General features: G+C 69.1%; 111 protein-coding genes (1 of these 111 cut by a window edge). 51 read left to right on the forward strand and 60 right to left on the reverse strand.

The annotated features are described in order from the left end of the window. From ACFYRU_RS21235 to ACFYRU_RS21270, 8 genes are all read right to left on the reverse strand, one after another. On the reverse strand, positions 1-1029 hold the 5' portion of the coding sequence (locus ACFYRU_RS21235) for an ROK family transcriptional regulator (RefSeq protein ID WP_387661541.1). Its footprint begins 150 nt before the window's first position; only the first 1029 of its 1179 coding nucleotides appear in the window; it begins with the start codon at positions 1027-1029; its stop codon lies off the left edge, out of view. Positions 1030-1239: 210 nt separating this feature from the next. Beyond that, a complete protein-coding gene (locus tag ACFYRU_RS21240; RefSeq protein WP_387661543.1) occupies positions 1240-1926 on the reverse strand; it encodes a YidC/Oxa1 family membrane protein insertase in 687 nt (228 codons plus the stop codon). A gap of 90 nt (positions 1927-2016) precedes the next feature. Then, positions 2017-2283 carry a DUF6412 domain-containing protein gene (locus ACFYRU_RS21245; protein ID WP_387661545.1) on the reverse strand — a complete coding sequence of 89 codons (267 nt, stop codon included), beginning with the start codon at positions 2281-2283 and terminating at the stop codon, positions 2017-2019. A gap of 4 nt (positions 2284-2287) precedes the next feature. Further along, positions 2288-3601: an RNA polymerase sigma factor gene (locus ACFYRU_RS21250; RefSeq protein ID WP_387661548.1), complete on the reverse strand. Its 1314-nt coding sequence runs from the start codon at positions 3599-3601 to the stop codon at positions 2288-2290. A 192-nt stretch (positions 3602-3793) separates the two neighbouring features. Next, positions 3794-4414: an HhH-GPD-type base excision DNA repair protein gene (locus ACFYRU_RS21255; protein WP_387661550.1), complete on the reverse strand. Its 621-nt coding sequence runs from the start codon at positions 4412-4414 to the stop codon at positions 3794-3796. A gap of 1 nt (position 4415) precedes the next feature. Continuing rightward, positions 4416-4844, reverse strand: a complete 429-nt coding sequence (locus ACFYRU_RS21260) for a universal stress protein (RefSeq protein ID WP_387661552.1) — start codon at positions 4842-4844, stop codon at positions 4416-4418. A 355-nt stretch (positions 4845-5199) separates the two neighbouring features. Then, on the reverse strand, positions 5200-6678 hold the full coding sequence (locus ACFYRU_RS21265) for a glutamate--cysteine ligase (RefSeq protein ID WP_387661554.1): 1479 nt from the start codon (positions 6676-6678) through the stop codon (positions 5200-5202). An 88-nt stretch (positions 6679-6766) separates the two neighbouring features. Next, complete coding sequence (locus tag ACFYRU_RS21270; protein ID WP_387661556.1) at positions 6767-7543, reverse strand: MBL fold metallo-hydrolase; 777 nt, start codon at positions 7541-7543, stop codon at positions 6767-6769. Between the two features lie 37 nt (positions 7544-7580). On the opposite strand from ACFYRU_RS21270, the gene ACFYRU_RS21275 reads away from it, so the two are divergent. Together ACFYRU_RS21275 and ACFYRU_RS21280 are read left to right on the forward strand one after the other, a co-directional pair. Further along, positions 7581-8936, forward strand: a complete 1356-nt coding sequence (locus tag ACFYRU_RS21275) for a DNA polymerase IV (protein ID WP_387661558.1) — start codon at positions 7581-7583, stop codon at positions 8934-8936. Beyond that, on the forward strand, positions 8929-9861 hold the full coding sequence (locus tag ACFYRU_RS21280) for a tetratricopeptide repeat protein (RefSeq protein ID WP_387661560.1): 933 nt from the start codon (positions 8929-8931) through the stop codon (positions 9859-9861). Before ACFYRU_RS21275 ends, ACFYRU_RS21280 begins: the two co-directional genes overlap by 8 nt. Here the strand turns inward: ACFYRU_RS21280 and ddaH are convergent. The 6 genes from ddaH to ACFYRU_RS21310 form a co-directional block, all read right to left on the reverse strand. After that, positions 9830-10582 (reverse strand): dimethylargininase, encoded by a 753-nt coding sequence (gene ddaH / locus ACFYRU_RS21285; RefSeq protein WP_387661562.1) that lies wholly within the window; start codon positions 10580-10582, stop codon positions 9830-9832. The genes ACFYRU_RS21280 and ddaH overlap by 32 nt on opposite strands. Before the next feature lie 132 nt (positions 10583-10714). Beyond that, positions 10715-11437, reverse strand: coding sequence for an MBL fold metallo-hydrolase (locus tag ACFYRU_RS21290; RefSeq protein ID WP_387661564.1), 723 nt, complete (start codon positions 11435-11437; stop codon positions 10715-10717). Further along, the gene (locus ACFYRU_RS21295) at positions 11434-11820 is read right to left on the reverse strand and encodes a YccF domain-containing protein (protein WP_387661566.1); all 387 of its coding nucleotides are present in this window, start codon (positions 11818-11820) and stop codon (positions 11434-11436) included. The genes ACFYRU_RS21290 and ACFYRU_RS21295 overlap by 4 nt, the downstream gene beginning before the upstream one ends. Then, the gene (locus ACFYRU_RS21300; RefSeq protein WP_387661568.1) at positions 11817-12671 is read right to left on the reverse strand and encodes an alpha/beta fold hydrolase; all 855 of its coding nucleotides are present in this window, start codon (positions 12669-12671) and stop codon (positions 11817-11819) included. The genes ACFYRU_RS21295 and ACFYRU_RS21300 overlap by 4 nt, the downstream gene beginning before the upstream one ends. Further along, on the reverse strand, positions 12643-13779 hold the full coding sequence (locus tag ACFYRU_RS21305; RefSeq protein ID WP_387661569.1) for a saccharopine dehydrogenase family protein: 1137 nt from the start codon (positions 13777-13779) through the stop codon (positions 12643-12645). The genes ACFYRU_RS21300 and ACFYRU_RS21305 overlap by 29 nt, the downstream gene beginning before the upstream one ends. Further along, entirely contained in the window at positions 13776-14669 is an 894-nt protein-coding gene (locus ACFYRU_RS21310) for an SDR family oxidoreductase (RefSeq protein ID WP_387661571.1), read from the reverse strand. Before ACFYRU_RS21310 ends, ACFYRU_RS21305 begins: the two co-directional genes overlap by 4 nt. Before the next feature lie 75 nt (positions 14670-14744). Between ACFYRU_RS21310 and ACFYRU_RS21315 the strand changes: the two genes are divergently transcribed. From ACFYRU_RS21315 to ACFYRU_RS21335, 5 genes are all read left to right on the forward strand, one after another. Further along, positions 14745-15326: a TetR/AcrR family transcriptional regulator gene (locus tag ACFYRU_RS21315; protein ID WP_387661573.1), complete on the forward strand. Its 582-nt coding sequence runs from the start codon at positions 14745-14747 to the stop codon at positions 15324-15326. A gap of 9 nt (positions 15327-15335) precedes the next feature. Next, positions 15336-15800 (forward strand): hypothetical protein, encoded by a 465-nt coding sequence (locus ACFYRU_RS21320; RefSeq protein ID WP_387661575.1) that lies wholly within the window; start codon positions 15336-15338, stop codon positions 15798-15800. A gap of 9 nt (positions 15801-15809) precedes the next feature. After that, positions 15810-16613, forward strand: a complete 804-nt coding sequence (xth, locus tag ACFYRU_RS21325) for an exodeoxyribonuclease III (RefSeq protein ID WP_387661577.1) — start codon at positions 15810-15812, stop codon at positions 16611-16613. Between the two features lie 23 nt (positions 16614-16636). Then, positions 16637-18718 (forward strand): S9 family peptidase, encoded by a 2082-nt coding sequence (locus ACFYRU_RS21330; RefSeq protein ID WP_387661579.1) that lies wholly within the window; start codon positions 16637-16639, stop codon positions 18716-18718. 180 nt (positions 18719-18898) lie between these two features. Then, positions 18899-19858 carry an RNA polymerase sigma factor RpoD/SigA gene (locus tag ACFYRU_RS21335; protein WP_387661581.1) on the forward strand — a complete coding sequence of 320 codons (960 nt, stop codon included), beginning with the start codon at positions 18899-18901 and terminating at the stop codon, positions 19856-19858. A gap of 65 nt (positions 19859-19923) precedes the next feature. Here ACFYRU_RS21335 and ACFYRU_RS21340 read toward each other — a convergent pair whose 3' ends face one another. Next, on the reverse strand, positions 19924-20640 hold the full coding sequence (locus ACFYRU_RS21340; protein WP_387661583.1) for an HAD family hydrolase: 717 nt from the start codon (positions 20638-20640) through the stop codon (positions 19924-19926). 43 nt (positions 20641-20683) lie between these two features. Continuing rightward, positions 20684-21655: a CPBP family intramembrane glutamic endopeptidase gene (locus tag ACFYRU_RS21345; RefSeq protein ID WP_387661585.1), complete on the reverse strand. Its 972-nt coding sequence runs from the start codon at positions 21653-21655 to the stop codon at positions 20684-20686. A gap of 177 nt (positions 21656-21832) precedes the next feature. Here ACFYRU_RS21345 and ACFYRU_RS21350 point away from each other — a divergent pair, with 177 nt between their 5' ends. The 3 genes from ACFYRU_RS21350 to ACFYRU_RS21360 are packed head-to-tail and all read left to right on the forward strand — an operon-like array spanning position 21833 to position 25056. Then, positions 21833-22801, forward strand: coding sequence for a Dyp-type peroxidase (locus tag ACFYRU_RS21350; RefSeq protein ID WP_387661587.1), 969 nt, complete (start codon positions 21833-21835; stop codon positions 22799-22801). Positions 22802-22822: 21 nt separating this feature from the next. After that, a complete protein-coding gene (locus ACFYRU_RS21355; RefSeq protein WP_387661589.1) occupies positions 22823-24385 on the forward strand; it encodes an ATP-dependent DNA ligase in 1563 nt (520 codons plus the stop codon). Further along, on the forward strand, positions 24382-25056 hold the full coding sequence (locus ACFYRU_RS21360; RefSeq protein ID WP_387661590.1) for a class I SAM-dependent methyltransferase: 675 nt from the start codon (positions 24382-24384) through the stop codon (positions 25054-25056). Before ACFYRU_RS21355 ends, ACFYRU_RS21360 begins: the two co-directional genes overlap by 4 nt. A gap of 104 nt (positions 25057-25160) precedes the next feature. Here ACFYRU_RS21360 and ACFYRU_RS21365 read toward each other — a convergent pair whose 3' ends face one another. Together ACFYRU_RS21365 and ACFYRU_RS21370 are read right to left on the reverse strand one after the other, a co-directional pair. Next, the gene (locus ACFYRU_RS21365) at positions 25161-26072 is read right to left on the reverse strand and encodes an aminoglycoside phosphotransferase family protein (RefSeq protein ID WP_387661592.1); all 912 of its coding nucleotides are present in this window, start codon (positions 26070-26072) and stop codon (positions 25161-25163) included. 251 nt (positions 26073-26323) lie between these two features. Then, the gene (locus ACFYRU_RS21370; protein WP_387661594.1) at positions 26324-27028 is read right to left on the reverse strand and encodes a hypothetical protein; all 705 of its coding nucleotides are present in this window, start codon (positions 27026-27028) and stop codon (positions 26324-26326) included. A 130-nt stretch (positions 27029-27158) separates the two neighbouring features. Between ACFYRU_RS21370 and ACFYRU_RS21375 the strand changes: the two genes are divergently transcribed. Then, positions 27159-28028 (forward strand): helix-turn-helix domain-containing protein, encoded by an 870-nt coding sequence (locus ACFYRU_RS21375; RefSeq protein ID WP_387661595.1) that lies wholly within the window; start codon positions 27159-27161, stop codon positions 28026-28028. Positions 28029-28034: 6 nt separating this feature from the next. Here the strand turns inward: ACFYRU_RS21375 and ctaD are convergent, their stop codons facing one another. From ctaD to ACFYRU_RS21390, 3 genes are read right to left on the reverse strand one after another with little or no spacing between them, the layout of a single operon-like run. Further along, positions 28035-29723, reverse strand: coding sequence for a cytochrome c oxidase subunit I (ctaD, locus tag ACFYRU_RS21380; RefSeq protein WP_387661597.1), 1689 nt, complete (start codon positions 29721-29723; stop codon positions 28035-28037). A 30-nt stretch (positions 29724-29753) separates the two neighbouring features. After that, positions 29754-30566, reverse strand: a complete 813-nt coding sequence (locus ACFYRU_RS21385; protein WP_387661599.1) for an LLM class flavin-dependent oxidoreductase — start codon at positions 30564-30566, stop codon at positions 29754-29756. Then, positions 30563-31354: an alpha/beta fold hydrolase gene (locus ACFYRU_RS21390; protein ID WP_387661601.1), complete on the reverse strand. Its 792-nt coding sequence runs from the start codon at positions 31352-31354 to the stop codon at positions 30563-30565. The genes ACFYRU_RS21385 and ACFYRU_RS21390 overlap by 4 nt, the downstream gene beginning before the upstream one ends. 85 nt (positions 31355-31439) lie before the next feature. Here ACFYRU_RS21390 and ACFYRU_RS21395 point away from each other — a divergent pair, with 85 nt between their 5' ends. After that, a complete protein-coding gene (locus ACFYRU_RS21395) occupies positions 31440-32303 on the forward strand; it encodes a LysR family transcriptional regulator (RefSeq protein WP_387661603.1) in 864 nt (287 codons plus the stop codon). On the opposite strand, the gene ACFYRU_RS21400 is transcribed toward ACFYRU_RS21395, so the two are convergent. After that, entirely contained in the window at positions 32296-34290 is a 1995-nt protein-coding gene (locus ACFYRU_RS21400) for a glycoside hydrolase domain-containing protein (protein WP_387661605.1), read from the reverse strand. The genes ACFYRU_RS21395 and ACFYRU_RS21400 overlap by 8 nt on opposite strands. 170 nt (positions 34291-34460) lie before the next feature. Between ACFYRU_RS21400 and ACFYRU_RS21405 the strand changes: the two genes are divergently transcribed. Together ACFYRU_RS21405 and ACFYRU_RS21410 are read left to right on the forward strand one after the other, a co-directional pair. Then, entirely contained in the window at positions 34461-35036 is a 576-nt protein-coding gene (locus tag ACFYRU_RS21405; protein WP_387661607.1) for a TetR/AcrR family transcriptional regulator, read from the forward strand. A gap of 69 nt (positions 35037-35105) precedes the next feature. After that, positions 35106-36296 (forward strand): Cmx/CmrA family chloramphenicol efflux MFS transporter, encoded by a 1191-nt coding sequence (locus tag ACFYRU_RS21410; RefSeq protein WP_387661609.1) that lies wholly within the window; start codon positions 35106-35108, stop codon positions 36294-36296. On the opposite strand, the gene ACFYRU_RS21415 is transcribed toward ACFYRU_RS21410, so the two are convergent. Continuing rightward, positions 36254-37051: a TIGR02569 family protein gene (locus ACFYRU_RS21415; protein ID WP_387661611.1), complete on the reverse strand. Its 798-nt coding sequence runs from the start codon at positions 37049-37051 to the stop codon at positions 36254-36256. The genes ACFYRU_RS21410 and ACFYRU_RS21415 overlap by 43 nt on opposite strands. A 75-nt stretch (positions 37052-37126) precedes the next feature. Here ACFYRU_RS21415 and lexA point away from each other — a divergent pair, with 75 nt between their 5' ends. After that, positions 37127-37780, forward strand: a complete 654-nt coding sequence (gene lexA, locus ACFYRU_RS21420; protein ID WP_387661613.1) for a transcriptional repressor LexA — start codon at positions 37127-37129, stop codon at positions 37778-37780. Here lexA and ACFYRU_RS21425 read toward each other — a convergent pair. Genes ACFYRU_RS21425 through ACFYRU_RS21435 form a run of 3 tightly spaced genes read right to left on the reverse strand, consistent with a single transcriptional unit; the run spans position 37777 to position 39717 of the window. Beyond that, on the reverse strand, positions 37777-38961 hold the full coding sequence (locus tag ACFYRU_RS21425) for an RNA polymerase sigma factor (protein ID WP_387661615.1): 1185 nt from the start codon (positions 38959-38961) through the stop codon (positions 37777-37779). The genes lexA and ACFYRU_RS21425 overlap by 4 nt on opposite strands. Next, entirely contained in the window at positions 38958-39302 is a 345-nt protein-coding gene (locus tag ACFYRU_RS21430) for a YciI family protein (RefSeq protein WP_387661617.1), read from the reverse strand. Before ACFYRU_RS21430 ends, ACFYRU_RS21425 begins: the two co-directional genes overlap by 4 nt. A 13-nt stretch (positions 39303-39315) precedes the next feature. Further along, positions 39316-39717, reverse strand: a complete 402-nt coding sequence (locus ACFYRU_RS21435; RefSeq protein ID WP_387661619.1) for a VOC family protein — start codon at positions 39715-39717, stop codon at positions 39316-39318. An 84-nt stretch (positions 39718-39801) separates the two neighbouring features. On the opposite strand from ACFYRU_RS21435, the gene ACFYRU_RS21440 reads away from it, so the two are divergent. After that, the gene (locus tag ACFYRU_RS21440; RefSeq protein ID WP_387661620.1) at positions 39802-40428 is read left to right on the forward strand and encodes a class I SAM-dependent methyltransferase; all 627 of its coding nucleotides are present in this window, start codon (positions 39802-39804) and stop codon (positions 40426-40428) included. On the opposite strand, the gene ACFYRU_RS21445 is transcribed toward ACFYRU_RS21440, so the two are convergent. Continuing rightward, positions 40418-40858 carry a YybH family protein gene (locus ACFYRU_RS21445; protein WP_387661622.1) on the reverse strand — a complete coding sequence of 147 codons (441 nt, stop codon included), beginning with the start codon at positions 40856-40858 and terminating at the stop codon, positions 40418-40420. The two genes, ACFYRU_RS21440 and ACFYRU_RS21445, sit on opposite strands and share 11 nt — an antisense overlap. Positions 40859-40947: 89 nt before the next feature. Between ACFYRU_RS21445 and sigJ the strand changes: the two genes are divergently transcribed. After that, on the forward strand, positions 40948-41841 hold the full coding sequence (gene sigJ / locus ACFYRU_RS21450; protein WP_387661624.1) for an RNA polymerase sigma factor SigJ: 894 nt from the start codon (positions 40948-40950) through the stop codon (positions 41839-41841). Here the strand turns inward: sigJ and ACFYRU_RS21455 are convergent. Together ACFYRU_RS21455 and ACFYRU_RS21460 are read right to left on the reverse strand one after the other, a co-directional pair. Then, the gene (locus ACFYRU_RS21455) at positions 41786-43228 is read right to left on the reverse strand and encodes an FAD-dependent oxidoreductase (protein ID WP_387661626.1); all 1443 of its coding nucleotides are present in this window, start codon (positions 43226-43228) and stop codon (positions 41786-41788) included. The genes sigJ and ACFYRU_RS21455 overlap by 56 nt on opposite strands. Continuing rightward, entirely contained in the window at positions 43225-44091 is an 867-nt protein-coding gene (locus tag ACFYRU_RS21460) for a diiron oxygenase (protein WP_387661628.1), read from the reverse strand. Before ACFYRU_RS21460 ends, ACFYRU_RS21455 begins: the two co-directional genes overlap by 4 nt. A 105-nt stretch (positions 44092-44196) precedes the next feature. Here ACFYRU_RS21460 and ACFYRU_RS21465 point away from each other — a divergent pair, with 105 nt between their 5' ends. Together ACFYRU_RS21465 and ACFYRU_RS21470 are read left to right on the forward strand one after the other, a co-directional pair. After that, positions 44197-44748: a Chromate resistance protein ChrB gene (locus tag ACFYRU_RS21465; protein ID WP_387661630.1), complete on the forward strand. Its 552-nt coding sequence runs from the start codon at positions 44197-44199 to the stop codon at positions 44746-44748. Between the two features lie 2 nt (positions 44749-44750). Continuing rightward, positions 44751-45875 (forward strand): MFS transporter, encoded by a 1125-nt coding sequence (locus tag ACFYRU_RS21470; protein WP_387662925.1) that lies wholly within the window; start codon positions 44751-44753, stop codon positions 45873-45875. Here the strand turns inward: ACFYRU_RS21470 and ACFYRU_RS21475 are convergent. Beyond that, positions 45850-46470: an SAM-dependent methyltransferase gene (locus ACFYRU_RS21475; protein WP_387661631.1), complete on the reverse strand. Its 621-nt coding sequence runs from the start codon at positions 46468-46470 to the stop codon at positions 45850-45852. The two genes, ACFYRU_RS21470 and ACFYRU_RS21475, sit on opposite strands and share 26 nt — an antisense overlap. A 181-nt stretch (positions 46471-46651) precedes the next feature. Between ACFYRU_RS21475 and ACFYRU_RS21480 the strand changes: the two genes are divergently transcribed. From ACFYRU_RS21480 to ACFYRU_RS21490, 3 genes are read left to right on the forward strand one after another with little or no spacing between them, the layout of a single operon-like run. Further along, positions 46652-47569 carry a DUF929 family protein gene (locus ACFYRU_RS21480; RefSeq protein ID WP_387661633.1) on the forward strand — a complete coding sequence of 306 codons (918 nt, stop codon included), beginning with the start codon at positions 46652-46654 and terminating at the stop codon, positions 47567-47569. A 5-nt stretch (positions 47570-47574) separates the two neighbouring features. Beyond that, positions 47575-48045 (forward strand): vitamin K epoxide reductase family protein, encoded by a 471-nt coding sequence (locus ACFYRU_RS21485; RefSeq protein ID WP_387661635.1) that lies wholly within the window; start codon positions 47575-47577, stop codon positions 48043-48045. A gap of 17 nt (positions 48046-48062) precedes the next feature. Then, a complete protein-coding gene (locus ACFYRU_RS21490; protein WP_387661637.1) occupies positions 48063-48677 on the forward strand; it encodes a UdgX family uracil-DNA binding protein in 615 nt (204 codons plus the stop codon). Here the strand turns inward: ACFYRU_RS21490 and ACFYRU_RS21495 are convergent. Both ACFYRU_RS21495 and ACFYRU_RS21500 read right to left on the reverse strand, forming a co-directional pair. After that, positions 48666-51008 carry a phosphoketolase gene (locus tag ACFYRU_RS21495; RefSeq protein ID WP_387661639.1) on the reverse strand — a complete coding sequence of 781 codons (2343 nt, stop codon included), beginning with the start codon at positions 51006-51008 and terminating at the stop codon, positions 48666-48668. The two genes, ACFYRU_RS21490 and ACFYRU_RS21495, sit on opposite strands and share 12 nt — an antisense overlap. Position 51009: 1 nt before the next feature. Continuing rightward, positions 51010-51333, reverse strand: a complete 324-nt coding sequence (locus ACFYRU_RS21500; protein WP_387661641.1) for a plasmid stabilization protein — start codon at positions 51331-51333, stop codon at positions 51010-51012. 240 nt (positions 51334-51573) lie between these two features. On the opposite strand from ACFYRU_RS21500, the gene ACFYRU_RS21505 reads away from it, so the two are divergent. Next, positions 51574-53727 (forward strand): DEAD/DEAH box helicase, encoded by a 2154-nt coding sequence (locus ACFYRU_RS21505; protein WP_387661643.1) that lies wholly within the window; start codon positions 51574-51576, stop codon positions 53725-53727. Here the strand turns inward: ACFYRU_RS21505 and ACFYRU_RS21510 are convergent. Continuing rightward, complete coding sequence (locus tag ACFYRU_RS21510; protein WP_387661645.1) at positions 53719-54342, reverse strand: DUF1684 domain-containing protein; 624 nt, start codon at positions 54340-54342, stop codon at positions 53719-53721. The two genes, ACFYRU_RS21505 and ACFYRU_RS21510, sit on opposite strands and share 9 nt — an antisense overlap. Before the next feature lie 11 nt (positions 54343-54353). Beyond that, complete coding sequence (locus ACFYRU_RS21515) at positions 54354-54998, reverse strand: transglycosylase SLT domain-containing protein (protein ID WP_387661647.1); 645 nt, start codon at positions 54996-54998, stop codon at positions 54354-54356. 118 nt (positions 54999-55116) lie between these two features. On the opposite strand from ACFYRU_RS21515, the gene ACFYRU_RS21520 reads away from it, so the two are divergent. Beyond that, entirely contained in the window at positions 55117-55812 is a 696-nt protein-coding gene (locus ACFYRU_RS21520) for a GAF and ANTAR domain-containing protein (RefSeq protein ID WP_387661649.1), read from the forward strand. Here the strand turns inward: ACFYRU_RS21520 and ACFYRU_RS21525 are convergent. Continuing rightward, complete coding sequence (locus tag ACFYRU_RS21525) at positions 55809-56747, reverse strand: helix-turn-helix domain-containing protein (RefSeq protein WP_387661651.1); 939 nt, start codon at positions 56745-56747, stop codon at positions 55809-55811. The genes ACFYRU_RS21520 and ACFYRU_RS21525 overlap by 4 nt on opposite strands. Before the next feature lie 86 nt (positions 56748-56833). Beyond that, positions 56834-58228: an alkaline phosphatase gene (locus ACFYRU_RS21530; protein ID WP_387661653.1), complete on the reverse strand. Its 1395-nt coding sequence runs from the start codon at positions 58226-58228 to the stop codon at positions 56834-56836. A 149-nt stretch (positions 58229-58377) separates the two neighbouring features. Between ACFYRU_RS21530 and ACFYRU_RS21535 the strand changes: the two genes are divergently transcribed. From ACFYRU_RS21535 to ACFYRU_RS21550, 4 genes are all read left to right on the forward strand, one after another. After that, positions 58378-59013 (forward strand): VOC family protein, encoded by a 636-nt coding sequence (locus tag ACFYRU_RS21535; protein WP_387661655.1) that lies wholly within the window; start codon positions 58378-58380, stop codon positions 59011-59013. Between the two features lie 57 nt (positions 59014-59070). Then, complete coding sequence (locus tag ACFYRU_RS21540; RefSeq protein ID WP_387661657.1) at positions 59071-59781, forward strand: class I SAM-dependent methyltransferase; 711 nt, start codon at positions 59071-59073, stop codon at positions 59779-59781. Positions 59782-59866: 85 nt separating this feature from the next. Beyond that, entirely contained in the window at positions 59867-60439 is a 573-nt protein-coding gene (locus ACFYRU_RS21545) for a dihydrofolate reductase family protein (protein ID WP_387661659.1), read from the forward strand. A gap of 21 nt (positions 60440-60460) precedes the next feature. After that, entirely contained in the window at positions 60461-61030 is a 570-nt protein-coding gene (locus ACFYRU_RS21550; RefSeq protein WP_387661661.1) for a GNAT family N-acetyltransferase, read from the forward strand. Here the strand turns inward: ACFYRU_RS21550 and ACFYRU_RS21555 are convergent. Both ACFYRU_RS21555 and ACFYRU_RS21560 read right to left on the reverse strand, forming a co-directional pair. Beyond that, entirely contained in the window at positions 61008-61394 is a 387-nt protein-coding gene (locus ACFYRU_RS21555) for a hypothetical protein (protein ID WP_387661663.1), read from the reverse strand. The two genes, ACFYRU_RS21550 and ACFYRU_RS21555, sit on opposite strands and share 23 nt — an antisense overlap. A 37-nt stretch (positions 61395-61431) precedes the next feature. Further along, a complete protein-coding gene (locus ACFYRU_RS21560; protein ID WP_387661665.1) occupies positions 61432-63147 on the reverse strand; it encodes a cation:proton antiporter in 1716 nt (571 codons plus the stop codon). A gap of 115 nt (positions 63148-63262) precedes the next feature. Between ACFYRU_RS21560 and ACFYRU_RS21565 the strand changes: the two genes are divergently transcribed. The 5 genes from ACFYRU_RS21565 (at position 63263) to ACFYRU_RS21585 (ending at position 65994) form a co-directional block, all read left to right on the forward strand. Further along, entirely contained in the window at positions 63263-63883 is a 621-nt protein-coding gene (locus ACFYRU_RS21565; RefSeq protein ID WP_387661667.1) for a VOC family protein, read from the forward strand. Between the two features lie 80 nt (positions 63884-63963). Continuing rightward, on the forward strand, positions 63964-64395 hold the full coding sequence (locus ACFYRU_RS21570) for a VOC family protein (protein ID WP_387661669.1): 432 nt from the start codon (positions 63964-63966) through the stop codon (positions 64393-64395). Positions 64396-64427: 32 nt separating this feature from the next. Then, entirely contained in the window at positions 64428-65162 is a 735-nt protein-coding gene (locus tag ACFYRU_RS21575) for a helix-turn-helix transcriptional regulator (protein WP_387661671.1), read from the forward strand. A gap of 63 nt (positions 65163-65225) precedes the next feature. Then, positions 65226-65615 carry a VOC family protein gene (locus ACFYRU_RS21580; RefSeq protein ID WP_387661673.1) on the forward strand — a complete coding sequence of 130 codons (390 nt, stop codon included), beginning with the start codon at positions 65226-65228 and terminating at the stop codon, positions 65613-65615. A gap of 10 nt (positions 65616-65625) precedes the next feature. Then, positions 65626-65994 carry a hypothetical protein gene (locus ACFYRU_RS21585; RefSeq protein ID WP_387661675.1) on the forward strand — a complete coding sequence of 123 codons (369 nt, stop codon included), beginning with the start codon at positions 65626-65628 and terminating at the stop codon, positions 65992-65994. 27 nt (positions 65995-66021) lie between these two features. Here ACFYRU_RS21585 and ACFYRU_RS21590 read toward each other — a convergent pair whose 3' ends face one another. Further along, a complete protein-coding gene (locus tag ACFYRU_RS21590; protein WP_387661677.1) occupies positions 66022-66771 on the reverse strand; it encodes an SDR family NAD(P)-dependent oxidoreductase in 750 nt (249 codons plus the stop codon). Positions 66772-66861: 90 nt separating this feature from the next. Between ACFYRU_RS21590 and ACFYRU_RS21595 the strand changes: the two genes are divergently transcribed. The 3 genes from ACFYRU_RS21595 to ACFYRU_RS21605 are packed head-to-tail and all read left to right on the forward strand — an operon-like array spanning position 66862 to position 70830. Further along, positions 66862-67476 carry a TetR/AcrR family transcriptional regulator gene (locus ACFYRU_RS21595; RefSeq protein WP_387661679.1) on the forward strand — a complete coding sequence of 205 codons (615 nt, stop codon included), beginning with the start codon at positions 66862-66864 and terminating at the stop codon, positions 67474-67476. Positions 67477-67486: 10 nt separating this feature from the next. Then, positions 67487-69658 (forward strand): phosphate acetyltransferase, encoded by a 2172-nt coding sequence (gene pta / locus ACFYRU_RS21600; protein ID WP_387661681.1) that lies wholly within the window; start codon positions 67487-67489, stop codon positions 69656-69658. After that, positions 69655-70830 carry an acetate/propionate family kinase gene (locus tag ACFYRU_RS21605; protein WP_387661683.1) on the forward strand — a complete coding sequence of 392 codons (1176 nt, stop codon included), beginning with the start codon at positions 69655-69657 and terminating at the stop codon, positions 70828-70830. The genes pta and ACFYRU_RS21605 overlap by 4 nt, the downstream gene beginning before the upstream one ends. On the opposite strand, the gene ACFYRU_RS21610 is transcribed toward ACFYRU_RS21605, so the two are convergent. Both ACFYRU_RS21610 and ACFYRU_RS21615 read right to left on the reverse strand, forming a co-directional pair. Further along, positions 70800-72470 (reverse strand): SulP family inorganic anion transporter, encoded by a 1671-nt coding sequence (locus ACFYRU_RS21610; RefSeq protein ID WP_387661685.1) that lies wholly within the window; start codon positions 72468-72470, stop codon positions 70800-70802. The two genes, ACFYRU_RS21605 and ACFYRU_RS21610, sit on opposite strands and share 31 nt — an antisense overlap. 39 nt (positions 72471-72509) lie before the next feature. Next, complete coding sequence (locus tag ACFYRU_RS21615) at positions 72510-73856, reverse strand: ferric reductase-like transmembrane domain-containing protein (protein ID WP_387661687.1); 1347 nt, start codon at positions 73854-73856, stop codon at positions 72510-72512. 156 nt (positions 73857-74012) lie between these two features. On the opposite strand from ACFYRU_RS21615, the gene ACFYRU_RS21620 reads away from it, so the two are divergent. Together ACFYRU_RS21620 and ACFYRU_RS21625 are read left to right on the forward strand one after the other, a co-directional pair. After that, entirely contained in the window at positions 74013-74687 is a 675-nt protein-coding gene (locus ACFYRU_RS21620) for a response regulator transcription factor (RefSeq protein WP_387661689.1), read from the forward strand. Further along, positions 74659-75795 carry a sensor histidine kinase gene (locus ACFYRU_RS21625; protein WP_387661691.1) on the forward strand — a complete coding sequence of 379 codons (1137 nt, stop codon included), beginning with the start codon at positions 74659-74661 and terminating at the stop codon, positions 75793-75795. Before ACFYRU_RS21620 ends, ACFYRU_RS21625 begins: the two co-directional genes overlap by 29 nt. Here ACFYRU_RS21625 and ACFYRU_RS21630 read toward each other — a convergent pair. Genes ACFYRU_RS21630 through ACFYRU_RS21650 form a run of 5 tightly spaced genes read right to left on the reverse strand, consistent with a single transcriptional unit; the run spans position 75746 to position 85745 of the window. Beyond that, positions 75746-76225: a hypothetical protein gene (locus ACFYRU_RS21630; RefSeq protein WP_387661692.1), complete on the reverse strand. Its 480-nt coding sequence runs from the start codon at positions 76223-76225 to the stop codon at positions 75746-75748. The genes ACFYRU_RS21625 and ACFYRU_RS21630 overlap by 50 nt on opposite strands. Continuing rightward, positions 76222-77184: a multicopper oxidase domain-containing protein gene (locus ACFYRU_RS21635; RefSeq protein WP_387661694.1), complete on the reverse strand. Its 963-nt coding sequence runs from the start codon at positions 77182-77184 to the stop codon at positions 76222-76224. The genes ACFYRU_RS21630 and ACFYRU_RS21635 overlap by 4 nt, the downstream gene beginning before the upstream one ends. Positions 77185-77198: 14 nt before the next feature. Next, positions 77199-79211 (reverse strand): multicopper oxidase domain-containing protein, encoded by a 2013-nt coding sequence (locus ACFYRU_RS21640; RefSeq protein WP_387661696.1) that lies wholly within the window; start codon positions 79209-79211, stop codon positions 77199-77201. Continuing rightward, positions 79204-80487 carry a multicopper oxidase domain-containing protein gene (locus ACFYRU_RS21645; protein ID WP_387661698.1) on the reverse strand — a complete coding sequence of 428 codons (1284 nt, stop codon included), beginning with the start codon at positions 80485-80487 and terminating at the stop codon, positions 79204-79206. The genes ACFYRU_RS21640 and ACFYRU_RS21645 overlap by 8 nt, the downstream gene beginning before the upstream one ends. Positions 80488-80516: 29 nt before the next feature. Beyond that, complete coding sequence (locus ACFYRU_RS21650; protein WP_387661700.1) at positions 80517-85745, reverse strand: hypothetical protein; 5229 nt, start codon at positions 85743-85745, stop codon at positions 80517-80519. Between the two features lie 251 nt (positions 85746-85996). On the opposite strand from ACFYRU_RS21650, the gene ACFYRU_RS21655 reads away from it, so the two are divergent. From ACFYRU_RS21655 to ACFYRU_RS21675, 5 genes are all read left to right on the forward strand, one after another. After that, positions 85997-87580, forward strand: coding sequence for a copper resistance protein CopC (locus ACFYRU_RS21655; protein WP_387661702.1), 1584 nt, complete (start codon positions 85997-85999; stop codon positions 87578-87580). Continuing rightward, on the forward strand, positions 87577-89754 hold the full coding sequence (locus tag ACFYRU_RS21660; RefSeq protein WP_387661703.1) for a S8 family serine peptidase: 2178 nt from the start codon (positions 87577-87579) through the stop codon (positions 89752-89754). The genes ACFYRU_RS21655 and ACFYRU_RS21660 overlap by 4 nt, the downstream gene beginning before the upstream one ends. 51 nt (positions 89755-89805) lie before the next feature. Next, complete coding sequence (locus ACFYRU_RS21665) at positions 89806-90258, forward strand: pyridoxamine 5'-phosphate oxidase family protein (protein ID WP_387661705.1); 453 nt, start codon at positions 89806-89808, stop codon at positions 90256-90258. Between the two features lie 32 nt (positions 90259-90290). Then, entirely contained in the window at positions 90291-91904 is a 1614-nt protein-coding gene (locus ACFYRU_RS21670; protein ID WP_387661707.1) for a GAF domain-containing protein, read from the forward strand. Between the two features lie 99 nt (positions 91905-92003). Next, positions 92004-93026 (forward strand): Acg family FMN-binding oxidoreductase, encoded by a 1023-nt coding sequence (locus ACFYRU_RS21675; RefSeq protein ID WP_387661709.1) that lies wholly within the window; start codon positions 92004-92006, stop codon positions 93024-93026. Between the two features lie 22 nt (positions 93027-93048). On the opposite strand, the gene ACFYRU_RS21680 is transcribed toward ACFYRU_RS21675, so the two are convergent. From ACFYRU_RS21680 to ACFYRU_RS21690, 3 genes are read right to left on the reverse strand one after another with little or no spacing between them, the layout of a single operon-like run. Next, positions 93049-93702: a response regulator gene (locus ACFYRU_RS21680; protein WP_387661711.1), complete on the reverse strand. Its 654-nt coding sequence runs from the start codon at positions 93700-93702 to the stop codon at positions 93049-93051. Positions 93703-93712: 10 nt separating this feature from the next. Continuing rightward, complete coding sequence (locus tag ACFYRU_RS21685; protein WP_387661713.1) at positions 93713-94729, reverse strand: universal stress protein; 1017 nt, start codon at positions 94727-94729, stop codon at positions 93713-93715. 52 nt (positions 94730-94781) lie between these two features. Beyond that, complete coding sequence (locus ACFYRU_RS21690; RefSeq protein WP_387661715.1) at positions 94782-95345, reverse strand: hypothetical protein; 564 nt, start codon at positions 95343-95345, stop codon at positions 94782-94784. Positions 95346-95587: 242 nt separating this feature from the next. On the opposite strand from ACFYRU_RS21690, the gene ACFYRU_RS21695 reads away from it, so the two are divergent. The 4 genes from ACFYRU_RS21695 (at position 95588) to ACFYRU_RS21710 (ending at position 99842) form a co-directional block, all read left to right on the forward strand. Further along, positions 95588-96052 (forward strand): GyrI-like domain-containing protein, encoded by a 465-nt coding sequence (locus ACFYRU_RS21695; protein ID WP_387661717.1) that lies wholly within the window; start codon positions 95588-95590, stop codon positions 96050-96052. An 81-nt stretch (positions 96053-96133) separates the two neighbouring features. Beyond that, complete coding sequence (locus ACFYRU_RS21700; RefSeq protein ID WP_387661719.1) at positions 96134-97708, forward strand: N,N-dimethylformamidase beta subunit family domain-containing protein; 1575 nt, start codon at positions 96134-96136, stop codon at positions 97706-97708. A gap of 85 nt (positions 97709-97793) precedes the next feature. Beyond that, complete coding sequence (locus tag ACFYRU_RS21705; protein ID WP_387661721.1) at positions 97794-98573, forward strand: sigma 54 modulation/S30EA ribosomal C-terminal domain-containing protein; 780 nt, start codon at positions 97794-97796, stop codon at positions 98571-98573. 132 nt (positions 98574-98705) lie between these two features. Next, on the forward strand, positions 98706-99842 hold the full coding sequence (locus tag ACFYRU_RS21710; protein ID WP_387661723.1) for a glycosyltransferase 87 family protein: 1137 nt from the start codon (positions 98706-98708) through the stop codon (positions 99840-99842). Here ACFYRU_RS21710 and ACFYRU_RS21715 read toward each other — a convergent pair. Continuing rightward, complete coding sequence (locus tag ACFYRU_RS21715) at positions 99802-100542, reverse strand: dienelactone hydrolase family protein (RefSeq protein WP_387661724.1); 741 nt, start codon at positions 100540-100542, stop codon at positions 99802-99804. The two genes, ACFYRU_RS21710 and ACFYRU_RS21715, sit on opposite strands and share 41 nt — an antisense overlap. Positions 100543-100617: 75 nt before the next feature. Next, positions 100618-101142 (reverse strand): dihydrofolate reductase family protein, encoded by a 525-nt coding sequence (locus ACFYRU_RS21720; protein WP_387661726.1) that lies wholly within the window; start codon positions 101140-101142, stop codon positions 100618-100620. Between the two features lie 141 nt (positions 101143-101283). Here ACFYRU_RS21720 and ACFYRU_RS21725 point away from each other — a divergent pair, with 141 nt between their 5' ends. Continuing rightward, entirely contained in the window at positions 101284-101868 is a 585-nt protein-coding gene (locus ACFYRU_RS21725) for a flavodoxin domain-containing protein (protein ID WP_387661728.1), read from the forward strand. Here ACFYRU_RS21725 and ACFYRU_RS21730 read toward each other — a convergent pair. The 5 genes from ACFYRU_RS21730 to ACFYRU_RS21750 all read right to left on the reverse strand — a co-directional run bounded on the left by ACFYRU_RS21730 (position 101865) and on the right by ACFYRU_RS21750 (position 105480). Next, complete coding sequence (locus ACFYRU_RS21730; protein ID WP_387661730.1) at positions 101865-102191, reverse strand: hypothetical protein; 327 nt, start codon at positions 102189-102191, stop codon at positions 101865-101867. The two genes, ACFYRU_RS21725 and ACFYRU_RS21730, sit on opposite strands and share 4 nt — an antisense overlap. Before the next feature lies 1 nt (position 102192). After that, positions 102193-103572 carry a DUF4331 domain-containing protein gene (locus ACFYRU_RS21735; RefSeq protein WP_387661732.1) on the reverse strand — a complete coding sequence of 460 codons (1380 nt, stop codon included), beginning with the start codon at positions 103570-103572 and terminating at the stop codon, positions 102193-102195. Positions 103573-103574: 2 nt separating this feature from the next. After that, positions 103575-103841, reverse strand: a complete 267-nt coding sequence (locus ACFYRU_RS21740; RefSeq protein WP_387661734.1) for a twin-arginine translocation signal domain-containing protein — start codon at positions 103839-103841, stop codon at positions 103575-103577. A gap of 157 nt (positions 103842-103998) precedes the next feature. Further along, positions 103999-104490 carry a DUF2231 domain-containing protein gene (locus ACFYRU_RS21745; protein WP_387661736.1) on the reverse strand — a complete coding sequence of 164 codons (492 nt, stop codon included), beginning with the start codon at positions 104488-104490 and terminating at the stop codon, positions 103999-104001. An 84-nt stretch (positions 104491-104574) separates the two neighbouring features. Beyond that, positions 104575-105480 (reverse strand): PEP/pyruvate-binding domain-containing protein, encoded by a 906-nt coding sequence (locus ACFYRU_RS21750; RefSeq protein ID WP_387661738.1) that lies wholly within the window; start codon positions 105478-105480, stop codon positions 104575-104577. 60 nt (positions 105481-105540) lie between these two features. Between ACFYRU_RS21750 and ppk2 the strand changes: the two genes are divergently transcribed. Together ppk2 and ACFYRU_RS21760 are read left to right on the forward strand one after the other, a co-directional pair. Then, complete coding sequence (gene ppk2, locus ACFYRU_RS21755) at positions 105541-106335, forward strand: polyphosphate kinase 2 (RefSeq protein WP_387661740.1); 795 nt, start codon at positions 105541-105543, stop codon at positions 106333-106335. Positions 106336-106424: 89 nt separating this feature from the next. Further along, positions 106425-107207 (forward strand): universal stress protein, encoded by a 783-nt coding sequence (locus ACFYRU_RS21760; protein ID WP_387661742.1) that lies wholly within the window; start codon positions 106425-106427, stop codon positions 107205-107207. 5 nt (positions 107208-107212) lie between these two features. Here ACFYRU_RS21760 and ACFYRU_RS21765 read toward each other — a convergent pair whose 3' ends face one another. Then, positions 107213-108064, reverse strand: coding sequence for a MarR family winged helix-turn-helix transcriptional regulator (locus tag ACFYRU_RS21765; RefSeq protein WP_387661744.1), 852 nt, complete (start codon positions 108062-108064; stop codon positions 107213-107215). A gap of 100 nt (positions 108065-108164) precedes the next feature. Between ACFYRU_RS21765 and ACFYRU_RS21770 the strand changes: the two genes are divergently transcribed. Then, the gene (locus ACFYRU_RS21770) at positions 108165-109193 is read left to right on the forward strand and encodes a YbhN family protein (RefSeq protein WP_387661746.1); all 1029 of its coding nucleotides are present in this window, start codon (positions 108165-108167) and stop codon (positions 109191-109193) included. A 3-nt stretch (positions 109194-109196) separates the two neighbouring features. Here ACFYRU_RS21770 and ACFYRU_RS21775 read toward each other — a convergent pair whose 3' ends face one another. From ACFYRU_RS21775 to ACFYRU_RS21785, 3 genes are all read right to left on the reverse strand, one after another. Then, a complete protein-coding gene (locus tag ACFYRU_RS21775) occupies positions 109197-110006 on the reverse strand; it encodes an amino acid-binding protein (protein WP_387661747.1) in 810 nt (269 codons plus the stop codon). Between the two features lie 56 nt (positions 110007-110062). Then, on the reverse strand, positions 110063-111259 hold the full coding sequence (gene lhgO / locus ACFYRU_RS21780) for an L-2-hydroxyglutarate oxidase (RefSeq protein WP_387661748.1): 1197 nt from the start codon (positions 111257-111259) through the stop codon (positions 110063-110065). A 64-nt stretch (positions 111260-111323) separates the two neighbouring features. Further along, a complete protein-coding gene (locus tag ACFYRU_RS21785) occupies positions 111324-112391 on the reverse strand; it encodes a substrate-binding domain-containing protein (protein WP_387661750.1) in 1068 nt (355 codons plus the stop codon). Positions 112392-112460 lie beyond the last annotated feature (69 nt).

The following is a 112460-nucleotide window of genomic DNA, read 5'->3' on the forward strand; positions in this document are numbered from 1 at the left end:
AGGTGGGCGTTCGGGGAAGACCAATTGGTTCTCGACCGCGGCTGCCAGCGGACGGAGCAGCGCGCTGCTGTCGGCCGCCGGTCCGCCGCGGACCACCACAACCTCCGGGTCGACGACAAGCAGTACGGTCGCGATCCGGGGGGCGATCTGTTGGCAGAACTCCTCGAGCTCGGCCTGCGCGGCGGTGTCTCCTGCTGCCGCTGCTGTTAGTACTTCGGCGCCGGTCGGCCGGGACGACCAGACGAGCTGTCCGCGTTGGGCGTTGCGGGTCCAGCGCATACCGCGCTGAGCGCCGAGTTCACCGGCGAGGCGGTGGCGGCCCTGGCGGATGACGCCGTTCAAGACGATCGACACCGACAGGCGGTGCCCGATCTGCAGGTAGACGACATCTGAGTACCCACGCCCGGCACCGCCGCGCTGCTCCGCCAGCGCAGCCAACTTGATGTCGTTGTCCACCACCACCGGCCGCCCAAGCTCCTTCCCCAGCAACTCAGCCACCGGCAGCCCCACCAGGTCAGGCATTGCGAGACTCGCCCGCAACCGCCCATCAGCCTCCACCACCCCAGGCAACCCCACCCCAACCCCCCGCAACCGCCCAAGGTCGAGCGGGCTGGCGGACGGGTCGAGCGCCGTGGCGGCTGCTGCTTCGAGGGCGCGGGTGATCAATGACAGGTCGGGCTTGCCGTTTGGTGGTAGTTCGGCGTAGCCGACTCTGCGGCCGGAGAGGTCGCAGATGATTGCGCGGGCGCCGCGGGGGCCGAGGTCTACGCCTGCGACCAGGCCGGTCTCGCGGGCGAAGCGGAAGGCGCGGGCGGGGCGGCCGGGGCCTGCAGTGGTGGGGCTGGTCGAGTCCACCAGGCCGGCGTCGAGGAGGTCGTCGAGGACGGCGTGCACGGTGGGGCGCGACAGGCCGGTGCCTTCGCTGATCACGCCGACCGTACGGGCCTCGTCGGCGTCGGCGAGGAAGCGCAGGCAGGCGACCTGGTTCGCCGCTCGCTCCGCCTGCGCGGCTCCACGTGCAGTCTCCATCGACCCCAACCCATTAAGGAACCGGCTTTAATAAAGACGGTAGCAGAATGGTTCGGGCCCTGACAACGACAGTTGCCGCCAGCAACCACCCGTCCGCGCCTCCCGGCATCGGCGGGGCAGAGGTGGTGGGCATGGACAGGACGCGGCGACTGGAGACAGGTAATAGCAGGTCCCCAGGCACCGGTTCCTGTTCTAGGCATCTGAAGGTGGTCAGCGGTTCAGGATGGTGCGCTCGACCACGGTCCAGGCGGTGGTCGTCAGCAGGTACAGCCCGGCCGCCAGCGGCACGAACGCAGCCGACAGCAGCGTCCCGAACGGCAGCAACTGAGCGACCCGCCGTGACCAGGTCGACGCAGGCGTCGCCGACGCATCCAGCTGCCGCAGTTGCAAGCGCGCCGAGAAGAATCCAACTACAGCGAGCAACACAGCGACTACCAGGTACGCCGGGGTGCCGGTGAAGATCGGCCAATGTGTACCGAGTGGCGCTCCGAGGAGGGTGCCGCTGATCAGTTGGTTCGGCTCCCCCGCGACCACCGCGCGGGAGAACAGCGTGTACATCAGCCAGAAGAACGGCAGCTGCGCGAGCGTCGGCAGGAAGCCGGCGAACATCGACGTACCGGATTCGGCCTGCAGTTTCGCGAGCTCACGCTGCAGGCGTTCCGGGTTGTTCCTGTGCTTTTCGCTGAGCTGCTTCAGCTGTGGCATCAGCTCGGCACGGGCCTTCAGCCCGCGCTGAGCCCGCACGCTGAGCGGGACGAGACACAGCCGGATGACGGCGGTACACAGCACGATCGCGATCACCGCCGCATACGCGCCGGTCAGCGGCTGGAGGGTGGTGACGAGGGACGTGAGCAAGTGATAGGCACCGGCAACCGGTGCCTCCAGGAAGGAAGGCACAGCAGATCTCCACGAGGGTGTAGGAACGAGTAGGCGTACGCGACTACGCAGGACCGACCGCTGGTGGCGGTGGCTCGAGCGGCGCGGAGGCTACTGTCCTGGTGCTCGTGGACGGGGACGGCCGGCGGCGTCCGGATCACGCAGCCGGAGGAACACGGTGTGCTCCGCGCGGTGCCGGACCGACGAGGCCCGTGCGAGCAGCGGTGCGGCCGCGTGGCCGGACAGGCGCGAGGCCGACCGCGCCACGACGGCGAGGGCCAACAACAAAGCCGCCGCCGTGAGCACGGCGGCGGCCAGTGAAGCCGTCTCGAACGCAGGGACCACCGACGCGAGCACGCCGGCGATCCACTGCGTCATGTCGTCAGTCCAGGTAGTCGCGGAGGACCTGGGAGCGGGACGGGTGGCGGAGCTTGGACATCGTCTTGGACTCGATCTGGCGGATCCGCTCGCGGGTCACGCCGTACACCTTGCCGATCTCGTCGAGGGTCTTCGGCTGACCGTCGGTGAGGCCGAAGCGCATCGAGACGACACCGGCCTCGCGCTCGGACAGCGTGTCGAGGACCGCGTGCAGCTGCTCCTGGAGCAGCGTGAACGAGACGGCCTCGGCCGGCACGATCGCCTCGGAGTCCTCGATCAGGTCGCCGAACTCGGAGTCGCCGTCCTCACCCAGCGGAGTGTGCAGCGAGATCGGCTCACGGCCGTACTTCTGCACCTCGATGACCTTCTCCGGGGTCATGTCGAGCTCCTTGGCGAGCTCCTCCGGAGTCGGCTCCCGGCCGAGGTCCTGCAGCATCTGCCGCTGCACGCGGGCCAGCTTGTTGATGACCTCGACCATGTGCACCGGGATCCGGATGGTGCGGGCCTGGTCGGCCATCGCCCGGGTGATCGCCTGCCGGATCCACCAGGTGGCGTAGGTGGAGAACTTGTAACCCTTGGTGTAGTCGAACTTCTCGACCGCACGGATCAGACCGAGGTTGCCCTCCTGGATCAGGTCCAGGAACAGCATGCCGCGCCCGGTGTAGCGCTTGGCCAACGACACCACCAGGCGCAGGTTGGCCTCGAGCAGGTGGTTCTTCGCGCGGCGGCCGTCCTCGGAGATCCAGTCGTACTCGTCGCGGACCTTCTCCTTGAGCTTGTTCGCCTCGTCGGCGATCTGCTCCTCGGCGAACAGGCCGGCCTCGATCCGCTTCGCGAGCTCGACCTCCTGCTCGGCGTTCAGCAGCGGGACCTTGCCGATCTGCTTCAGGTAGTCCTTGACCGGGTCCGCGGTGGCACCGGCGACCATCACCTGCTGCTCGGGCTCGTCGGTCTCGTCGGCCTCGGAGACCACGAAGCCCTCGTCCTCGGTGAGCTCCTTCTCGAGCCCCTGGACCTCGCCCGGCTTGAAGTCGGCCTCGTCCACCTCGTCGAGCGCGCGCGGCTTCCCGGTCTTCGGGTCGATGGACAGACCCGCCTCGGACACAGAGGATGCTGCCTTCTTCGCCGGAGCCTTCTTGGCAGCGGCCTTCTTCGCGGGGATACCGTCCTCCTTGGTGCTAGCGGCCTTCTTCGCGGCCACCTTCTTGGCGGCCGGGTCGGTCACTCGGGCGCTGGTCCGCTGAGCCGTACTGCGGGCGGTGGCGGCCACGGCCCGGGCCGGCTCGGCGGGAAGGTTCTCGGACGAGCTGGACGACACGAATTACCTCTCGTCTGACGCAGGGTTTGTACGACGGTACGACGTTGTGTTGCTGAGACTTTGGGTACTGCGGTTAGCGGCTGCTCGCTGGTCAGGCGGCGGCAACAGTCCATTGTAATCCGCGAACCAAGGCCACGCGTCGCACGACCCCCCAGAACGGCGGGTTTCAGGGGGTCGTCGGTCGAACTTTGCTCACCCGTTACGTGTCTGCCGCAGCGGCCTGGCCACGACCGGCCGCCGCACCAGCTGCTGCTCCTGTTTGAACTGCCGTACCTTCACCAGCGACGCCACGTCGATGACGTCCGCGACGGACTTGTACGCGCCGTCCTCGCCGTACGGCTCGGACGCCTCCCGCCAGCCACGCGGCCGCACCTTCAGTTGTTTGCCGAGCAGCGCGACGAAGATCTTCGCCTTCTGCGCGCCGAACCCCGGCAGCGCGGACAGCCTGGCCAGCAGGTCGTCCCCGGACTTCACATCGGACCAGAGCCCGGAGGCGTTACCGGAGTACTGCTCGTCGAGGTGTTTGGCCAGGGTCTGGATCCGGGCCGCCATCGCGGTCGGGAACCGGTGTACCGCGGGTGGGCCGGCCACCACCTCGACGAAGGCGTCCGGGTCGTAGTGCGCGACCGTGACCGGGTCGAAGGGACCGATCATCCGCTTCGAGATCGCGACCGGGCCGGCGAACGCCCGCTCCATCGGTATCTGCTGGTCGAGCAGCATGCCGACCAGCAAGGCGAACGGATCTCTGCTCAGCATCTCGTCGGCGTCGGGCTGTTGGGCCAGGCACAGCTTCCTGCTGCGTGTCGAAGTCACCTCAGTCCTCCTCCCCCTCGGACAAATCAGCCTCGGCCTTCACGGCCAGCACCGGACACGGCGCGTCGAGCAGCACCCGCTGCGCGTTGCTGCCGAGGATGAGCTTGCCGACCGGGGACCGGCGCCGCAGCCCGATCACGATGAACTCCGCGTGCACCTGCTCGGCGACGGCCACCAGGTCCTCCGCCGGATCGAGCCCACGGACCAGCTGCCGCACCTCGTACGGCACACCGGTCGAGTCGAGTTGCTCCCGGACTTCCGTCAGCGCCGCGTCACTGGCCGCGGCCTCGTCGCTGTCGTAGCTCCGCCCGCCCCGATGCGAGTTCACCACCACCAGCTTGGCGTCCCGCAGCGTCGCTTCCTCCGCTGCTCGCCGAAGGGCCGCACGGCCTTCCGCCTTCGGCACATAACCCACGACGATGGTCGTCATCGCCCTGCCTCACCTCCGGGTGTGTGTCGACCCGTCTCGAACGATACTGCTCCCGACCCCGGTCGGCATCCGCTGCATTTGCACCTGTTGTGTCGCACCGGTGACGGAGGGCTGCCGGTGCCCGACTACTACCCGCCGCGGGCCTGCCTAACCTTCCGGTGGCCACACCTTTGCAGGGCTGTCACCAAAAGCGCCACCCCTGTAGTCCGGGTCGTTATCGAACTCGCAACAGTTCTGCCTCGCCGGACCGCTCCGGCACGCCGTTGCCCAGGGCAAGAGCGACGGGTTCCGCCAGAAGGACCGGAGTTCCGGCCAGGTCCTCCGCTGTCCCACGTTGTCGTAAACACGAACCGGTTCAGTCGACCGGCCATTGATGTACGGGCGTGTTGTCGTGCATGTGGTCGCGATAACGACGTAGCATCCCGCGCAACGCGTCCCGGCGTCCGTGCGAGCCCTTTGTATACAGGCGATGGAACTCGTCGGCCTGCCACGACGCACCGTTACGGTTGGTGAGACACCGCTGCTCGATGATCCCCAACAACCGGTCGCGGACGGCGACGTCCACGCCCCACGCGTCGAGACCGCGAACCGCCAACGGCAGCAGGCGTCTGAGCACCAGCTCGGTCGCGCGTGCCGTACCGACACCCGGCCAGAACACCTCGGCGTCGATGCCGGTACGGGCGGCGTTGTGGAAGTTCTCCTCGGCGGCGCTGAACGACATCTGCGACCAGATCGGCCGTTCGTCGTCGGCGAGGGCGCGGACCAGCCCGAAGTAGAAGGCGCCGTTGGCAATCGTGTCGACCACGGTCGGGCCGGCCGGCAGTACCCGGTTCTCCACGCGCAGATGCGGCTTCTCCCGGACAACGTCGTACACCGGGCGGTTCCAGCGATAGATCGTCCCGTTGTGCAGCCGCAATTCCGAAAGGGCTGGTGTGTCGCCGCGATCCAGCACCGCGATCGGGTCCTCGTCGGAGGTCACCGGCAGCAGCGCCGGGTAGTACCGCGAGTTCTCCTCGAACAGGTCGAAGATCGAGGTGATCCACCGTTCACCAAACCACACCCGGGGCCGTACGCCCTGCGTCTTCAGTTCGTGCGTACGGGTGTCCGCGGCCTGCTCGAACAAGGCGATCCGGGTTTCCCGGAGCAGCTCCTTGCCGAACAGGAACGGCGAGTTCGCACCGACCGCAAGCTGGACGCCCGAGATCGCCTGCGCGGCGTTCCAGTACCTTGGGAACGCCTCGGGCGTGACCTGCAGGTGGAACTGCGTCGACGTACACGCGGCCTCCGGGACGATGCTGTCCGCGGTCACCTGCAGGCGTTCGACCCCGTCGATGGAGATCTGCACGTCCTCGCCGCGGGCGGCGAAGATCTGGTCGTTCAGCAGCGCGTACCGCGGGTTGGTGCTGAGCGCCTCGCGGTGGATGTGCTCGGTCAGCAGGGTCGGCAGGATCCCGACCGTCACCATCGTCGAGCCGGTCCGGGCAGCCTTCTCGTCGGCGGCGTTCAGGCTGTCGCGGATGTTCGACTCCATCGTGTCCAGCCCGAGACCGTCGATCTGCCCGGGCGGGACGTTGATCTCGATGTTGAACTGGCCGAGCTCGGTCTGGAACGCGTCGTCCTCGATCGCGCTCAGCACCTCGCTGTTCTTCATCGCCGGGTCGCACTTCTCGTCGACCAGGTTCAGTTCGATCTCGATGCCGGTCATCGGCCGGTCCGGGGCGAACCGGTTCTCGCGCAGCATCCGCGCGAAGGCGTCCAGATTCCGGTGCACCTGCTCGCGGAACGCGGTCCGGTCCGCCCGGGTGAACTCGACCCGGTCGACTTCCTCACCCATCAGCGCCTCCCCTGGTGGCTCCCCAGTTACAACATGGCCTCAGTGTGCCTGAAGGTGCCCCCGAGTGCGCGCTTCAATCGCGTCGCGATCAGACCGGATACACGATGAAGTCGTCCCGGTCGATCCGCACCGGCTGCTCCCCCGCCGCGGCGACGACCTGGACGAGCTCGGTCAGTACGGCGGGACGCAGCTGCAGGACGTGTTCGCCGGGGTGCTTGTCGGCGCCCATCTCGTAGTCCTTGCCCGGTACGTCGGTCAGCTCGATGTGCGCGCCGAGTACCCACTCGACGGGATTGCCCGCGGCAACGAACTCCCCCAGCCGGGCGACACTCGCGCGGAACGCCGGCCAGTCCATCACGTAGAGCCGGCCCGGGTAGAGCGAGTCCCCCGTGAACAGCAGACGGGTGTTCCGGTCGTACAAGGCGATGTCCGCGCCTTGGTGGCCCGGGATCGGGACGACGTCGACGATCCGCTGTCCCAGATCGATCGTGCTGCTGTTGTGTGGCCAGTACTCGAAGCCGAAGTACTCCGCGACTGCCTCGGCGGACCGTCCTACGACGCTCTCGAATCCACCGTCACCGCCGACATGATCTGAGTGCCCATGAGTGTGGGCAACGACGAGGTCGAGTTCGGATGCGCCTCGGGCTGCGAGCAGGTCGTGCACCAGCGCTGCGAGGTCGGCGTGGCCGGTGCCGGTGTCGAGGAGGAGGGCGCGGGTGTCGCCGAGGAGCAGGTAGACGAACGGGCCTTCGAAGTTGGTGTGCAGGGCCTGGCGGACGATCGCCGTACGGTCGTCGTACCAGTGCACCTGATGCGCGGGAGTGGACGGGTCGGTGCCGTCGTCCCAGCGGTCGGGGAAGCTCATGGCGGGAATTGTCGGTGGTCGCGGCGACAATTGGCGAGTGCGTAATGATCCGTCGGTGCTGCACGTCGACCTGGACGCGTTCTTCGCGGCGGTCGAGCAGCGGGACAAGCCGTCGCTGCGGGGCAAGCCCGTGGTGGTCGGCGGGATCGGCCTGCGCGGCGTCGTGTCCACGGCGTCGTACGAGGCCCGCAGGTACGGCGTTCGCTCGGCGATGTCGACCGCGGAAGCGCGTTCGCGTTGCCCGCACGCGGCGTACCTGAGCCCCCGCTTCGAGGTGTACCGGAAGACCAGCCGCGCGGTGATGGCCGAGATGCGGGCACTGTCGCCGCTGGTCGAGCCGTTGTCGGTGGACGAGGCGTTCATCGATCTGACCGCGAGCGGACTGACCGGGCTGACGGTCGACGACGTCGAAGCGATCGCGAACGATCTGAAGGCCGCGATCCGCAAGGTCAGCGGCGGCCTGACCGCGTCCGTCGGTGCCGGCACCTCGAAGCTGATCGCGAAGATCGCCAGCGACCTCGACAAACCCGACGGTGTGGTCGTGGTTCCGGCCGGCACCGAGGCGGACTTCCTCGCGCCGATGCAGGTGACCGTGATCCCGGGCGTCGGGCCGGCGACCGCGCAACGACTCAGCATGTCCGGCGTCCGGACCGTCGCCGATCTGCAGCAGCTGGACGAGGACGAGCTGATCCGTCAGATCGGCTCGGCGCACGGCACCAGCCTGCACCGGCTCGCGATCGCCGCCGACGACCGTCCGGTGGTGAGCGACCGGGAGACGAAGTCGGTCAGCGTCGAGGACACCTTCGAGACCGACATCATCGACCGCGCGCTGCTCACCGCGATCAGCGACCGGATGGCGCACCGGGTCGCGGAACGCCTGCAGAAGGCGCAACTGTCCGGGCGGACCGTCACGGTGAAGACGCGGATGCACGACTTCACCACACACACCCGTTCGTCGACGCTGGCCGGGCCGACCGACGACGCGCGGGTGGTCGCCCGGGTCGCGCGGCGGTTGCTCGAGGAGAGCGACATCGGTGGCGGCATCCGGTTGCTCGGCGTAGGCGTCTCGTCACTCGCCGACTGGATCCAGGACGATCTCTTCACCGAGGGCGAGCACGCCGAGAACCCGATCGAGCTGGCCGAACTACCGGCCCGTCCGCGTGACCTGATCGGCTTTCACCCAGGTCAGGACGTCCTGCACCCCGACCACGGCCCCGGCTGGGTGTGGGGTTCCGGCCGCGGCCGGGTGACAGTCCGCTTCGAGACCGCCGACACTCCCCCGGGCCCGGTCCGGACGTTCTCCGTCGACGACCCGGCACTGACAAAAGTGCAGCACACCGGGGCGGATGCAGACGACGAACCCGAAACCGACCACAATGTCGCGCATGGATGAGCTTGGGCGGGGGGTTTACCCGTTCTGTGCGCCGTGTACGGCGGCGTCGGAGGCTTGGCGGGCGGCTGAGGTGACCGGGCCGATGGGTGGCCGGTTCTACGGGCACCGCGACGTCTGCGAGAACTGCGGGTCCTCGGTGCGGACCCTGTACAACACCGTGCTGTGGGTGCCGGTGTCCAAGATCGGGCGGTACCGGATCATCCCGACGGGCGGGCGTTCGTACGTCGGCCGCAAGGTGATCGAGCAGCCGCTGCAGACGGTCGTACGGCGGGAACCGGCGTCGGCGATCGCGCAACATCCGGACCTGGACGGCACACCGGACTACAAGCAGGCCGAGGCCTACTGGCTGGACAGCGAGCCGGGTCAGGCGCTGCCGTTCTACCAGGCCGCGTTGGCCGAGCGGGAACAGGTGCTGGCCGCGGACGACCCGGCGACGTTGCGGATACGGCTACGGGTGGCGCAGGGGTTGCTTGCGACGGCGAACTACGGGCGCGCGATCGCGTGGTTCGAGCTGCTCACGCCGCAGCTCGTCGAGGTGTTCGGGGCTCACCACGAATTGACGCGGGCGGCCGCGGAGGCGGTGACCGGGGCGCGGTTGATGGTTGGTGGACCGCGGTCGGAGGTTCAGCTGCTGACGGACATCGTGGCCGCGGACGTGTCGAGTGGGCCGGACGCGCAGTTGCTGCGCGATCGGGCAGCGCTCGGGAAGGCGCTGCTCGCTTGTGGGGACATCTCGGACGCGGTCGAGACGCTGATCCAGGTGGTGCAGGACGCCGTGCCCGGGCATCCGGACACGGCTGTCTATCGCGCCGCGCTGGCGGAGGCGTGCGAGGTCGCGGAGGCACGCGGGAAGAAGCGTGACGTGCAGTTGGCCGGCGCCGCGCGGCAGCTGCTCAGCCGCGCAGACGCACCGACAAGCACGTGACACAGCCCTCGAGCTTCTCGAACTCGCTGATATCCACGAGCACCGGTTCATAACCGAGCCCGCTGAACAGCTCTGCCGACTTCGGCGCCGACGCCGCCATCAACAACCGGCCGTCGTCCAGCAACACGACATGCGCCCCCGCCTCCTCAGGCACTCCCATGAACCTGTCGAAGGCGCCCGCGTCATCCACCAGCGGCTCGTACCCAACCACAGTCCCGTCAGGCAACGCAGTAACCGCTGACTTGAGGTGCAGCACCTTCTTCACTGGCACGGCACGTACATCAGCCTCGAGCGCTGCACGGAGTTGCCGGATGCCTTCGGCGTTTGTCCGGCCGCCCTCACCCACGTAGATGGTGGAGCCGATCTTCAGGACGTCGCCGCCGTCGAGGGTGCCAGGGGCGGTGATCGATACGAGGCGGTAGCCCTGCGCGGCCACCGTTTCCGCGGCGCCGGCAGCCTCGGCGCGGCGTTCCTCGGCACCAGCGCGGGCGATCACCGCGACGTCGCCGTACACGACCATCGTGTCCTCGACGAACACGCTGTCCGGGCACTCGTCGATCGGCGGTACCTCGATCGTCGTCCATGCGGCGCCGTGCAGCGCATCGACGTACGACTGCCACTGTTCGAACGCCAGCCCGAGGTCGACCGGCGTGCGCTCGATGTGCGTGACCAGTCCGTCGGCAAGGCGCGGACCTGGGCGGCGGATGAGAGCTGTCTGCATGAGGTCGCAGGCTATCCGGCGCTGCAGCTGGTGTGCAGCCTCGACAGGTAGTGCACCACCGAGACACTGTACGCGCGGACCTGATCACGCTCAGGTGCACTACCCTGCCGAGCGACACGTCCTGTCGGCCATTCACAGCGTCAGCGTGAATCCCTCCTCGGCCGCGATCACTTCACCGTCGAACACAGCCGCGGCCTCACGCACCGATACCGACCGGTCCGACCCCGGCCAGAAGTGCGCCAACAACAGCCGGCGAGCGCCCCGCGCGCCGTGAGCAGCTTCGGCCGCCGTCATCAGGTAGCTGTCCGAAGCATCGCCCTGCAGCGTGGCATCCGAGATGAACAGGTCGGTCCCCTCCGCGAGCTTCTCCAGCGAGTGCGACGGCCCGCTGTCACCCGTATAGGCAACAGAAACCCCAGGCGCCGACAACCGCACGCCAAGGTTCGTCGTGTAATGCGGGAGTTCCACCGTCAGTACGTCGAACGGTCCGATCCGCGTCGTCGACGCCAGGTCGTGTACGGCGAACACCTCAGCCGGATCCGGATTCGGCTCGAGCGCACGCAGTACGTCCAGCACCCCCGGAGCGCAGTGCAACGCGACCGGCTCCGCGTCCGGGGCCTCGTAGTACCGAACGCGGGCCAACCCGCTCACGTCGACGCAGTGGTCCGGGTGCGGGTGGGTCACCACGACCGCATCCACCTCGCCGTGCGGGCAGTACTCCAGGAGCCGCGGCAGCGCGGCGTACCCGAGATCGAGCACAACCCGGAACCCGTCGTACTCGAGCAGGAACCCGGCGCACGCCCGACCGGGCTCGGGCCACGCGCCGCAGGAGCCGAGGACGGTCAGCGACCTCACGCGAACGGGCTGTTCGACGGCACGATCTCCTTGCCGAGCGGCAGCAGCGAGACCGGGATCAGCTTGAAGTTCGCGATGCCGAGCGGGATGCCGATGACCGTCAGGCAGAGCGCGATCCCGGTGGTCAGGTGGCCGAGCGCCAGCCACCAGCCGGCGAAGACGATCCAGATCAGGTTGCCGAGCAGCGCGCCCGCACCGGCACCGGGCTTGTCGACCACGGTCCGGCCGAACGGCCACAGTGTGTACCCGGCGATCCGGAACGCCGCGATGCCGAACGGGATCGTGACGATCAGCACGCAGCAGATGATCCCGGCGACCGCGTACCCGACCGCCAGCCAGAACCCGGCCAGCACCAGCCAGATCAGGTTGAGAAGCGTCTTCATGTCTCCCAGCGTGCCACCTGACGGGTGTGTTCCCGGACCAGCTCGGCGACAAGTCCGGGATTCTTCCGGGGCAACCAGTGGCCGCCCCTGACCAGCTTCACGGTCAGGTTCGGGGCCCAGCGTTCGATCTCGGTCTGCAGCGGGGTGGTGACGAACGGGTCCGCGTCCGGCGCGACGGCCAGGACGGGGATCTCCGTACGGCACTCTGCCGGGCGGATCAGCCGGCGTAGGACGTTCGCGCGGTACAGCTTGATTCCGTTGACGTAGTCGCCGATGTTCCGGTTGTCGTTCGGGTCCTGGGGTTCGAGGCGGTTGAACGCGCGCTGGGCCCAGCCTTTGCGCCAGGCGAGTTCGGGGATCCAGGGGAGGTGGAAGTAGTAGATGTACCAGGAGTGCAGTAGTTGTTTGAATGCTGCGCGGTTGCGGCGGCGGATGAAGTACCCGGCGTGATCCAGTGATGGCCCTGAAATGCTTGTAAAAGAGGCGATGCGGTCTTGGAGTTCTGGCGCGGTGACTGGCTGCCAGGCTTGGATCGAGCCCCAGTCATGCGCCAACACATGTACCGAACCGTTAGGTGACACCTGGTTGAGGATCGCTTCGAAATCCTCCTGTAGGCGGTCCAGGGAATACGCGGAGGTGCGACTCGGGTGATCGGATTCGCCGGCGCCTCGTACGTCGTACGTGACGACGTGGAAGTCTTCTGACAGCTGTTCGGCGACTGACGACCACAGGGACGCGTTGTCCGGGTAGCCGTGGACGCAGATGAGGACGTGCGCGCCGGGATTGGCGTACGTGTAGACGGCCAGGCGGGTGCCGTCGCGGCTAGTAGTGGTCGACCGAGAGGGTGGCAAAGGTCAGTCCCGCTTTCACCAGGCGTTCGCGGAGGACTGGCCCCAGCGCGGCCGCGGTTGTGGTTTGACCGGCGGTTTCGGGCAGGTCGTCAAGCGCCAGACACAGGGCGCTTTCGGCGAGCATCTTGGCGGTCTCGTCGTACCCGGGATCGCGCCCCGCGACCTCGGTGATCACCTGCTTGCCGCCGCCGCGCCCGACGAAGCGAACGTTGAACCACGAGCGAGCGCGGGTCTCCGCGCTCGGACCGTCGCCAGGCTGGAGGCGGTTGAGCAGCGCCCGGCGGACCGGCGGCACCTGCGCGCCGGCGATCAGCAGCCCCACCCCACCGATGCCTGCGGCAACAGTCGGCAGGTGCTTCACCGCCGCGTAGTGCGAGTACCGGAAGTCCGGCCCGTACCGCTCCAGCAGCCGCGCCGAGAACCTCACGATCTGCGGATCGATCGTCGGCAACGGAACCGCCCAGAACCCCTGCTGACGGTGGAGCTTCCCCGCCACCGCCCGAGCCTTCCGCCCTACCGGCCGCACCTCCGCGGCCCGCCGCGCCCGATGCGCCTCGAGGTTCTGCTTCGGCCGCGAGAACGCCGTGATCGCGGTATGGAACGTCCCACCCGACGGCCGTCCACCGGCCCGGAGCAGTCCGTCCACCTGGATCGGTACGTTCTCCGGCAACTGCTCGACGGTGTACTGCACGCCGAGGTCGTACGGAATCGAGTCGAACCCGCAGGCGTGGATGATCCGTGCGCCGGTCTGCTTCGCGCGTTCGTCGTACCGCACGTACATCCGGTCCAGGAACTCCGGCTCACCGGTCAGGTCGAGGTACCCGGTTCCGGCCTCGGCGCAGGCCGCCACCAGCGGTTCGCCGTACTGCACGTACGGACCGACTGTGGTGGCAACGACTTTCGTTGACTCGGCCAACGACCTGAGCGAGGCCGGATCGGTCACATCGGCGTACAACACATCCTTGCCGAACACCTCCAGCTTCGACTTGTTGCGTCCGGCAACGGCCCACCGGGTGCCTTGCGGCGCGTTCTTCGCGAGGTACTCCGCGGTGAGCGAGCCGGTGAATCCGGAAGCGCCGAGCAGTACGACATCGTAGGCGCGACTCATTTCCCAGCAGCCTTCGCCGTGTCGGCCAGCCCGCCCGCGCCTGACGGCCGCGACGACGCCTCCGCGCCGCGGGCCAGTACGTCCGCGAGCGCGGCCGCGTCGGCCTTCGGCACGCTGAACCGCGAACCGGCCTCGATGATGTGCGGCAGCGCCCACCGGACCACCTTCAGCGCACCGATCCAGCCCGGCACGTGCACGGTCCGCGAGCGTTTCTTGATCCCCTCGACGAACTTGTCGACCGCGAAGTCCAGCGGGTACGTCTTGCTCACCATCGGAATCCCGGTCCGCACCTTGCCGAACACCGGGTGCGTGTCGACGCCGCGCACCATGTCGGTGTCGACGAACGTCATGTGCGCGACCCCGACCCGAACACCGAGGTGCTTCAGCTCCGGCCGCAGTGTGTCGCCCATCGCCTCGACGCCGGCCTTCGCCACGTTGTACGACGCCAGCCCCGGGATGTGCACGATCGCCGCCAGCGAGGACACCAGCAGCAGGTACCCCTTGCTCTCCAGCAGGTACGGCAGCGTGAGGTGGACGGTCCGCCAGACGCCGAGCAGGTCGACGTCGAGGACGCGCTCCCACGCCTTCGGGTCCATGCTCCGGGTGAAGCCGGGCGCGGCGATGCCGGCGTTCGCCATCACGACGTCGATGCGGCCGTACCGGGACGCGATCTCCTCGACCGCTGTCTGCAGCGAGTCCACGTCGGTGACGTCGGCCTCCCACCAGCCGGCGTCCGGGCCGCAGTCCTCGGCGACCTTCTTCAACTCGTCCGGCTCGAGGCCGACCAGCGCGAGCTTGGCCCCGTCCTGGGCCAGCTTCCGGGCGACCGCGGCGCCGATCCCCCGGGAGGCACCGGTGATGAGCACGACTTGACCGGCCAACGGACGCATCGGGAACCTCCAGCTTGTTGAGTGGATACTCAACAGTAAGTGCTTGTTGACCGTTTACTCAATAGACTGGCCGGTATGAGCCGTACCACTGCGCGCCTGCGCCCGGACGAACGCCGGACGCAGATCCTCGAGGCCGCCCGCCGGGTGCTGCTCGCGGACCCGCACCGCGAGCTGACCATCGAACTGGTCGCCGCCGAGGCCGCCGTCTCCCCCGCACTGCTGTTCCACTACTTCGGCTCGAAGAAGAAGTTCCAGTACGCCGTCATCGAGGAGGCCGCCGCCGAGGTCATGCTGCGAACCGCCCCCGATCCCTCACTGCCGCCGGACGAACAGCTCCGGGCCGGCATCCGCGCGTTCGTCCGCGCCGTACTCGAGGCGCCGCAGCTCTACCGCGCGACCCTGCTGATGTCGGCGGCCGGCGACCCTGAGATCCGTGCGCTGCACTCGGACCTGCGCCGCGTGTTCAGCCAGTGGGTGATCGGCGCGGTCGCCGAACGTGGCATCGAGGTCACCCCCGTCGTCGAGCTCGCCTGTCACGGCTGGCAGGGTTACGTCGAACAGACCCTGCTGGTTTGGATCGACGACCCGACCGTCTCGCCCGAGGCTCTCGAACACCTCTGTGAGCAGTCACTGGACGCGATCCTCTTGACGACTTAATGAGTGCAGATGAACAAGTTCTTCCTGATCGTCCACAGTCTCGCCGTGGTCCTCTGCGTCGGTCCGATCACCGTCGCCACCAGCATGTATCCGCCGCTGGCGAAGAAGATGCTGACCGCGGAGACTCCCGAGGCGGGTGGGCTGCAGGTGCTGCACCGGATCACCAACGTCTACGGGTGGGCGAGCCTGGCCGTGCCGGTCTTCGGATTCGCGCTCGCGGGCAGCATGCACGTGATGGGCGAGACCTGGCTGATCATCTCGATCGTGCTCACGCTGGCCGCTGCGCTCGTACTTGCGTACCTGGTCGTCCCGGCGCAGTCCGCCGTGCTCGCGGTCGCCGGCGGTACAGCGGACGAACGTAAAGCCGTACTGCCGAAGGCGAAGCTGTTGTCGATGACGTCCGGGATCTTCGCGCTGCTCTGGCTGGTCGTGCTGGTACTGATGGTGACCAAGCCCGGGCATCACAGCCGGTAAGGTCTTGCTGTGCTGACGGTCGCCACGGTGAATGTGAACGGGATCAGGGCCGCCTTCCGGCGCGGGATGGGGCCTTGGCTGCAGGACGCCGACCCGGACTTGTTGCTGATGCAGGAAGTTCGCGCGCCGGACGACGTACTGCGGGACCTGCTCGGCGCCGACTGGAACATCGCCCACGCGGAGCCGGCCATCGACGGGCACAAGGGCCGCGCGGGTGTCGCGGTCGCGACCCGGCGGCCGATCAAGGGTGAGCGTGGTGAGCTCGGCCCGGCACGCTTCGACGGTACCGGCCGCTGGGTCGAGGCGGACGTCGTACTGGACGACGGCACGACCCTGACCGCCGTCAGCACGTACGTCTTCACCGGGGAGTTCGAGACGCCGCCGCGCCAGGAGGAGAAGTACGCGTTCCTCGACGCGATCACCGCCCGGCTGGCCGAGCTCCGCGCCGACGGCCGGCACGTGCTGATGTGCGGCGACCTCAACATCGCGCACCGCGAGGTCGACCTGAAGGCCTGGAAGGCGAACCGGAAGAAGAGCGGCTTCCTGCCCGAGGAACGCGCCTGGCTGGACCGCCTGTTCGAGGCCGGCTGGGTCGACCTCGGCCGCAGGTTCGGCGGCGACGGCCCCGGCCCGTACTCGTGGTGGTCCTGGCGCGGCAAGGCCTTCGACAACGACGCCGGCTGGCGCATCGACTACCAGATCGCCTCCCCCGAACTCGCCGCCGCCGCGAAGAACTGCGTCGTCCACCGCGCCCCCACCTACGCCGAACGCTGGAGCGACCACGCCCCCGTCGTCGCGACGTACGCCGTCTGACCCGTGGCGGGTAGTCTCACCGCATGGCTGAGAACTCTCCTGTGGCGCCGCCGGTCGCGGCACGGAAGCCGGTGGAACGGACGCATCACGGCGACACGTTCATCGACGAGTACGAGTGGTTGCGGGACAAGGAAGACACCGAGGTACTGGACTACCTGCGGGCCGAGAACGCGTACACCGAGGCCCGCACGGCGCACCTCGAATCGTTGCGTGAGGCAATCTTCAAGGAGATCTCGGACCGCACGCTGCAGACCGACCTGAGCGTGCCCGCCCGGCGCGGCGGCTACTGGTACTACTCCCGCACGATCGAGGGCAAGCAGTACTCGCTGCACTGCCGGGTCAAGGTGGACGGCGACGAACCGCCCGCGCTGGACGGCGAGATCCCCGGCGAAGAGGTGATGCTCGACGGCAACGAGGTGGCCGGCGACAACGAGTTCTTCTCGCTCGGCACCGTCGACGTCTCCCCCGACGGACGCCTGCTGGCGTACTCGGTGGACCTCAGGGGCGACGAGCGGTTCACGCTCCGGATCAAGGACCTGGACACCGGCGAGCTGCTGCCGGACGAGCTGCCCGACGTGCACTACGGCTCGGCCTGGTCCGCCGACAACTCGACGCTGTTCTACACCAAGGTCGACGACGCCTGGCGGCCGTTCCAGGTCTGGCGGCACGCCCTCGGCGAGTCCGAGGAGACCCTGGTGATGGAGGAGCCGGACGAACGGTTCTGGGTCGGCGTCGACCTCACCCGCAACGAGCAGGCGATCCTGATCTCGCTCGGCAGCAAGCTGACCAGCGAGGCCTGGCTGCTCGACGCGAACAACCCGGCCGGTGAACCGGTCGTGGTCGCACCCCGCCGCGAGGGTGTGGAGTACGACGTGGAGCACGCCGGCGACCAGCTGCTGATCACGCACAACGCGGACGCCGCGAACTTCTCGCTGGCCAGCGCTCCGCTGGACGCCACCGGCGAGTGGACGACGCTGCTCGAGGGCGACGAGACCAGCCGCCTGCTCGGCGCGGACGCGTTCGCCGACCACGTCATCCTGTACCGGCGCCGCAACGCGCTCACCGAGCTGGCGATCATGCGCCGGACAGGCGACACGTTCGGCGCGCCAGAGGCGCTGGAGTTCGACGAGCCGATCTACACCGTCTCCCCCGGGCGGAACGACGAGTGGCACGACACCCGCTACCGGTTCGGCTACACGTCACTGGTCACGCCCGGTTCGACGTACGACGTCGACGTCGCGACCGGCGAGCGGCGCCTGCTCAAGCAGCAGCCGGTCCTCGGCGGGGTCGACCTCGGCGCGTACACCCAGTACCGGGAATGGGCGACCGCGCCGGACGGCACCAAGGTGCCGATCTCGCTGGTCGCGCGCAAGGACGTCGCGAAGGACGGCAACGCCCCGGTCGTGCTGTACGGCTACGGCTCGTACGAGAGTTCGATGGACCCGTGGTTCTCGATCCCCCGGCTGTCGCTGCTCGAGCGTGGCGTGGTGTTCGCGATCGCGCACGTCCGCGGCGGCGGCGAGCTCGGCCGGCACTGGTACGACGACGGCAAGATGCTGACCAAGCGGAACACGTTCACCGACTTCGTCGCGGCCGCCGAGCACCTGGTGCAGGCCGGCTGGACCAGTCCGGAACGGCTCGTCGCGCAGGGTGGCAGCGCCGGCGGTCTGCTGATGGGCGCGGTCGCCAACCTGGCTCCGCAAGCGTTTGCCGGAATCGTCGCGGAGGTGCCGTTCGTGGACGCGCTGACGTCGATTCTCGACCCGTCGCTGCCGCTCACGGTGATCGAGTGGGAGGAATGGGGTAATCCGCTCGCGGACCCCGAGGTCTACGCGTACATGAAGTCCTACTCGCCGTACGAAAACGTCACCGCGCAGCACTATCCGCGGATCCTGGCGATCACCAGCCTGAACGACACCCGGGTGTTGTACGTCGAGCCGGCGAAGTGGGTGGCGAAACTCCGGGCCACCGCGACCGGTGATTCCGAGGTGCTGCTGAAGACCGAGATGGAGGCCGGGCACGGCGGCCGGAGCGGGCGGTACGACGCGTGGCGCGAGGTCGCGTTCTCGCTCGCCTGGGAGCTGGACGCCCTCGGGCTGAGCTGAAAAAGCAGGAATTTCCGCCCCTTGATGTGTGTTGTGCAACACATCGAGGGGCACCTGTCTGCGCAATGAGGAATTGCTGCCAGGAACTCTCAGGGAACCTTCAGGGTGTTTACACACTGGTACCGGAATCTTGAACCCTACTCGAGCGTTGCTCTCCATGTAACGACGAAGGGAGTTTCGGTGGCTCGCACGGCTCGTGTCCGCAGCACGGACGACGGTATCGACGGCAAGGACAGCGTTGGTCTCTACCTCGAGGAGATCGCGCGTACGCCTCTGCTGACGGCTGAAGAAGAGGTCGAGCTCGCTGAGACGGTCGAAGCAGGACTCCTCGCGGAGCAACTGCTGGCCGAGGGGCGGGTTGGACGTAAGAAGGGCGGAGCGCCCAAATATGCCACGGAGGAGGAGCTGGAGTGGCTGGCCGACGAGGGCCGGCGCGCACAGCAGCGGTTCGTGACCGCGAACCTCCGGCTCGTGGTGTCGATCGCCCGCCGTTACGGGCGGTCCCAGATGCCGCTGCTGGACCTGGTCCAGGAGGGCAACACGGGGCTGATCCGGGCGGTGGAGAAGTTCGACTACCGGAAGGGTTTCAAGTTCTCGACGTACGCGACGTGGTGGGTGCGGCAGGCGATCACCCGCGGTATCGCGCAGCAGGCCCGGGTGGTCCGGCTGCCGGTGCACGTGGTGGAGCAGCTGAACCAGATCGGGTCCGCCCGGCGCACGCTGGAGCGCAAGCTCGGGCGGGAGCCGGAGATCGACGAGATCGCGGCCGAGTTGGGCCTGGACGAGGAGCGGGTCACCGAACTGATCCGCATCGGCCGGGACCACATCAGCCTGAACAGCCCGGTCGACGACGAGGGCGAGACCTCGCTGGGTGACCTGATCGCGGCCGAGACCGCGCCGGGTCCGGACCAACTGGTCGCCGACGCGTCGGACCGTTCGGGCCTGTTCAGCCTGGTCGACCAGCTCGACCCACGGTCGGCGGACGTGATCCGCCGCCGGTACGGTCTGCACGACGGCCGCCAGGCCAAGCTGGCCGACATCGGCGCGGTGCACGGCATCTCGGCGGAGCGGGTCCGCCAGATCGAGCGCGAGGCGCTGGGCCGCCTCCGCCTGCTGGCTGATCCGACACTCGCCGCGTAGTACCCCCACCCCGAAACCCCTCAGGACCCCTGGGCCGCGATCCGGCCCGGGGGTCCTTTCGGTTGTCAGGCGGCTGCCGAGTTCCAGGAGTCGATCAACATGGGCAACTCGGACAGCCGCTGGACGGTCGCGTCCGGCGTACCCTCCGTGTGGCCGATCTGCTCGCGCGGGATCGCGCTGTGCGGCAGGTGCGCCGCGCGCATGCCGGCGTTCTGCGCGCCCCACACGTCGTCGAACAGCCGGTCGCCGACGAACAGGCACCGCGCCGGGTCCGACACCCCGACCGCCCGCATGGCCGCGAGGAACGTCTCCGGGTGCGGCTTCGTGTTCGCGATCTCGCTGGTGTAGACGGCACCGTCGAGCAGCTCCAGCACGCCGTCGCGCGCGAAGATCTCCTCATGCCGGCGTCGCGGCCAGATGGTGTTGGACAGCACGCCGAGCTTCAGCCCGCGGGAACGCAGCGCGCGCAGCGTCTCGATCGCGTCCGGCTCGAGCACCGTGTGCGGATCCCACTGGCGCTCGTACTCCGCGAGGCCTGCCGGGGTCATCTCGACCTCGGCCAGCAGGCACACCTCCTCGAACGTACTGCTCAGGTGCTCGTCGCGGGACCGCCGCCAGATCGAGCCCTCGGCCGCGACGAGCCGCGCCGCGAGCGCCTCGGAGTTCGTCCGGTCGAGCACTGTGGTCACCGCCCGCCAGGTGTCGTGCAGGGAGATGTCGTGCCAGGTTGCCAGCGTGCCGCCCCAGTCGAACAGCACGGCCTCGATCTTTGCGTTCGTCACACACCGAAGCCTGCCAGACCACTCCGACAGTTCTCGCGCGGTTTCAGCTCACGCGCGCGATCGCCCGTCTACGCGCCAGCCGGTCGATCACCATTGCGTATACACCGAGGCACACCACGTCGCTCGCGAGCAGGGTCCAGGGGGCGCCGCCCTGCTGGTTCCACTGGTCGCCGTAACCCATTGCCGCAGGCAACAAAAACGCGACCAGGTTGTTCATCACGTGCAGCGCGATCCCCGACTCCAGTCCCCCGGTCCGGACCGCGAGCCAGCCGAGAACGAGCCCGAACAGGAAGATGTCGGCCATCGCCCAGCCGGTGTACCCGTGGACCGATACGAACGCCACTGCACTGATCACGATGCCCGGCCACGGCGTCCTGAACAGCCGTCGCAACCACGGCGCCTTGCCGTCCGCAGCGTCCGGGCCGTACGCGCCGACCGCCTGGATCAACCAGCCGCGGAACACGAACTCCTCCGCCGTCGACTGGAACGGCACCAGGACCAGAATGACCAGAGCCGGTGCGGCGAACGCTCCGAAACCGATCCACGCGCCGCCCGAGTTGCCGATCGCGTCCGCCGGCGGGAACAGCGCATCCACCAGCAGGCCCACCAGGTACGACAGCGCGGCGTACCCGAGCGCCGGCAGACAACACCACAGCAGCCAGCGCCAGCGGATCCGGTTCAGCACCGACGCGACGCTCCAGTACGGACGGCGCTGGGCCAGCCAGGCCGCGACGCCCACGACCGGCATGACGATGCCGAGCTGCGTGAACGCGAACGCCATGCTCTCGGTGCTGCTCGAGAAGCTCGACGTACTGAACGGGTCCGGCGACTCACCGACCGCGAGCTGATGCGCGATCACCCAGGCCACGACGACGCCCACCATCACGCAGACCGCCATCACGGCGAGCAGCACCGTGCCTGCCAGGGGTCGCCACCAGGTGTGCTTCGGGGTTCGGGCAAGGCGGTGGAACGGCGTACCAGGCGGGGCCGGGACGACATGCGGCTCTGGTGGCACGTACGGCGCAGGGTACGGACCCGGGCGGGGCCGGGGCTCGGCCGCCGGTTGACCCCATGGCTGGAGGTACGGCCCCGGCTGGGAGTATGGGCCCGGTTGTAGTGGTGGTCCGGGCTGCTGCGGGTCCATGAGTGGACTCTAGAAGATCGAGCCAACTGGGAGTGGAGGGAGCAGACGGTGGTTACAGAACCGACGCCGGGGACGGATCGCGAGACGGACGCGCTGCCGCAGTCCGTGCTGATGCCGTTGAGCGGTTCGGCCATCTTCCTGGTCGTGCAGATCAAGGCCGGCGGCGAGGGCCGTACGCGCGACCTGCTCGAGCGGCTGAGCGGGCTCGTGCGCTCGGTCGGGTTCCGCGTACCAGCGGGCAACCTGTCGTGTGTGACCAGCATCGGATCGGACGCGTGGGACCGGCTGTTCAGCGGACCGCGTCCCGCCGAGCTGCACCCGTTCGTCGAGTTGCAAGGCAAGACGCATCGCGCGCCGTCTACGCCCGGCGATCTGTTGTTCCACATCCGTGCCGCGCACCAGGACCAGTGCTTCGAGCTCGCCGGTCAGATCATGAACAGCCTCGACGGCGCCGCGACAGTGGTCGACGAGGTCCACGGCTTCAAGTACTTCGAGATGCGCGACCTGCTCGGCTTCGTCGACGGTACGGAGAACCCGACCGGATCCGACGCGCAAGCGGCCGTACTGATCGGCGACGAGGACCCGGACTTCGCCGGCGGCAGCTACGTGATCGTGCAGAAGTACCTGCACGACCTGAAGGCGTGGAACGCGCTGACGGTCGAGCAGCAGGAGCTCGCGGTCGGGCGGAGCAAGCTCGACGACATCGAGATGGACGACGCGAAGAAGCCCGGCAACGCGCACATCGTGCTGAACGTGGTCGAGGACGAGGACGGCAACCAGCTGCAGATCCTGCGCGACAACATGCCGTTCGGGACCATCGGCACGCAGGAGTTCGGCACCTATTTCATCGGGTACGCGAAGACGCCGGCGGTGACCGAGCTGATGCTGCGGCGGATGTTCATCGGCGTTCCCGAGGGCAACCACGACCGGCTGCTCGACTTCTCCACCGCGGCCACCGGCTGCCTGTTCTTCACGCCAACCGCAGCGTTCCTGGACGAGCTGCCGCCGGCTCCGTAGCCGCCAGGAACTGTCGGTGGGGTGAGTGACACTGGGTGCATGCTGCTCACCAAGCTGGTCGAGACCTCCGCCGCGCTGGCCGGGACCCGGTCGCGGTTGCAGAAGGCCGGGTTCATCGCCGGACTGTTGTCCGAGGCCACCGAGCCGGCCGAGATCGAGATCGTCGTGACGTACCTTTCCGGCGAGCTCCGGCAACGCCGAACCGGGGTCGGCTGGCGCACGCTGATGGAGGCGCCGTCGCCCGCCGAGTCGCCGTCGCTGACGGTCGAGGAGGTGGACCAGGCGTTCGCCGAGCTGGCCGAGATGTCGGGCGCCGGGGTGCAGGCGCGGCGACGGGCCGCGGTCGACGCGTTGTTCGGCCGGGCGACAGCGGAAGAGCAACAGTTCCTTCGCCTGCTCGTCGGCGGGGAGCTGCGGCAGGGCGCGCTCGACGGCGTGATGGCCGACGCGGTCGCACGCGCTACTGACATCCCGCTGAACAAGATCCGGGCCGCGGCGATGCTGCGCGGGGCGACGGCGCCGGTCGCGGTCGCCGTACTGACCGAGGGCGAGGCGGGGCTGGCGCAGTTCGGATTGGAAGTCGGACGCGGAGTGCAGCCGATGCTCGCGCAGTCCGCGACCACCGTCGCCGAGGCGTTGGAGAAGACCGGTACGCCAGCGGCGCTCGAGTGGAAGCTCGACGGGATCCGGATCCAGGTACACCGCAACGGCGACGAGGTGGTCGTCTACACACGGACGCTGGACGACATCACGGCGCGGGCGCCCGAGGTGGTGACCGCGGTGCTTGCTTTGGACGTGCAGCAGGTCGTGCTCGACGGTGAGCTGATCGCATTGCGCGGCGACGGGCGGCCGGAGCCGTTCCAGGTGACCGGCTCGCGGACCGCGACCCGTGCGGCGACAGGCCCTGAAACGGTGCCGTTGACGCCGTACTTCTTCGACATCCTGCATCAGGACGGGCAGGACCTGCTCGGGCTGTCCGGGGCGGAGCGGCACGAGTGGCTGTCGAAGCTGCTGCCGGAGGAGCGCCGGATCCCGCGGCTCGTGACCGACGACGCCGCGGCGGGGCAGGCGTTCTTCGAGGACGCCGTACGGCGCGGGCACGAAGGTGTCGTGGTGAAGTCGCTGACCGTTCCGTACGAGGCCGGCCGGCGCGGCTCCGGGTGGGTAAAGGTCAAGCAGACGTTCACCCTCGACCTGCTGGTGCTCGCGGCCGAATGGGGGCACGGCCGGCGCAAGGGCTGGCTGTCGAACCTGCACCTCGGCGCCCGGGACGAGGAGACCGGCGAGTTCGTGATGCTCGGGAAGACGTTCAAAGGGCTGACCGACGAGCTGCTGCGCTGGCAGACCGAGCGGTTCCAGGAACTCGCCGTACGGCAGGACGACTGGGTCGTGTTCATCAAGCCGGAGGTGGTGGTGGAGATCGCGTTCGACGGCGTGCAGACGTCACCGCGGTATCCGGCCGGGATGGCGCTGCGGTTCGCCCGGGTGATCCGGTACCGCGAGGACAAACGGCCGGCCGACGTGGACACCGTGCAGACCGTACGGTCCATCCACACCGGTCCTGACGTGAAGGACACAGAATGACCGAGGATCCGGATGTCGCCTCGCGGCGGATCGCGCGCGAGGCGCTCGACCGCGACGACCCGACCGGCTGGTTCGAGAACCTGTACGCCGCCGCGGCCGAGGGCGAGGCGGTCGTGCCGTGGGACCGCGGTACGGCGCATCAACTGCTGGTCGACTGGATCAGCGAATCCCATCCCGACGGTACCGGCCGGACCGCGCTGATCGTCGGCGCCGGCACCGGGTGGGACGCCGAACTGGTCGTCGACCGCGGGTACGACACGACCGCGTTCGACATCTCCCCCAGCGCGATCGAGACCGCACGCCGCAACCACCCGGCATCCCGCGCGCACTACATGGTCGCGGACCTCCTGAACCCGCCGGCCGACTGGCACCGCGCCTTCGACCTGGTCGTGGAGATCTACACCGTCCAAGCCCTCCCGATCCCACTCCAGCCCGACGCGATCAAACACGTCACCGACCTGGTAGCCCCCGGCGGCACCCTCCTGGTCATCGCGGCAGCCCGCCCCGACAACCAACCCGACGCCGCAACCCAAGGCCCACCCTGGCCCCTCACCCGCACCACCATCCAGTCCTTCACCACCCCCGACCTCCACCTGATCCAACTCGACCGCACCCCAAGCCCCGCCGACCCCACGCTCCACCGCTGGCGTGCCGAATACCTCCGCGACTGATGCTGCCGCCCCCCGTAATCCGCGCCCAGCGAGCGGCCGTCGAACTGGGCGTGCCGCTACGGCGCCGGCCCGTCGCCCTGCCTCCCGGAGTGACCTGAGAGGCCCTACCGAGAACCTGCGAGCACCTCTGCGATGACGTGTCGTGCGTACTTCGCCAGCGCGGGGTTGGTGTCCTTCTGGCACGACCACACGATCACGGCCTGGGACAACACGCGGCCGCGGCCCCGGAGCCAGGTCGCGTCGTCCACGTCCAGGGCCGCACGGAACTCGTCGCGGAGGTTCGCGGGCAGTAAGTGCCACGCGGGGAACAGGTCGCACGCCGGGTCGCCGACACCACAGGTCTCGAAGTCGATCACCGCGGTCAGCCGGCCCTCATCTGAGACGAGCAGGTTGCTCGGCGTCAGGTCCGAGTGCACCCACACCTCGCGCCCGTCGTACGGTGCCGCGAGCGACTCCTCCCACGACGCGAGCGCGGCGCGAGTGTCGATCAGCCCGTCCAGCTCGCCGATCGCCTTCCGTGTCGAGGCGTCCATCGAGGCCATCGGAGCGCGCGTGCGGCGCTCGCCCGGGTACGCCGGCGGCCGGTCCGGCAGGTCGATCCGCCGGAATGCGTCGACGAACGCCGCGAGGTCCGTCGCCAGCCCACGCGGGTCGGCGAGCGCGTCGGCTGAGGGATGCGTACCCGTGAGCCAGCGGTGGACGGACCACTCGCCCGGGAACGCGTCGGTGGGTGACCCGATCGCCTCAACAGAAGGGATGGCCACTGGTAGGAACGGCGCGAGTGCCGCGAGCTTCGCTTGCTCCCGTCGGACCTCGTCGGTGCTCGACGGCCGGAGCGGCACCCGTACTGACAGGTCGGAACCGAGCCGGTAGATCGCGTTACACAACCCGCTGGAGTCCACCGGCTCGACTGGCAGCGCGGCCCAATGCGGAAACTGACCAGCCACCAGCTCGCGGACGAGGGGTGTGTCGATGTCGGCCTGGTCGGCGTGGATCTTGCGGGGACGGGAACTCACGCGCCCCATCGCAACGGCCACCCCCGTCCACCGTCAACCCGGTTTCGGCCCGAGCGGGTCAACGCAGACAGCACTCAGGTGTCATGTCTCAAGACATCGGTGACGCTTCAGGGGCACTTCGTGGTGGCACTTCTTCGGGCCCGGCGTGCAAGGCATGTCTTTCCGGAGCTGCCGATGAGCGGTCGTGTCACTTCGGTCGCCCAGATTGACGCAGTCTGTGTATCGGCGCTGCCGCGTGGCGGGAACCGTTCCTAGGCAGCGCCGACCTTCCTGGGCATCAGAACCAGGCGTACCCCGGTCACCAGCAGCCACACCAGCCAGGCGGCGTAGCCGAGTAGCCCCACTAACAGGATCGGCGAGCCGTCAGCGATCGCGAGGTTGGCCACCCCGGCGGCGATCGCCAGGCCTCCCCCGGCCACGCCGAGCACACGCTGCCACGGCGCCGCCAGCCGACTCGCATGCGCCGCCAGCGCAGCGCCGATGAAGGTGGTGCCGAGCGCCGACAGCGCCAGAGCGAAGGCGCCTGCATGCAACTGCCAGACGAGCTTGAACAGCGGGCTCGGCTCGGCGAGCCCGCCGGCGGACAATACGACTCCGTCCCACAGCACGGCGTAGAGCGCGAAGACCGCCGCGGTAGTCGCGCCTGCGGCCACCGCGAGGCGCGACCAGTCGGCGCCCGCACCCCCGCGACGCCCGACCAGCCCGTGGAAACCGGTCACGAACACCAGCAGCAGCGGCAGGTTCAGCGCCTCTGAGCCGACCGCGATCGCGACCACGCCCCGGTGAACCGCGTGCCAGGCGAGCACCTTCTCGATCGGGTCGCCGTAGCCGGACGGACGGGTCCAGACGAACACAGCATTCTGAATGACCAACGACGCTACCAACGCGATCGCCGCCGCGCCCACGACCCGCTCCCCGAACGCCGGGGTCGGCGCCGTCAGCGAAACCTTGTTCACGGCCACAGCATGCGCCTGTGTAGCCGCAATCATCAACGGGGACACCGATGTCTTGAGACATCACAAGACAGCACTCAGGAGGGTTCGATCGCATGGGAACATTTGTTCGATAATGATGTAGGCTTGGGGCATGGCGGGGCGGAGTGTGGTGGGGCCTACTGCGTTGCGGATGATGCTCGGTGGTCATCTGCGGGAGTTGCGTGAGCGGGCCGGGGTCACGCGGACGGATGCGGGGTGGGCGATCCGGGCCTCGGAGTCGAAGATCAGCCGGCTCGAGTTGGGGCGGGTGGGGTTCAAGGAGCGGGACGTCTCGGATCTGCTGACGTTGTACGGCGTGCACGATGCACGGGAGCGGGACCGGCTGCTCAGCCTCGCGCGCGAGGCCAACGATCCGGGGTGGTGGCATCGGTACGGTGACGTCACCCCGGAGTGGTTCGACGCGTACCTCGGGCTCGAGGCGACCGCCGAGCTGATCCGGACGTACGAGATCCAGTTCGTCCCCGGCCTGCTGCAGACCACCGACTACGCGCGGGCCGTCGCGCAGCTGGCCCCGAGCGGCACCCGCACCGACAGCGAGATCGAGCGGCTGGTCGCGCTCCGGACCCGGCGGCAGCGCGCGCTTGATCGTGAGCCGCCGCTCCGGTTGTGGGCCGTCATCGAGGAGGCCGTGCTGCACCGGCCGATCGGCGGCGTCGAGGTGCTGCGAAGCCAGCTCGACGCCCTCCGCGAGGCCGTCGAGCGCCCGAACGTCACCGTCCAGATCATCCCGCTCGAGAGCTCCGGCCACGCCGCCACCGGCGGAGCGTTCAGCCTGCTCCGCTTCCCGCAGCGCGACCTCCCCGACATCGTGTACCTCGAACACCTGACCAGCGCGCTCTACCTGGACAAGCGCGACGACGTCGAGGCGTACACGCAAGCCCTGGAAATGCTCGCCTCCAGCAGTCCCCCGCCGCAGCAGACCCAGCAAGCGCTCACCCGCCTGCTGGAGCGCCTCCGCTGAACCCTGTCAGAGCTCCAAATTCTGCCGGTGCGCGGTGATCGCGTACTCCGGATGGTGCAGGTCGAAGGCCGGTGACTCGGACCGGATCCGGGGCAGCGACACGAAGTTGTGCCGCGGCGGCGGGCAACTCGTCGCCCACTCCAGCGAACGGCCCCAGCCCCACGGATCGTCGACCTCGACCCGCGGGCTACGGCGTGACTTGTAGATGTTGTAGAAGAACGGCAGCATCGACGCACCCAGGACGAACGCGCCCACACTGGACACCTGGTTCAGTGTCGTGAAGCCGTCGCTCGGCCGGTAGTCGGCGTACCGCCGCGGCATCCCTTCCGCGCCCAGCCAGTGCTGCACCAGGAACGTCGTGTGGAAGCCGATGAACAACAACCAGAAGTGCATCTTCCCGAGCCGCTCGTCGAGCATCCGCCCGGTCATCTTCGGCCACCAGAAGTAGAACCCGGCGAACATCGCGAACACCACCGTCCCGAACACGACGTAGTGGAAGTGCGCGACCACGAAGTACGAGTCCTGCAACTGGTAGTCCAAGGCCGGCGACGCCAGGATGATCCCGGTCAGCCCGCCGAACAGGAACGTCACCAGGAACCCGATCGACCACAGCATCGGCGTCTCCAGCGACACCGAGCCGCCCCAGATCGTGCCGATCCAGTTGAAGAACTTCACCCCGGTCGGCACCGCGATCAGGAACGTCATGAACGAGAAGAACGGCAGCGCCACGGCCCCGGTCGTGAACATGTGGTGTGCCCAGACCGCGATCGACAGTGCCCCGATCGTCAGCGTCGCCGCGACGAGTCCGTAGTACCCGAAGACAGGCTTGCGACTGAAGACCGGCAGGATCTCGGTGACGATGCCGAAGAACGGCAGCGCGATGATGTACACCTCGGGATGCCCGAAGAACCAGAACAGGTGCTGCCAGAGGATCGCCCCGCCGTTGGCCGCGTCGAACACGTGCGCACCGAGGGTCCGGTCCGCCTCCAGCACCAGCAGCGCCGCCGCGAAGATCGGGAACGCGATCAGCACCAGGATCGACGTCACCAGCACGTTCCAGCAGAAGATCGGCATCCGGAACATCGTCATCCCGGGCGCTCGCATCGTGACGATCGTCGTGACGAAGTTGACGCCACCGAGGATCGTCCCGAGACCGGCCATCCACAGCCCCATGATCCACAGGTCACCACCGACGCCCGGCGAACGAATGCCGTTCGACAACGGCGAGTACGCCGTCCACCCGAAGTCGGCCGCACCGCCCGGGGTCAGAAAACCACTGATCACGATCAGCCCGCCGAACAGGAACAGCCAGTAGCTGAACATGTTCAGCCGCGGGAACGCGACGTCCGGCGACCCGATCTGCACCGGCATGATCACGTTCGCGAAGCCGACGAACAGCGGCGTCGCGAACAGCAGCAGCATGATCGTGCCGTGCATCGTGAACAGCTGGTTGTACGTCTCCTCGTTCACGATCTGCAGCCCGGGCTCGGCCAGCTCGGCGCGGATCACCAGCGCCATCACGCCGCCGATCAGGAAGAACGCGAACGACGTGACCAGGTACAGCTCGCCGATCACCTTGTGGTCGGTGGTGGACAGGAGCCGCCCGATCACCTGCCCCAGGGGCCGCCGCCGTACTTCGACCGCAGCCGATCCGGTGCGTTCGGTGATCCCGGCCTGCCCGCTGACTGTGGCCATGCGACCCTCCGTACCGCCCGCTCCTTTCGATTAGACACCTATCCAGTGCGGGGGGCCAGCCGCGACGAGTGCCCGTACGTCGGCAAGTCGCAGCGTGGCGGGGTCGACGTCGACGAGGCACCAGGTCGCTCCGGCGTCGGCGTACGGGCGCGGGTCGGCGGACGGCTCCACCGCGACGGCGATGTCGTACCCGTCCAGGTTGCCGCGGGCGTCTCGGAGTACGGCGACCGGCTCGGCGAGCTGTTCCGGCGAGGTGAGGTTGACCGGGAAGAACCCGTCGTACCGCGCGGCGCGCCGCACCGGCTTGGCGTTGCCCGGGAACCCGGCGAGCCAGATCGGTACGCGTCCGGCCACCGGCCGCGGCAGGAACTCGACGTCGTCGACCACCAGGTGCTTGCCGTGATGATGCACCGGCTCCCCCGTCCACCCCGCCGTCAGGATGTCGAGCGTCTCGTCCATCCGCTCCGCGCGGACGCGATCGTTCAGCTCCTCGCCGGTCTTCGAGTACTCCTGCACGAACCGGTCGCTGCCCAGCCCGACGCCCAGGATCAACCTCCCACCGGACAGCCGGTCCAAGGTCGTTGTCTCGCGCAACAACTTCGCCGGGCGCCGGCGGGCGATCGGCGACACCATCGGCCCGATCAGCAGGCGTTCGGTCGCGGTCGCCATCGCACTCATCGTGATCCACGGATCCGACACCTCACGAACCGGCGGCCGCCACCACAGCTGGTCCCACAGGAAGAACCCGTCCCAGCCCGCCTCCTCGGCCGCCGCCGCGAGCCGGGCGATCTCCCGCGGATCGGACAACTCGTCGAACAGCGGCAACCAGACCGCGTACTTCATGACGCCGTCACCTCGTCCACGAACGTCTTCCAGTACGGCGCCGACAGCCCGTGCCCCATGCCGTGCAGGACCACGAAACGCGAACCGGGCACTGCGTCATGGACCGCCTGCCCGTGCGGTAGCGGCAGCAGCGGATCCGCGTCGCCGTGCAGCACCAGTACCGGCATGGGCAGTTCGCCGTACGCCGGAGCATCGAAGTTCATCGCGAAATGGTTGGTCATCGAAGCCTGGTAGTTCCGAGCCCGGGTCATGTCCTCGCGGACGAGCTTCCGGGCAGCGGCCTCGTCGAAGTGCCCGGCCGCCTCGGCTTCGATGGCCCGTACGACGTACTCCTCGACGGCCGACGGGTCGTTGTAGTCGGGCTCGGGCAGATACCTGATCGACGGGGGCGGCAGGCTGTCATCTCCGGTGCTCGTCGAGACGAAGGTCAGCGACAAGACCCGGGACGGATGGTCAGCACCCAGGATCAACGCCGTACCGCCGGACATCGACTGGGCCACCACGTGCGCCCGTTCGATGCCGAGGGCATCGAGCAGGCCGGCGGCGTCCGCGGCCAGGTCGCTCATCGCGTACCCCGGCTCGCCGAGCGGGTACGACGTCGACCGGCCGGTGTCGCGTTGGTCGTAGCGGATCACGTACCGCCCGCGCGCCGCAAGCATCGCGCACAGCTCCGGGTCCCACCAGATCATCGACGCGCCGGCGCCGTGGATGAGGAGCACCGCGGGATCGGTCGGATCTCCGTACGTCTCGGCGCAGAGTTCGATGCCGTTCACCTGGTAAGTAGTCATGCCAACGACCGTAGAAGCGCCGAAGGATCATGAAAAGCGATTGATTCTTATCAAGACAATCGCCGAAAGCGATAGACTCACCAGCATGTACGAGCTACGGCACCTGGCGACGCTGGCCGCGGTCGCCGACGAGGGATCGTTCGGGCGGGCGGCGAGCCGGCTCGGCTACACCCAGTCCAGCGTGAGCCAGCAGATCGCCGTGCTCGAGAAGATCGCCGGCGGCGCACTGTTCGACCGGCCGGGTGGCCCGAAACCGGTACGGATCACGCCGCTCGGCGCGGTGCTCCTGGAGCACGGGCGCGACCTGCTGCGCCGCGCCGACGAAATGCGCGACGGGATCGAGCGGTTCCGGGCGGGTGACAGCCGGATCGACATCGGCACGTTCCAGACCGTGTCGAACACGCTCCTGCCGCGCGTCATCGGTGGGCTCCGGGATGCGCATCCGGGCTGCGACATCCGCCTGTTCGAGGAGGAGACCGACGACCCCGATCTCAGCCACCTCGACCTGATGTTCTTCGACGCCCGCACCGACGACGACGGTCTCAAGCTGCTCGACGACCCGTACTTCCTGGTCGCGCGCCCCGGCGACTTCGAACCCGGGCCGGTCCCACTCGCGGCGCTCGACGGGCTGCCGCTGGTCGCGCATCCGGCGATCTGTCACCAGGCCGTCGTCGAGGACTTCCTGCGCGCTCGCGACATCCGCCCGCAGTTCGTGTTCCGCACCGAGGGCAACGAGGCGTTGCTCGCGATGGTGCGGGCCGGGCTGGGCGCGGCGTTGATGCCGCGCCTCGCTGTACTCCGGCCCGACGAGAGCCTGGCGCTGCACGAACTCGCGCCAGGTCTCCCGCCGCGGGAGATCTTCTTGCTGTGGCAGGCCGGCCGCACGCATTCACCGCTCGCGGCGCATGCGATCGAGCTCGCGCTCAAGGCGGCCGCCGACCTCAGCTGACGGCGAGCACCTTCGACGCGGTCTGCGTGCCCTGGTGATCAGCATCGGCCAGCCAGACCACGCGGTACGTGTAGGTGCCGCGGGCCGTCGGCTTGATGCTGAACGCGTACTTGCCGTTCGTGGTGAGCTTCCCGGTCGTCACAGCCACCCACGACGTACCGGAACGGCGCTGCAGGTACGCCGTCGTACCGGCGTGGGCCGGGTTCAGGTAGCCGTACAGCAGTGTCGATCCGCCGAGCCTGATCGCGGCCGGAGCCAGGTACGCCGACAGCGCCGGGTGGACCTGCACCAGCGCGGCGGCGCTCCGCGTGCCGAGCACACCGGCGGCGCCGTTGTAGCCCCACATGTAGTACGTCGAAACCGCCGGCTTCTGCGACGTTGTCACCACACCGTTGGCATCCGAGGTGAAGCTTCCAACTGTCGCCCATTTGGAAGCATTTTTCGCCTTCGCGTACAGCACCACGGGTGCGCCTGCCAGCTTGCTGCCGTCCAACTTCGTGACAGCCGTCGACATCGTAACCGCACCGGTGTACATGATCGACGCCGTGCTCGCCCCGATCGTCGCCTTCGAGCCGACGAGCCGTACGTCGACGCCCGGGCCGATCTTGCCCTTCGCGTCCTTCGTCCACACCCGGTAGGCGTAGCTGGCGGAGTTGGACAGCCCGGCCTGCGTGAAGATGCTCGCCGCGCCGTTGTAGACCGCCGTACCCGAGGTCGTCAGCGGCGGCGGAGTCGACCCGACCGCGTTCCGCAACATGACGGTGATGTTCGTCGGCTTGGTCCAGCGCAGCGTCGCCACCGCGACTCCACCACTGACACTGAAGCTGCTGACCGGCGCCGGCGGCGCAGTCAGGTTCAGGTAGTTCTTGTCGATGTTCATCGACACGCCACCGTTGGTCTCAGTCACGTTGGCGTACTGATGGACGCGCTGGTGATTGCTCCAGTAGGCGTCCGGAACGGAGATCGTGCCGGGCTTGCCGTTCCACTGCGCGAACCAGATGTTGTCCGGCCGCGTGTACGCCGTGCTCGTGTAACCACTGACCAGATCGGCTCCGCCGCGCGTCCCGTTGACGTAGGCGCCGCCGAGATACCCACGGGCGTTGAGCTCCTGCGTCCACCCGCTCAGGTACGAAAGCACCGCAGCCTTGCAGGCGGCGTTCGAGTCATAAGGCTCGAGGTCGCTGTAGATCGCACTCCGCTGGGTAAAGCCGAGGGCTTGAGCCGCTGCCACCGCGTTGGTCGCCGCGTTCTTGCCCTGGATGAACGACGTCGCTGGGCGCGACGACATCAGGTTCTTGTAGGACGCGCAGGGAGCCTGCAAGCCCACGTCGATCAACAGGAACTGCCAACCCTTCGCAGCGTTCGCCGCCACCCAGTCCGGAGTCAGATTCGGCTGCGCGCACGCACGTGTACTGCCGCTGATGTAGATGCCGACGCCCTGATACTTCGTTCGCCAGGCGTCCATGGTCGACTGCGGCGGCGCTTCGCAGGCGTCGAAGCCATCGCCGGCGAAGTTGCCCGTTGCAACGATCGACGGGGTGACGGCGGCCTGCTGGGTGAGCTTGGCTGACGGCGTCTTCGTCACGACGCGGCCGGTGGCGAGTACGTCGCTCGCGGCCTGCTCCGCGCCCGGCGCGTAGTACGCCGTGGCGAGCACGCCGGCGTCTGTGATGGTGCGCCGCAGCAGGCCGTCGCTCGACGACTGCGCGGTGGTCAGCGGCTCCAGGATCAGGCCCGAGCTACGGCCGACCAGGTGCGCCGGGCAGTCGGCCTGCGCCGTGCTGCGGCCGAGGTACACGGCCGGCTGGTCGAGCCGTACACAGGCAGTCGGATCCGCGGCCAGATCGACCACTGGCCAGCTGGACGGAACAGTTACTTGATAGCCGCGGTACGAGACGGTCTTGGTGTCTCCGGCGGCCGCCGATCCGGCGGCGGTGACGCCCGCGACCAGCGCGAGGGCCAGCGTGAGCCCCCCAGGTCTGAACAACCTCACTATGGTCCCCAGTTTCATCGTTGGACGGTGCCCCCAAGTGAAGGCGAGCGCCCACTCTTGTGTCGAAGAGCCTGCGGCACTCGCCTCGATCCCCAGATCCTATCGGGGCAGCGAGCTCACAACATTTTGGATCGATCAGTCCATAACGTGCTATGGTGGTGAACATGCCGAGACCGAGGAGCTTCGACGAGGAGCGTGCCGTCGACGCCGCGATGCGGGTGTTCTGGACGACGGGCTACGAGGCGACGTCGACGGAGGACCTCTGCAAGGCGACGGGCCTCGGCCGGAGCAGCATCTACAACGCCTTCAGCAGTAAGCGCGACCTGTTCGACCGCGCGCTCCGCCGCTACGCCGAGCAGTTCACGGCGGTCCAGCTCGCGGTCATCCAGGACGCCACAGTTCCGATTCGAGAGCGGGTCCGGCGGATCCTCTGGACCGCGGTCGAGCCGGAACCCGACGACCCGGCAGGGTGTTTCGTGATCAACACGATCGTCGAGCTCGGCCCGAAGGATCCCGAGATCGCCGAACTGCTGGACCGCGACCACGAGGTCAAGCTGGTCGCGCTGACGACGGCGATCAAGGCGGCACAGGCCGCCGGCGAGCTCGGCCCGGAGCAGGATGCGGCCGGGCTCGCGCAGTACGTCTTCACCGTCCTCGGCGGTCTGCGGGTCGCTGCCCGGCGCAACGCGGCGCCGGAAACCCAGCGCGCCGTGGTCGAGGCGACCCTTCGCAGTTTCTGAAGCCCAAGCCCCCGAATCGGCTCGTTCCGCACGAATTCTGAACCGATTGATCCAATATGAGAGGACCTCATGCCCCGCGCTGTCTATCTGCTCGGCCTGGCGATCTTCGCCCAGGGCACGTCCGAACCGATGCTCGCCGGCCTGCTCCCCCAGATCGCGAGCGGCCTCGGCGTCTCGATCCCGGCCGCCGGCCTGCTGATCTCCGCGTTCGCCGTCGGCATGCTCGTCGGCGCCCCGATCCTCGCGGTCGGCACTCTGCGCTGGTCCCGCCGCGCCGCGATGCTCGCGTTCCTCACGATCTTCGCGCTCACCCACGTGGCCGGCGCGCTGACCTCGTCATACGGCGTCCTGCTCGCGACCCGGGTCGCCGGCGCGTTCGTGTACGCCGGGTTCTGGGCCGTCGCCTCGGTCACCGCGATCGAACTCGCCGGGCCCGAGGCTCGCGCGAAGGCGATGAGCATCCTGGCCGGCGGCCTCACGGTCGCGACGATCGTCGGGCTGCCCGCCGGTACGTTGCTCGGCCAGCACCTCGGTTGGCGCTCGGCGTTCTGGGCGGTCGCCGTACTGTCGGTGCTCGCGATCGGCGGCGTACTCGCCACGATCCCGGGCGGCCGGTCCGGGAACGTACCGCAACTGCGCGACGAGGTGCGCAGCATGGCGAACCCGCAGCTGTGGCTCGCGTACGGCACGACGGCGCTGTCGACCGGGGCGATCCTGGTCGTGTTCAGCTACCTCGCTCCCCTGCTGACCGGGACGACCGGCCTGTCCGAGGCGTGGGTGCCAGTGGTACTCGCGCTGTACGGCGTGGGCGCATTGATCGGGATCACGATCAGCGGACGGACAGCTGACCGGCGCCCGTTCCGTACGCTCGTCCTCAGCCTGTCCGGGGTCGTCGCCGCCGCGGTCGTGCTCGCCCTGGCGACCGGTACGCCGTGGCTGGCTGTGCCCGCGGTGATCGGCATCGGTACGTTCGGCTTCGCGACCAACCCGGCAGTGAACTCGCGGGTGTTCAGCGTCGCCGGCTCCGCACCGACGCTGGCAGCCGCGTTCAACATCTCGGCCTTCAACGTCGGCATCACAGTCGGACCGTGGCTCGGTGGCCTCGCCCTCGACGCCGGCGCCGGCTACTCGTCGGTGGGCTGGATCGGAGCCGGTCTGGCAGTACTTGCCGCAGGCACCATTCCGCTCGCCATCCGCACCCAGCGGGCCGCCTCCGGTCAACGGGCGTACGACAGCGCCAGCGCGATGACCGGCGCGTAGCCGGACCGCCGGGCCGCGGTCCAGGTCGCGGCGCCGCCGGCCAGGTCGTCGGTCGTCATCCGGTAGATCAGCGCCCGGATCAGCATCTGCCCCCACTCGGGCAGATGCGCCCACCGAGCCGCGAGAGCCGGCTCCGCGCCGTACCAACACAACGCATCGGCGACCGCCACAGCCGAGGCCCATGCCGTCGGGCGCCAGTACACCGGCCAGTCGATGATCGCCGGCGGCAACCCGTCGGCGAACATCACGTTCCCGGGCAGATCCCCGTGCACCACCTGCGAGACCAACTCCACCGGCCGCCAGGCGTCCACAAGCGGCCGGACAAGTTCGGCGTACGCCGGAGTCCCGTCGTACGCCTCCTCCCGCCAAGCCACCCGATCGCCGTCGCACCAAGGATCGTGCCGCGTATCGATGAAGTCCGGCCGCGGCAACCCCGACACCGCCTCGTGGAACGCGGCCGCCGCAACCAGCACCTCGTCCTGCCGCCGGACGTCCGTCGCACCGACTACCAACTCGTTCGCCTCCCACCCGAAGGCGACCCACTCACCGCCCGCCGACCGCACCGGCCGCGGCACGCGGAAGTCCTTCGCCTCAGGCAGTGCGCTCAGTACGTCGCCACGCCACGCGCTCTCGCCATCGGCCCGTTTGAGCACAACCGCCCCGGAGCGCCACGTCTCCCCCTGCCCACCCGCCAACCGCACCGCCGGCTCCGACAGCCCGAACGCCGCCAGCACCCGCTCCTCCGGTCCGTCCATACCCGCACCCTTTCATCTCGGACGCGCAGCGGGTCGGAGTACGACGAGCGGGCCGGCGCGCTCTAAGATTTCGCGGTGACTGATCTCGACCTGTTCGGCGACCTCGACACCGGCGCGCTGCCGGAACGGCAGCAACGGATCCTGGTGGTGATCCGGGACTGGGTGACCCGGTACGGGTACCCGCCGAGCAGCCGGCAGCTCGGTGACGCGGTCGGGCTGAAGTCCTCGTCGTCGGTGTCGAAACACCTGGCCAGCCTGGAGGACAAGGGCTTCCTGCGCCGCAGCCCGTCGGTGTCGCGGCCGATCGACGTCCGGATGTTCCTGCAGGAGACCGGCACCCAGAGCACGAGCGACGAGAACGTCCCCGTCCCGGTGGTCGGTGACATCGCCGCCGGTACGCCGATCTCGGCCGTCGAGCACGTCGACGACGTACTGCAACTCCCCCGCGGGCTGACCGGCCGCGGCAACGTGTTCGGCCTGCGGGTCCGCGGCGAGTCGATGATCGACGCGGCGATCTGTGACGGCGACATCGTCGTGGTCCGCCAGCAGTCCGAGGCCCACTCCGGCCAGATCGTCGCCGCGATGATCGACGAGGAAGCAACGGTCAAGGTCTACCGCCGCCGCAACGGCCACGTGTACCTCGAGCCCCGCAACCCCGCCTACGAGATCATCGACGGCGACAACGCCACCGTCCTCGGCGTCGTGGTGTCGGTACTGCGCAGCGTCTAGTGCGCGAGGCGCTCGTGGAGCAGGTCCAACTGGGCCGGGTTGGTCGTGAGTTGGGCGGCGCGTTCGTCGGCGGCGTGGGCTTCGGTGGGGCGGTTCAGGTCGCGGAGGAACTGGGCGCGGGTCGCGTGGAAGAGCGGGTACGTGTCGAGCTCCGCTGCCAGGGCGTCGAGGTCGGTCAGGGCCGTGGACGGGCCTCGTACGTACGAGAGGGCGATCGTGCGGTGCAAGCAGGTCACCGGGCTCGGCTGCAGGGTCAGGAGCATGTCGTAGAGCACGAGGATCTGCCGCCAGTCCGTCTGTGACCAGTCGGCGGCCTCGCTGTGGCAGGCGGCGATCGCGGCCTGGAGTTGGTACGGGCCGGGTGCGTGGTGGCGACGAGCGGTGCGGGTGAGCAGGGCGGTTGCATCGGTGATCGCGGCGTGGTCCCAGAGCGTGCGGTCCTGGTCCGCCAGTAGTACGAGGCTCGGGGTGAAGCGGGCCGCCGTACGGGCTCGGTGGAGACGGATCAGGGCGAGCAGTCCGGCGACCTCGGGCTCGTTCGGGAGCAGGCCGTGCAGGAGTGCGGTCAACCATTCGGCGTCGTCGACCAGGTCCCGCGAGTGCGCGCGTTCGGCCGTACTCGACAGGTAGCCCTCGTTGAAGAGCAGGTAGATGACAGTCAGTACCTCGGACAGCCGCTCGGGCAGTTCGTCGTCGCGCGGGATCCGGTACGGGATGCCCGCGTCGGTGATCTTGCGCTTGGCGCGGGTGATCCGCTGGGAGACGGCCGGCTCGGAGGCGAGGAACGCCGCCGCGATCTGCGCGGTCGTGAGGCCGCACACCACTCGGAGCGTGAGTGCGATCTGGGCCTCGCGCGCGAGGGCCGGGTGGCAGCAGGTGAAGATCAGCCGCAGCCGGTCGTCGCGGGGCGACGGCTCCAGCGGTTCGAGCAGCGCGAGCTTGGCGCGGTAGTTCTCCTGGCGACGGAGTACGTCGAGACCGCGGCGCTTCGCGACGGTGAACAGCCAAGCGTCGGGGCGCTCCGGAATCCCTTCGACCGGCCACCGCTTCAGGGCGATCTCGACCGCGTCCTGGACCAGGTCCTCCGCGGCCGCGAAGTCGCCGAGCAGCGACACCAGCGCACCCGCCAGCCGGCCCGCGTGGTCGCGCACCACGCGGGCAAGCTCGTCCTGACTGCTCACATCTCGGCGACGGGACGGATCTCGATCACCGGGCAGGCCGGCCACGTCTTCACCATCCGCAGCGCCTCGTCCAGGTCCGCCACCTCGATCTCGGTGAACCCGGAGATGACTTCCTTGCCCTCGATGAACGGCCCGTCGGTGGTCAGCACCGAGCCGTCCAGCCGAACGGTCGTCGCGGTGTCGGCGCCCTGCAACTTGCTGCCGCGGTTCGTGATCTTGTCCGCGTGGTCGTCGAACCACCGGTACACCCGCCGGTACGCGTCCTCCTTCTCGGCCGGCTCCAGCGCCTCGAAGTCCTTCGCGAACTGCTCGGTCTCGATGAACATCAGTACGTACTTCACCCGCAACCCTCCTTCAGGCCAGTGTGGCGTACAGGTCGACGCCGTTCCCGGACGGATCCGCGACGGTCGCGTACCGCATCCCCCACGGCGCGTCGTACGGCTCCTGCAGGCCGGTCACCCCGGCGCCGACGAGTTCCGCGTACGTCGCGTCGACCTCGGCCGGCGTGCCGTACTCGAACGTCAGGAAGATCCGGCCCTGCTTCGGCGGGGTCCAGTTCGCGGTGATCTTGTCCCGCGCCGCGTCGGTGTCGAGCATCAGATGCAGACCGCTCGGCAGGTCGCAGCCGGCGTGGTCGTCCGGCATGTACTGGTCGCGCTCGAACTCGAGCCCGAGCCGGCGGTAGAACTCGATCGCGGCGCCGAGGTCGGTGACGGCGACGTCGATGATCTTCACGGTACTGATCGGGGTGGACACTGCGGTTCTCCTCTGCTGGAAACAACTCTCATTCAGCAGACGATCGGCCGACGGCCGGATCCGACACTCTGACAGGCTGGGTCCATGAAACATCCGTTCTTCGCCCGGATGTACGCCCGGGTCCGCCCGGCGCTCGACGATGCCGGCGCCGCGGAGCACCGCCGCCGGTTGCTGGCCGGTACGGCCGGACGCGTGGTCGAGGTCGGCGCCGGGGACGGCGGCAACTTCGCGCACTACCCGCCCGAAGTCACCCACGTACTGGCCATCGAACCGGAGCCGTTCCTCCGCGCCCAGGCCGTCCGCCGGTCCGCCGCCGCACCGGTCCCGGTCGAGGTCGTCGACGGTACGGCCGACCACCTGCCGGCCGCCGACTCCTCCGCCGACGTGGTCGTCGTCTCGCTAGTGCTGTGCTCGGTCCCCGACCAGGCCGTGGCCCTGGCCGAGGCCCGCCGGGTCCTGCGCCCAGGCGGTGAACTCCGCTTCTACGAACACGTCGCCGCAGACACCGGCCGCTTGGCGACGGTCCAGAGAATCGCCGACGCCACCCTCTGGCCGCTTTTCGTCGGCGGCTGCCACACCCATCGCGACACGACGGCGGCCATCGCAGGCGCGGGTTTCACCATTGAAGAGCTCGACCGCTTCAACTTCCCACCCGACCGCGTCTCCCCCGCCGACCCCCACGTTCTGGGCCGCGCCACGCTCAGGGCATGAGGTCCATGGCCGACCGGCCGCCTGCGGCGAAGTCGGTCGGCACCGACACCTGGTCGTGGACGATCTTCCATTCGCCGTCGAGCTTCCGCCACGCGGACGTCCAGCGGAGCCAGTAGTCGATCTTGCCGCCGGTCGTCATCGTCGCGTTCATGTGGTTGAGCGAGTAGGCCACCGCCAGCTCGCCGTCGACCAGCACGGTCAGGTCGCGGACGTCGTACTCGAAAGGCACCTGGAAGGCCTGGAACATCTCTTCCCAGTTGGCCATCTTCTTGCCGGCGCCGAGGTGGCGCAGTGGTGGCTGGATGTCGAACGAGACGACGTCCGGCGCGAAGATCGTCTTCAGAGCCGCCAGGTCGCCGGTCCGGACGGCGTCCAGCAGGACCTCGATGCGCTCACGGACCTCGGCTTCGGAGACTGCGTTGTTTGTCATGCCCGGTACGACGGCACAGCACCTCGTACTGTGAGACCTCACGTTCCGGCGGGCTGTTTCGTCGTACGGGTATGAGTGAGAGGACAGACATGACCGATCCTGGGCTGGGCGCGATCATGAGCGAGCGGCGACAGCTGATCAACCTGTCGTACCGATTGCTCGGTTCGCTGGCCGACGCCGAGGACGTGGTCCAGGAGACCTATGCCCGGTGGTACGCGATGACCGGCCCGGAACGGGACGCGATCGACAACCCACCCGCGTGGCTGACCAGGGTGGCGAGCCGGATCTGCCTGGACCTGCTCCGCTCCGCCCGGGCCCGCCGCGAGCGGTACGTCGGTGAGTGGATCCCCGAACCGCTGCCCGAGAGCAGCGAGTGGCACACCGGTCAGACCGGCCCCGACCCGGCGGACCGGGTCACGCTGGACGAGTCCGTGAACATGGCATTCCTGGTCGTGCTCGACGCGATGACTCCGGCCGAGCGGGTGGCGTTCATCCTGCACGACGTCTTCCGGTACCCGTTCCCCGAGGTCGCCGAGATCGTCGGCCGGACGCCGGCCGCCTGCCGTCAGCTCGCCTCGTCGGCCCGGCGGCGGATCCAGGACGCCGAACTTCCCGCGGCGCCCTCGGCGCGCCGGGCGCAGCTCGTCCAGGAGTTCAAACGGGCGTGGGAGGCGACCGATATCGCGGCCCTGGTCAGCCTGCTCGACCCCGGCGTCACTGCGGTCGCCGACGGTGGTGGTGTGGTCAGCGCCGCGCTCGAGCCGGTGCACGGCGGCGCGGCGGTTGCCCGGTACTTCACCGACCTGCCGGTGTTCCGCCTCGGCCGCACGCTGCTGGAGCGGACGGTCAACGGTCAGCCCGGCTTGGTGATCCAGTTCGAGGGCGTCACCGAGACCGTGATCGCGTTCGACGTGGACGGCGATCACATCAAGAAGATCTGGGCGATCCGGAACCCGGAGAAGCTGCACCCCTGGACGCACTGACCAGCGTCAGCACGGTCTCCTGCGCACAGGCCTTGTTCACGCCGATCCCGCCGCGCGCGCCGCGTTTGATCCAGCCCGCCACGTAGTGGCCCGGCCGGCCGACGACGGCGCCGCGGACGTTCGGCACGATCCCGCGCTCGGGGTCGAACGGCAGCCCGTCGATCGGCTGCCCCTCGAAGCCGATCGCGGTGAACAAGTTGCCTGCCGCAACGGTCTCGCTGGTGTCGAGCGTCAGCCCTTCGGAGGTCCATGCCGTCGGCCGCGCGTGGTACCGGAGCTCGACCCGGTCACCGGCCATCGCCAGCAGTTCCCGCAAAGCCGGTTCGGTGTACGCCGCGTGGTCCGGACCGCGCCGCCCGAGCAGCACGACCTCCTTGATCCCGCTGGTCGCGAGCACCCGCCTGACCTCGGGCAGGACGTCCATATCGCGGAGTTGCTTCTCGTCGCTCAACAACAACCGTGCAACGTCCAGCGCGACATTCCCGTTGCCGACGACAACCGCCCGCGGCCCCACCAGCGCCGGCGGCGCACCGGCCCCCGGCCGCCCGTTGTACCAGGCAACGAAATCCTCCGCACTACAAGCGGCGTCCTCCCCCACAATCCCCAACCGCCGACTCCGCCAAGCCCCAACCGCATGCACCACCGCGTCAAACCCGGCAGGCAACTTCCCAGCCGCACTGCCATCCACCTGGCCACGCCCGGCCAACCCACCCGGCAGCGGGACGCTGGCCCTATCGACAGGAGGTGTGCCGCCCAGACTGCCCTCGCCGGTGTCAACCACGCTGACCGGTCGGCGGCCAGGCCCACTACCTCCTGTCGTTCGGTCCCCCACTCCCGCCAACTCATCTACAGCAGTTCCGGGCAACCAGTGCACTCGCCGATGACGGATGATGCGTTCGAAGGTCTCGAGGATCTGCTTGGTGCCGGGGTGATCCGGCGCGACGCCGTACCGAACCAGCCCACCAACCTCCGACAGCCGATCCACCAGCGTGATCTCAGCTGTTGTCCGCAGCAACAACTCCCGGGTCGCGTACATCCCCGCCGGCCCAGCCCCGACCACCAACACCCTCCGTGGTCCGCCGCCCCAGGTCTCGTACGACACCGGCTCCCAGCTGTCCAGATCGGTAGCGTCCAGCGGCTCGGTGTCCGCGAAGTACGCCGCGTTCCGTACGACGTCCTCGCGCGCCGACCGCTCAGCAGGCTTCGCCGCGTCGACCGGGCAGATGTCCGCGCAGGCACCGCAGTCGATGCAGGTCCTCGGATCGATGAACAGGCTCGCCCCGGTACCGAACCCGGGCTCACCCGGCGACGGGTGGATGCTGTTCATCGGGCAGACCGCGACGCAGCTCGCGTCCGAGCAGCAGTCCCCCGAGATCGCGAACGTCACAGCAGGCCGGTCCGCCGGTACACCCGCGACGCAGCCGGGGTCAGCAGCCCGACCGACCCGAGGAAGTCCATCAGGTTGGCGCAACTGGTCCGCAGCAGCGACCGGTGGTGCTCGTTCCGGCGTGCCTCGCGGACGGCCCGGTCCGGGTCCAGACCGACGTTCACGTACACCTCGCGACCGACCATGCTCGACACGATCATGTCCGCCGCGATCGCGATCACCAGCGCACTGACCCAGCGCCGTCCGCGTCCCGCCGCGGCCAGCCGCTCGCGGGTCTCCTCGCGGGCGAACACCATGTGCCGCGACTCCTCGACCACGTGGATGTGGTTCACCGTCCGCACGATCGGCTCGACCCGGGTGTCCCGCATCCAGTCGCGTTGCATGACGTCGAGGACCTCTTCGGCGACCAGGATCGCGGCGTACGCCGACTCGCCGGTCGCGACGGTCTTGAACATCCGGCCGAGTTCGCGGGCGAGCAGCCGCGGGCGGTACGCCGGTTCGACCATCCGCTCGGTCGCGCGGGCGAACATGATCGAGTGCCGGCATTCGTCGGCGATCTCGGTCAGCGCCCACTGGAACTCCGGGCTGCGGGCGGGCTTGTCGTAGATGTCGCGCAGGATCAGCTGCTGCAGGATCATCTCGAACCAGATCCCGGTGGTCGCGACCGACGCCGACTCGTGCCGGGTCAGTTCCCGCTGCTGCGCCTCGGTCAGCTCGTCCCAGTACGGCGTGCCGTACAACGTGCTCCATTCCGGGGACATCCCGTACCCGTCACCGACCGGGGCGTCCCAGTCGATCTCGGTCTCGGGATCCCGGGACAGCCGGCTCGCCGATCCCAGCAACCGCTCAGCAGTCTGGTCCACCGCGCACACCTCCGGAGCGATATGACATCGTCTATGTAACATAACTGATGGCCCAAGTCTTTGTCGAGGATGCACTGACCTGTAACGCGCGCTACATTCACTCCTGTGACGGATCGATGGCTGATCTTGGTGGTACGGATCCCCGCAGAGCCCTCGCGGCACCGGGTGGCCGTCTGGCGCGAGCTCCGCAAGGCCGGAGCGCTCTCCCTCGGCCAAGGCATCTGGGCGGTACCCGAACTCCCGGTCTTCGAGGCGGCGCTGCAGCGGACGACCGAGTTGGTCGCGCGCGCCGAGGGCGAGGTGACGACTCTCGCCGCAGCCGGCAAGGACGCCGACGACGGCGCGCGGCTGCGCGGGCTGTACGACGAGGCGCGCGGCTCGGAGTGGACCGAGTTTCTCCGGGACTGCGAGAAGTTCGAGGACGAGCTCGCCAAGGAGATCCGGATCCAGAAGTTCACGCTGGCCGAGCTCGAGGAGGAGGAGCAGAGCCTCGAACGACTGCGCCGCTGGCACCGCGACATCACCAGCCGCGACGTCTTCGGTACTCCCCAGGCCGCCGAGGCGAGCGCCCGGCTCAAGGAGTGCACGGCACGCTGCGAGGAGTACGCCGAACTCGTCTTCCGCGAACTGCACCAACTCCCAGGAGTCGACCAGTGAGAATGTGGCCCCTCTACGCCGCGGGCTTCACCACCGCCTTCGGCGCACACGCTGTCGCGGCGAGCCTGGGCGGCAGGTCGTCCGACGCCGTCACGTCGTTGATGACGCTCGGCGCATTGCTCGCTCTGTATGACGGCGCCGAGATCCTGCTGAAGCCGGTCTTCGGCGCAGTCTCGGACCGGATCGGTGCCCGGCCGGTGCTGCTGCTCGGGCTGCTCGGCTTTGCCGTTGCCTCCAGCACCTATGTGGTCGCGGACCGGCCGGGCTGGTTGTGGGTCGCCCGGCTCGGTCAGGGAGCTGCGGCATCGGCCTTCTCCCCCGCCGCGTCCACCCTCGTCGCTCGCCTCAACCCGTCGGCGAGGCACGGCCGCGCGTTTGGGAGCTACGGGTTCTACAAGAGTCTCGGCTGCACGGCCGGCCCGCTGCTCGGCGGCGGGATCGTCTGGCTGGGCGGGTTCCGGCTGCTGTTCGGCGTGATGACCGTCCTCGCGGCGGCCGTCGCGGTGTGGGCGCTGCTCGCCGTGCCGGTCGTACCGCCGCTGCCGCGGACCCGTCAGACCGTGGTCGATCTCGCGCGACGCCTCACCGATCCCGCGTTCCTCCGGCCGACCGTAGCACTCGCTGCCGCGACCGCGGCCCTGTCGGTCGGCGTTGGGTTCCTGCCGGTCACCGGGGCCTCGGACGGGCTCGGCACGATCGCCACCGGTGCCGCTGTTTCCTTGCTCGCGGCAACAGCCGCCGTCGTGCAGCCCCGCTCCGGCCGAGCCCTCGACGCGGGCAAGCTGACCACTCGCACGGGCATCGCAGCCGGCCTCGGACTCGCGGCCGCCGGCTTCGTCTGCGCGGCCCTGCCCGGCGTGGTGTTCCTGTTGATCGCCGCCGCCCTAATCGGCGCCGGCACCGGCGTCATCACTCCGCTCGGATTCGCAGCGTTGGCAGCCAGTACGCCCCCGGAACGTCTCGGCCAGACGATGGGCACCGCCGAACTGGGCCGCGAGCTCGGCGACGCCGGCGGCCCGCTGCTCGTCGCTGCCGTCGCGTCGATCGCCGTACTGGACGCCGGCTACGTCGTCCTCGCCGTCCTGCTGGCGCTCGGGCTGCTCACACTCCGCCGGGCACGAAGCTGAACAGACTCTCACCCTTGACCAAAGGTTCAGGTACACCCACGTAGCGGTGCACCCCGACTCCGAAGCGGGCCTCCTTGTCCGACACCCACACCCGCTCGAAGCCGCCGAACTCGAACCAGTCGCAGATCGACGGCACCAGGTCGGGGTCGCCGCGGTGCCGGGTCCAGATCACCGTCGCCCCGGTCCGGCAGAGCTGGCGGCTGCCCGCGATCGTCCGCTGGATGTCCGCGTTCGCGATGTTGCCGAAGATGCCGCACAGCAGGACGAGCTCGGCCGGCACGAACCCGTCGTAGTGATCCGTCAGCGACGCGTCGCCGGTGATCACCTCGACGTTGTCCGGCGCCCGTTCCCGGGCCCACCCGGCAAGCTCCGGATCGAGCTCGACAAGACGCGCGCGGACGTCCGTCCGGCGCGGATGATCCTCCAGTACGTCGAGCAGATCACGGCCCTGCCCCGCGCACAGGCTGACCACCGGCACTGGTCCGGCCGGCGCCCGGTCGAGCGCAGCCCGTACCTGCGCCCGAACCACCTGCAGCCGCCGCGAAAGGTCCGAGTCAGGATCGTCGTACCGCTGATGCCATGCCCGCCAGTCCATGTCAGGAGAGACTACGGTCGAGCAGGTGCGATGCTGGTCGGGCCGGACCAGCAGGTCGCGGCAGACCTTCCTGCCGCGGCAGAACCGCGGATCTGTAACCTCACAGTGACCGACAGGCAGGAACTTCGGGCGTCGATGGATAGTTGTCTTTCCGGAGCCCGTGCGCGATCAGAGGAGAGTCATGGCAAGGCGTGTCGAACAGAAGGCTGCGGCCCGTGAGCGGATCGCCGCGCAGCAGGCCGCCCAGCGGCGGGCCGAGCAGCGCCGGCGGCTTCTGCTCGCGGTCGGTGCGGTCGTTCTGGTCGTGGTGATCGTCGGCGGACTGGTGGCGATCCGGCTGGCCGGCGGCGGCAAGAAGACCGCGACCGGGCCGAACGGCTCGGCCGACGCGGCGCTGATCACCGCCCTCTCCTCGATCCCGGCATCGACCTTCGCGACGGTCGGCAGCGCCGACGTGAAGACCGCGCCGTCGGCGATCAACGACCAGCCGGCACTGACCGACAACGGCAAGCCGAAGGTCCTCTACATCGGCGCCGAGTACTGCCCGTTCTGCGCGGCCGAGCGCTGGCCGGTCGTCGTCGCGCTGTCCCGCTTCGGCACCTTCAAGAACCTCGGTACGACCCACTCGGCGGCCGCCGACGTGCACCCGAACACGCCGACCCTGTCCTTCCACGGCTCGACGTACACGAGTCAGTACCTGTCCTTCACCGGCGTCGAGACCACCACCAACGAGGTCCAGGGCAACAGCTACAAGCCGCTCGACACCCCGTCGGCCGCGGACCAGGCGACCCTGGAGAAGTACGACAACGCGCCGTACGTCGACAAGGAGAGCGCCGGGTCGATCCCGTTCATCGACCTCGGCAACAAGTTCATCGGATCCGGCGCGACGTACGACCCGGACGTGCTGGCGGGCAAGACGCAGGCCCAGGTCGCGGACGCGATCAAGGACCCGTCGAGTGCGATCTCCAAGGCGGTCATCGGGTCGGCCAACGTCTACACCGCGGCGATCTGCAAGCTGACGAACAACCAGCCGTCGAGCGTGTGCAACACCGAGCCCGTCACCGCGGCCGCGGCCAAGCTCGGCCCCGCGAAGGGCTGACGCCCGTGGCTGACACTGCGCAACGGTCGACCAGGCCGTCCTTGGGTGTGATCCCCTGGGCGACCTTGGTCGTGTCGATCGCCGGCCTCGCGGTCGCGGCGTACCTCACGTACGAGCACTTCACCGCCGGTACGACGCTGGCGTGTCCGGACACCGGTGTCGTCAACTGCGCCAAGGTCACCAGCAGTCAGTACTCGAAGGTCTTCGGCATCCCGGTCGCGGTCCTCGGCCTGGCCTTCTTCGTCGGCATGACCGCGCTCTCGGTCCCGCCGATGTGGCGTACGGCGTCCCCGTGGCCGGCCCGCCTGCGCCTCGTCGGCGTACTGACCGGCGTGGTGTTCGTGTGCTATCTGATCTGGGCCGAGCTCTTCCAGATCAACGCCATCTGCCTGTGGTGCACCGTGGTCCACGCACTGACGCTGGTTCTCTTCGGGCTGGTCATCATCCGGCTGGCCCTGGTGCCGCCTGCGTCATAAGTGGGTACTGGTGCGGCATGAAATCGCCAGGGGCCGAGCAGTGGGTGCCGCACGACGGTGGCATGAAGAAGCTGCGGGCGCAGCTGCCGAACTGTCGTGGCTGTGAGCTCTGGAAGGACGCCGAGCAGGCCGTCGCAGGCGAGGGGCCGGTTCGGTCGCGGATGATGCTGGTCGGTGAGACGCCAGGCGACCACGAGGACAAGGAAGGACATGTCTTCGTCGGGCCGGCCGGTCATCTGCTCGACAAGGCACTGGTAGAAGCGGGGATCGACCGGTCGGACGTCTACCTGACGAACGCGGTGAAGCACTTCCGCTTCGAGCGGCAAGGCAAGCGCCGGATTCACAAGACGCCGAGCGCGAGTCAGATCACGGCGTGCCATCCGTGGTTGACGCGCGAGCTAGAGATCGTGAAACCGGCGCTCGTTGTCGTGATGGGGTCGGTCGCGGCGAAGGCTCTACTCGGGCCGTCCTTCCGAGTGACCCAGCAGCGTGGTGAGCGGTTGGAGCTTCCCGGCGGGCAGGCGGCTGTTGCGACTGTGCATCCGTCGGCGGTGGTTCGGTCCGACGAGTTCCGGCGTGACTTCGCGCGGTTCGTGGACGATCTCCGGACCGCCGTCGAGCTACTCGGCTGACCAGCGCCAGTCGCTGACCTCCGGCAGGTCCTCGCCGTACCGAGTCACGTACGCGTGGTGCCGCGTACGTTGGTCCGCGAAGTACTGCCGGGTGACGGCGGCACGTTGTCCCAAAGTCGGTACGCGGTCGATGACGTCCATGGCCAGGTGGTACCGGTCGAGGTTGTTGCGGACCACCATGTCGAACGGAGTGGTCGTCGTACCCTCCTCGACGTAGCCGCGGACGTGCAGGTTCGCGTGACCGTGGCGGCGGTACGTGAGCCGGTGGATCAGCCACGGATAGCCGTGGTACGCGAAGATGACCGGCTTGTCGGTCGTGAACAAGGCGTCGTACTCCGCGTCCGTCAGGCCGTGTGGGTGCTCCGTCGCGTCCTGCAGGCGCATCAGGTCGACGACGTTGACGACCCGGATCCGCAGATCCGGTACGTGCTCACGCAGCAGCGAGACCGCGGCCAGGGTCTCCATCGTCGGCACGTCGCCCGCGCACGCCATCACGACGTCCGGATCGCCGTCGTCGTTGCTCGCGAAGTCCCAGATCCCGGCGCCCCGCGCGCAGTGCACCGCGGCCGCGTCCCAGTCGAGCCAGTTCGGCTGCGGCTGTTTGCCCGCGACAACGACGTTGATGTAGTTCCGGGTCCGCAGGCAGTGGTCCATCGTGGACAGCAGCGTGTTGGTGTCCGGCGGCAGGTACACCCGGACAACCTCGGCCTTCTTGTTCACCACGTGGTCGATGAAGCCCGGGTCCTGGTGCGAGAACCCGTTGTGGTCCTGCCGCCAGACGTGCGAGGTGAGCAGGTAGTTCAGCGACGGGATCCGGCGCCGCCACTCCAGCCGGTTGATCGTCTTCAGCCACTTCGCGTGCTGGTTCACCATCGAGTCGACGATGTGTACGAACGCCTCGTACGACGAGAACAACCCGTGCCGCCCGGTGAGCAGGTACCCCTCCAACCAGCCCTGGCAGGTGTGCTCGCTCAGGATCTCCAGCACGCGCCCGTCCGCGGCGAGGTGGTTGTCGCCGTCCAGCTGCTCGGCGAGCCACCGCTTCCCCGTCTCCTCGTAGACCGCGGACAGCCGGTTCGACTCGGTCTCGTCCGGTCCGAACAGCCGCAGGTTGTCCGGGTTCAGCCGGAACGCGTCGCGCAGGAACGTCCCGAACACCTTCGTCGGCTCCCCGTCCTCCGCACCGGGCGACTTCACCGGTACGGCGTACTCCGCGACGTCGGGCAGCTCCAGGTCACGGCTCAGCGCGCCGCCGTTCGCGTGCGGGTTCGACCCCATCGGCCGCTCCGGAACCAGTTCGAGGAGATCCGGGACCGGCCGGCCCGCCTCGTCGAACAGCTCCTCCGGGCGGTAGCTGCGGAGCCAGTACTCCAGTTGCCCCAGGTGCACCTCGTTCGTCCGTACGCCCGACAGCGGCACCTGATGCGCCCGCCAGGTCCCTTCGACCGGCTCGCCGTCCACGGTGTGCGGCCCGGTCCAGCCCTTGGGTGTCCGGAACACGATCATCGGCCAGGCCGGCCGTACCGGCTCCTGCTTGATCTCGTCGATCCGGTCCACGCAGACGTCGAGGGTCGCCGCCAGCGCCTGGTGCACCTCGGCCGGCTCGGACCCCTCGACCAGGTACGGCTCGTAGCCGTAGCCGCGCATCAGCGCGGTCAGCTCGTCGTCGCCGATCCGCGCGAGTACCGCCGGGTTCGCGATCTTGTACCCGTTCAGGTGCAGGATCGGGAGCACGGCGCCGTCGCGGGCGGGGTTCAGGAACTTGTTCGAGTGCCAGGACGCCGCTAGTGGCCCCGTCTCCGCCTCGCCGTCGCCCACGACGCAGGCGACGAGCAGGTCGGGGTTGTCGGCCGCCGCGCCGTACGCGTGGCTGAGCGAGTACCCCAGTTCGCCGCCCTCGTTGATCGACCCCGGGACGTCCGCGGCCACGTGGCTCGGGACTCCGCCCGGAAACGAGAACTGCTTGAACAGCCTCGCCATCCCGCCCTCGTCCCGGGTCGTGTTCGGGTACGCCGCGGTCCAGCTCCCCTCCAGCCAGGTGTTGGCCACCAGCGCCGGACCGCCGTGGCCCGGCCCGGTCACGAACAGTACGTCCCGGTCGCGCCGTCTGATCACCCGGTTCAGGTGCGCGTAGATCAGGTTCAGCCCGGGCGTCGTACCCCAGTGCCCGAGCAGCCGCGGCTTGATGTGGTCGACCCGCAGCGGCTCCCGGAGCAGCGGATTGGCGAGCAGGTAGATCTGCCCGACCGACAGGTAGTTCGCCGCCCGCCAGTAGGCATCGATCCCCCGGAGCTCGGCGTCGGACAGTGGAGTGCCGTCGACCCGCTGCACGTCAGCGCCCGACGGCCTTCGCGAGCTGAGACTTCGTCATCTTGGAGCGTCCCTTCACGTTCTTCTCCTTCGCCTCGTTGTACAGCTGCTCCTTGGTACGGCCCTTGGAGCCGCTGTGCGAGCGGAGGCCACCGCGCCGGCTCGAGGAGATGTCGTGGGTCGACGTGCGGCTCTTCTCCTTCGACTCGCCGGAGCGGGCTCGTTCCTTGTTCACGGTGCGGGCCGCGATCTCCTCGGCGGTGTCCTCGCTGCGTCCTCGCTTCTTCAGCCCGGCCTTGATGTGCTCGTACTGGCGTTCGCGCTTCGGGCTCGATCCTGCGGGCATCTCGGAGACCTCCTTGTCACGGGTTCACCCGGTACCCGGTGCCGGTCTCCAACAATCGGGACGGGGCAGGTAGCATGGGTTCTCGATCGCGCACGCAGGAGCGGTGAATTCTGAGCCGTGTTCCTGGGGACCCTTCTGGACGGCCCTCTGCACGACACCGGGTGACGTTTCGTCGGCGGGTCGGTCCGCGCGCGGTCAGGCGTTCCGCCACGGCCTGGCCGTGGCATGACACAGGAGGAAATGTTGGCCCGACGAGGTCAGCGCCAGCCCGGCGCTACCCGTTCCGCACCCCGTCGCCGGCGTCGCGTCCGCGACGGCGAGTCCGACGGTCTGATCCAGGTCCTCGCGCAGGCCGTGCGCGAGGTCGAGAACGCGGTCACCCGCGGCGCGATCAAGCCTTCGACCCGGACGAAGTTCCAGGTCGTCGCGCTGCTGGTCCGCGAGGAGCGGGCCCGGGTGAACGGCGACGCAGCCGCCACCGACGCGTACCGGACCGAGCAACTGCGGCGGCTGGACGGGATCGCGACGATCCTGGCGAAGACCGCGGCCCTCGAGCCGTCGCTGCTCGTCCTGCTCGCCGAGGACGCGGTGATCTCGGAGGCAGCGGCTGCGCTCAAGCGGCAGATGCTGGACGAAGCCGGCCTGGAGGTCCCCGAGGAACCGGAGCCGGTGGAGCCGGTCGCTGCCCCGGAGACCCAGGCCCGGCGGGTGGTCCCGCAGGCCGTGGTGTCGCGGCAGCTGGCCAACCCGTTCCTCGCCCCGGACTTCTCCGCGCCGCCCTCCCGCCCCGCGGGTCCGAGCCGGCTCGGTGGCTGGGAGCTGATCGGGCCGCTGCTGCGCTCGTTCGAGCACGCGTCCGCCTCCGCGACCATGACGCTCCCGGACCCGACCTCGTTGCGGCTGGCCGGCGGGATCGACGCGCTCCGGCTCCGCGGCCTGGAGCTGATGCCGCACCAGGCCCGGTTGATCGCCGCCGCCGCGGACGGGCACCGGACGTTCCTGCTCGCCGACGAGCCCGGCCTCGGCAAGACCGCCCAGGCGCTACTCGCCGCCCAGGCCGCGGACGCGTACCCGCTGCTGGCCGTCGTACCGAACGTCGTCAAGACCAACTGGGCCCGCGAGGCCGGTCTCTGGACGCCGCGCAAGACGCCGACCGTCATCCACGGCGACGGCGACTCGATCGACGGCTTTGCCGACATCGTCGTGGTCAACTACGAGGTCCTCGACCGGCACGTCGGCTGGCTCGGCGACCTCGGGTTCCGCGGCATGGTCGTGGACGAGGCGCACTTCATCAAGAACAAGAAGTCCCAGCGGTCCCGCAACGTGCTCGACCTCTCCAACCGGATCCGGTCCCGGGCCGCGCGGCCGTTGCTGATGGCGCTCACCGGTACGCCGCTGATCAACTCGATCGAGGACTTCACCGCGATCTGGGAGTTCCTCGGCTGGATCGACGAGAAGGCGCCGCGGGCCGAGCTGATGGGCAAGCTCGACGCGACCGACCTGACCCCGGCCGACCCCGGTTTCGCCGCGGCCGCCCGGGCCAGTGTGATCGACATGGGGATCGTCCGGCGCCGCAAGGTGGACGTGGCCGCGGACATCCCGGCCCGCCGGATCGCCGACCTGCCGGTCGAACTCGACGGCGCCGTCGGGCGCTCGATCCGGGCCGCCGAGCGAGAGCTCGCGGACCGGCTGGTGGAGCGGTACCGGACCGCGCTGGAGACCCGGCGCTCGGGCGTGGTCGTGGAAGGCATCGACCACGAACTGGTCCGCCAGGTGGCCGGCTGGGAGCGGACCGAGATGGCCGCGAAGAAGACCGGCGACAACGTGTTCAGCCTGTTCCGCCAGATCGGTCAGGCGAAGGCCGGACTGGCCGCCGACTACGCGGCCCAGCTCGCGCAGAACGTCGGCAAGGTGGTGTTCTTCGCCCGGCACATCGAGGTGATGGACACCGCCGAGGAGCTGTTCGCCGAGCGCGGCATCAAGTACTCCTCGATCCGCGGCGACCAGACCTCGCGGACCCGGCAGAAGAACATCGATGCCTTCGTCAACGATCCCGACGTGGCGATCGCGGTCTGCTCGCTGCTCACCGCGGGCGTCGGCATCAACCTGCAGGTCTCGTCGAACGTCGTCCTCGCCGAGCTGTCCTGGACGAACGCCGAGCAGACCCAGGCGATCGACCGGGTGCACCGGATCGGTCAGGACGAACCGGTCACCGCGTGGCGGATCATCGCCGCGCAGACCATCGACACCCGGGTCGCGGACCTGATCGACGCCAAGGCAGGCCTGGCCGCGATGGCGCTCGACGGCTCCGACGAAGAGGTCGGCTCGTCGGCCGACTTCCAACTCGAGGCGCTCGCCGCGCTGCTGACCCGAGCACTGGAGGCGTCAGCCTGACAACTCGCCCACCGGCAGCTCAACCTCCAGGGAGTTGGTTGCCGGGGCGAGCGGGCAGGTCCACTCGGGGCTGTAGGCGCAGGACGGGTTGTACGCGAAGTTCAGGTCGACGACGAACTCGCCGGTGGACAGGTCGCTGCCGAGGTCGGCGCCTTTGACGGTGTCGATCAGGTAGCGGCCGCCGCCGTACGTCTCCTTGTTGCGGTCCTTGACCGGGACGAAGAGACCGCCGCCGTACGACTCCAGCCACCAGACGTCGAGGTCGCCGATGGGTAGGTGGAGGGTGCCGACTCGGGAGAACGGGATGACGCCGTCCGTGGCTGAGGTGAACTCCCAGGTGTGCGGTTTGACGTCGGTGTCGATGGTCGTTTCGTAGCGGTACTCGGGGTTGTAGGGGGCTACGGGTGCTCCGGGATAGGTCTCGCGGTGTCGGCCCGGGACCGGAGAAGCTGGGTGGTGGGTCAGTAGGTTGTTGCGGGCGGTTTGCCAGGTCGCGTGGGCATCGACTGGGTCGGGGTCGGTGCGGACGGTGCGGTACAGGTCGAACACGCGCCGCCGCCAGTCGGCGACCGCGAGAGCCGGTGCTCCGAACTGCGCCTCTTTCTCCGGGTCCATTGGGTCTCCTGTCAGCTCTTCAGGGCTTCGGCGGAGTCGGGCCAGTACTTGTGGATGCGGTCCAGGTAGGACTGGGCCTGCGGCCCGGCCTTGCGGCCGCGGGCGAAGATCCGCATGTTGCCGCCGCCGGCGTTGTAGCCGAGGGCAAGCAACTCGTCCTTGGTGTACAGGCCGGCCCGCTTGGACGGCAGCCGTTTCGCGAGGTCGTGCAGGTGCCAGGCGGCGGCCTCGATCGCGAGCGCCGGGTTGTCCGGCAGCTCCTCCCACTTGCGCTTCGCGAAGTCCCGGCCACGCTTCGTCTCGTCGAAGGCCGGCTTGTGCATGTTCGCGATCCCGAACGCCGGGTCCGAGTCCACCTCGGCCCACTGCCGCTCGAACTTCGGGTCGTGCGGCTTGTACGACTCGGCGTACAAGATTGCCATCAGCAACTGCGGGTTGATCCCGGCCTGCTTCGCGTACCGCCGGACGTCGGCCGCGAAGTGCGCCGGGTCGTAGTCGTCGTACCACGGCTTCGCCGTCGTCTTGGTGGCAGTGGGCTTGGTCACTGTCGGCGTCGTACCGGCGACCGGTTTGTCGGTGGTGGTCTTGTCCGAACAGGCGGCCCATACGCCGACGAACAGTACGCCGACCGCAACCCAACCCCACCGCTTCGCCACCTGCACTTCTCCAACCTATCCGCACGACGCAACGGGCCTGTCCGCAGAACGCAAATTCTCCCCCGAACCGCGCCGATCGCAGCGGAACCGGTCATAACGGCCGCATGATGTGCTCACCATGATCGATCCCCATCACGACGACGCCGCGTCCGCCTTCGCACGGCTCGCCCTCGAACTGCACGAAGCCCCCGGTGTCGAGGAGACCGTCGACGCCGTCGTCCAGTTCGCGCTACAGGCCCTCAACTGCACGTACGCCGGAGTCGCGTTCAGCGCGCGTGGTTCCCGCCCGGAGGTCGCCGCGGTCACCGACCCGGTGGTCGCGGACATCTACGAACTGCAGATCAGCAGCCAGGACGGACCGCTCGTCACCGCGATGCGCGAGCAGGTGCCGGTACTGATCCGCGACACGACGACCGAGACCCGGTGGCCGGTGTGGGCCGGAAAGGTCGCCGCTCTCGGAGTACGGAGCGTCCTCGACGTGCCGCTGGCGGCCGGGCCTGTCCCCCGGCGTGTGGTGGGCGTCCTGGGCCTGTACAGCCCCGATCCCGACGCGTTCGCACCCGACGACGAGGCGGTCGCACACATCCTGGCCAGGCACGCCTCGGTCGCCCTCGCGTCCGCCCGGCAGGAGGCCGCGCTGGCCCACGCGGTCGACGCCCGGAAACTCGTCGGTCAGGCGATGGGGATCCTGATGGAACGCTTCGACATCGACGCCGACCGCGCGTTCGCCGTACTGCGCAGGTACTCGCAGGACACGAACACCAAGCTCCGCGACGTCGCGCAGCAACTCATCGACACCCGGAAACTGCCCTAGCGAGCCAGCGTCGTACTCGGCAGCTCGCCGTACTCCGCACGGTACGCGGCGCTCATCCGGCCGTGGTGATGGAAGCCCCACCGGGCCGCGATCGTCGCCACGGTGGCCGTACTCGGGTCGGCCGCGAGCAGCTCCGTACGCACTTCCGCCAGCCGGAGCCGGCGGAGGTGGTCCAACGGCGTGCACTCGAGGTGCCGCTGGAACGCCGCCTGCAACGCCCGCACGGTCACGCCCGCGGCCGCCGCGATATCGGCGACGCTGATCGCCTGGTCGAGGTGCGACTCCATGAATCCGAGCGCGCGCCGGACCGTACTGGGGTGCGCGGCGGGCCCGTCCGAGTCGGTCACGGCGGTGTTCGCGAAGGCAGCGAGGACACTCGCGGCCAGCAACTGCGAGACGGATGCGAGCACCAACGGCGACTCGCGGACGAAGGGGTTGCGCAGCACCTGGTCACCCAGATAGGCGATCGTCCGGGACAGGTGCTGGGCCGCCTGGCGCGAGTACGGCCGGTGGTCGAGGAGCCGTACCGGTACGTTTCCCTTCCGGCTGACGCCCGCGACCCGGGTCAGCAGGGCCGGGTCGAACATCGTGATCGTGTACGACGAGTTGCAGATCTTCCCGGCGTACGGGCGGTCCGGCGGTGCCAGCGAGACCAGGTCGCCCGGGCGGAAGGTGTCCTGCCAGCCGTCCGTGACATGGTCCTGAATAGTGCCGGTGGAGACTTCGCACAGGCAGATCTTGCCGAGCGGGTCCGCGTCGTAGCTCAGCTCGAAGCCGATCTCGAGCCGGTCGACACTGATCGAGTCCGCCGCGGCGCGGGAGATCCGGGTCCGGACCGCCGACGAGCCGCCACCGATCTGCATCTTCGTGTAGGCCCGGTTCAGGAACTCTTCGGTCTTCGCGAGGTCCCGGCTCTCGAACAGCATCGACTCCATGAGGCCCCATAGTGCATGGAACTGGCACCGTTCACCACAAACGCGTGGCCCCCGATCGGAGGCCACGCGTTTGATTCAAACGGCTGTCAATTGCCCTGAAGCACGGTGAACAGGTGGGTGTGGTCGTTCGTGCCGAGTACGGCGTCCGCACCCGGGCCGTTGGCCCAGACCGGGACGACCGCGCCGGTGTGCTGCTGGCTCGGGCCGGACGTGACCGGGGCCTTGCCGTTGCCGCCGAAGCCGGCGGTGCCGTAGGTCAGCGTCAGGGTCTGACCGTCCTTGGTGGTGAGGTTGGTCGAGTAGCCGGTCGGCAGGCCGGTGTCCGACGCGTCCTCGCCGACGATCTGGCTGGTGTGCGCGTGGTCGGCGGTGACGACGACCAGCGTGTCCGGGTGCGTCTTCTGGTAGTCGAGCGCGACACCGACAGCCTTGTCGAAGTTGACCGTCTCGCCGATCTGGCCGCACGCGTTCGTGGCGTGGTCCTGCTTGTCGATCGAGGCGCCCTCGACCTGCAGGAAGAAGCCCTTCTTGTTCTCCAGCAGGCCGATCGCCTTCGACGTCATGTCGGCGAGGCTCGGCTCGTTCGACGGACGCTGGTTCTCGGTGCACGCGGCCGGGGCGTTGCCCTTGCCGAGGGAGGCGGTCGGGCCGCTCCACTCCAGCGACATGTTGCCCTTGTTGAACAGGCCCAGCACCGGCTGGCCGGCCTTGGCCGACTTCAGCCCGGCGGCGTCGGTGACGTACTGGATGCCGTTCGCCTTGGCCTGGTCGACGACCGTCTTGCCGGCGTACGGACCGCCGGTGATCGGCTGCTCGAACCGGCCGCGGCCGCCGCCGAGGAGTACGTCGACCTTGTGGTCGACCTCCTGCTCCGCGATCGAGCCGAGCCCGCCGGCCGCCTTGGTCTCCTTCGGGCAGTTGGCCATGTCGGCCGGGCCCTGGCAGCCGCGCAGCGACATGTGCGAGGCGAGCACCGCGGGGGTGGCGTCGGTGATCTCCGCGGTGGAGACGTTGCCGACCTTCAGGCCGCGCTTCTGGGCCAGCTCGAGCACGGTCTGGTAGTTCGTGCCGGGGACGTTGTCGGCGCTGCTCGGACCCTGCGAGATCCGCTCGTCGATGGTCTTCTTGCCGGTCGCCCAGCTGGAGCCGGTCGAGGCCGAGTCCGGGTCGTAGTCGGGCAGGTACGGAGCCTTCGCGCCGGGCTTCACCGACCACGTGGTGTCGAAACCGGTGTACTTCGCCCGGTCGACGTTCAGCTTGTTCTGGACACCCTGGTAGTACCGCGCCGCGGTGATCTCCTGGGTACCCATGCCGTCGCCGAGGAAGAAGATCACGTTCTTCGGCCCGCGCTGCGGGTGCTTGCCGGCGTCGTCGGCCTGGGCGGAGTTGAACGCACCACTGGCGGCAGCGGAGGCCATTCCCGCGGCAGCGATCACCGTGGCCGCGGCGAACGCGGCCACGAAAGCCTTTTTCCTGATCATTACGGGCCTTTCTGGTCGGTCAGAACAACCGGAACGTATTGGTCCCCACCGGACGCGACATGACCGGGAAGTGACCATCAGGTGACTGCACGTACGGTCATCCTGTGAAAACTCTCAGCAAGTGGGAAAGCGCTTGCTAGAGTTCGGTCATGATCTACGAGCTGAACCATGTCGGCGGGCGGGTGCGGGATCTCGAGGCGAGCCTGGCGTTCTACGGCGAGCTCGGCGCGGAGGTCGTCGACCGGTTGTTCATGAGCGGCTCGCAGGTCGACCGCGTTCACCTCCAGCTTGCGACCGGCCTGGTCGAGTTGCTCCACCACCAGGAGCCGGACCCGGAGGCGGCGTACGGGCTGAACCATGTCGGGTTCATGACCGACGACCTGGACGGGGACTGGGAGCGGCTGATGTCGCTCGGGTACAGCGAACTCACCGCGCCGCGGGTGGCCGGCAGCGGACAGGGGCGGCTCGCGTTCCTCTCGGACCCGAACGGCGTCCGTGTCGAGCTGCTGCAGCGGTCGGAGGAGTTCCGCGTTCCGCCGATCACGTCCGGCCTCGTGCAGGAATTCTCGTACGTCGGCGTCGCGGCGGCGGACGTCGACGCCGCCGCCGAGTTCTACGGCACCCACCTCGGCATGGACCAAGTCGCCGACGACACCTTCCGGCTCGGCCCGGACGCCGTCAAACTCTTGCCTTCAGCAACCACCCCGATCGCCCACCTCGGCCTCAGCGCCCCTCGGACCGGCACGCACACCGACCCCGACGGCAACCGCGTCAGCTTCGTCTGACCGCGGTGACCCGGCCGAGCACGGCGAGCTGCACCGCATCGGCCCTAGGCTGAGGCGGTGTTCGACTACGACGCGGAGCTGCGGTTCTATCAGCCGCGGTTTCGTGCGGCGTGTGGCGTGCGGGCCGGGGATCGGGTGCTCGACATCGGGTGTGGTGGTGGGCAGACGACCCGGGAGGCCGGGCAGGACGCGGCACCGGGGACTGTGCTCGGCGTGGATGTTGCCGAGCCCAGGATCGCGCAGGCGCAGCGGCTCGAGAACGTCAGCTATCTGCTCGCCGACGCCTCGACGTACGAGTTCGAGAGCTTCGACGTCGGGATCAGCCGGTTCGGGGTGATGTTCTTCGCGGATCCGGTGGCGGCGTTCGCGAACCTGCGCCGGGCGTGCGGGCGGATTGTGCTGATGGTGTGGCAGCCGCGGGCGGAGAACGAGTGGGCGACGGTGATCCCGGCGGCGCTCGGCGGCACGTTCCGGGACGACTCGCCGTTCTCGCTCGGGGACCGCGACCGGACCCGGCACATCCTCACGACCGCGGGCTTCTCCGAGCCGGCGTTCACGGCTTTGCACGAGCCGCTCTACTACGGCCCCGACGCGCAGACGGCGTACGAGAACATCTTGGAACTCCACGAGCCGCGGTCCTTGCTCGCAGCGCTCGACCCGGCGGCGGCCGAACGCGGACGCGACCGGCTGCGGCAGGCGCTCGCTGCGCACGCCACACCTGATGGGATCCTTTTCGACTCGGCCGTGTGGCTCGTCGAAGCGATGTGACCGGGGTCACATTTTCGGAATGTCTATTCGGCCGCGACCCGGTCGACGCACAGGCAAAAGCAACCTACGAAGGAGCAACCACGACATGCGTAAGCTGATCACCACCGCGTTCATCTCGCTCGACGGCGTCGTGGAGGGACCGGGTGGCGAGAAGGAGTACCGGAACGCCGGATGGACCTTCAAGGACATCCCGTTCGACGAGGCGGCGTACACGCTCAAGGGCGAGGAGCAGGAAGAGGCCACCGCACTGCTGCTCGGCAGGGTCAGCTACGAGGCGTTCGCGCCGGTGTGGCCGACGATGCCCGAGTTCCCCGGCTACCTGGCGATGCCGAAGTACGTCGTGTCCACCACGCTCCAGGACAGCGACCTGGTGACGAACTGGAACGAGATCACCATCCTGCGCTCCCTCGACGACGTCGCCGCGCTGAAGGAGACCGAGGGCGGCCCGATCATCATCAACGGCAGCGCCACCCTGAACCGCAACCTCTCCGACGCCGGCCTGATCGACCAGTACAACCTGCTGGTCTTCCCGGTCCTGCTCGGCGCCGGCAAGCGCCTGTTCAGCGAAGCCGACCGCGACAAGCAGAGCCTCACGCTGACCTCCAGCGAGACCTACTCCAACGGCATCCAGAAGTTGACGTACGACGTACAACACTGACCGCTGTACTACGGTTCGCCCATGATCGACGTACGGCCGGCGGACGTGTTCGAGGATGTCCGGGCGGTGATCGGGCCGAAGTCCCCCACCGCCACGGTGTGCTTCTGCCTGAGCTACCGGATCCCGTCCAAGCTGAGCAACGCGCTACGAGGACAGGCTCGGGCGGAGTACGTCGCTGACTTGTGTGCGGCGAAGCCGGCGCCCGGGGTGCTGGCGTACGACGGGGAGACGCCGGTGGGATGGGCCGCGGTGGCGCCCCGGGCGGCGACGTCGTTCGCCCGGAACCGGAAGATCCCGCACCTCGACGAGCTGCCAGTGTGGTCGTTGTGGTGTATCCGGGTCCGGCCGGGGCATCGTGGGCAGGGGATCTCGCACGCACTGATCGCCGGGGCGGTCGACTTCGCGCGGGCGAACGGTGCGCCGGTCGTCGAGGCCTATCCGTTGGACAACGGCGAGAACAAGGTCGACCTGACGATGGCGTACGCCGGGGTCCGGAAGAACTTCGAGAACGCGGGGTTCGCCAAGGCGGCCGACACCACGTCGACGCTGGCCGGGCATCCGCGCGTTCTCATGCGCCTGGATCTTCGCTGAGCCAGCGGGCCGCGGCCTTGTAGGTGTCGTCCGGCGTCCGGTTGAAGGCGATCGCGGCGCCCGGCGAGTGCCGGCGGATCAGGTTGATAACCGTCTCGAACAGCCCGGACTGCTCCTCGGACCGCCGGATGCCGCCGCCCACGACCACGACCTCCCACGGTCGCGACGCGAGGGCCGCGCTCACGACCGCCTCGATGTCGTCGCTCCCGTCCAGCCCGACCAGACAAGTCTCGACCCCGACGCCGTGCGCGGCGAAGTCGTCCATCCCCGCCTGGATCCCGGTAGCCACCGGCCCCGGATCCCACGGCCCCGGCACCCGATACGGATCCAGCCCGATCACCAACACCCGCGGATCGCTCGTCATCGCAGGACACTACCGCTCGAAGCAGACCACGAACGGGTCAGGCGGTTGTGAAGCGTTGTTCGAGGGTGTCGAGGAAGGCTTGGACCTGGCGGTAGGTGTCTGTGGTGTAGGCACCTACTGTGCGTTCGGTGTTGAGGGCCTCGCGCATGGCGTCCAGGTAGCGGCGCTGGATGGTGGACATCTGTTCGCGGGTGTCGGGTTTGGTTTCGCGGAGTTGCTGGCTGCCGGAGACCAGGCGGGGAACGATACGGTCCTTGAGGGCGTGAACCACGTCGGGGTCGAGGGGTTCGCCGTCGACGGTCTGGTCCTCGAGCGGGCCGAGCGTGTCGATCGCGGCGGAGCCGATCTGGCGCATCAGTTCCTGGACGGAGTCGCGCTTGTCCTCGGCGCTTTCCGAGGTGAAGCGCATCTTCGCGATCACCGCGGGCAGCGAGATACCGAATGCGACGAGCGTGATCAGCGCGACGACGAAGGCCGCGAGTACGACGGTCGCGCGGTGCGGCGTACCGGCCGGGATGGTCTGGGCCGCGGCGACGGTGACGACGCCGCGCATCCCGGCCCAGGCAAGGACAAGGAGACCGCGGCCCGTGATCGGCTCGCGTTCCTCGAAGTCGGCGTCGGCCCGGCCGCGGGCCAACCGTTTGCGCGCCCACGCGACCCGGTTCTCCTCCCGCGGGCTCGACGGCTCCATCGCCTCCAGGCGTTCCTCGAACTGGTCGAGCTGAGCATGCACCTGCTCATGCCGATCAGCCGGACCGAAGTGGCTCTGCAGCGCCGGCCACGCCAGCCCGAGGAACCGCAGCGCGATCAGCAGCCCGACCACGAGCAGTACGAGCCCCGTCATCTCCCCGAACGACGTCTCCGTCCGAGCGTCGTTCACCAGCTCCGGCAACTCGTACCCCATCGCGAGGAAGACGCCGCTCTCCAGGATGAAGCTGATCGTCGTCCACGTCGTCGACTGCGTCTGCCGGTCACGCGCACTGAACCGCCGGTTCCCGAGCGCGCCGGTCAGCAGCCCTGCGATCACCACGGCGAGTACGCCGGACGCGTGCGCCTCCTCCGCCGGGAAGTACGCGAGGAACGGCACCGCGAACGAGATCGTCGTGTTCAGTACCGGATCGTCGAGCCGCTGGCGCAACAGAACGGTCAGCAGGCCGACCGCGCCACCGATCAGGATCGCGCCGACGACCGCCCACACGAAGTCGAGAACGGTGTGCCCGAAGCTGAAGTGGGTGGTCACGGCCAGCGCGGCCAGCGCCGTACGCAGCACGACCAGCGCCGACGCGTCGTTGACCAGGCTCTCACCTTCGAGCACGGTCATCAGCCGTGGCGGCAGCCCGACCCGGTGCCCGATCGCGGTCGCCGCAACCGCGTCCGTCGGGCTGACCACGGCGCCGAGCGCGACCGCCAGCGCGAACGAGATGTTCGGGAAGACCGCGTGGACCAGCGCCCCGATCACCAGCGCGGACACGATCACCATCACGACGGACAACCACGAGATCAGCCCGAAGTTGCGCCGTACGTCGATCACCGGCAACTTCACCGCGGACGTGTACAGCAACGGCGGCAGTACGCCCGCGAGGATGGTCTCGGGCTCGATGTGGATGGCCGGCGTACTCGGCAGGTAACTGGCGCCGATCCCGAGCGCGACCAGCAGCAGCGGCGCCGCGACGCCGGTCCGTCGCGCGAAGACCGACGCCGCGATCATGATCGCGAGCCCGGCACCGGCAATCAGCACGAACTGGTGGTCCACGCGACCGGAGTCTACGGCGGGCCAGGGTGGGAACCAGGGATTCACACTGGTGTCACGGGCCGGGCATGACGGCAGATTAGGTGTCAGCGCAACACACAGATCCCTGGAGGAAGTCATGAGCACCGACCTGAAGTTCGAAGCCGTTGTCATCCCGGTGGCCGACGCCGACCGGGCGAAGGAGTTCTACACCGGTCTCGGCTGGCGCCTGGACGCGGACTTCGCGTTCGACAACGGGTTCCGGGTCGTCCAGTTCACGCCGCCGGGCTCCCCCGCGTCGGTCCAGTTCGGTACCGGCATCACCACCGCGGAGCCCGGTACGGCGCAGGGCCTCTACCTGGTCGTCGACGACATCGAGGCCGCGCGGTCCGAGCTGCTCGCGGCCGGCACGAAGGTCACCGACGTGTTCCACCCGAGCACACCGGGCGCCCAGTTCGAGGCAGCTCCGGACGGACGCGTGGCAGGCCCCGCGGACGGCCGCTCGAGCTACAGCTCCTTCGCCACCTTCGGCGACCCCGACGGCAACACCTGGCTGCTGCAGGAAGTCACCAAGCGGCTCCCCGGCCGCGTCGACGACGCGACGTACACCTCGGTCGACGACCTCGAGGCCGCCCTGCGCCGGGCCGCCGGCGCCCACGGCGAGCACGAGGCCCGCACCGGTCAGGCCGACGAGAACTGGCCGGCCTGGTACGCCGCCTACATGGTGGCCGAGCGCACCGGTTCCGAACTTCCGCAGTAGAACGTGTAGAGAACATGTAGAGAACGCCGCCGCGGCTCCGTCCTCCGGGCAAAGAACCACTACCGGAGGAGAATCACGAGATGGCAATCAAGCGCATGGACCACATCGGCGTCGTGGTCGAGGACCTGGCGGCGGCGAGGGACTTCTTCTTGGAGCTCGGCATGGAGCTCGTCGGCGAGACCACGGTCTCCGGGCCGTGGGTGGAAGGCGTGTCCGGGTTGCCCGGGGTCGTCGCGGACATCTCGTTCCTGCGTACCCCGGACGGCCACGGGCAGCTCGAGCTGACGAAGTACCAGACGCCGCTCGCCACGACCGCGGAGCCGTCGGCGCCGCCGAACACGCTCGGGATCCGGAACCTGATGTTCGCCGTCGACGACGTCCACGACACTGTCGAGCGGCTGAAGGCGCACGGCGGCGAGCTGGTCGGGACGATCGAGGAATACACGCCGTCGAAGTACTTCTGCTACCTGCGCGGCCCGCAGGGCGTCATCGTCGCGCTCGCCGAGGACTGAGAATGTCGGTGGCGCCGTCTAGCGTGCGCCACATGAACCGGATCGATCGGCTGTACGCCCTCGCGGAGGAGCTGCGTGCGGCCGGACCCCGCGGGCGGACGGCGCGGCAGCTGGCGGCACGCTTCGAGGTCAGCGTACGGACCATCGAGCGCGACCTGAGCGCGCTCGGGCAGGCCGGCGTACCGCTCGCGACCAAGCAAGGACGCACCGGCGGCTACTCGGTGGACCGCGCGATGAGCCTCCCGCCGCTGAACTTCACACCGCGGGAGGCGATGGCGGTCGCGGTCGCGCTGAGCCGCGGCGACCACGTCCTGTTCGCGCGCGACGCACGGACCGCGCTGCAGAAGATCGTCGCCGCGATGCCGCAGCGGGACCTCGACGAGGCCCGGACGGCGGCCGCGAAGGTCCGCCTGCTGGTGCAGCCGGTGCCCGATCCGGACGGCGAGGTCGCCGAGCAGATCTGGCGCGCGGTCCGCGACAACCAGGTGCTGCGGATCCAGTACACCGATGTCGGCGGCGTCGAGACGCTCCGCGAGATCGAGCCGCAACATGTCGTCGTCGGCCCGAACGGGTCGTACCTGACCGCCTGGTGCCACCTCCGTCAGGAGGACCGGGTGTTCCGGATGGACCGGATCAGCAAGGCCGAGCGGTCGGTCACGCTGCCGCAGCGCCCGCCCGCGTCCGGCGACCTGCACGTCGACGGGTACGAGACCAAGCTGCCGGACGCCGCGCTGCGTCCGGAAGATCTTTTTCCAACTCCGACATAGGGCTGTCGCGAACCGCTGACAGCGTGGTTCTCACAAGCCCATTCGAGTTGAAGGAGAAGTTCCATGAGTACTCCCGCACCTGGCACGCTGGCGTGGTTCGAGGTCGCGACCGACAACCCGGACGCCGCCGAGAAGTTCTACGGCAGCCTGTTCGACTGGTCGTTCGACTCGTCCGGGAGCCTGACGTCCGGCGGCCTCGACTACCGCAACATCACCGCGTCCGGCGCGCCGCAGCCGATGGGCGGCCTGTTCGCGACCAACGGCGAACTGCCGAACCACGCCGTCTTCTACATCCTGGTCGCCGACGTCGAGGCGACCTGCACCGACGCCGAGCAGCTCGGTGGCACGGTGGTGAACAAGCGGATCGGCAACGGTGGCGGTACGCCGGACTTCGCGTACCTGCGCGACCCGTCGGGCAACCAGTTCGCGGTCTTCACCCCGCGTCCTGAGTGATGTCACCGCCATGTCCCCGTCCGCGTCCCCGTCCCCGCCGGCCTCCGGCGGGGACGCCGCCCGTGAGCTGTACGACGAACTCACCGACGACCTGCTCTACGACCCGGCCATCGGCCGCGGCACGATCATGGGCCACCCGTGCATCCGGCTCGCCGGCCAGTTCGTCACCTGCCTCGAACGCAACGGCACCGGACTCATCCTGAAGCTCCCCGCCGACCGCGTCAGCACCCTGATTGCCGAAGGCACCGGAGTCCCGTTCACCGCCAACCGGACCCCGATGCGCGAATGGATAACAATCCCAACCGCCGACCGCCCAACCTGGCAAGCCCTTCTCGCCGAAGCAGTCACCTTCGCCCGCAGCAAAGTAGCTGCACCGTGAGGGTGTGCGCCCAGGTCTGAGGGCGCCTCAGACTGCCAGGCGGCCGCCGTCGATGGGGAGGGTGGCGCCGTGGATGAGGGAGGCTGTGTCGGAGGCGAGGAAGACGATGCCGGCGGCAACTTCGGTTGGGGTGCCGACGCGTTGGAGGGGTGTCGTACCGGCGAGGTTGTCGAGGTTCTCGCCCATTACTGCTGTGCCCTCGGTGCGGGTGGGGCCCGGGCTGACCGCGTTCACCCGGACGCCGGACGGTCCGAACTCGGCGGCCCAGGCGCGGGTCAGCAGTTCCACGGCCGCCTTGCTCGAGCCGTACGCCGCCATGCCTGCCATCCCGAAGTACGCGACCATCGTCGTCACGTTCACGATCGCCCCGGATCCGCGGGCCGCCATCAGCGGGGCCAGTTCCGCGACCAGGTAGAACGGCGCGCGTACGTTCACCGCGTACACGGCGTCGAAGTCGGCGTCCGTGACGTCGGCGGTCGGGCCGAACGGGAAGATGCCGGCGTTGTTGACCAGTACGTCGACGTGACCGCCGCCGAGGTCGATCGCCTGCTTCGCCAGCGAGCGCACGCTCGCCAGGTCGCTCAGGTCGGCCGGTACGAAGTCCGCCGCCCCGCCGCCCGCGCGGATCCCGTCGACCACCTGCTGCCCGCGATCGACATCCCGCCCGCTGATCACGACGTGCGCGCCGCGCGCCGCGAGCTGCTCGGCCACCGCCCGGCCGATCCCGCTGTTGCCACCGGTCACGAGCGCGGTCCGGCCGGCGAAGTCCTGCGTCATATCGGTTTCCATCCACTAGTTGGAGTCGGTACCCCGATAGTTCTCCGACGAAATTGGAGTATCAACTCCAAAATCTGTACGTTGGGCGGCATGACCAATCGGCTGACCAGGAAGGGCCAGGCGACCCGGGACCGGATCGTGGTGGCCGCGGCCCAGTTGATGCTCGAGCAGGGCGTCGCGCGGACCACGATCGAGGACATCCAGGCGGCCGCCGGGGTGAGCCCGTCGCAGCTCTACCACTACTTCCCGGGCAAGGACGCGCTGGTGTCGGCGGTGATCGACCATCAGACGACGCGAACGCTCGACATCCACCACGAGCCCCTGCAACGCCTCGACTCGATCGATGCGCTCGGTCATTGGCGGGATCTGATGATCGGGAAGCTGACCGAGATGCGGTGCATCGGCGGGTGCCCGCTGGGCTCGCTCGCGAGTGACCTGTCAGAGAGCGACCCGGTCGCGCGGGTCCAGTTGGCCGGTGCGTTCGCGCAGTGGCAGGAGCTGATCCGGGTGGGCCTGACCGACATGCAGTCCCGTGGCGAACTGGCGGCCGAGGCCGATCCGGACGAGCTGGCGGTCGCGATGCTGGCCGCCGTACAGGGTGGGCTGCTGCTGAGCCAGGTGAGCCGGGACCCAGCGCCGCTGCGGATCGCGGTCGACACGATGATCAGCCACCTGCACGCCTTGACGCGTCCTGCCGTTACGTAGGGTTCGCGGTATGGGTAGCAGTGTCTACGTTGCTTCTGTGGAGGGGACCACCGGGAAGTCGACGGTGGCTCTCGGTGTGCTGCATCAGTTGTCGCGGCGGGTCGGGCGGGTCGCTGTGTTCCGGCCGATCGTGCGGGCCGACACCGCGACGCATGGTGGGCGGGACTACGTTCTCGATCTGCTGATCTCGCAGGATTCGGTCGACCAGGCGTACGAGGACGGGGTCGGCGTGACGTACGACGCCGTCCACGACGATCCTGACGCAGCGCTGGACACGATCGTGCAGCGGTACCACGCGGTGGCCGAGAAGGCTGATGCGGTGCTGATCGTCGGGAGCGACTACACCGACGTCGGTACGCCGACGGAGTTCTCGTTCAACGCGAAGATCGCGGCGAATCTCGGTGCCCCGGTGCTGCTCGTGCTGAACGGGTACGACCGGACCCCGCACGACGTCCGCGCGATCGCCGACATGGCCGCCGCCGAACTGGCCGCAAACCACGGCTCGCTGTTCGCCGTGATCGCAAACCGCGTCGGCACCGACACAGGCGAGATCCGCGCGGAGGGCGGCACAGAAGGCGGCACAGAAGGCGGCACGGGAGGCGGCGGGGCGGAAGGCGGGGGCGCGGACGGTGGTCGTGCGGCGTTGGTTGCGGCGCTCGAGGGTGTGGGGGCGCCGGCGTTTGCGATTCCTGAGGAGGCGTTGCTGAATCAGCCGCTGGTCGCGGACTTTCTGGCGCCGATCGACGGGCGGTTGCTCAGCGGCGATCCGCAGCTCCTGACCCGCGAGGTCACCGGGCTGATGATCGCCGGCATGACCATGCCGAACGTGCTCGACCGCCTCTTCGAGGGTGCCGCCGTCGTCACCGCCGGCGACCGCCCGGAGGTCGTGCTCGGCGTCGTGATGGCGCACGCGTCCCGCAACTTCCCGCAGATCGCCGCGATCATCCTCAACGGCGGCTTCGAACTCCCGAACCAGGTCCAGCGCCTGATCGAAGGCCTCGGCGTCACCCTCCCGCTGATCGAAACCGATCTCGGTACGCAGGCCACGTCCACCAAACTCACCGCGGTCCGCGGCCGCCTGACCAAGGACGCGCCGCGCAAGATCGACACCGCGCTCGCCCTCTTCGACCAGTACGTCGACGGCCCGGCGCTCCTTGATCAGCTCGCCCTCGCCCGGAGCAGCGCCGTCACCCCGCTCATGTTCGAGCACCAACTCGTGGACCGAGCCGTCTCCGACCGCCGCCACATCGTCCTGCCGGAGGGCGAGGAGGAGCGGATCCTCCGGGCCGCCGACGTACTCCTCCGCCGCGGTGTCGCGGACCTCACGCTGCTCGGCGACCCGACCACGATCAGCCAGAAGGCCGCGACGCTCGGCGTCGACGTGAGCGCGGCGACCGTCGTACATCCCGAGCACAGCGAGCTGACCGAACGATTCGCCGCGGAGTACCACCGGCTGCGGCAGCACCGTGGCGTCGACCTCGACCGGGCCCGCGAACTTGTCCGGGACGTGTCGTACTTCGGCACGATGATGGTCCAGCTCGGACTCGCGGACGGGATGGTGTCCGGCGCTGTACACACCACCGCGCACACGATCCGGCCGGCGCTCGAGGTGGTGAAGACCGTACCGGGCGTCTCCGTGGTCTCGTCGGTGTTCTTCATGTGCCTGGAGAACCAGGTCCTGGTGTACGGGGACTGCGCGGTGAACCCGGATCCGAACGCGGAGCAGCTCGCGGACATCGCGATCTCGTCGGCCGCGACCGCCGCCGCGTTCGGGGTCGAGCCGCGGGTGGCGATGCTGTCGTACTCGACCGGCTCGTCCGGCACGGGAACCGATGTGGAAAAGGTGTCCAAGGCAACGAACATCGTCCGCGAGCGCGCACCGGAGCTGCTGGTCGAGGGCCCGATCCAGTACGACGCCGCGATCGACGCGGCCGTGGCGCGGACCAAGTTGCCGGACTCCCCCGTCGCCGGTAAGGCAACGGTCTTCGTGTTCCCCGACCTCAACACCGGCAACAACACGTACAAGGCAGTGCAGCGATCGGCCAACGCAGTCGCGGTCGGTCCGGTACTGCAGGGTCTACGGAAACCGGTGAACGACCTGTCCCGCGGAGCAACGGTCCGCGACATCATCAACACGGTCGCGATCACCGCGATCCAGGCACAGCAGGGTGGGACACGATGACTCAACACGTGCTGGTGATCAACGCGGGCTCGTCGTCGTTGAAGTACAGCCTGGTCGACGCGGCGACCGGCGAGGCGGCGGCAACCGGGCTCGTGGAGCGGATCGGCGAGGAGCAGAGCCACCACGTGCACAACGGCCACGAGGACGATCAGCCGGTCGCCGACCACGAGGCGGCGCTCGAGGCTGCGGTGCAGGCGTTCGAGAAGCACGGCCCGGCGCTGTCCGAGGTGGAGATCGTCGCGGTCGGGCATCGTGTCGTGCACGGTGGCGACCGGTTCGCGGCGCCGGCGCTGGTGGACGACGACCTGATCGCCGCGGTGACCGACCTGGTACCGCTCGCACCGCTGCACAACCCGGCGAACCTCGAGGGCATCGAGGTCGCCCGCCGGTTGTTTCCGGATCTCCCGCACGTCGCGGTGTTCGACACCGCGTTCCATCAGACGTTGCCGCCGTACGCGTACACCTACGCCGTACCGTCGTCATGGCTGGACGACTACGGGATCCGGCGGTACGGGTTCCACGGTACGTCGCACGCGTTCGTGTCGGGGCAGGCGGCGAAGGTCCTCGGCCGCGATCCGGGCGACGTCAACGTGATCGTGCTGCATCTCGGGAACGGCTGCTCGGCCGCGGCCGTCCGGGGCGGGAAGTCGGTCGACACGTCGATGGGGTTCACACCGCTGGAGGGTCTGGTGATGGGGACCCGCTCGGGCGATGTCGATCCGGCGATCCACGGGCACCTCGCCCGGGTCGCGGGCCGGACCGCGGAGGAGACGGACCGCTCGCTGAACTCCGAGTCCGGGCTCAAGGGCCTGACCGGCGTGAACGATTTCCGCGAGGTACTGCGGCTGCGCGAGAACGGCGACGAACGGGCCGCGCTGGCGTTCGACCTGTACTGCTACCGGCTGAAGAAGTACATCGGCGCGTACTACGCCGTCCTCGGGACCGTCGACGCGATCGTGTTCACCGCGGGCGTCGGGCAGCACTCCGCCGAGGCCCGCGCGGCCGCGGTCACCGGCCTCGAAGGGCTCGGCATCCACCTGGACCCGGCCCGCAACGCCTCGCACGATCAGGTCGTCTCCACCGACGAGAGCCCGGTCAAAGTGTTGGTCATCCCAACGAACGAGGAGTGGGAGATCGCGCGTCAGTCCGTGGCGGTCCTGGCCGCTCGCTGAAACGCCTCGACCGCGGTGGGCAGGGTGTAGAACACGCGGTCGGCGCCGAGGCGGTCGAGGAACCCGGCCGCTTGCAGGTCGTCGCGGAGCTCCTGTTTGACGCGGGCGAGGGCCAGCACGATGCCGCGGGCCTCGAGTTCGTCCTGCAGCGCCTCGAGCGCGTCGATCGCAGTGATGTCGATCCCGACATTCGCCTCGGTGTTCAGCAGTAGCCACTGCACCGGCGTCGTCGCGGCGTCGACGGCACCGAGCGCGCGGCGGTGGAAGTCCTCGGCGTTCGCGAAGAACAACGGCGAGTCGTACCGGTACACGACCAGCCCCGGCACCGGCCGCGCGTCCGGGTAGTCGTCGATGTCGTGCATACCAGCGATCCCGGGTACGTACCCGAGGATGCCGTCGTGCGGGCGGGCGACCCGGCGCAGGACGTCGAGTACGGACAACGCGACCGCCACGAGGACGCCGTACAGGACATCGAACGCGACGACGCCGACGGTCGTCGCCAGCGCCAGCAAGAACTCGCTCCGGCGGAACGACGCGATCCGGCGGAACTCGCCCAGCTCGATCAGCCGCACAGCGGCGTACACGACCAGCGCGCCGAGTGCGGGGATCGGGAAAGCTTCGAGGAGCGGCCCCGCGAACAGGAGCGTGGCGACGATCGCCAGCGCGGCGACCAGCGAGTACACCTGGCTCTTCGCGCGCGACGCTTCGGCGAGCGCCGTACGGCTGCCGCTGCTGCTGATCGGGAAGCCGCGGAACAGACCGGCGGTCACGTTGGCGAGGCCCAGTACGAGCAACTCGCGACCTGGATCGGTACGGCCACCGCCACGCGCGGCGAAGGCGCGCCCGGTGAGCACAGTGTCGGTGTAGCCGACAAGCGCGACGCCGACGGCAGGCAGGGCGAGGATGCCGAGGTCGTGTGCGGTGAACGACGGCACGTGCGGAACCGGGAGACCGCTCGGCACCGAACCGACCAGCGCCACTCCCCTGTCGCCGAGCTTCGCGACCCACGCGACCAAGGCGGCCAGTGCCACGACCACGAGTGGACCAGGCAGCCGCGGAGTCCACCTGGCCAGCGCGAACAGCAACACCAAAGCGATCAGTGACATCACCACCGGTGCGAGCTTCCACTGGCCAATGAGTTTCAGCGCCGAGACGACCTCCGCCGGCGGTGAGTCACCTTTGACGGGAGCACCGGTGAGACGGCCCAGCTGGCCGGTCATCATGATCACGGCGATCCCGGTCAGGTACCCGACGAGCACCGGCTTGGACAGCAGGTCGGCAAGGAACCCAAGCCGCGCGGCCCATCCCACGACACAGATCACGCCGACCAGCAACGCGAGCACAGCAGCCAGAGCGGCGTACCTTGCTGGGTCGCCCGCAGCCAGTGGTCCGACCGCGGTCGCCGTCAACAGTGCGGTGGTCGACTCCGGACCGAGTGACAGCAGCCGCGACGATCCGAGCAGGAAGTAGACCACCAAGGGCCCAAGCGCGACCCACAACCCGGCCACCGCGGGCAACCCGGCAAGCTGCGCGTACGCCATCACCTGCGGCACGAAGTACGCCGCCACCGTCAGCCCCGCGACCAGGTCGTACCGCAGCCACCCACGCCGGTACTGCCGCAGCGCCTCGACTCCTGACACGTTGCACCTTCCAGCCGGAAGAGTCCGTCCTGGAAGTATCTAAACAGCGCCGAAGCGTTCGGTGTGGATACGGCGCAGCGGAACGCCGAGCTCGGCCAGGTCGCGGCCTACCGAGGTGACCATCGCGGTCGGTCCGCAGAGGAAGTAGTGCAACTGCTGCGCCCGGCGCGGCAGGACCTGGTCGAGGAAGACACGATCGATCCGCCCGACCGCACCGATCCAGCCGGGTTCAGGTGCGCTCACCACCTCGATCACCTTCAACTTGAGTCGCGCCCGCACCTCGCTCACCTCGGGCCGCAGCATCAGGTCGTACTGCGTACGCGCGGACATGATCAGCCACGCCAGGCGCTGGTCACCGCGGTCCGCCAGGGTCCGCAGCATGCTGAGTAGCGGCGTGATGCCGACACCCGCCGCGATGAACACGAACCCGGGCGCGTCGTCGAGCCCTTCGATCGTGAAGCCGCCGTAGGGCCCGTCGAGGAACACCCGCCGTCCCGGCCGTAGCGCCACCAGCAGCTCGGTGAAGTCGCCGAGTGCCTTGATCGTGAACTCCATCCGTTCCGGGTGTTCCGCGGTCGACGCGATGCTGAACGGGTGCTCCTCGAACACGAACGGCGTCGACCCGATCTTCAGCCAGACGAACTGACCGGCCTCGAACGGCAGGCCCCGATGCCCGTCGGCCTGGATCACCAGCGTCACGCCGTCCCCGGACACGGCCCGGACCGACACCACGACGTACGCGAACCGGCCTGCCCGGACCGGCAGCCAGATCCATCGCCGCGCGGCAAGCCCGACGAGAACCAGGCCGGACACTACGAACCAGACGGCCAGGACCAGGTGCGACACGAGATGCCTCAGCCACCAGACGTGCAGCCAGGCAGTGAGTACAACGATCCCGACCAGCCCGTTGTGGACCAGCCGCCATCCCTCGTAGCGCGGCTGCCTGTGGGGACGACGCAGCGCCAGGAAGACGACCAGTACCAGTGCAAGCGTCGAGACAACCGCGGCGCGCGCCGCCCAGGTGGTGTGGGCGAGATCGAGGATCGACAGACCCCGGGGGTCGACGACCAGGACCGCGACGAAGTGCACCAGCACGAGCACCACCGCGACCAGGGCGATCAACCGGTGGACGGTGACGACCGTCTCGATCCCGAAGGCCGCGATCAGCCACGGCAGCCGGGCCGGCAGCGCGACGGCGACCACCAGCGCGGAGAACGCGACCAGTCCGGCGCTGAGCTCCACGGCTCCCCCGGCGCTGGTGTCCGGCGGCTCGATCACCTGCCGGGCCAGGAACAGCGGGATCAGCAGTACGGCGACGTACCAGAGGAACCAGGCGAGCCGGGCCAGCGGGCCGTGAAGACGCGCTGATACTCGGTGGCGGGACATACGCTTGAAAAGTACGCCGGCACCGCGGCCCGTGGAACAGGCATGACAGGACTGTCATCCGGCGTGGAGCCCGGGCGTTCCGATCTCTTCCGTCCGGTTGCCGGACGTCGCACAATGACGGCGGGGGGGTAGGCCGTCGTGCCTCGAGGGGGTTGTATGAGCAGGATTCTTGTTGTCGACGACGAACCCGATCTGCTCGGTTTCGTCCGCAACGCGTTGGAAGCCGAGGGGTTCCACGTCATCACGGCCACGGACGGGACCGAGGGGCTCCGGCTTGCCCTGACCAGCAAGCCCGATCTGGTGATCCTGGACCTGCTGATGCCGGGACTGGACGGTCAGGCCGTCCTCACCGCACTACTCACGCACGATCGTTCGTACCGGATCCTGGTGCTGTCCGCGACCGAGGACCGGCAGGCCCGGGTCGCCTGTCTCGAGCAGGGCGCGGTCGACTTCCTGGCGAAGCCGTTCGTACTGCGCGAACTGCTCGCCCGGGTCCGTTCCCGGCTGCTCGCGCCGCCACCGGCCGGTGCGGCCTGGCTGCCGGAAGTGCTCCGGGTCGGCGACATCGTGCTCGACACCCGGACCAGGCGGTTGCACGTCGGCGAGCGGACCGCGGAGCTGCCGCAGCGCGAGTTCCTGCTGCTGCAGCACCTGATGCGCAACCCGGACACGGTGTGCTCCCGGCAGGAACTGCTGTCCGAGGTCTGGGGCTACGACTTCGACCCGGCGACGAACCTGGTCGACGTCTGCATCGGCCGGCTTCGGTCGAAGCTGCGCAGCGACGTCATCCGGACGGTACGCAATGTCGGCTATCAGCTACAAACAGCGTGAGCAGCTCGCCGGAGCTGTGACGGACCAGTCCTCGCGGCACCACGTGCGGATGCGCAGAGGGCCTGTCGTCGACTGTCTGCTGGCGCTGTTCATGACCGCGATGCTGCTGCTGATGATCGGCTTGCCCGGCGACGAGACGATCCCGTACCACTTCCTGTTCCTGAGCCTCACGATCGTGTACGGCTTCCGGGTCTGGCCGCTCTGGCCGACTCTGCTGGTCGCGCTGGCGGTGACCGGATCGACCGGCTGGGTGCTGGGTGCGCGGGTCGCCAACAGCGTCATCGACAACGCCGAACTCGCCGAGGTGCCGCTGATGCCGGCGCTGTTCGTGGCGATGGTCTGGCACGCCCGCCGCCGGGCGGCCGCGCAGCGCCAGGTCGAGCGGATGGCCGACCAGCGCCGGGCCAGCCTGGAACGTGAGCGGGGGTTCATCCGGGACGCCTCGCATGCGATCCGGACCCCGATCACCATCGCCCGCGGCCATCTGGAACTCGCGGATGCGGATGGTAGCCAGCCGCACGTCGAGATCGCGCTACGGCAGCTGGACCGGATGTCGGCGCTGTCCACCCGGTTGCTCGCCCTGGCCCGGCTCGACTCCGGCGAGGAACTGCAACGGACCCCGACCGACGTCGCGGCGCTGGTCGCGGAGATCGGAGCGAACTGGACCGCGCACACGGACCGGCGCTGGCTCGCCGACCGGGAGCCGACCGGCCGGCTCCGGATCGACCCGGACTGGATCGAACTGGCGCTGGACGCGCTGATCGAGAACGCCGTGCACTTCACCGGCTCCGGCGACAGCATCCGGCTCGGTTGCCGGTCGGCACCCGAACGCGTCACGATCACGGTGGACGACTCCGGCCCGGGAATCCGGCCCGCCGACCTGCCGTTCGTGTTCGACCGGTTCTGGCACCGCCGTCCCGAACACGGTCCGATGGGCAGCGGTCTCGGCCTGCCGATGGCCCGTGCGGTGGCGGAGGCTCACGGTGGGACGTTGACCGCGGCGTCGAGCCCGGACGGCGGGATGCGGTTCGTACTGAGCCTTCCCAGGCCGCTGCCGCTCATCGCACCACGACGTGTTCGACCTGTGCCTGGCCCAGCAGAACGGTGACCTTCGAGCCACGCCGTACCCAGTTTCCCGGGTTCTCGAAGACCAGGTAGTAGGTCTCGCCGGCCTTGAACTTGCCGGTGTGCGCATGGCTCATCAGCAGGTCCTGCACGACCAGCCCGCTCGCCTCGTCGATGATCGCCGGTGGCGTGGTGCTGTCGTGCAGGCTGTTCGCGCGGTTCGGGTCGAGCACCTGGTACCGCAGGTCGATCAGCCCGCCGCCGCCGGTCACGGCGACCTGCGTGATCCGTACGCCGCTGCGTTCGGCGAGTCCGTCGGCATCGACCGCCGTACGTCCCCAGGCGATCTGGGCGACCGGCGCCGGTTGCGGCTGACTGCTGTGCCCGCTGAACAGCAGCCAAGCCGTGAGTGCACCGGCCACCAGCGCGACGCCGGTGACGACACCGAGGACCCTGATCGTTCGTCCTTTCATGGCTGGATGAACACCAGCATGCCGTTGCCGATCGGCGACGTGCCGGTCTGCGGGCCGGCGGTCACGTGCAGCTGGCGGTTGAAGAGCGGGAAGCCGTGCGTGCTGGGCGGTGCGGTGGACGGCACCGTCACGATCGTGTCCTCGGTCGCGCCGGCCGGAACGGTCTCGGTGCCGGCGCTGAACGGGTTCGTCAGCAGTCGCGCGTCGCGCGCGAGCACCTGCTGGTGCGTGCCGAGCAACATCATCGACGTGTTGTCGTACCCGGCGTTCAGGTACCGCAACAGCAGGCGTTGACCTGCTGTCGCCGTGATCGCCGGGACATCCGGGTAGGACTTGCCGTTGATCAGCCAGTACGTCGCCCGGTAGCTGTGCAGGTCGTACGTGTCCGGGGCCGCGTTGAACGCCGGGTCGACCGCGGTCAGCACCAGCACCGACTCGACGTCGTACGCCGTCGTCGCCGACGCGTACGCCTGGTTGGCGGTCGTCGTCCGGACGATCAACGCACCGGACAGGCCCATCGCCTCCTGGCGCCCGGCGTCACCGCCGCTCTGGTACAGGTAGGTCCCAGGGTGCGCTGTGAACGTACGGCTGACGGATGCACCGGAGGCAGCGTCGGACGGACCGGGGTCGAACGTCACGCCCGGAATCTCGAACGACACCGTATGTCCGGCGGGCAACGCGTTGTGGATCGTGATCGTGACCGCATCCCCGTCCGTGACGGTCAACTGTGGCCCCGGCAGGGTGGCAGACGCCGTGCTGCAGTCGCCCGCTGTGGCCGGCGTACCGAACCCCCAGATCGGTACCAGTCCCCCGCCGGGCAGGCCGGCGGTTCCCGGTACGGCACACAACTCGATCGCGACCGGCGCCGCGGCCGCCGAGCCACCGGCCAGCGTGAGGCCGAACCCGGCCAGCGCGAGCACCAGCAGGACCCGGGCTGCGCGGTGAACAGACATACGCATCATCACAGGTCTCCTCATGGCGCGTCGTACACGATCTTGAGCAGGTCACCCCAGGTCGAGAAGGTGCCCGGGGCGGGTGCGGTGTAGCGCTGGGTGTGGACGAGCACCCGCACCTGCCCGGCGTACGAGCCGGTGCCGATGTACGCGCTCGCGGGGCCTGGGAGGGTCCACGTCGAGGTGACGTCGGCCGAGCCCACGCCCTGCGGTTGTGTGGGTGGGGCCGGCAAGGTCGTCCAGCCCGCGGAGGTCGGCGTACTGCAGCCGGCGGCGCCCGACGACCAGTTGCAGATCTTCACTGTCTGCTGCGGCAGGTTGGTGGTCAGCGCCGTGCAGGTCGTCGCGGTCGTGGTCGCGCAGTTGGCACCCTTGTAGACGACCTTCAGGTTGCTGCTGCCCGCCGCGACGCCGCCGAATGTTCCGTACCAGTCCGTCGCCAGTGCGCTGACCACCGCGCCGGTGGCGTGCGTCGCCGCCGAGGTACCCAGCTGGCCACGGGATACCGTCCAGGTTGTGGTGCCTTGACCGCCGGTGACCAGCAGGACTTCGTTGTCGATGCGGACGAAGTACGTGCCGGTGGTGGGGAAACCGGCGGCCGAGGCGACCGTGATCGACCCTTGCCCGATCGTGGTGGGGTTCGGACGGGTCGTCGTCTTCGGGTTCACCTGGTAGTACGTGCCGTCGGCCTGGCCGAGGGCGCTGACCGACCCGGACTTGAGGGTGCCGCCGAGGATCGCCGTCGCGGTGGCGGCGCCGAAGCAGCCACCCGCCGGGTCGACGCGGAGCAGCATGCCCATACCGCCGAAGCCTTGGTCGTAGTTGGTGAACTCGTTCAGCGCGTGCGAGTGCAGCGGGAAGTACCACTCACCGCAGGCGTTCTGCGACGTGGTGCCGACCGGCAGCGTGCCCTTGTAACCCAGGTACGGCGAGCCGCTGTACCAGGTGTTGCCGTCCTTGAAGAACAGGTTGCGGTAGTTCGGCTGCGCCACCGGGAGCGGGTTGGTCGTCGGGTTCCAGTTGTCGGCGTCGTCCCAGCGGAGCAGGAAGTCCTCGGTCTGCCCGGCGCCGATGGTCTCGCCGAAGTGCTCGGTCGAGGCGACCAGCCGGCCGTCCTGGGCGATCTGCCGGGTGTGGTTTCCGTGCGGGTGGAACGGGTGGTTGACCGCGCCGACGTTGATCATCCGGATCAGTGCGGGACGGTTGTCGGCCGGCGTGTTCGGTTGCAGCCGGACGAGCGCGCCGTACGGCTGGTTCGGCAGCAGGGCCGATCCGTTGTCCTGGATGGTGTCCGGGAACTCGCGCCCGTTGATGGCGAAGTACCGGTTCCGCAGCGCGTTCACGTCGTACGTGCCGCCGACCTCGACCGCGTGGTGCAGGTCGGAGTCGATGTCGCTGAGCAGCAGGAGGTACTCACGGGTGGGCGCGAACTGCGTACTCGCGTTGCCGTACGCGTAGTCGTCACCGAGCGCCGGCCGGATGATCAGCGCGCCGGCGAGACCCATCTCGATCTGCTTGGCGACGTCCGACCCGCTCTCGTACAGGTAGGTTCCCGGCTGGCCCGCGGTGAAGCTGTAGCTGACGTCGCCGCCGGCCGCCGCTTCGGTGGTCAGCAGACCGTTGGTGCCACCAGTGGCAGTCACCGCCGAGTCCTGACCCGGGAAGACAATGGACGTTGCCTCCGGCAAGCTGTTGTGCAGCGTCACGACCACGGTCTCACCCTGCTCGGCGCACAGCACCGGGCCTGGACTCTGGAAGTGGCCGCCGAGCGGCGAGTAGCTCCACATGAAGACGCTGTTGCCGTCCGGCGTGTCGATCGTGCCCGCGGACGCGGTCAGCGCGAACGTCCTGGTCGTCCCGGCCAGCGAACCGGTCGAGCAGACCATGCCGGTCGGCGGAACGGCCTCCGGCTTCGCGCTCGCGGTCAGCGAGGCGAGCGGGACCAGCACGCCGGCGATCAGGGCGAGACCGGCCAGCGATCGGCGGATCCTCTGCATGGTCGTCTGCATGGTCGTCGCCTCCTGCTCAGACATAGGTCTGACTCACGTACGTCTGGGCCGGCAGCGGGGTTGCGTACACCCGCACCTCGGTCATCATTCCGCTCGGTCCGGTGACACCAGGGCTGGACAACCTCCGCCAGTCCCGGTTCTTGAAGTAGTAGACGTTGTAGTTGCCGCGCCCGTCCGATCCGCTCGGCCGCAGCGCCGAGTAGGCCGGTGCGTCGAACAGCACGTCCCGCGCCTCACCGGGCCCGATGTACAAGGTGTTCGTCCAGTACGACGTGTCCGTACTGCCGTTGCGCAGCAGCGACGCGTCCTGGCCGATCACGTGCATCGGGATCCCGGACAGCTGCATCGCGTGCTGCTGGTAGCCCAGGTTCGCCAGCCGCAGCAGCACCCGCTCGGCCGGGTTCACCTGGATCAGCGCCGAGTTCGGCTGGCTGTAGTCCGGGGCGTTGTCGTAGGTCGTGTTCGGGGTCGCGATCCGCAGCGACGCCGGCAGCGACGGGTCGTCGTTCGGCAGCGTGGTCTGCGGGTAGCAGCGGCCGTTCAGGATGAACCATTCGGGGTCGTAGTCGGTCGGGATCGTCTCCTGGATGTCCCGGTCACCGTCGTGGAACTCCGACCAGTACTCGTTCAGCAGGATCGCGAAGTGCCGGTGGTACCCGGTCGAGCCGTCGGTGTCGTTGTAGGCGAACTTGGTGAAGCCGGCGATCGGCGTACCGTCCTGGAGCGGCCGGACGAACACGATCCCGGTCATCCCCATCTGTACGTGCTCGACGTCCTCGAAGTGGCAGTGGTACATGTACGTGCCCTCGCGGTGCGGGCGGTAGAAATACGTGAGCTGCTTGCCGATCGGCACCGCGACCGACACCTCGGGAACGCCGTCGTTCAGCGGCGACGGTACGTCGAACCCGTGCCAGTGCACGGTGTGCGAGTCGACCAGGTCCGGGCGCTGCACCAGACCGAGGTTGGTGAGCGTGATCTTGATGTCGTCGTTCTGTTTCAGGTCCAGCGTCGGCGCACTGGTCCGGGCGTGGCCCTTGTACTGCGTGGAGAGCTGGTCGACGGTGGCCGTCGGGCTGACCGGGATGAAGCCGAAGATGTACAGCGGGTCGTCTTCCCGGCCAGGAACGGTGACGTACCCGTCGGTGGCGGCCAAGGCGAGCGTGGTCGTGGCGGCGGTGGCCGCGTCGGTCCCCCGGACGACAGCGGCGCCGACGCTGCCCACCGCCAGGGCGCCGAGGGCGCCCAGACCGGTGGCCTTCAGGAAGTCCCGGCGTCCGACGCCGGCCGGTTGCGAGCTCATCGCGTTCTCCTGACTCGGCTGATAGGTGCTCATGGCAACGGCACCGGAATGCCGGGGAGCAGCTCGTCCGCGCCCAGGTCCCACGGAGTGCGGACCCGGACCGTACGCAGCAGCGGGCGGTACTGACTGTCGTAGTCACCCAGCTGCCCCGCGCCGAGCGACGGCATTCCACTCGGAGCCTGCACCGCGCCCGCGGAGCACGGGTTGAGTGCGGTGGCCGGCGCCGGGAAGGCGGTGTTCGAGCAGCGGACACCGCGGTCCACCAGCGGACTGGTCTGCAGCAGGTGGTAGTCCCCGGTCAGCCCCACCGGCGGGTCCGCACCGGTGATGGTGACGGCCGCGGTCTGCGGATCGAGCCGGGATCCGGTCACCGTCAGCTCCAGCGTGAACGGTGTGACGAACCCGGGGTCGGTGCCGATGATGTTGCCCTGGCCGCCCGGCAGCGCATGCTGGACGCCGTTCGGTCCGAGGATCTGGCCGTTGGTCAGGTCCGAGTACCTCGGGACGAACGTATCGGCGTTGTTCGCCGTACCGTGCACCTCGAAGTCGATGAAGCCCTGGTTCACCAGCGTCGCTCCTGGGCCGAAGCTGTCCAGCGTGAACGCGTTGTTGTTCCAGAAGATGTCGTTGAACTGGGCCGTCGGCCGGGAGAAGTCCGGCCTGGTCGAAGCGGTCGGGTACTGCGCGACGTACCGCGCATCGGCCTGCCACAACGGATCGTTGGCCTCGGACGCGAGTCCGGCCGAATGCGGTACGCCGATCTGGGAGTTCTCCGACGACGCCGTCGACACGTTGTTCGCCACGGTGTTGTTGATCAGCCGCACGTTCGACGAGTCGTCGAGCATGATCGCGCCGCCGATGTCCGCTGACCCGTTGTCGACGATCTGGTTGTCGCGGACGTTGATCGCCGCGTTCAGCCCGTCGAGGACGAACACACCGCCACCGTCGTCACCGGAGTAGTTGCTCTGGATCAGGTTCTTGTCCACCGACACCGTGCCGGTCCCGTCGCCGAGTGATCCGCCGCCGACCGGCAGCTCGGACTCGAGCGCCACCCCGGCGCCGGAGTCGACCGAGTCGTTGTAGTAGATCTGGTTGTCGTGGATGTTCCCGCCCGGGCTCAGCCCGATGTGGGAGATGCCTGCCCCGTAGTTGACGCTGAAGTTCGAGCAGACGATGTTGCCCGTGACCTCGTAGTTGTTCGAGCCGTAGAAGATCCCGAGGCCGCCGGCCTGGGTCAGGCCGCCATTGCCGAGCAGCCGGTTGTTCGCGACCTTGACCGTGAAGTTGTGGCTCGCGTGGTCGTACGGCTGACCGATCCCGATCCCGCCGGCTACGACACCCGCGTTGTTCTCGAGCACGTTGTTGGTCAGCTGCTCGTTGTTGATCGACGCCTGCAGCTGGATGCCGCCGGCACCTTCACCGGATCCACCGGTCATGAGTGCGACACCGTCGATCCGGGACTGGTTGAACGCGGTCTGGTTGACCTGCGTCGTCGTGCCGGTCAGGTCGTACGCCGTGGCGGTCTTGGCGACCACGGTGACGTCAGCTCCTCGCAGCACCGGGTGAGCGGCATCGACGTACGGGGCGTTCGCTGCCACTGTGGCGTCGTACGCGGTGGCGTTCTGCTGGAAGTAGCGGCCGTCGATGACCGAGCCGGGGACGTTGAAGCGCGGGTCCTCCGGGTCGCGGGCCTGGAGCTCGTGCGAGCCGATGATGCCGCCCGGGCCGACGCCCTGGATCTTCAGCGGCTTCCAGACCACGACGTTCTCGTTGTAGGTACCGGGGCTCAGCACCAGCAGGCTCCGGGCGGGGGCGGCGTCGATGGCTGCCTGCAACTGGTGACCGGTCAGCGTCGGGGCGGCGACGTTGACGACGTTCGGGTTGTAGTTGATGCCGCCCGACGATCCGGTGACGTGCACGGTCAGAGCGTTCACCGTCGACACGCCGCCGTTGGCGTTGGACGTGGTCAGGGTCAGTTGCTTCGGCCCTGGCGTGAAGAGCGCGCTGAAGATCGGGATCCGGATCTGCACCTGATCGGGTACGCCGTTGGTTCCCGGCGTGCCGGGAGTCCAGCTGACGATGCCGCCGTTGGCCCGGGTCAGTGTGAAGGTCGAGCCGGTCCGGTCGTCGGTCAGTGTCGCCCGGACGCCGGTGGCGCCGGTAACGGTTCCCTGCGCACCGATGAAGTCGGCCTGGATCGTCATCACCTGACCGGTGGTGCGGACCGGGTTGTCGACCTGCAGCAGCTCGGGCCGTGCCGGGACGGCGGGATCCTCACAGCCGGTCCCGGAGATCGGGTCCAGTGGCAGGTCGAGCTGGGTGCTCAGACCCGGCCAGGCCTCGGCCGGCGTCGTCGCGGTCAGCAGGTTCGGGTTGTAGCTCGGGTTCGGCGCGGTCTTCGAGCCCGGGTCGTCGACCTTCACCAGGTACATGCCTGGGCACGGCCCTTGTGGGATCGGGCAGTTCAGCGTCTCGGTCGACGGGACCAGGGCCTCGAACGATCCGTCCGGGCTGGTGGTCACCGTCGTGAGCAGCCGCCAGTTGTTCGCGTCGTACGGCAGGTTGACGTTGCCGCCCGGACCGGCGGTGTCGACGCGGGCGTAGATGCCGACCGGGATGTTGCCGATCGGACGCGGCTCGCCGTACCACGGCGAGTTCTTGTCGCGCTCGAAGTAGATGTCGTTGAACACCTGGCCGACCAGCCGGCCGGGTTCCTCGACGTCACCGGTGCGGGCGTCGGTCGCGTCCTGCCCGTTCGGGTCGGTGCGGAAGTTCGTCATCAGGTGGAAGTCCGCGTTGGCGTTCTGGCTGTTCTGCAGCACGACCAGCTTCTTGTCGCACAGCGGCGCGTGGGCGCCGGCGACGTTGTAGAAGTTGCTGCGCGGCGTCAGCGTGGCCTTGTCGATCACATGGTCGTCGCCGACACACGGCGGCGGCGGGATGGCCGGCGTGAAGTTGTTGCCGAGGTCAACGTTCACGTCCTCTTCGCGGACCGGGCGGTAGATGCAGCCGCTGCCGTCGCCCGGGATCGATCCCTTGGCGTGGCTGACCTGCTGGGTGCCACCGGCCGGGTTGCAGAGCCGGCTGTCGGTCGTGTCGGAGGGCATCACGGCCTGCGTGATGTACGTACCGGCGACGAGCGGAACCGGCTGGCTGCCGCCGGTGCACGAGCCGTCGTCGGCCGTGAGGTCGTACCCGTTCGGGCAGTAGTCGGCGAACGCGTAGCCGCCGTCGAACGCGCCGTCCTTGGTGTTCTCGCCGGTCAGCGGCACCTCCAGGCAGTTCGGCCCGATGGTCGGGTTGAACTGCGCGCTGACGTCGGCTCCGTTGAAGTCCTTGATGGGCGAGCAGCTCTGGGTGAACGTGTTGCCGTCGGCTTGCGGGTCCTGGGTCGCGGTCGGATGCTGCCAGTGGTCGGTGACGTACTTGTTCAGGATCACGTCGTCCGCGGTGTTCGGCAGACCGTCGGCACCGGGACCCTCGAGGTACACGGTCACGTCCGGGATGGCCGGCTCGTAGTCCTCGTGGGCCTGCATCTTCGCGTCGAACTCGTTGCGCGTCGTCGAGAAGTAGGTGATGCCAACGATCTGGCCCGGCGTGCCGGCCGGATAGTCACGCTTGCCCCAGTCGATCGTGGCGCGGTGACCTTCCAGCATCAGCTGGTTCGTGAGCAGGCCACCACCCTGGTCAGTGGGGATGCACGGGTTGGCCACCGGCGTCGCGGAGCACGACGGTACGACGGCACCCGTGTGCTCGTCGTGCACCGACGGTCCCGGGTACGACGAGAAGCGGGCGAAGCCCTGTTCGTTGATGATCCACCGGCCGAGCGCGCCACCTTCCGCGGTCGGGTACTCGTAGTGGCCGTGCGCGTCGGTGGTCGTCGTCTCCTTGATCGAGCCGTCGCGCCAGCGCTGGTCCATGTCGGTGTTCGGGATCGTCGGGTCGACGCCCACGTCGTACTTGCCGTTGTTGTTGGTGTCCTTGTAGACGGTGCCGTCCAGCCAGCCGAACCAGCGGGACACACCGAGGCCTACCCCGCCGTCGTCACCGGTCTCGTTGACATCGACGGTCTGGCCGGCCGCGACCGTGACCGGTTTGAACCGCATGATGTAGCTCAGCTGCTCGTCCCAGACGGCAAGGTTGTAGGTGCCGGGCGGCACGTTCTGGATGTCGAAGTTGCCGCTCGCGTCGCCCTGGCCCACGTAGACCGTGCGGTCCGTGGTGCTGTCGCTCAGCGCGACGAACGGGTTCTCGACCGGGTCGGTGAAGGTCCCGGTCGTGTACGGCGCCCACTCGACCCAGTTGCGCGCCGTACCGGTGATCTCGCCGGTGCCAGTGGTCGCGAACGGCTGCGGTGCGCAGACGAAGCCGAACCAGTAGGCGGTCCGTACGTTCGGCGGCTCCCACAGCTGCTCGCCGGGCGCACCGGTGCCGTCGGCCCCTTCTTCGGTCGGGGCGAGCAACTGCAGGCCACCGTCGATCGTGGTCGTCTGGTACCAGCGGCTGTTCGGGTCACTGTTGCACGGCCGGTCCGGCGGGTGGACATCGATGTTGTACGTCGCCGGGCCGAGGTTGTCGATCTCGTTGAATCCGTCCCCGTTGGTCAGGCAGAGCCCTCCGCACAGGGGCTTGTTGTTGTAGTCGACCGTGACGGCGCTGTTGGTCTGCTCGGTGAGGCCGACCTGGAACCCGGACAAGCCGGCTTCCTCGGTGTCGGGAGCACCGTTGGTCCACGCGTTGTCCTCGAACACGAAGACCCGGATCTTGCCCAGTGGCAGCGGGTGGTCGGCGCTCTGTACGGTCAGGTCGACCCGTGCGGTCAGGGTTCCGTCGGCGGCCGCGTCGGCGGGCAGGTTGATGTACTTGCCCCACATCTTGTGGTCGAGCGACCGGACCGAGATCAGGTACCGGCCGGCCGGGAGTGAGACGGTCTTCCGGGACTGGTCACCTTCGCGGACGATCGGGCTGTTGCTCTCGGTGCTCAGCGCCTTCGGGTCGTTCGGCAGCTTGGTGTTGTCCACGTTGACGATGTAGTTGAAGTTCGCCAGCGGCGCACCGGTCGGGAAGTCCCGCGCGTCGACGGTGACCGCGCAGCCGCCCGCCGGGCAGCTCGCGGCGGCCTGCGCCTTCGGGGCCGACCGGACCGTCGCGACCCCGGCCAGACTCGCCGCGATCAGGCCCAGCACCGCGACCCGCGCGACCACCGCCCGGGTACGGCGACGTACCAGCCGGAACGAACGCGTCGTTGCTGCAGACATCGGAACCACCCTCCCGGCGGCACGGCCTGGGCAGACCGCCGCCTGGCGCCTGGACATCTGAACGTGATCATCCGGCCACGGGCCTCGGCCTGGGCCGACCATGACGGCCCTGTCATCCGCAGGTCATCCCGCCGTCATTCCGGCGATGACGAACCCGTCATCTCGTGACGGTCCGGTCATGAACCCGAGCCACCGAAGGCGCGCGTTCCTATCGTCGGGACTGTCTCGGCACTGGTGGGGAGGGGCGACCTGTGCGGCACCGCTGTCTGCTGTTCGTTGCCTGCGTGCTCCTGCTGTGCGGGATCCCGTCGGTGGCGTCTGCGCACGCCCAGCTGATCCGGTCCGATCCGGCCGACGGCGCCGTCCTCGCGGAGTCACCCGGGCTCGCCCGGCTCTGGTTCGACGACGACGTCGACGCGGCGCGCAGTACGGCCCGACTGGTCGGCGCGAACGGTACGACGGTGCCGGGGACGACCGTGGTCAGCGGTTCGGGTGATCCGCGGGTGATCGCGATCGAGCTCCCCAGCTTGGCCGGTGGGTCGTACGGCCTGTTGTGGGAGGCGGTGTCGGCCGAGGACGGGCACACCACCGACGGAGCGGTGACCTTCTCGATCGGTCACACCGGGGCGCTGTCGGTGAATGTCTCAGACAGGTCCGGCGGACTCGTGCTGCGCTGGATCTGGCTGCTCGCCCTGGCCGGCGTGGTCGGGCCGCTGGCGTTGCTGGTGTTCGTGTTGCGCACGCCGACCGATCCGCGGGCGGCGGTAGCACGCCCGCGGTTGCTGGCGCTCGTACTGGGATCCACGATCGTTGCCCTGGGCATACATCATACCGGCCTCCGGTTGCTCGCCCTGCTGGTGCTGTTCGCGCTGATCGGGCTCGCGTACCTCGATCGGGTACCGGATGTCGTGCTGCTCGTGCCGGTCGCGGTTCTGGTGTGGCTCGAAGCGCTCGGCAGTCATGCGGCGGCACTGCCTGCGCAGCGGCTGGTCGCGTTGGTTGCCGACGCGATTCACGCATTCGCCGGGCTGCTGTGGCTGGGAGCTGTGCCGGCGCTTCTGCTGGTGATGTGGCATGGGCCGCGCAAGGACATCCTGTGGCGGTTCAGCGGTCTGGCGGCGGCGAGTGTGCTGCTGGTTGTGGTGACTGGTCTCTTCGGTGCAGGACTCGAGGTCGCGACACCGAGCTCCTTGGTCAGCACACGGTACGGGCGCCTGCTACTGCTCAAGACCGGTCTGCTCGCCGGGATGGGTCTGCTCGGACTGTTCAACGCTTGGCGGTTGCGGCGACGCGCGCTCCCCCGCCGCACCATGGCGGCCGAGGCGGCTGTCGGCGCGGTGCTGCTCGTCGCCGTCGCGGCGCTCGTCGGACAGGCACCTCCCGCCGGTGCCCCGACCGCCGTACCGACGGCGGTGACTCGCAGTGGCTTCGCGGCCGACCTGGTCGTCACAGTCTCGGCGACGCCCAACCGACCCGGCGTGAACTGGTTCACGGTACTCGCTGAGAGCACCCGCCGCCCCGCGCCGGCGCCACTCGGCGGAGTCGACCTGCGCATCGGTGCGCAGACGGTGCCGCTGCAGCGGTTGAGTGCGACCCGGTACTTCGCCACCTACCGAGCTGATGCCCCGGGCAGTGTGCGAATGGTGGCCGTACTGCACCGCGCCGGCCACGAGTATTCCGTACCCCTCGAATGGCAGGTCTCCGCACCCGCTGCCCGTTCCGCGCCCGGGCGGCGACTGGCGCCGTACGTCGACGGCGCGGCACTCGCGCTGCTCGAAGTCGGGGTCGCGGTCTGCGCATGGTGGCTGCTTCGTACTCCAGGAGGTCGACGATGAAGTCCGTGGTGATGGCAGCAGTCTCTTCGCTCGTCCTGACCGGCGCGGCCGTGCCCACGCCCGACCCGTTCGTGGACGTGATCGTGGTGATGAAGGCCCAGCAGGCGGCCCCCACGATCGCCGCGCCGAACCGGCGCGATCGCCTCCGGCTGCTGGAGCAGGCGCTGCGCAACCACGCCGACACGACCCAGCGGGGCGCCCGCGACCTCCTCGCCGTACGCCGCAAGCAGGGCCGGGTGACCTCGGTCGTGCCGCTGTGGATCACGAACGCGATCGGCGCCCGGGTGCGTTCCACAGTGGCCGCGGAGCTGTCCCGGCGGCCCGACGTCCTCGCGGTCCGGCCGAGTACGACGATCCAGGCACCGTCCGCGGCCGCGTCGAGTCCGGTCGAGGCGAACCTGGCGACGGTGAACGCACCCGCCCTGTGGGACCTCGGGTACCGGGGCCAGGGCATGGTGGTGGCGTCGATGGACACCGGTGTGGACGCGAGCCACCCCGAACTCGCCGCACGGTGGCGTGGTGGCAGCAACAGCTGGTACGACCCGAACGGGCAGCATCCGAGCTCGCCGGTCGACCTGAACGGTCACGGGACGCAGACGATGGGAGCGATGGTCGGCGGTGACGCCGGCGGCTCGTCGATCGGGGTGGCTCCGGGCGCGCAGTGGATCGCGGCGAAGATCTTCAACGACCGCGGCCAGGCCTCCTCGACCGCGATCCACCTCGGGTACCAATGGCTCCTGGACCCGGACGGCAATCCCGCGACGCCGGACGCTCCGAACGTCGTGAACAACTCCTGGACGATGGCGGCCGGAAGCTGCAACCTCGAGTTCCAGCCAGACCTCCGCAACCTGCGGGCGGCCGGGATCCTGCCGGTCTTTGCCGCTGGCAACTACGGACCCACGGCCGGTACGTCGGCGAGTCCGGCGAACAACCCGGAGGCGTTCGCGGTGGGCTCGGTGGACGGGACAGGGGTGGTCGACCCGTACAGCAGCCGCGGCCCGTCGGCGTGTACGCAGGGAACGTACCCGCAGCTCGTTGCCCCGGGCACCGGCATTCGTACGACCGATCTGTACGGCGGCTACATCTCGGTGTCGGGTACGTCGATCGCCGCGCCGCAGGTGACCGGTGCGCTCGCCTTGCTGCTGCAGGCGGTGCCCGGGATGTCCGCGGATCGGCAACAGGCGGCCTTGCAGGCAGGCGCAGTTGATCTGGGTACGACGGGACCTGACAACGACTACGGCACCGGCCGGCTCGACGCGTTGGCGTCGTACAACTGGCTGCGGAGCAGCCCGGACTTCGCGGTCGCTGTCAGCCCGTCGGCGGCTACCGCTCAGCCGGGCTCGACGGCGACCTACACGGTGACGGTGTCGGGCAGCGGCGGATTCAGCGGGGATGTCGCGCTGTCGGTCAGCGGGCTTCCCGGGACGTTCAGTCCATCAGTGGTTGCGAGTGGCAACGGTACGTCGGTGCTCACGGTGACTGCTCCGGCGAGCACCGGCACGACACAGCTCGTCGTCACCGGATCGAGCGGTTCGGTCAGCCGTACGGCGCTGGCCTCGCTGACCGTCGTACCTCCGCCTGACTACAGCCTGACCGCGACTCCGGCCACCCGGACCGTCAGCGCCGGCGCCTCGACGACGTACACGATCGGTATCAATCCCGCCAACGGGTTCACCGGCGACGTCGCGTTGAGCGTGACCGGGTTGCCGCCGAGCGTCGGTACCGCTTCTGTCAGTCCGGCCGTCGCGCACACGACCGCTCAGCTGGCCATCACCACCGCGGCGTCCGCTCCGGCAGGGACCTACGGCATGACGGTCTCGGGCACCAGTGGGTCGCTCACTCATCAGGTCTCGGTGACTCTGGTGGTCAATCGGCCCGACTTCACGATGACCGCGAGCCCGGCGTCGGTCACCGTCACCCGCAGCCAGACCGCGACGTACACGGCGAGTGTCAGCCCCGTGAACGGCTTCACGGGCTCTGTCACGTTGACAGTCTCGGGACTCCCGGCCAACGCCTCTGCGAGTTGGACGGGCAATCCGGTGGCGACATCCGGCAACGCTACGTTGAAGATCCGTACGACCTACAGCACCGCGCGTGGCACCTTCACGCTCAAGGTCGCGGCGAGCAGCGGTTCGCTCACTCATCAGGCAACGGTCACACTGGTCGTTCGCTGAACGGGACTTTCGGCCCTACTGCCACGCGCGCTGTCGCCCGACTGTTGAGTTGTGGACACCTACGGAGCGGTACAGCAGTACGACCGATCGCGGCTGCAGATCCTGAGCCCGGCCGAATGCTTGCGGCTGCTCGGCTCGGTGCCGCTCGGACGGCTCGTCTACACCTACGCGGGACTGCCGGCGATCCGGCTGGTCAACTTCGTCGTCGACGACGACACGATCGTGTTCAGTACCGGGCAGGGCGACAAGTTCCGGGCCGCCGAACGCGGCGACGTGGTCGCGTTCGAGGCCGACGACGTGGACCTGGAGCGGCACCTCGGGTGGACGCTGACAGCCATCGGGCACCTGTCCGTCGTGACGGAGGACGAGGCGGCAGCATTGCGCCGTACGTTGGCCCTGCATTCCTGGATGCCGATGGACGACCCGCGGCTGGTCCGGCTCGGCATCGAGTCCGTCCAGGGCCGCCGCCTGGTCCCCTGGGGCCAACGTCCGCGCAGCCGGTGACAGCTGTTCCGCTGACTGCCTAGGGTGAACGCATGGAGGTGGATCCGAGGCTGCTGGACGCGGTCGTCGGGATCGGGGCCGATCTGGACCTGAACAGCACCCTGGACCGGATCGTGACTGCCGCCTGCGAACTCGCCGGTGCCCGCTACGGCGCCCTTGGTGTGGTCGGCCCGGACGGCAAACGGCTCGTCCGGTTCATCACGCACGGCGTCACCGACGACGAGATCGCCGCCATCGGCCCGTACCCGGAAGGTCACGGCATCCTCGGCCTGCTGATCGAGCACCCAGAACCGATCCGGATGCACGACCTGGCCGAGCACCCGAGGTCGTACGGCTTCCCCGCCAACCATCCGCCGATGAAGAGCTTCCTCGGCGTCCCGATCCGGACCCGCGAGCACGCCTTCGGCAACCTGTACCTGACCGAGAAGACCGGCGGCGCCGACTTCACCGAGGACGACGAGCGTACGGTTACCGCGCTCGCCGCGGCGGCCGGGGTTGTGATCGACAACGCCCGGTTGTACGCCGACACCGAGCAGCGCCGGCACTGGCACGAGGTGACCGCAGAGATCACCCAACTGATGCTCGGCGAGTTCGACGCCGATCAGGCCCTGCAGCTGATCGCCCGCCGGGCCCGGGAGGTCGCGGGCGCCCAGGTGGCCGCCGTCCTGCTGGCCGACGCCGACGAGCTCGTCGTCCGCGCCGTCGACGGTCGGGACACATTCGCGAAGTACGTCGGCCGGCGGATCCCCAGCAACGTCCCGGTGCTCGGCCGGGTGAGCTCCGGCTCCGGGGAGCAGGTCGTGATCGAGGACCTCGCGCAGATCCTCAAGGATGCCGGCGGGCTCACCGAGTTCCCCGAGGGTGCCACGCTGGCCCGTACGACGCTGGCCTCGCTGCCACCTGGGAACTCCGGTACCGGCGGCGTCCTCGCCGTCGCCGCCGAGCAGGGAGCCAACACCCGGAGCGCGGAGGGCGCCGAGCTGGTCCGGATGTTCGCCGGCCAGGCCACCCTCGCCCTTGAACGCGCCCAGGCGCAGCGCGACCGCGACCTGCTCGCCGTCCTGGAGGACCGCGACCGAATCGCCCGCGACCTGCACGACCTGGTCATCCAGCGGCTGTTCGCGACCGGCCTGCAACTCCAGGGCATGCACCGGCTGGTCGCACCGGAGCACCAGCAGCGCCTCACCCGAGCCGTGGAGGAGATCGACACCACCATCCACGAACTCCGCGCAGCGATCTTCGAACTGCAGCAACCGCCCGCCGCGGCCTCCCTGCGCGCCGATATCCAGACCTTGGTCGCCGAGTACGCCGAGCCGCTCGGCTTCCGGCCGCAGCTGACCTGCACCGGCCCGATCGACACCGTCGTACCGGCCACGGTCCGGCCGCAGATCCTGGCCACCATCCGGGAAGCCCTGTCGAACATCGTCCGCCACGCCCAGGCGTCGCAGGCCGACGTGGAGGTGATCGCCGGGCCGAACCAGCTCGTCACCCGCATCACCGACAACGGCATCGGGATCGGTCCCAGCAGCCGGCGCAGCGGCCTGCGCAACCTCACCGACCGCGCCCGGGCCCTCGGCGGCACGGTCCAGGTCACCGACAACCACCCGCAGGGCACGATCGTCGAACTCACTGCGCCCATGGCGTGAACCGGTCCAACGGCCCGCCGGGCCAGGACCTTTGCCCGCAGCGCCGCCCACGCCCGTACGGAGAACCTGGAGACGGAGAACCAGTGGGAGGAGCCCGCCATGTCCGATCAGCTACCGGCGAAAGACGTCGACGTACTGCTCGCCGCGGCCGTCGCCGCGCCCAGCATGCACAACACGCAGCCGTGGCGGTTCGAGGTCGAGGGCCACGTGATCGACGTGTACCTGGACGGATCGCGGACGCTCCCTGCCGAGGACCCGTCCGGCCGCGCGATGCGGATCGCCGCCGGCGCCGCCACGTTCAACCTGCGGTGCGCGGCCGCGAGCCTCGGGTACGGCGCCTGGTTCGGGCTGGCGCCGTACCCGGGCGAAGAGCCCGACCTGCTCGCCAGGATCGTGCTCGAGCCGACCGCGGCGCGCGACGAGGAACTGACCGACCTGGCCCGGTACATCCCGTACCGGCACACCGACCGGCAGCCGTCGGACGCCGTACCGATCGCCGAGGACGTCCGCGTGGCGCTCATGCAGGCGGCGTACGCCGAAGGCGCCGGACTCACCTGGCTGGGCGAGGACGACGTACGCAGCGTGCTCGACCTGGTCCTCGACACCGACCTGCGGGAGATCCACGACTGGCACCGCCGCGCCGAACGCGCCCACTGGGTCGGCGGGCGCTCCACGGACGAACCACAGCCCGCCACCGGGCCACGCCCGCCTGGCGTCTCGCGCTCGGTCGACGGCGTACCGAGCTCGGCGCTGGGACCGCGGTCCGCCAGCTATCCGGCGGTCGTCCGAGACCTCGCCACCCGACCGGACGACCGGCAGCGGGCCGAGCGTACGTTCGAACGGCACCCGGATCTGGCCGTACTCTCCACCGACTTCGACGAGCCGGCCGACCAGGTCGCCGCGGGCGCCGCGCTCGAACGCGTGCTGCTGACCGCGACCCGGGTGGGCGTCAGCGCGTCGTTCCTGAACCAGCCCCTCGAGTACGACGACCTGCGCCGCACTGTGCAGCGCCTCACCGGCCGCCCAGGCCACGCGGACATGATCATCCGCTTCGCCCACAACCACCCACACGCCGCCACCCCCCGCCGCCCACTCCCCGACTTCGTCCGGAAGCAGCCATGACCGGCCCGGTCATACCCCCGCTCTAGGTTCGGTTCTGCTTCTTTGCGTGTTCGACGGCGAAGACGGCCGCTTCGGTGCGGCGTTCCAGATCGAGTTTGCGGAGGAGAGAGGAGACGTAGTTCTTGACGGTCTTCTCGGCCAGGAAGAGCGACTGCGCGATCTGGCGGTTGGTCTTGCCTTCGGCGATCTCGGCGAGGATCCGCCGTTCTTGCTCGGTCAGCGATGCGTAGCGCGGGTCCTCGGCCTCGGCCGGGTGCCGGAGACGTTCCAGGACCTTGGCCGTCATACTCGGATCCAGCAACGACTCCCCCGCGGCCAACCGTCGGACCGCATCGATGAGCGCCCGGCCGTTGATCTGCTTCAGCAGGTACCCGGCGGCGCCGGCCATGATCGCGGTGAACAGCGCCTCGTCGTCGGAGAACGACGTCAGCATCAGACACGCCGGCGGCTCGTCCATCCGCGAACGGACCTCCCGGCAGACGCCGATCCCATCGCCGTCGGGCAGCCGGACGTCCAGCACGGCGACGTCCGGCCGGACCGCCGGGATCCGCGCGATCGCCTCCGCGGCCGTTCCCGCGTCGCCGACGACCTCGATGTCCGGCTCCGCATCCAGCAGCTGGTGCAGCCCGAGCCGAACCACCTCGTGATCGTCGAGCAGGAACACCTTGATCGTCATCGCCGTCTCCTCAGCCGAGCCCGCTCACCGGGGCCCGCCCCCAGCATCTCGCCCACTCACGCCACCCGCCAGGGACCACAGTCCCACCCGAGACAGGACCTTCGGCCCCCACCGATCGTCCTCGGGGTGGCCGCGCCGGACCAGCCGACGTCACCTGGCCGGACTCGGCTGGGTGATGCGGTGCGACCGCCACCGGGCAGGTCATCGCCGCCAGCGAACGGCGCGCCACCGGATCGATCGGCAACGGGCCACCGTGTGCGCCGACGACGATCAGACCGACCTCGGCGCTTTCGTGCACCAGCGCCGCCACCGGTGCCCTACTGCTCAGGAACCGGGTCACCTTCACGGTCGGGAACCGGCTCGTCCACGGCCCGAGCGTCTCCGACAGCACGTACTCGGCCCGGCTGATCCACGAGCACTCCGGGTCCTCGTCCACGAACGGCCGCTCGGCCGGCAACCCGGCGTGTACGACGACCAGGTTGCCGTCCCGCGCCGCCGCGGCGCCGAACGCGAATTCCAGCGCCTCGTCCGACAGCTCCGTACCATCGATGCCCACGGCAACCTTTCGGTCGAGCAGCGACGGCTTCCAGGTCAGCGGTACGACGACCACCGGGCAACCCGCCCGGGACGCGAGGGTCAGATTGCCCTGCGTGTGCACGAGGCGTTGCGGCCCGCGGCTGCGGGAGCGGCCGACCACGAGCATCCGGGCCTTCCGGGCCGCGTGCGCGAGCACCCGCTGCCGGGATCCCTCCTCGGTGACGGCGATCAGCTCGGTCGCGTATCCCTCCCGGTGCCGCACATGCGCCACCGCGGCCCGTACGGCCGCATCAGCGAGTTCGGCGGGCGGTTTCGGCGTGGAGCCGGGCGTCATCGGCGAGTACGGCGCGTGTGCGGAGTACGGCGCGACCAGCACCAGCTCCGTACCCGCTCGCAACGCCTCGGCGCACGCGTAGTCCACCACCCGGAGGTTCTCCGCACTACCGTCCACCTCGACCACAACAGGACCGATCCGGTTCCAGATGCTCATTTCACCCTCCAAGATCAACAAGCACGACGGCGGATCGCCGGGTTCATGATGTTCACCGCAGCCACGGGTACTTGCGAACGAAGTCCAGGCTGCTCCACCACTTGCCCAGGCCCCAGATGTTGCCGGCAGCAACCAGCGCGAGCACGACGACCGTGACGGCACCGAGGATGTGGTCGTCCAGCACCGGGTTGGTCTGCGGCGGCAGGTTCGCCGACCACATCATCAGGTACAGCAGGACGCCGCTGACCGCCGCGACCCGCATCCCGATCCCGAGCGTCAACGCCAGGCCGATGCCGGCCAGCGCGATCATGAACAGCGGCGTGACCCACCAGGCACCGGCGATCGAGTGATAGAACCCGCTCATCGGACCGTCGGAGCCCTTGAGGAATCCGGCCGTCACGTCCGCCCCGTCGAGCCAGCTCCTGCCGGACTTGGTGGCGTAGCCGAAGCCGAACAGCTTGTCGAGGAACGCCCACAGGAACGTCAGGCCGTAGAGGATCCGCAGTACGGCGAACGCCCGGCCGGCCGCGGTGCTGACGATCGGCTGCCGATCGCCGTCAGGTTCCATCACAGGTGCCGGCAGGTGCCGTTGCGCCCGGTGCGGCGTGGTGGTCATGATGTCGTCCTTTCGCTCGATTCCGACACTTCGATCCTCGAGCCCCACGCCGCCCGCGTGCAGAGGCGTTCGCACCCCGGCCCCAGGAGACCAATGGCCCGCCATGCCCGGGACCTATGCCGCTGCCCACGCCGCCACCTCCGCCCGACCCTGGAGGCGCACGCAATCAGAGTGTCCTGCACCATGCCCACTGCCCGGTCGGCGTCGTACATTGAATGCTGGTGATCCCAACAATGACCCAGGTGAGATTCCACAGCGAGGAACTGACCGCCGTCCGCCGGACCGTGCTCGACGCCGAGCAACTGGCGGACTGGGTCCCCTCGGCCTGCGCGACGGTCGCCGAGCAGCTGCGGCACCACGGCATCGCGCCCGCCGGGTACCCGTTCGCCCGTTGGCACCCGCTGCCGGACGGCGAGGTCGAGGCCGAGGCCGGTTTCCCGGTCACGGCTCCGGTCGCCGGCGCCTGGGTCGCCGGCGACGAGGTGGTCGAGCCGTCCATCCTGCCGGCCGGACCGGTACTGGCCGTCTGGCACACCGACCCGCACCAGAAGCTGGCCGAGACGTACCACGCCGTCGACGACTGGCTCGAGACCGAGCATGCCGCCGCGACCGGCGACAGCTGGGAGATCTACCACGACCTCCCCACCTGCGACCACGTCGGCACCCGCATCGAAATCATCCAGCCGATCACCTTCGCCGTCACGTGACGGGGTAGCCGGTCCGGTGTCCCTCTCCGCGCGCTCTCAGCTGCCGTCGTTACGATGGTGCGGACCTGGGGAGGGTGTCGCATGGGGGCCAAGAGGGCACTGGCGGCCGGCGTACTGATGCTGGCCTTGGCGAGTGGTTGCAGCAGTGGGCCGGATTCGGCGAACAAGACCTCGAACGACGGCAGGCCGACGTCGGCCGCGACGCCTCCGCCGACCGGGGCCGGGGCCGGGGCCGCCGACAACGAATGGCGGATTCCGGCCGATCGGGTAGCCGGTTCCATGGAGCTGGCCGGGTACGCGGACCACGTCAGCGTCCGCAGCGGTGAGCCGTTCCGGCTGTTCGTCACCTCGTCCGCACATGCCTTCACCGTCCGCGCCTTCCGGATCGGCTGGTACGACGGAGCCGGCGCGAAACTGATCTGGACCTCACCGTCGATGCCGGGCACGAGCCAACCGAAACCGATCCTGACCAGGGACCGGATGATCACCGCGATCAACTGGTCGCCGACGACGACCGTCCAGACCAACGGCTGGCCGGCCGGCAGCTACCTGTTGTTGCTCCGGGCATCGAACGGCCAGGAGAACTACGTCCCGATCGTGATCCGGTCCGGCTCCGCCCGTGGTGCGGTGCTGATCGTCAGCGGCGTCAACACCGACGAGGCCTACAACGGATGGGGCGGCTACGACCTGTACGTCGGCGGGCGCAAGCACACGCACGACCAGCGGTCGCTGATGGTCACCTTCGACCGGCCGTACGGCTACAACCCCGCGCGCGGCGTACTCCACGACAATCTCCCGCTGGTCCAGCAGGCCGAACGCAGCGGCGTACCACTCGCCTACGCGACCAGCGTCGACCTGCAGGCCGACCCCGCTCTGCTCAACGGCGCCCGCGCGATCGTCTTCGGCGGCCACGACGAGTACTGGTCCCTGCCCATGCGCCAGGCGGTCACCAAGGCCCGCGACGCCGGCACGAACCTGGCTTTCCTGGGCGCCAACTCGATCTACCGGCGGATCCGCTACGCCGCCGACCCGCACGGCCCCAACCGGATCATCGTCGACTACAAGGATGCCGGGCTGGATCCGACCCACAACGCGCCGGACACGACGGTGAACTGGCGGCAGAACCCGTACCCGGACCCGGAGAACAGCCTGGTCGGCATGCTCTACGAATGCCACCCGGCCAGGGGCGCGTTCACGGTCCGCGAGCCGAACTTCTTCCTGTTCGCGGGCACCGGCGCGAAAGTGGGATCGGCCTACCCAGGTCTCGTCGGCAACGAGGCGGACCGGGCCTACCCGATCGCCGGCACACCGGCCAACCTGCAGGTCGTGGCCCACTCCCCCACAACCTGCGACCAGCGGCACACGTTCTCGGACGCGACCTACTACACCGTGAAGTCCGGTGCCGGCGTGTTCGCGACAGGGACGATCGAGTGGGTCCGCGCGCTGCAGGGCCCGGACAAGGAGTACGGCGTCGGCCCGGCCGCAACGGCCTTCGCCCAGAAGGTGACGTCGAATCTGTTCACCGCACTGGCCGCCGGCCCGATGGGCCGCACCCATCCCGCCATCGGCAACCTGCCTGCCGTACGCGCCCTCCCCACCACCACGACGGGCACCGGGGGTCCAATCGGAAACTCCCCCGGCCCCGACAACGACTGAGCAACCCAGCGCGGCCAGTTCCGCAGACGCACGATTCCTTTTCGATCCTGCGGCTCGTAACGTGGTGTGAAGCAGGGGGGCCAATATGAACACAGCACGTGAGTACGCACTGCCGCTGCGTCCGGGCATTCCGATTCCCGTCCGTACGTCGGGAATCGTGCCGACCGACGCGGCCGCGATGATCCACGACCACCTCGGACCGATCCTCGGCGCGCTGGCGCCGCAGGCCAGGGTTCGGCTCACCCGGCTGCCCGAACCCGGCCTGCGCCGGCCGCTGGTCGCGCAGCTCGACGTACAGCTGACCGCCGGCCGCCGGATCCGCGCCCAGGTCGCCGCAGCGAAGATGTTCGACCTCGTCGACCAGCTCGCGACCCGGACGATCGGCCAGTTGCGGCTGTTCCCGGACAGGTTGGCCGAGTGCCTGCGCGACCGGTACGCCGGCGCGCTCCCGCCCGCACCACCGGAACTGCTGCCACCGGACCGGCGCCGCGTCGTTCGTCGCAAGGCGTGCGTCCCGGCCGCGACGACGGTCGCGGAAGCGATCGCCGTACTCGAGGCGATGGACTACCGCTTCCACCTGTTCCAGGAGAAGTACAGCCGGCAGGACACCATCGTGATCAGGACCGGGCCGCGGCGGTACCGGATCGTGCAGACCCGCCCGAACCCGATCGGGCTCGAGGTCACCTCACCGCCGATCACGCTGACCGCCGCCGAGCGCTGCAGCCTGCCGATCGCCACCGCACGCCTCGACCTGACCGGCGGCCCGTTCGCGATCTTCACCGAGAAGCAGTCCGGCCGCCTCCACGCCCTCTACGCCCGCGACGACGGCCACTACGGTCTCCTGGCACCGGCACAAGGTCGTTAGCCGGCTGCAACACAACCGCGTTGCTACCGCGCTAGGCCGGAAGTGGCACACTGCACGATGCTTGCGGAGGTCGTACAGGGGGACGGGAAAGTGGTCAGCGGCGGGGCGAGACATATCCGGTGGTACTGGTGCTTGGCCGCACTCGCGGGCGTCGCGCTGTGCGTCTTGCTGCCGGGGTGGTGGGATCACACCGGGGCGGATCTGAAGGTCTACCGCCTCGGTGGTCACGTGCTGCTGACCGACCCGTCGATGCTCTACTGGGCGCGACCGCCCGGGATGTCGCTCCCCTTCACCTATCCGCCGTTCGCCGGCCTCGTCTTCGTACCGTTCGCACTGCTCCCTTGGCCATTGGCGTACGGCGTCTCGATCGCCGGCTCGGTCGCGGCGCTCTGGGTGATTGTCCGGTACGCGCTACAGCACCTGTTCGGACGCGTTCACCCCGGGGCCATGCTCGCGGCGGTCGCCGGGTGCGTGTTGTTGGAGCCCGTACGCGAGACCCTGGCGTTCGGTCAGATCAACCTGGCGCTCTGCGCGCTGATCATGTACGACCTGCTGGATACGAAGCACCGTCACCGTGGCATCTGGACCGGGATCGCGGCCGGAATCAAGCTCACCCCGCTGGTCTTCCTCGCGCTGCTTCTGGTGACGCGGCAGTGGCGCGCGCTCAAGTACGCGGGCGCGGCCTTCTGCGGCACGTTGCTCATCGGCTTTGTGACAGCTCCGCGTGCATCGGTTCAGTACTGGACGCGGCTGGTGTTCGATTCCGGGCGGATCGGCCCACCGGCGTACGCCGGCAACCAGTCCTGGAACGGCCTGTTCGTCCGCCTCGGCGCCCCCTCGGGTGGGACGGTGTGGCTGATAGCGGTCACGGTGACGGTGATCCTCGGCCTGTGGCTCAGTCAGCGACTCCACGCTCAGGGACAGCCGCTGGCAAGCGTGTCGGTCGGCGCGACGATCGCGTTGCTCTGCGCACCGATCTCGTGGGACCACCACTGGGTATGGGCGGTCCCGCTCGGCGCCGCGCTCACGGCGGTCGTCCCCGCGGATCGGCCCATCCGACGAGCCGCAGTCGCCGCGGTCTGGTACGGATTCTTCATCGTCGCCCCGTACCGCTGGCTCCCGATCGCCGACGGCCGTGAGTACGCCTGGACGCTGGGCCAGCAGGTGATCGGCAACGGATACCTGCTCGCCGCGCTCCTGGCCTGCACCGCCCTCAGGAAAGAAGCAGTCAGGGTGTCGCGTCCTTCAGTTTCTCCTCGAAGAAGCTGAGGACTCGGTCGACGCCTTCTTGTTGGCGGTGCTCGGTCAGAGTGGAGTGTTTGCGGCCCGGGAACTCCACCGCGATGAAGTTCGCGCCGAGCTCACGGCGAAGAGTCTCGAAGCGCGTGCCGACCGCGGGATCACCCTCGTAGCGCAAACCTAGGACCTGACATCCCGCTGCGACCTTCGCCTTGACCGACTCAAGGTCGGCCGGGCTGAGTCCCAGGTCGGCCCTGCGGGCCTTGCCCACGGGTGCGGGCGAGGCCGGCTGGGCCAGGACGGGCGCCGCGACCGGTGCATCGGCCAGCATCGCGAGTGCGAAGCCTCCGGTCATGCACATGCCGACGGCACCGACTCCAGGCCCTCCCAGTTCCTCGTGCAGCTCACGGGCCAGCGACCGGAGCCAGCCGGCCACCGGGGTCGTGCGACCCATCGCAAACATGCTGAACTCGCGGCTGACACAGATACCCGCGATGCTCCGAACGGTCTCCAGCACAGTGCCCGGCTCTCCCGGCCGGCCGAAGAGCGAGGGCATCACGACGGTGAAGCCACGAGCCACGACCTCTTCGGCGAACCCGAGTACCGCGGGCGTGATACCGGGGATCTCGTGGATCACGATCACACCGGGCCCGCTGCCTTTGCGGTACGTCGGGTGTGTGGCGCCGTCGGCCGTGTGGTCGCTGAGAACCCACGTATCGAGCGAACTCATGACACCGGACCCTAAGTGGCCACCCGTCGGCAGATCAATGATCTCTGTGGGCGCTGCGGCGTGTCTTGCCTGCGGTCAGCGGCGGACGGTGTAGTCGGACTGGACGAAGCCGGCCATCAGCGTGCGGGTGGCGTTGTGATTCAGTGAGACCTCGGCGTCCAGCGGGCCGAACAGGGAGATACCGGCCCCGAGCAGGACCGGAGCCGTGGTGATGGTCAACTCGTTGAGCAGACCTGCCCTGAGGAACGTCTGGATCGTCGCGGCGCCGTCGACGTAGATGCGCTTGGCGCCGCGGTCGGCGAGGGTTTCGACGAGGGCGTCGAGCGTGCGGTGGACGATGACCCGGTCGTCGGCGGCGAGGTCGAGCGTCGTACTCAGCACCTCGAGCTGCTTGCCCTCGTACGGCCAGGAACCGAACGTACTGGCCAGCTCGTACGTCTTGCGCCCGACGACGACCGTGTCGACCGAGTCCATGAACCGGTCGTACCCGGTGTCCCCGGCGTGCTCGGCGCGACCGGTGAGCCAGTCGATGGACCCGTCCTCGCTCGCGATGTAACCGTCGAGACTCGTGGCGATGAACGCAGCGGCATGGAAACTCACACCACCATTATTCGGGCCACCAAAACCCATCGCACACCGAGGCCCTGTGTTCGGGACCAACGGCCCGGCAGCTCGGGACTCTTGCCCGCAGCGCCGGCGATCGCTGCCGACGATCCTGAAGCTGAGTCGAAGGAGCCGGCCATGACCACCACTGCACTGCAGCAGGAACTCGACGGCAAGGAGGATGCGATGTCGAAGAAGATCCTGGTCGCGTACGCCAGCAAGATGGGCGGCACCGCGGGCATCGCTGAGGTGATAGGCGACGAGTTGCGCGCGCACGGGCACCACGTCGACGTACTCAACGTCGCCGGTGTCGAAGACATCACGTCGTACGACGCTGTTGTCCTGGGCAGCGCGATCTACATCCGCAGGTGGCGGCGGGAGGCCGTACGGTTCCTCCGCCATCACGTCGAGGAGCTCCGCCGGCGTCAGGTCTGGCTGTTCCACAGCGGCCCGGTCGGGCCGGACAAGGACCAGGAGCAGGCGATGCCGCCGGCCGTACGGCGCCTGGCGCACCAGATCGGCGCCACCCCGGCCGTCACCTTCGCCGGTCGCCTCGAACCGGCCACCGCGACCGGCTTCCTCGCCCGGCGGCTCGCGAGTGGATCGCTGGCCGGCGATGCCCGCGACTGGGACAAGATCCGCGTCTGGTCCGCCGACATCAGCGCCGCCGTCGAGGCCACCCAACGCAGCAACTGGCACCGCACGACCGGCACCGCTCGCTAGTTGGTGGCTCCTGGCCAGACGGCGTAACAGACCTGGCCTCCGATCACCGATGCCCGCAGGCGTTCCGCTCCGTCCGGTCGCAGGTAGAGCTCGTACTGGCCTGCCTGGAGGTCTGGAAATACCGCCGAGTGCTGCGTCCGGCCGGTAACGGTCCGGCCGAGTACGGCCACATGGCGCAGGGGGCCGGGATCCGGCCGGTGGTCGACCGGCCGGATCTCCACCTCCTTGCCCTCGAGCTCCGGGGGCATCGCCACCACGAGCGCGCCGGTGTCCCCGCCGATGTCGAGCAGGACCGGGCCTTGCCCGGCGTACGGGTTCTCCATCTCAGACGCCGGGTACGCCGGGTGACGTCTGGTAGCCGCCGGCCGGCGTACCGAGGTACGGGAACGACGTCAGGTACGGCGAGTTCGTGTTCGACGTACCGTCCTGGATCACCGACGTCGCGGCGTCCGCGGTGAACGACGGATCCACGAGCCCGATCGTCAGACCGGCGATGGCCCGGAGTTCGACCGTGACGACGTCGTCGAACACCCGCCGGCCGTTCGGGAAGCCCGCCGCGTCGCCGGCGACCAGGCCGAGCGGCTGTGGCGCCGCCGACGGTGGTACGGCGACGTTCAGCCGGAGTAGGTCCGCGAGCACCGGGCCGGTCGAGTTCTGGAACCCTGGCACGATGCCCTTCGGGATGCCGGTGAGCAGGATTGCGACCAGGTCCGACCGCGGTTTGGTGTAGGCCGCGAGGTGCGGGAACACTCCCGGGTAGAGCACCGGCAGCAGCCCGGCCAGCTCGGGCTTCTCGACGTACTTCGCGAACTCGTCGTCCGCGTTCGGCGGCAGCGAGTTCCAGCGGTCCTTGTCCGCCATCGGCACGATCACCTCGTTGAACAAGGGATTCCCGAGCCGGGACACCTGCCGGAACCCGCCGTGGCTCTCGGACCTGCCGTCGTCGGTGAGCACCCGGACCCGCTGACGGCTCGCGGTCGACCAGACTCCGATGACGGCCTTCGGGTCGAGGACGTCGGTCGGCCGGCTGCCGTCCCGGGTGAGTTCCCGGATCGGCACCTGCAGGGCGATCGTGTGCACGTTCAGGCCCTGCAAGCCGTTCACTCCGACTGCGGCCGCCGACGGGATCAGATGCAGATTCTCGAACGGCCGCAACGTGCCGAGGTCGAAGATGCTGCCGAGGTCGACGAAGAACCCGTCCGCCCGTTGACCTGCGAACACCCGCCGGCCGCCGCCGATGCCGTGGATCGCCTGCGCGGTGAACCTGGCGGCATAGTTCGACGTACTGCGCGGCCCGATGTTCACCGGCGGCACCGTGAGCCGGTCCGCCAGGAGCTGCGGTTCGTGGCCGCGGACGACCTTGGTCACCGAGTAGAACTGCGGCCGGTTCCAGTTCGTGTCCGTGATCGAGGAGATCGGACCGGTGTTGTAGAGGAACGTGTCGGGGTTGCGGATCTCGGTACGGAACCGGAACTGGTAGCTGATGTCGGCGCGCGCCGTACCGGCGTTCGAGATCTTGATCTCGTAGAGCACGTCGTCGCCGAACTCGTAGAAGTTCGGGCCGCCGTCAGGCTTCTGCAACGGGATGAAGTTGGCGATCAGCGTTACGGTGTCCGGGCGGTCGGGGCTGACGAACGCGTACACGTCGGTGTTGTCGGCGACCGGGTCCTTGGAGATCTCCGGCGCCTCGCGATGCGACGACATGACTACCCCCTGCTCGCGTGTACGAGCCGATTCACCAGGTCGCGGTCGCGGAGCACAACCTCGTGCTCACCGACCATCACCGAGATCTCGTTACGCCGTACATCGCGTACGTACGCGACCAGCGGCCCGGCCGCCCCCTGCCCGACGGCCGCTCCCGCGTCTCCCGCCGGTGCCGCCGACGCTGCCCCTGGTGCCGCTGCTCCCACTCCCACGGCTGCCGCGCCCATCCCCGCCATCGCCAGGAATCCGCGACGAGTCGAGTCACCCATGGTCCCTCCCCGGACTGATTGTGACCGAACCCCCCAGGCCATTCCCCAAGTCCTCAACCACCATCCCCCCAAATGCACTGCAAGTGGAAGTAATCAGCCGCACTCAGTCTCCCCTCAGCAACCGCAGGCGAGACCGGGCAACTCAAGGCTGAGCGGATCAGGGTTGGGCGGCCCAGTCGCTCCAGCTGGCCTTGGCGCCGGAGTCGCCGATGCGTACGACGTCGTAGACGGCTGCTCCAGCGACGAGGACGGCGATCACCGTGACCGTGACGGTGATCGCGCTCGACGCGGGCGCGAGGAACGTCCGCTTCACCGGAGTCCGTCCGGTGCTCTCGCGCTGGCGCCACCATACGACCAGCGCCAGCAGCGCAACCCCGATTGCCGCGTAGATCGCCGTGTCACCGAGTTCGGTGTGCTTGTGGATCAGCGGGTTCGGCATGAGCCGGTGCTCGAGCCACTCACCCGCGCTCGTCGTGATCGGGACCAGGACGACGACCAGCAGCGACAGCACAACGTTCGGTCCGGCGAGGCGCCGTCTGGCGGCCGGCCAGAGCGCAGTCAGCGCGAGCAGCGCGGCCGCGAGCGGAAGCAGTACGACGATGGCGTGGACGAGCAGCACATGGGCGGGGAGACCGTTGACAGTCTGCATGCATCTTCCTTCGACTCGGGACTGAGTCGCCAACGCTGGCAGCCGGATCTTGGGAAATTCTTGGAACGCGAACGAACCCGCGCGTCAGCCGGGCTGTGGTTCGAGGACGTTCAGATCGCGGGACCGGATCGCGGCGGGCGCAGCGCCGGGACGGATCTCGACCGCGAACAGCCGGCCGCTCGGCCCGTCCTTCGCCCATTCGAGGGTCACCGGACGCCGGAACCGACGGTCCGCCAGCACCGACCACCGGGCGAGCACCTGCAGCTCCTCGTCGGTCAGCACCAGCGCGGACCGTTCGTCCGGCGTCGTCGCGACCCGGCAGGTGCCGCGCGGACCGGCGTACACCGTCTTGGTTGCCTTGCCCCCGCAGTGACTCACGATCAGCGGACGATCGCCCGGGTGGACCGAGTACAGGTCGGCGTCGGACACCGCCGGATCGCCGAGACCCCAGGCGGCGCGGACGCGGACGAACGTGCTCTCGCCCCGGGCCGTACCCGAGGCGCCGAGATCGGCCCTTACCATCCGTTGCACGGTCACCGGCATCACGGCCGTCAGCTGGTCCAGCCCCGCCGCCTCACGGTTGCCGATGGCAACAGCACTGTAAAGCGAGGCGAAGCAGCGCCGGCACGCGGCGAGTACGTCGTCCGCGGTGTTCAGATGCAGGAACACCTCGTCGTGGACCGGGTCCGCGGACGTCACCGGGCTGCAGCGCACCGCAACCTCGGTGCCTTCACCGCCGAGGTCCCCGTACGCGGCCACAATCTCGTCGGCCACCGCCGCGGGCAACGACGCGTCGCGGAACGCCGAACGGATCTCCGCCGCCACGACAGCCAGGTCACGCCCGGCCCGGAAGCGCCGGATCCCCCGCGCGATCTCCGGCTCCAACCGCCCGTCGTCCACGAACTCCCGGTACGCCGCAGCCGTCACCGCGAAGCCTTCCGGAAACCCGCACCCCGTCCCCGCCAGCACCGCCAGCCGAGCGGTCTTCACCCCGACCTAAAGTCCTGAGCAGACGGACCACAGGGCCTGCAGCTGCGGCATCGTTGGGGGATGACGAAGTTGCCGAAGAAGAGCTACGAGCGGGAACTCCTGCGGCTGCAGGCCGAGCTGGTGAAGCTGCAGGAGTGGGTACGGGTCGAGAAGGCGCGGGTCGTGGTCGTGTTCGAGGGCCGGGACGCGGCCGGCAAGGGCAGCACGATCAAGCGCGTCACGGAGTACCTCAATCCCCGGGTCGCGCGGATCACCGCGCTGCCCGCGCCGACCGAGCGCGAGCGGTCCCAGTGGTACTTCCAGCGGTACGTCGAGCATCTGCCGGCGGCCGGCGAGATCGTGCTGTTCGACCGCAGTTGGTACAACCGCGCCGGCGTCGAGCGGGTGATGGGCTTCTGCACCGACGAGGAGTACGAGCGGTTCCTGCACCAGTGCCCGATCTTCGAGCGACTGCTGGTCGAGGACGGCGTACTGCTGCGCAAGTACTGGTTCTCGGTCAGCGACGGCGAACAGGAGAAGCGTTTCCGCAGCCGGCTCGAGGACCCGATGCGGCGCTGGAAGTTGTCGCCGATGGACCTGGAGTCGATCTCCCGCTGGGAGGACTACTCACGCGCCAAGGACGAGATGTTCGTGCAGACCGACATCCCCGAGGCGCCGTGGTACGTCGTCGAGAGCGAGGACAAACGCTCGGCCCGGATCAACATGATCGCCCACCTCCTCACCACGATCCCGTACCACGAGGTACAGCGACCGCCACTGGAGCTCCCGCCGCGCCCGCCGTCCCAGGGCTACGAACGCCCGCCCCGCGACATGCACACCCAGATCCCCGACCACGCGACGCAACTGCGGCGCTGAGGGCCGAAGGTCCCGCGACCGCGGCCCGATCGGCCGGTGTCGAAGAGGCGTTGAACTGGGTGATGCTGGGACACGGAGGTGGATTCGGTATGAAGCACAAGCCCGTGGTTGTCGGTGTCGACGGTTCGCCTGCCGCGTCGGTCGCGATCAGCTGGGGTGCGAAGGAGGCCGCCGCGCTGCGCAGCCCGCTGCACCTGGTGTACGCCCTCACGCCGGGCAGCTCGCCCGCGCAGGCCGGCGACGTCATCCACAAGGCAGTCGAGCAGGCGCGCGGGTCGGCGTCCGGGATCGTGATCGACTCGCGTATCGAGAGCGGCTCGCCGTCCGCTGCCCTGGTGAAGGCGTCGGGGACGGCAGCGGTCGTCGTGATCGGCAGCCGCGGGCTCGGTCTGATGGCCGGCGCTCTCGTCGGCTCCACCGGGCTCGACCTGGCCGCGAACGCCCGCTGCCCGGTGATCGTGGTCCGCCCTGACCTTGGCTCGACGACGGGCGTACGGGTCGTGATCGGGTACGACGGCTCACCGACAGCCGACGAGGCGCTCGCCTTCGGGATCGAGCACGCGCGCCGCCACGATCTCGGCGTCCGGGTGGTCGCCGCCCAGCCGGAGGGGACCGAGCTGCACCGGATCACCGAGGACGAACTACGCGCCGCCGTCCAGGCCCACGGCGGCCGCGATGCGGAGCTGATCCAGATCACCGGGCACCCCGCCGAGCACATCCTGCGGCTCGCGTCGGACGCGGCCCTGATCGTGCTCGGTGCCCGCGGCCGCGGCGGCTTCGCCGGCATGCTCATCGGCTCGGTCAGCCAGACCGTACTGCACCACGCCGACTGTCCGGTCGCCGTCATCCCAGCCGCGGCGACCGGCGGCTGAATTGCTCAGAGGTCAGCCGCGTGCACGGCGGTCGCGTACGGCTCAAGGCCGGCGATCAGCTCGTCGAGTTCGGCCGCGGTGAGTACGTCGTACGCGGGCGCCGCCAACTCGTCGGTGAGTGCCTCGATCCGCTCCTTGAGCTCCCGCCCGGCGTCGGTGAACCCGCCGTCGGCATCCACCAGACCGCGGTCGCGCAGCCCGTCGACGACGGCGGACAGTTGCGCCTTCGGCAGGTGGTGAACCCGGCCGAACTCCTCCGCGCGCATGCCGGCGGCCAGCGCCATCAGCACATGCGCCTCCGTGCCACCGACACCGTGGGCCGCCAGTAGGAGGTTGTGCCCGTCACCACGGTGCTCACGCAGCATCGTCGTCGTGTGCCACAGCCTGGCCAGCGGCTCGGTGGGTACGGCGAGCGCCCGGAGGCCGGCGTACAACACCCGTCCCTCGGTCGGCGCGCTCACAGCCGCCTTCGTGGCGAGATCGGCGACCCGCGCCAGCTCGGGCGCATCCGCGAGGTTACCCACTGCCTGTCGCAACGCGGCCGTGCTGCCTTGCTCACGAACAGCGAGAGCCTCCTCCGGCGTGGTCTTCCCCCACACCCACGGGATGTGCCGCGCCACCTCGCCATCGGCGAAGTTGTAGAACACCGCGTGCACCACCTCGGCCGGGGCGTACCCGAGCGGGGCGGCGCGGCCCGCGAAGTACCCGTCCCAGTAGTTGCGCATGCCGATCGCCAGGAACGCCTCGGTCGGTACCTCGGAGAACGTCACGGTCGCGATCGGTTCGATCAGCTCGAACACGCGGTGGACCTTGGCCTGGGGGTGGCGCATCGTCGTCAGCTCCTCGGGTCGGGACACCGCCCCTCCTGGACGGCCTCTCACCAACGCGACGAACAAGGTAGCCCCAGTTCGACACCCGGAGCCGATTGGGCACACTGGAGTCCGGAAGGAGCACCCGATGCGAACAGCGACCCGGTCCGGGCGGGCCAGGTCCCGGCCTGCCTGGTACCGCCGGCTCTGGACGGCCGTCTCGCTCGTCGTTCTCGTCGCACTCGTCGAGTACGTCGTCCTCCCGAAGCTCGCGATGGCCCGCGAGTCCCTCGACCGGCTCGCGCACCTGAACCCGATCTGGGTCGTCACCGCGGTCGTGCTCGAGGCTGCCAGCCTGGTCTGCTACTCGCTGTTCAGCCGCGCACTGCTGTCCGGCGTACGGTTCTCGTGGATCCTCCGCTCCGACCTCACTGGGTACGGCGTGAGCCATGTCGTACCGGGCGGCGCCGCCACGGCGACCGCGCTCCGGTTCCGGCTGCTGACCAGCGGTGGGGCGCGGCCGACCGACGTGACCGCGATAGTCACCGCGCAGGCGATAGGGTCCCCGCTCGCGCTCCTTCTGGTCGCCTGGGTGACCACGATCCCGGCGCTGATCCTGCGGGACGCGACACCGGCGTACCTGGCCCTGTTCCTGGTCGGCTTGGTCGCGCTCGCCAGCGGCGTACTCGCGGACCGCGAGCACTCCCGCATCGAGCGCCTTTCCGCCCGGCTGCTGCGCGGCACCTTGCGGCACCTACCGGCACGGATCCGGCCGTGGGTCGCGTCGGTCGCGCGTCGGCTGCGTGATCTCGTCGCCGATCGTGAGGTGCGCAAGGCGTTCCTCGTGTGGGCGACGCTCAACTGGGTCCTCGACGCGGCCGTGCTGTGGACGTTCTTGGCGGCGTACGGCGATCCGATCAGCCCGGTGCCGGTGCTGCTCGCGTACTGCGCCGCGAACCTGGCCGCCGTCGTACCGCTCACTCCTGGCGGGATCGCGGTCGTGGAAGGAATCGCGATCTCGACCCTGCTCGGGTACGGCGTACCTGGAGAGGTCGCCGTCATCGCGGTCCTGTCGTGGCGGCTCCTGCAATTCTGGGCACCCGTTCCGCTGGCAGGCCTCTGCTACCTGAGCCTGCGCGCCGAGGGGCACCTCCTGGCCAGGCGTCCCGCCGCGTAGCGCTCAGCGGCTGATCGTTTGCGCGGCCTCCGCCAACTCCGCCAAGCGGTGTGCCCGGGCGGACTCGGCCGGGGTGAACGGCTCGCCGGGCCGGCTGAACACGAACAGGCCCGTCCACGGGGACGGCACCTTGAGCAGGTCTCCGGGCAGCTGGCCGGCCAGCGCCGCCCGGTCCGTGACCAACCGCGCTCCCAACAGCTCGGCGACCGCGTGCGGGAGCTCGGCCGGATCCGCAACGACCCGCGCCGACAGGCTCAACGCCTTGGTCTGACCGTCCACCAACGCGAGCGCAGTCGTCGGCCAGACGTGGGTGTCGCGTCCACCAGCCGCCTCGACCGCATCCTCCAGCTCGGCCGCCGTCAGCTCGTCCGGCGTCGACACCACCAGCTCGTCGCGGACGCCGTCGTCGATCGGATGGACGTGCAGACCGAGGATGTTCGCGTCGAGTACGGCGAGCCGCCGGGTCACGCTCTCCAGCGAGCCGGCCCGGTCGTCGAGCGTCACGCGGATCCGCCACAACGTCCCGATCCCCTGCCGCGGCCGGATCTTCGGCGCGTGCAGCCACGATGACAGCAATCGCATCGTCGACGGTTCCACGACCCAGATCACCAGCGCCGTCGTCACGCTCGCGAGTACGGCGACGGACACGAGGTACGGCGGGTGCGCCGCCAGCACCACCGCGTGCAGGGCGAGCTCTACCGGCGCGATCGCCACGAGTTTCGCCAGCGTCAGGCGGAGCCGCCGCGGGTGAGGCAGCCTTCCACACACGTCACAGGCTGTGCCGCCGGTGAGCGTCGTACGCAACGATTCCATGCCACCAACGATCCCGGACCCAGATTGCCCAGGTGTTGCACAGCCGTGAAGTTCACTCAGTGCTGAGCATCCAGGCAGAGTTCCTCGGCGATGCGGTCGCCGATTACCAGGCAGGCTGTCGCGGCGGGGGACGGGGCGTTGAGGACGTGCAGCGCGCGGCCGTCGCGGAGGAACAGGAAGTCGTCGACGAGCTTTCCGTCCCGCGTCACGGCCTGGGCGCGGACGCCCGCGCCTGATCGCCGTACGTCGGACACCTTCAGCTCCGGCAACATCCGCCGGGCCTCCTTCACCAGGGCTCGCCCGGTCAGCGACCGCGCGATCTCCTTCGCGCCGGTCCGGGCGTACCGGCGGGCGAGTCGCCACGAACCGCGGTACATCGCCGACTCCCACACGTCCCGCGGCACGATCTTCCCCCACGAGTACCCCTCGCGGGCCAGGGCGGGTACGGCGTTGGGCCCGATGTGGACGGTGCCGTCGATACCGCGGGTCAGGTGCACGCCGAGGAACGGCAGGTCCGGGTCGGGCACCGGATAGACGAGGCCTTTGACCAGGTCCGCGCGCTCCGGGACCAGCTCGCTGAACTCGCCGCGGAACGGGAGGATCCGCACGCCTGGTTCGAGCCCGGAAGCCCGCGCGATCCGGTCACTGTGCAGGCCGGCACAGACCGCGACCCGGTCCGCCTCGATGACGTCGTCCGTCGTACGAACGAGGACGGTCTGGGCGTTCTCGACTGCGGTGACCGATACGCCCGTGCGGATCTCGCCACCCGCCGCCAGGACGTCGTCGGCGAGCGCGGCGGCGACGAGCCTGTAGTCGACGCGCCCGGTGGAGTCGACGGCGAGCGCGCCTCTCACGCGAAGATGGGGTTCGCGTTCGGCGATCTCTGCGAGCGTGAGGCGCCGGACCGGTACGCCGTTCTGCTGCCCGATCCCGTACAGCCGGTCGAGCTGCGGGAGCTCCGCCTCGGTGGTGGCGACCACCAGCTTGCCCGGTACGTCGAGCGGGATGCCCTTCTGTTCGCAGTACTCGCGCAGCGCCGTACCGCCCTCGACCGCGAATCGGGCCTTGAGGGAACCTGGGCGGTAGTACAGGCCGGAGTGGACGACGCCGGAGTTGTGGCCCGTCTGGTGGGCGCCTACGGCGGGCTCCTTCTCGAGTACCACCACCGGCGTACCGGGGTCGCGCCGCTGGAGGCTCCGCGCCACCGCGAGCCCCACGATCCCGCCGCCGACCACCACTGCAGTCCTCGTCACGTGTGAGAAGAGCGCCGAGGGGTGGTCAGAAATACATGCCGAGGCCGGTCGCGAACACCTGGGGCTAGGCGAGGTAGGCGATCTGCTCCTCGATCCGGAACTCGAGCCCGTCCGCGGCCGCGAGGTACACGTCCTGGTCCACCAAGTTGCCGTCGAGGCGGAGCAGGCCGCGCGGGCTGTCGTAGAAGTGCCCCGTCGGCAGGCCGGCCGACATCGCGATCGAGCCGCTCACCTCGCCGAGCCGGGCCAGGAACCGGATCGCCTCGTAACACGACTCCCCCACCGCATTCAGCGCCGGCGCGAACGCCCCGAAACGGGCGTAGTACTGCCTGGCGAACTCGCTTCCCTCGACAGTCGCCAACTTGTCGAAGTACGCCGCGGCCGCGTACACCCCGTGGTTCGCCCCGGGCCCAGCGCCGAGCAGCGTGTTCTCTTCGATCGCCGTGCTCAGCCGCAGCATCCGCTCACTCAACCCGCCGGCCGCGAACTGCCGGTTGAAATGCACAGCGTCCTGGCCCATCAGCAACATGATCACCCCGTCGGCATCCGTTGCCCGCAGCCCGCTGATCACCTCGCGGAAGTCCGACGTACCGAGCGGCACGTACTCCGAGTGCACGATCTCGGAGCCCGTTCCCTGCAAGGCCTCCCGCGCGACCGAGCCGGTCACCCGCGGGTACACGTAGTCGTTGCCGACGACAACCCATCGTCGCGCACCACGGTGCTCGCGCAACCAATGTGTCGCCGGAAGCAACTGGTTCACCGGCCGCTCCCCCAGCATGAACACGCCCGGGGTGTCGTCTCCGCCCTCGTGCATCGCGGCGAACGCGTACACGACCCGCCCGCCGATCCGCCGCGTCAACGCGACCCGTACAGCTGAGATGTGCCACCCGGCGACCGCCTCGACCTGGCCCGAGTCGACCAGCCGCCCGACCTCCTCGGCGACGACCTCCGGCGCGCGGCCCGCGTCCACCTGGACGAGCTCCACCCGGCGCCCGGCGATCCCGTTCCCCGCGTTGAGCTGCTCGACGGCGAGCTGACCGCACGCGAGACAGGACGGCCCGTAGATCCCGGTCGGGCCCTGCCGCGGCACCACGAAGGCGATCGGGAGTACGTCGGTACGCCGCACGGCCACCTCTGACACCTCCTCCGGTCCTGGCCAGTCTGTCCGACAATGCGGTGGAACTGTGATCCACCGGTTATA

Origin of the sequence: Kribbella sp. NPDC004536 (assembly GCF_042873835.1) — a bacterium.
In the GTDB taxonomy this organism is placed as follows: Bacteria; Actinomycetota; Actinomycetes; order Propionibacteriales; family Kribbellaceae; genus Kribbella.

Excerpts from the sequence above, each read along its gene's own strand:
- ACFYRU_RS21260 (WP_387661552.1), bottom strand. The coding sequence starts at position 4,844 with ATGACGACCATCGTCGTGGGTTATGTGCCGAAGGCGGAAGGCCGTGCG.
- ACFYRU_RS21530 (WP_387661653.1), bottom strand. The coding sequence starts at position 58,228 with ATGATCAGGAAAAAGGCTTTCGTGGCCGCGTTCGCCGCGGCCACGGTG.
- sigJ (WP_387661624.1), top strand. The coding sequence starts at position 40,948 with ATGACCGATCCTGGGCTGGGCGCGATCATGAGCGAGCGGCGACAGCTG.
- ACFYRU_RS21725 (WP_387661728.1), top strand. The coding sequence starts at position 101,284 with ATGACCACCACTGCACTGCAGCAGGAACTCGACGGCAAGGAGGATGCG.
- ACFYRU_RS21545 (WP_387661659.1), top strand. The coding sequence starts at position 59,867 with ATGCGTAAGCTGATCACCACCGCGTTCATCTCGCTCGACGGCGTCGTG.
- ACFYRU_RS21625 (WP_387661691.1), top strand. The coding sequence starts at position 74,659 with ATGTCGGCTATCAGCTACAAACAGCGTGAGCAGCTCGCCGGAGCTGTG.
- ACFYRU_RS21475 (WP_387661631.1), bottom strand. The coding sequence starts at position 46,470 with ATGGACTGGCGGGCATGGCATCAGCGGTACGACGATCCTGACTCGGAC.
- ACFYRU_RS21375 (WP_387661595.1), top strand. The coding sequence starts at position 27,159 with ATGGCGGGGCGGAGTGTGGTGGGGCCTACTGCGTTGCGGATGATGCTC.
- ACFYRU_RS21735 (WP_387661732.1), bottom strand. The coding sequence starts at position 103,572 with ATGTCGTCGCATCGCGAGGCGCCGGAGATCTCCAAGGACCCGGTCGCC.
- ACFYRU_RS21620 (WP_387661689.1), top strand. The coding sequence starts at position 74,013 with ATGAGCAGGATTCTTGTTGTCGACGACGAACCCGATCTGCTCGGTTTC.
- ACFYRU_RS21775 (WP_387661747.1), bottom strand. The coding sequence starts at position 110,006 with ATGGAATCGTTGCGTACGACGCTCACCGGCGGCACAGCCTGTGACGTG.
- ACFYRU_RS21490 (WP_387661637.1), top strand. The coding sequence starts at position 48,063 with ATGAAATCGCCAGGGGCCGAGCAGTGGGTGCCGCACGACGGTGGCATG.
- ACFYRU_RS21470 (WP_387662925.1), top strand. The coding sequence starts at position 44,751 with ATGTGGCCCCTCTACGCCGCGGGCTTCACCACCGCCTTCGGCGCACAC.
- ACFYRU_RS21385 (WP_387661599.1), bottom strand. The coding sequence starts at position 30,566 with ATGAAGTACGCGGTCTGGTTGCCGCTGTTCGACGAGTTGTCCGATCCG.
- ACFYRU_RS21330 (WP_387661579.1), top strand. The coding sequence starts at position 16,637 with ATGGCTGAGAACTCTCCTGTGGCGCCGCCGGTCGCGGCACGGAAGCCG.
- ACFYRU_RS21660 (WP_387661703.1), top strand. The coding sequence starts at position 87,577 with ATGAAGTCCGTGGTGATGGCAGCAGTCTCTTCGCTCGTCCTGACCGGC.
- ACFYRU_RS21360 (WP_387661590.1), top strand. The coding sequence starts at position 24,382 with ATGACCGAGGATCCGGATGTCGCCTCGCGGCGGATCGCGCGCGAGGCG.
- ACFYRU_RS21675 (WP_387661709.1), top strand. The coding sequence starts at position 92,004 with ATGTCCGATCAGCTACCGGCGAAAGACGTCGACGTACTGCTCGCCGCG.
- ACFYRU_RS21295 (WP_387661566.1), bottom strand. The coding sequence starts at position 11,820 with ATGAAGACGCTTCTCAACCTGATCTGGCTGGTGCTGGCCGGGTTCTGG.
- ACFYRU_RS21745 (WP_387661736.1), bottom strand. The coding sequence starts at position 104,490 with ATGCAGACTGTCAACGGTCTCCCCGCCCATGTGCTGCTCGTCCACGCC.
- ACFYRU_RS21550 (WP_387661661.1), top strand. The coding sequence starts at position 60,461 with ATGATCGACGTACGGCCGGCGGACGTGTTCGAGGATGTCCGGGCGGTG.
- ACFYRU_RS21740 (WP_387661734.1), bottom strand. The coding sequence starts at position 103,841 with ATGGGTGACTCGACTCGTCGCGGATTCCTGGCGATGGCGGGGATGGGC.
- ACFYRU_RS21245 (WP_387661545.1), bottom strand. The coding sequence starts at position 2,283 with ATGACGCAGTGGATCGCCGGCGTGCTCGCGTCGGTGGTCCCTGCGTTC.
- ACFYRU_RS21535 (WP_387661655.1), top strand. The coding sequence starts at position 58,378 with ATGATCTACGAGCTGAACCATGTCGGCGGGCGGGTGCGGGATCTCGAG.
- ACFYRU_RS21585 (WP_387661675.1), top strand. The coding sequence starts at position 65,626 with ATGTCCCCGTCCGCGTCCCCGTCCCCGCCGGCCTCCGGCGGGGACGCC.
- ACFYRU_RS21510 (WP_387661645.1), bottom strand. The coding sequence starts at position 54,342 with ATGGACCCGGAGAAAGAGGCGCAGTTCGGAGCACCGGCTCTCGCGGTC.
- ACFYRU_RS21280 (WP_387661560.1), top strand. The coding sequence starts at position 8,929 with ATGGATGAGCTTGGGCGGGGGGTTTACCCGTTCTGTGCGCCGTGTACG.
- ACFYRU_RS21445 (WP_387661622.1), bottom strand. The coding sequence starts at position 40,858 with ATGACAAACAACGCAGTCTCCGAAGCCGAGGTCCGTGAGCGCATCGAG.
- ppk2 (WP_387661740.1), top strand. The coding sequence starts at position 105,541 with ATGACGAAGTTGCCGAAGAAGAGCTACGAGCGGGAACTCCTGCGGCTG.
- ACFYRU_RS21565 (WP_387661667.1), top strand. The coding sequence starts at position 63,263 with ATGAGCACCGACCTGAAGTTCGAAGCCGTTGTCATCCCGGTGGCCGAC.
- ACFYRU_RS21635 (WP_387661694.1), bottom strand. The coding sequence starts at position 77,184 with ATGCGTATGTCTGTTCACCGCGCAGCCCGGGTCCTGCTGGTGCTCGCG.
- ACFYRU_RS21770 (WP_387661746.1), top strand. The coding sequence starts at position 108,165 with ATGCGAACAGCGACCCGGTCCGGGCGGGCCAGGTCCCGGCCTGCCTGG.
- ACFYRU_RS21590 (WP_387661677.1), bottom strand. The coding sequence starts at position 66,771 with ATGACGCAGGACTTCGCCGGCCGGACCGCGCTCGTGACCGGTGGCAAC.
- ACFYRU_RS21705 (WP_387661721.1), top strand. The coding sequence starts at position 97,794 with ATGAACACAGCACGTGAGTACGCACTGCCGCTGCGTCCGGGCATTCCG.
- ACFYRU_RS21715 (WP_387661724.1), bottom strand. The coding sequence starts at position 100,542 with ATGAGTTCGCTCGATACGTGGGTTCTCAGCGACCACACGGCCGACGGC.
- ACFYRU_RS21310 (WP_387661571.1), bottom strand. The coding sequence starts at position 14,669 with ATGCGTCCGTTGGCCGGTCAAGTCGTGCTCATCACCGGTGCCTCCCGG.
- ACFYRU_RS21315 (WP_387661573.1), top strand. The coding sequence starts at position 14,745 with ATGAGCCGTACCACTGCGCGCCTGCGCCCGGACGAACGCCGGACGCAG.
- ddaH (WP_387661562.1), bottom strand. The coding sequence starts at position 10,582 with ATGCAGACAGCTCTCATCCGCCGCCCAGGTCCGCGCCTTGCCGACGGA.
- ACFYRU_RS21520 (WP_387661649.1), top strand. The coding sequence starts at position 55,117 with ATGATCGATCCCCATCACGACGACGCCGCGTCCGCCTTCGCACGGCTC.
- ACFYRU_RS21640 (WP_387661696.1), bottom strand. The coding sequence starts at position 79,211 with ATGTCTGAGCAGGAGGCGACGACCATGCAGACGACCATGCAGAGGATC.
- ACFYRU_RS21580 (WP_387661673.1), top strand. The coding sequence starts at position 65,226 with ATGAGTACTCCCGCACCTGGCACGCTGGCGTGGTTCGAGGTCGCGACC.
- ACFYRU_RS21395 (WP_387661603.1), top strand. The coding sequence starts at position 31,440 with ATGTACGAGCTACGGCACCTGGCGACGCTGGCCGCGGTCGCCGACGAG.
- ACFYRU_RS21410 (WP_387661609.1), top strand. The coding sequence starts at position 35,106 with ATGCCCCGCGCTGTCTATCTGCTCGGCCTGGCGATCTTCGCCCAGGGC.
- ACFYRU_RS21615 (WP_387661687.1), bottom strand. The coding sequence starts at position 73,856 with ATGTCCCGCCACCGAGTATCAGCGCGTCTTCACGGCCCGCTGGCCCGG.
- ACFYRU_RS21555 (WP_387661663.1), bottom strand. The coding sequence starts at position 61,394 with ATGACGAGCGATCCGCGGGTGTTGGTGATCGGGCTGGATCCGTATCGG.
- ACFYRU_RS21685 (WP_387661713.1), bottom strand. The coding sequence starts at position 94,729 with ATGAGCATCTGGAACCGGATCGGTCCTGTTGTGGTCGAGGTGGACGGT.
- ACFYRU_RS21690 (WP_387661715.1), bottom strand. The coding sequence starts at position 95,345 with ATGACCACCACGCCGCACCGGGCGCAACGGCACCTGCCGGCACCTGTG.
- ACFYRU_RS21265 (WP_387661554.1), bottom strand. The coding sequence starts at position 6,678 with ATGGGTGAGGAAGTCGACCGGGTCGAGTTCACCCGGGCGGACCGGACC.
- ACFYRU_RS21575 (WP_387661671.1), top strand. The coding sequence starts at position 64,428 with ATGAACCGGATCGATCGGCTGTACGCCCTCGCGGAGGAGCTGCGTGCG.
- ctaD (WP_387661597.1), bottom strand. The coding sequence starts at position 29,723 with ATGGCCACAGTCAGCGGGCAGGCCGGGATCACCGAACGCACCGGATCG.
- ACFYRU_RS21320 (WP_387661575.1), top strand. The coding sequence starts at position 15,336 with ATGAACAAGTTCTTCCTGATCGTCCACAGTCTCGCCGTGGTCCTCTGC.
- ACFYRU_RS21440 (WP_387661620.1), top strand. The coding sequence starts at position 39,802 with ATGAAACATCCGTTCTTCGCCCGGATGTACGCCCGGGTCCGCCCGGCG.
- ACFYRU_RS21390 (WP_387661601.1), bottom strand. The coding sequence starts at position 31,354 with ATGACTACTTACCAGGTGAACGGCATCGAACTCTGCGCCGAGACGTAC.
- ACFYRU_RS21760 (WP_387661742.1), top strand. The coding sequence starts at position 106,425 with ATGAAGCACAAGCCCGTGGTTGTCGGTGTCGACGGTTCGCCTGCCGCG.
- ACFYRU_RS21305 (WP_387661569.1), bottom strand. The coding sequence starts at position 13,779 with ATGAGTCGCGCCTACGATGTCGTACTGCTCGGCGCTTCCGGATTCACC.
- ACFYRU_RS21525 (WP_387661651.1), bottom strand. The coding sequence starts at position 56,747 with ATGGAGTCGATGCTGTTCGAGAGCCGGGACCTCGCGAAGACCGAAGAG.
- ACFYRU_RS21595 (WP_387661679.1), top strand. The coding sequence starts at position 66,862 with ATGACCAATCGGCTGACCAGGAAGGGCCAGGCGACCCGGGACCGGATC.
- ACFYRU_RS21700 (WP_387661719.1), top strand. The coding sequence starts at position 96,134 with ATGGGGGCCAAGAGGGCACTGGCGGCCGGCGTACTGATGCTGGCCTTG.
- ACFYRU_RS21650 (WP_387661700.1), bottom strand. The coding sequence starts at position 85,745 with ATGTCTGCAGCAACGACGCGTTCGTTCCGGCTGGTACGTCGCCGTACC.
- ACFYRU_RS21570 (WP_387661669.1), top strand. The coding sequence starts at position 63,964 with ATGGCAATCAAGCGCATGGACCACATCGGCGTCGTGGTCGAGGACCTG.
- ACFYRU_RS21405 (WP_387661607.1), top strand. The coding sequence starts at position 34,461 with ATGCCGAGACCGAGGAGCTTCGACGAGGAGCGTGCCGTCGACGCCGCG.
- ACFYRU_RS21645 (WP_387661698.1), bottom strand. The coding sequence starts at position 80,487 with ATGAGCTCGCAACCGGCCGGCGTCGGACGCCGGGACTTCCTGAAGGCC.
- ACFYRU_RS21480 (WP_387661633.1), top strand. The coding sequence starts at position 46,652 with ATGGCAAGGCGTGTCGAACAGAAGGCTGCGGCCCGTGAGCGGATCGCC.
- ACFYRU_RS21270 (WP_387661556.1), bottom strand. The coding sequence starts at position 7,543 with ATGAGCTTCCCCGACCGCTGGGACGACGGCACCGACCCGTCCACTCCC.
- ACFYRU_RS21505 (WP_387661643.1), top strand. The coding sequence starts at position 51,574 with ATGTTGGCCCGACGAGGTCAGCGCCAGCCCGGCGCTACCCGTTCCGCA.
- ACFYRU_RS21605 (WP_387661683.1), top strand. The coding sequence starts at position 69,655 with ATGACTCAACACGTGCTGGTGATCAACGCGGGCTCGTCGTCGTTGAAG.
- ACFYRU_RS21730 (WP_387661730.1), bottom strand. The coding sequence starts at position 102,191 with ATGGAGAACCCGTACGCCGGGCAAGGCCCGGTCCTGCTCGACATCGGC.
- ACFYRU_RS21415 (WP_387661611.1), bottom strand. The coding sequence starts at position 37,051 with ATGGACGGACCGGAGGAGCGGGTGCTGGCGGCGTTCGGGCTGTCGGAG.
- ACFYRU_RS21680 (WP_387661711.1), bottom strand. The coding sequence starts at position 93,702 with ATGACGATCAAGGTGTTCCTGCTCGACGATCACGAGGTGGTTCGGCTC.
- ACFYRU_RS21670 (WP_387661707.1), top strand. The coding sequence starts at position 90,291 with ATGGAGGTGGATCCGAGGCTGCTGGACGCGGTCGTCGGGATCGGGGCC.
- pta (WP_387661681.1), top strand. The coding sequence starts at position 67,487 with ATGGGTAGCAGTGTCTACGTTGCTTCTGTGGAGGGGACCACCGGGAAG.
- ACFYRU_RS21500 (WP_387661641.1), bottom strand. The coding sequence starts at position 51,333 with ATGCCCGCAGGATCGAGCCCGAAGCGCGAACGCCAGTACGAGCACATC.
- ACFYRU_RS21630 (WP_387661692.1), bottom strand. The coding sequence starts at position 76,225 with ATGAAAGGACGAACGATCAGGGTCCTCGGTGTCGTCACCGGCGTCGCG.